Source organism: Streptomyces sp. NPDC002784 (genome assembly GCF_053592135.1).
Window position 1 is genome coordinate 27237 of record NZ_JBSFVD010000008.1, and the last position, 113346, is coordinate 140582.

The 113346-nt window shown below is 72.2% G+C and carries 98 protein-coding genes, 1 pseudogene and 1 riboswitch (1 of these 100 cut by a window edge); of the genes and pseudogenes, 31 read left to right on the forward strand and 68 right to left on the reverse strand.

All coding sequences use genetic code 11. The features are described 5' to 3' along the window. Positions 1–271 precede the first annotated feature (271 nt). The 7 genes from ACWD1Z_RS16920 (at position 272) to ACWD1Z_RS16950 (ending at position 11039) form a co-directional block, all read left to right on the forward strand. Positions 272–1357: an S-(hydroxymethyl)mycothiol dehydrogenase gene (locus ACWD1Z_RS16920; protein WP_451119377.1), complete on the forward strand. Its 1086-nt coding sequence runs from the start codon at positions 272–274 to the stop codon at positions 1355–1357. A gap of 132 nt (positions 1358–1489) precedes the next feature. Next, on the forward strand, positions 1490–3985 hold the full coding sequence (locus ACWD1Z_RS16925; RefSeq protein WP_451119379.1) for a GcvT family protein: 2496 nt from the start codon (positions 1490–1492) through the stop codon (positions 3983–3985). Positions 3986–3994: 9 nt separating this feature from the next. Beyond that, complete coding sequence (gene solA, locus ACWD1Z_RS16930; protein WP_451119381.1) at positions 3995–5149, forward strand: N-methyl-L-tryptophan oxidase; 1155 nt, start codon at positions 3995–3997, stop codon at positions 5147–5149. Between the two features lie 108 nt (positions 5150–5257). Further along, positions 5258–6385, forward strand: coding sequence for an aromatic ring-hydroxylating oxygenase subunit alpha (locus ACWD1Z_RS16935; RefSeq protein ID WP_451119700.1), 1128 nt, complete (start codon positions 5258–5260; stop codon positions 6383–6385). After that, the gene (locus ACWD1Z_RS16940) at positions 6366–7835 is read left to right on the forward strand and encodes an aldehyde dehydrogenase family protein (RefSeq protein ID WP_451119382.1); all 1470 of its coding nucleotides are present in this window, start codon (positions 6366–6368) and stop codon (positions 7833–7835) included. Before ACWD1Z_RS16935 ends, ACWD1Z_RS16940 begins: the two co-directional genes overlap by 20 nt. A gap of 80 nt (positions 7836–7915) precedes the next feature. Further along, entirely contained in the window at positions 7916–9469 is a 1554-nt protein-coding gene (locus ACWD1Z_RS16945) for an APC family permease (protein ID WP_451119384.1), read from the forward strand. After that, positions 9456–11039 (forward strand): GMC family oxidoreductase, encoded by a 1584-nt coding sequence (locus ACWD1Z_RS16950; protein ID WP_451119386.1) that lies wholly within the window; start codon positions 9456–9458, stop codon positions 11037–11039. The genes ACWD1Z_RS16945 and ACWD1Z_RS16950 overlap by 14 nt, the downstream gene beginning before the upstream one ends. Here the strand turns inward: ACWD1Z_RS16950 and ACWD1Z_RS16955 are convergent. The 4 genes from ACWD1Z_RS16955 to ACWD1Z_RS16970 all read right to left on the reverse strand — a co-directional run bounded on the left by ACWD1Z_RS16955 (position 10990) and on the right by ACWD1Z_RS16970 (position 18992). Continuing rightward, positions 10990–15708: a hypothetical protein gene (locus ACWD1Z_RS16955; RefSeq protein WP_451119388.1), complete on the reverse strand. Its 4719-nt coding sequence runs from the start codon at positions 15706–15708 to the stop codon at positions 10990–10992. The genes ACWD1Z_RS16950 and ACWD1Z_RS16955 overlap by 50 nt on opposite strands. A 39-nt stretch (positions 15709–15747) precedes the next feature. Next, positions 15748–16638, reverse strand: coding sequence for a hypothetical protein (locus ACWD1Z_RS16960; RefSeq protein WP_451119389.1), 891 nt, complete (start codon positions 16636–16638; stop codon positions 15748–15750). Between the two features lie 31 nt (positions 16639–16669). Next, positions 16670–18196, reverse strand: a complete 1527-nt coding sequence (locus ACWD1Z_RS16965) for a hypothetical protein (RefSeq protein ID WP_451119391.1) — start codon at positions 18194–18196, stop codon at positions 16670–16672. Positions 18197–18284: 88 nt separating this feature from the next. After that, a complete protein-coding gene (locus ACWD1Z_RS16970) occupies positions 18285–18992 on the reverse strand; it encodes a GntR family transcriptional regulator (protein ID WP_451119393.1) in 708 nt (235 codons plus the stop codon). Between the two features lie 173 nt (positions 18993–19165). On the opposite strand from ACWD1Z_RS16970, the gene ACWD1Z_RS16975 reads away from it, so the two are divergent. Genes ACWD1Z_RS16975 through ACWD1Z_RS16995 form a run of 5 tightly spaced genes read left to right on the forward strand, consistent with a single transcriptional unit; the run spans position 19166 to position 23612 of the window. Beyond that, positions 19166–20455 (forward strand): MFS transporter, encoded by a 1290-nt coding sequence (locus tag ACWD1Z_RS16975; RefSeq protein WP_451119394.1) that lies wholly within the window; start codon positions 19166–19168, stop codon positions 20453–20455. Further along, on the forward strand, positions 20452–21282 hold the full coding sequence (locus ACWD1Z_RS16980; RefSeq protein WP_451119396.1) for a putative hydro-lyase: 831 nt from the start codon (positions 20452–20454) through the stop codon (positions 21280–21282). The genes ACWD1Z_RS16975 and ACWD1Z_RS16980 overlap by 4 nt, the downstream gene beginning before the upstream one ends. A 10-nt stretch (positions 21283–21292) precedes the next feature. Continuing rightward, the gene (locus ACWD1Z_RS16985) at positions 21293–22051 is read left to right on the forward strand and encodes a LamB/YcsF family protein (protein WP_451119398.1); all 759 of its coding nucleotides are present in this window, start codon (positions 21293–21295) and stop codon (positions 22049–22051) included. After that, positions 22048–22746, forward strand: a complete 699-nt coding sequence (locus ACWD1Z_RS16990) for a 5-oxoprolinase subunit B family protein (RefSeq protein ID WP_451119400.1) — start codon at positions 22048–22050, stop codon at positions 22744–22746. Before ACWD1Z_RS16985 ends, ACWD1Z_RS16990 begins: the two co-directional genes overlap by 4 nt. Then, positions 22743–23612 carry a 5-oxoprolinase subunit C family protein gene (locus ACWD1Z_RS16995; RefSeq protein WP_451119402.1) on the forward strand — a complete coding sequence of 290 codons (870 nt, stop codon included), beginning with the start codon at positions 22743–22745 and terminating at the stop codon, positions 23610–23612. The genes ACWD1Z_RS16990 and ACWD1Z_RS16995 overlap by 4 nt, the downstream gene beginning before the upstream one ends. A gap of 58 nt (positions 23613–23670) precedes the next feature. Here the strand turns inward: ACWD1Z_RS16995 and ACWD1Z_RS17000 are convergent, their stop codons facing one another. The 5 genes from ACWD1Z_RS17000 to ACWD1Z_RS17020 all read right to left on the reverse strand — a co-directional run bounded on the left by ACWD1Z_RS17000 (position 23671) and on the right by ACWD1Z_RS17020 (position 29055). Next, positions 23671–24522 carry an SGNH/GDSL hydrolase family protein gene (locus ACWD1Z_RS17000; protein ID WP_451119403.1) on the reverse strand — a complete coding sequence of 284 codons (852 nt, stop codon included), beginning with the start codon at positions 24520–24522 and terminating at the stop codon, positions 23671–23673. Next, positions 24519–25679 (reverse strand): glycosyltransferase, encoded by a 1161-nt coding sequence (locus ACWD1Z_RS17005; RefSeq protein ID WP_451119405.1) that lies wholly within the window; start codon positions 25677–25679, stop codon positions 24519–24521. Before ACWD1Z_RS17005 ends, ACWD1Z_RS17000 begins: the two co-directional genes overlap by 4 nt. Then, positions 25676–26806: a glycosyltransferase family 4 protein gene (locus ACWD1Z_RS17010; protein ID WP_451119406.1), complete on the reverse strand. Its 1131-nt coding sequence runs from the start codon at positions 26804–26806 to the stop codon at positions 25676–25678. Before ACWD1Z_RS17010 ends, ACWD1Z_RS17005 begins: the two co-directional genes overlap by 4 nt. A 139-nt stretch (positions 26807–26945) precedes the next feature. Further along, on the reverse strand, positions 26946–28364 hold the full coding sequence (locus tag ACWD1Z_RS17015) for a HEAT repeat domain-containing protein (protein ID WP_451119408.1): 1419 nt from the start codon (positions 28362–28364) through the stop codon (positions 26946–26948). Between the two features lie 298 nt (positions 28365–28662). After that, positions 28663–29055, reverse strand: a complete 393-nt coding sequence (locus ACWD1Z_RS17020; protein WP_451119409.1) for an ankyrin repeat domain-containing protein — start codon at positions 29053–29055, stop codon at positions 28663–28665. A gap of 262 nt (positions 29056–29317) precedes the next feature. On the opposite strand from ACWD1Z_RS17020, the gene ACWD1Z_RS17025 reads away from it, so the two are divergent. Both ACWD1Z_RS17025 and ACWD1Z_RS17030 read left to right on the forward strand, forming a co-directional pair. Beyond that, a complete protein-coding gene (locus ACWD1Z_RS17025; RefSeq protein WP_015661880.1) occupies positions 29318–29512 on the forward strand; it encodes a hypothetical protein in 195 nt (64 codons plus the stop codon). A gap of 41 nt (positions 29513–29553) precedes the next feature. After that, positions 29554–31479: a hypothetical protein gene (locus tag ACWD1Z_RS17030; protein ID WP_451119411.1), complete on the forward strand. Its 1926-nt coding sequence runs from the start codon at positions 29554–29556 to the stop codon at positions 31477–31479. A 13-nt stretch (positions 31480–31492) separates the two neighbouring features. Here ACWD1Z_RS17030 and ACWD1Z_RS17035 read toward each other — a convergent pair whose 3' ends face one another. Continuing rightward, the gene (locus ACWD1Z_RS17035; protein WP_451119413.1) at positions 31493–32992 is read right to left on the reverse strand and encodes an SCO1417 family MocR-like transcription factor; all 1500 of its coding nucleotides are present in this window, start codon (positions 32990–32992) and stop codon (positions 31493–31495) included. Between the two features lie 99 nt (positions 32993–33091). On the opposite strand from ACWD1Z_RS17035, the gene yczE reads away from it, so the two are divergent. From yczE to ACWD1Z_RS17055, 4 genes and pseudogenes are all read left to right on the forward strand, one after another. After that, on the forward strand, positions 33092–33745 hold the full coding sequence (yczE, locus tag ACWD1Z_RS17040; protein ID WP_451119415.1) for a membrane protein YczE: 654 nt from the start codon (positions 33092–33094) through the stop codon (positions 33743–33745). Continuing rightward, complete coding sequence (locus ACWD1Z_RS17045; protein WP_451119416.1) at positions 33742–34509, forward strand: glycerophosphodiester phosphodiesterase; 768 nt, start codon at positions 33742–33744, stop codon at positions 34507–34509. Before yczE ends, ACWD1Z_RS17045 begins: the two co-directional genes overlap by 4 nt. A 42-nt stretch (positions 34510–34551) precedes the next feature. Continuing rightward, a pseudogene (locus ACWD1Z_RS17050) lies at positions 34552–35900 on the forward strand (MFS transporter). Between the two features lie 256 nt (positions 35901–36156). Further along, positions 36157–36531, forward strand: a complete 375-nt coding sequence (locus tag ACWD1Z_RS17055; RefSeq protein WP_003977404.1) for an RNA polymerase-binding protein RbpA — start codon at positions 36157–36159, stop codon at positions 36529–36531. A 113-nt stretch (positions 36532–36644) separates the two neighbouring features. Here ACWD1Z_RS17055 and fxsA read toward each other — a convergent pair whose 3' ends face one another. The 4 genes from fxsA to ACWD1Z_RS17075 all read right to left on the reverse strand — a co-directional run bounded on the left by fxsA (position 36645) and on the right by ACWD1Z_RS17075 (position 40717). Then, positions 36645–37202, reverse strand: a complete 558-nt coding sequence (fxsA, locus tag ACWD1Z_RS17060; RefSeq protein ID WP_451119419.1) for an FxsA family membrane protein — start codon at positions 37200–37202, stop codon at positions 36645–36647. Positions 37203–37274: 72 nt separating this feature from the next. After that, positions 37275–38081, reverse strand: a complete 807-nt coding sequence (locus ACWD1Z_RS17065) for a polyprenol monophosphomannose synthase (RefSeq protein ID WP_451119421.1) — start codon at positions 38079–38081, stop codon at positions 37275–37277. Positions 38082–38629: 548 nt separating this feature from the next. Continuing rightward, complete coding sequence (locus ACWD1Z_RS17070) at positions 38630–40228, reverse strand: amidohydrolase (RefSeq protein WP_451119423.1); 1599 nt, start codon at positions 40226–40228, stop codon at positions 38630–38632. A gap of 48 nt (positions 40229–40276) precedes the next feature. Next, the gene (locus ACWD1Z_RS17075; RefSeq protein WP_301978267.1) at positions 40277–40717 is read right to left on the reverse strand and encodes an Lrp/AsnC family transcriptional regulator; all 441 of its coding nucleotides are present in this window, start codon (positions 40715–40717) and stop codon (positions 40277–40279) included. A gap of 269 nt (positions 40718–40986) precedes the next feature. Here ACWD1Z_RS17075 and ACWD1Z_RS17080 point away from each other — a divergent pair, with 269 nt between their 5' ends. Beyond that, a complete protein-coding gene (locus ACWD1Z_RS17080; protein ID WP_451119425.1) occupies positions 40987–41427 on the forward strand; it encodes a hypothetical protein in 441 nt (146 codons plus the stop codon). Between the two features lie 160 nt (positions 41428–41587). Continuing rightward, positions 41588–41827, forward strand: coding sequence for a hypothetical protein (locus ACWD1Z_RS17085; RefSeq protein WP_451119427.1), 240 nt, complete (start codon positions 41588–41590; stop codon positions 41825–41827). On the opposite strand, the gene ACWD1Z_RS17090 is transcribed toward ACWD1Z_RS17085, so the two are convergent. Beyond that, the gene (locus ACWD1Z_RS17090; RefSeq protein ID WP_451119429.1) at positions 41790–42962 is read right to left on the reverse strand and encodes an acyl-CoA dehydrogenase; all 1173 of its coding nucleotides are present in this window, start codon (positions 42960–42962) and stop codon (positions 41790–41792) included. The two genes, ACWD1Z_RS17085 and ACWD1Z_RS17090, sit on opposite strands and share 38 nt — an antisense overlap. 320 nt (positions 42963–43282) lie before the next feature. Between ACWD1Z_RS17090 and ACWD1Z_RS17095 the strand changes: the two genes are divergently transcribed. Continuing rightward, complete coding sequence (locus ACWD1Z_RS17095; RefSeq protein WP_451119431.1) at positions 43283–44530, forward strand: glycoside hydrolase family 18 protein; 1248 nt, start codon at positions 43283–43285, stop codon at positions 44528–44530. Positions 44531–44581: 51 nt separating this feature from the next. On the opposite strand, the gene ACWD1Z_RS17100 is transcribed toward ACWD1Z_RS17095, so the two are convergent. The 3 genes from ACWD1Z_RS17100 to ACWD1Z_RS17110 all read right to left on the reverse strand — a co-directional run bounded on the left by ACWD1Z_RS17100 (position 44582) and on the right by ACWD1Z_RS17110 (position 46919). Further along, positions 44582–45241 (reverse strand): TetR/AcrR family transcriptional regulator, encoded by a 660-nt coding sequence (locus ACWD1Z_RS17100; RefSeq protein ID WP_451119433.1) that lies wholly within the window; start codon positions 45239–45241, stop codon positions 44582–44584. 77 nt (positions 45242–45318) lie between these two features. Continuing rightward, complete coding sequence (locus ACWD1Z_RS17105) at positions 45319–45459, reverse strand: SCO1431 family membrane protein (protein ID WP_389420653.1); 141 nt, start codon at positions 45457–45459, stop codon at positions 45319–45321. A 95-nt stretch (positions 45460–45554) separates the two neighbouring features. After that, complete coding sequence (locus tag ACWD1Z_RS17110) at positions 45555–46919, reverse strand: peptidase C39 family protein (RefSeq protein ID WP_451119435.1); 1365 nt, start codon at positions 46917–46919, stop codon at positions 45555–45557. Between the two features lie 167 nt (positions 46920–47086). On the opposite strand from ACWD1Z_RS17110, the gene ACWD1Z_RS17115 reads away from it, so the two are divergent. Both ACWD1Z_RS17115 and ACWD1Z_RS17120 read left to right on the forward strand, forming a co-directional pair. Next, entirely contained in the window at positions 47087–47737 is a 651-nt protein-coding gene (locus ACWD1Z_RS17115; protein ID WP_451119436.1) for a uridine kinase family protein, read from the forward strand. 432 nt (positions 47738–48169) lie between these two features. Continuing rightward, positions 48170–50032, forward strand: a complete 1863-nt coding sequence (locus ACWD1Z_RS17120; RefSeq protein WP_451119438.1) for an AAA family ATPase — start codon at positions 48170–48172, stop codon at positions 50030–50032. 31 nt (positions 50033–50063) lie between these two features. Here ACWD1Z_RS17120 and ACWD1Z_RS17125 read toward each other — a convergent pair whose 3' ends face one another. From ACWD1Z_RS17125 to ACWD1Z_RS17165, 9 genes are all read right to left on the reverse strand, one after another. Beyond that, entirely contained in the window at positions 50064–51125 is a 1062-nt protein-coding gene (locus ACWD1Z_RS17125) for a hemolysin family protein (protein ID WP_451119439.1), read from the reverse strand. Then, on the reverse strand, positions 51122–52447 hold the full coding sequence (locus ACWD1Z_RS17130; RefSeq protein ID WP_451119441.1) for a hemolysin family protein: 1326 nt from the start codon (positions 52445–52447) through the stop codon (positions 51122–51124). The genes ACWD1Z_RS17125 and ACWD1Z_RS17130 overlap by 4 nt, the downstream gene beginning before the upstream one ends. 153 nt (positions 52448–52600) lie before the next feature. Further along, entirely contained in the window at positions 52601–53044 is a 444-nt protein-coding gene (locus ACWD1Z_RS17135; RefSeq protein ID WP_451119443.1) for a PH domain-containing protein, read from the reverse strand. A gap of 9 nt (positions 53045–53053) precedes the next feature. Then, positions 53054–53902: an ATP phosphoribosyltransferase gene (gene hisG / locus ACWD1Z_RS17140; RefSeq protein ID WP_389420660.1), complete on the reverse strand. Its 849-nt coding sequence runs from the start codon at positions 53900–53902 to the stop codon at positions 53054–53056. A 47-nt stretch (positions 53903–53949) separates the two neighbouring features. Then, entirely contained in the window at positions 53950–54222 is a 273-nt protein-coding gene (locus tag ACWD1Z_RS17145) for a phosphoribosyl-ATP diphosphatase (RefSeq protein ID WP_186285040.1), read from the reverse strand. A 34-nt stretch (positions 54223–54256) separates the two neighbouring features. Next, on the reverse strand, positions 54257–54742 hold the full coding sequence (gene ribH, locus ACWD1Z_RS17150) for a 6,7-dimethyl-8-ribityllumazine synthase (RefSeq protein WP_451119445.1): 486 nt from the start codon (positions 54740–54742) through the stop codon (positions 54257–54259). Positions 54743–54764: 22 nt separating this feature from the next. Further along, entirely contained in the window at positions 54765–56054 is a 1290-nt protein-coding gene (locus ACWD1Z_RS17155) for a bifunctional 3,4-dihydroxy-2-butanone-4-phosphate synthase/GTP cyclohydrolase II (protein ID WP_451119447.1), read from the reverse strand. Beyond that, entirely contained in the window at positions 56051–56692 is a 642-nt protein-coding gene (locus tag ACWD1Z_RS17160; protein ID WP_389420663.1) for a nicotinamide mononucleotide transporter family protein, read from the reverse strand. The genes ACWD1Z_RS17155 and ACWD1Z_RS17160 overlap by 4 nt, the downstream gene beginning before the upstream one ends. Then, a complete protein-coding gene (locus ACWD1Z_RS17165; protein ID WP_451119449.1) occupies positions 56689–57282 on the reverse strand; it encodes a riboflavin synthase in 594 nt (197 codons plus the stop codon). The genes ACWD1Z_RS17160 and ACWD1Z_RS17165 overlap by 4 nt, the downstream gene beginning before the upstream one ends. Before the next feature lie 151 nt (positions 57283–57433). Further along, positions 57434–57564, reverse strand: a riboswitch (FMN riboswitch). Between the two features lie 174 nt (positions 57565–57738). Between ACWD1Z_RS17165 and ACWD1Z_RS17170 the strand changes: the two genes are divergently transcribed. After that, positions 57739–60084, forward strand: a complete 2346-nt coding sequence (locus ACWD1Z_RS17170; protein WP_451119451.1) for a chitinase C-terminal domain-containing protein — start codon at positions 57739–57741, stop codon at positions 60082–60084. 89 nt (positions 60085–60173) lie between these two features. After that, the gene (locus ACWD1Z_RS17175; RefSeq protein ID WP_451119453.1) at positions 60174–60917 is read left to right on the forward strand and encodes an SDR family oxidoreductase; all 744 of its coding nucleotides are present in this window, start codon (positions 60174–60176) and stop codon (positions 60915–60917) included. A gap of 97 nt (positions 60918–61014) precedes the next feature. On the opposite strand, the gene ACWD1Z_RS17180 is transcribed toward ACWD1Z_RS17175, so the two are convergent. Next, complete coding sequence (locus tag ACWD1Z_RS17180; protein ID WP_451119455.1) at positions 61015–62205, reverse strand: ROK family transcriptional regulator; 1191 nt, start codon at positions 62203–62205, stop codon at positions 61015–61017. A gap of 116 nt (positions 62206–62321) precedes the next feature. On the opposite strand from ACWD1Z_RS17180, the gene ACWD1Z_RS17185 reads away from it, so the two are divergent. Continuing rightward, a complete protein-coding gene (locus ACWD1Z_RS17185) occupies positions 62322–63533 on the forward strand; it encodes an MFS transporter (RefSeq protein ID WP_451119457.1) in 1212 nt (403 codons plus the stop codon). A gap of 193 nt (positions 63534–63726) precedes the next feature. Further along, positions 63727–64101, forward strand: a complete 375-nt coding sequence (locus tag ACWD1Z_RS17190) for a Pr6Pr family membrane protein (RefSeq protein ID WP_451119702.1) — start codon at positions 63727–63729, stop codon at positions 64099–64101. Positions 64102–64138: 37 nt separating this feature from the next. Here ACWD1Z_RS17190 and ACWD1Z_RS17195 read toward each other — a convergent pair whose 3' ends face one another. Next, a complete protein-coding gene (locus ACWD1Z_RS17195; RefSeq protein WP_451119704.1) occupies positions 64139–65275 on the reverse strand; it encodes a glycoside hydrolase family 6 protein in 1137 nt (378 codons plus the stop codon). A gap of 167 nt (positions 65276–65442) precedes the next feature. On the opposite strand from ACWD1Z_RS17195, the gene ACWD1Z_RS17200 reads away from it, so the two are divergent. After that, positions 65443–66129 (forward strand): DUF5995 family protein, encoded by a 687-nt coding sequence (locus ACWD1Z_RS17200; RefSeq protein WP_451119459.1) that lies wholly within the window; start codon positions 65443–65445, stop codon positions 66127–66129. A 10-nt stretch (positions 66130–66139) separates the two neighbouring features. Here ACWD1Z_RS17200 and ACWD1Z_RS17205 read toward each other — a convergent pair whose 3' ends face one another. The 9 genes from ACWD1Z_RS17205 to rpe form a co-directional block, all read right to left on the reverse strand. Beyond that, positions 66140–67855 (reverse strand): flavin monoamine oxidase family protein, encoded by a 1716-nt coding sequence (locus ACWD1Z_RS17205; protein WP_451119460.1) that lies wholly within the window; start codon positions 67853–67855, stop codon positions 66140–66142. A 47-nt stretch (positions 67856–67902) separates the two neighbouring features. Further along, positions 67903–68691 (reverse strand): carbon-nitrogen hydrolase family protein, encoded by a 789-nt coding sequence (locus ACWD1Z_RS17210; protein ID WP_451119461.1) that lies wholly within the window; start codon positions 68689–68691, stop codon positions 67903–67905. A gap of 152 nt (positions 68692–68843) precedes the next feature. After that, positions 68844–70034, reverse strand: a complete 1191-nt coding sequence (locus ACWD1Z_RS17215) for an MFS transporter (protein ID WP_451119463.1) — start codon at positions 70032–70034, stop codon at positions 68844–68846. 190 nt (positions 70035–70224) lie between these two features. Next, a complete protein-coding gene (locus ACWD1Z_RS17220) occupies positions 70225–70677 on the reverse strand; it encodes an Lrp/AsnC family transcriptional regulator (RefSeq protein WP_048581051.1) in 453 nt (150 codons plus the stop codon). 10 nt (positions 70678–70687) lie between these two features. After that, complete coding sequence (locus ACWD1Z_RS17225; protein ID WP_451119464.1) at positions 70688–72157, reverse strand: amino acid permease; 1470 nt, start codon at positions 72155–72157, stop codon at positions 70688–70690. 332 nt (positions 72158–72489) lie between these two features. Continuing rightward, the gene (locus ACWD1Z_RS17230; protein ID WP_451119466.1) at positions 72490–73932 is read right to left on the reverse strand and encodes a GuaB1 family IMP dehydrogenase-related protein; all 1443 of its coding nucleotides are present in this window, start codon (positions 73930–73932) and stop codon (positions 72490–72492) included. Between the two features lie 131 nt (positions 73933–74063). Further along, complete coding sequence (locus tag ACWD1Z_RS17235; RefSeq protein WP_451119468.1) at positions 74064–74354, reverse strand: barstar family protein; 291 nt, start codon at positions 74352–74354, stop codon at positions 74064–74066. Between the two features lie 105 nt (positions 74355–74459). Then, positions 74460–75503, reverse strand: a complete 1044-nt coding sequence (locus ACWD1Z_RS17240) for a sugar-binding transcriptional regulator (protein ID WP_451119469.1) — start codon at positions 75501–75503, stop codon at positions 74460–74462. Between the two features lie 78 nt (positions 75504–75581). After that, on the reverse strand, positions 75582–76268 hold the full coding sequence (gene rpe / locus ACWD1Z_RS17245; RefSeq protein WP_389420678.1) for a ribulose-phosphate 3-epimerase: 687 nt from the start codon (positions 76266–76268) through the stop codon (positions 75582–75584). Positions 76269–76360: 92 nt separating this feature from the next. Between rpe and ACWD1Z_RS17250 the strand changes: the two genes are divergently transcribed. Beyond that, the gene (locus ACWD1Z_RS17250; protein ID WP_451119471.1) at positions 76361–78508 is read left to right on the forward strand and encodes an MMPL family transporter; all 2148 of its coding nucleotides are present in this window, start codon (positions 76361–76363) and stop codon (positions 78506–78508) included. Here ACWD1Z_RS17250 and ACWD1Z_RS17255 read toward each other — a convergent pair. The 3 genes from ACWD1Z_RS17255 to fmt all read right to left on the reverse strand — a co-directional run bounded on the left by ACWD1Z_RS17255 (position 78459) and on the right by fmt (position 81387). Next, positions 78459–78878 carry a DUF6027 family protein gene (locus tag ACWD1Z_RS17255; protein WP_451119473.1) on the reverse strand — a complete coding sequence of 140 codons (420 nt, stop codon included), beginning with the start codon at positions 78876–78878 and terminating at the stop codon, positions 78459–78461. The genes ACWD1Z_RS17250 and ACWD1Z_RS17255 overlap by 50 nt on opposite strands. 71 nt (positions 78879–78949) lie before the next feature. Next, the gene (locus ACWD1Z_RS17260; RefSeq protein ID WP_451119474.1) at positions 78950–80368 is read right to left on the reverse strand and encodes an RsmB/NOP family class I SAM-dependent RNA methyltransferase; all 1419 of its coding nucleotides are present in this window, start codon (positions 80366–80368) and stop codon (positions 78950–78952) included. An 86-nt stretch (positions 80369–80454) separates the two neighbouring features. Continuing rightward, positions 80455–81387 carry a methionyl-tRNA formyltransferase gene (fmt, locus tag ACWD1Z_RS17265; RefSeq protein ID WP_451119475.1) on the reverse strand — a complete coding sequence of 311 codons (933 nt, stop codon included), beginning with the start codon at positions 81385–81387 and terminating at the stop codon, positions 80455–80457. A gap of 238 nt (positions 81388–81625) precedes the next feature. Between fmt and ACWD1Z_RS17270 the strand changes: the two genes are divergently transcribed. Further along, positions 81626–82168 (forward strand): hypothetical protein, encoded by a 543-nt coding sequence (locus ACWD1Z_RS17270; RefSeq protein WP_389420683.1) that lies wholly within the window; start codon positions 81626–81628, stop codon positions 82166–82168. Positions 82169–82694: 526 nt separating this feature from the next. Here ACWD1Z_RS17270 and ACWD1Z_RS17275 read toward each other — a convergent pair. The 14 genes from ACWD1Z_RS17275 to pyrR form a co-directional block, all read right to left on the reverse strand. Beyond that, positions 82695–84851, reverse strand: a complete 2157-nt coding sequence (locus ACWD1Z_RS17275) for a primosomal protein N' (protein ID WP_451119477.1) — start codon at positions 84849–84851, stop codon at positions 82695–82697. 109 nt (positions 84852–84960) lie between these two features. Then, positions 84961–86169, reverse strand: coding sequence for a methionine adenosyltransferase (metK, locus tag ACWD1Z_RS17280; RefSeq protein WP_389420685.1), 1209 nt, complete (start codon positions 86167–86169; stop codon positions 84961–84963). Between the two features lie 238 nt (positions 86170–86407). Then, positions 86408–87610, reverse strand: a complete 1203-nt coding sequence (coaBC, locus tag ACWD1Z_RS17285) for a bifunctional phosphopantothenoylcysteine decarboxylase/phosphopantothenate--cysteine ligase CoaBC (protein ID WP_451119479.1) — start codon at positions 87608–87610, stop codon at positions 86408–86410. A 112-nt stretch (positions 87611–87722) separates the two neighbouring features. Continuing rightward, positions 87723–87995: a DNA-directed RNA polymerase subunit omega gene (gene rpoZ / locus ACWD1Z_RS17290; protein ID WP_003988945.1), complete on the reverse strand. Its 273-nt coding sequence runs from the start codon at positions 87993–87995 to the stop codon at positions 87723–87725. 50 nt (positions 87996–88045) lie between these two features. After that, positions 88046–88603 carry a guanylate kinase gene (gene gmk, locus ACWD1Z_RS17295; protein WP_389420687.1) on the reverse strand — a complete coding sequence of 186 codons (558 nt, stop codon included), beginning with the start codon at positions 88601–88603 and terminating at the stop codon, positions 88046–88048. A 59-nt stretch (positions 88604–88662) separates the two neighbouring features. Then, complete coding sequence (locus ACWD1Z_RS17300; protein WP_003977346.1) at positions 88663–88986, reverse strand: integration host factor; 324 nt, start codon at positions 88984–88986, stop codon at positions 88663–88665. A gap of 317 nt (positions 88987–89303) precedes the next feature. Beyond that, positions 89304–90146 carry an orotidine-5'-phosphate decarboxylase gene (gene pyrF, locus ACWD1Z_RS17305; protein WP_451119480.1) on the reverse strand — a complete coding sequence of 281 codons (843 nt, stop codon included), beginning with the start codon at positions 90144–90146 and terminating at the stop codon, positions 89304–89306. Then, positions 90143–91249, reverse strand: a complete 1107-nt coding sequence (locus ACWD1Z_RS17310; protein ID WP_451119482.1) for a quinone-dependent dihydroorotate dehydrogenase — start codon at positions 91247–91249, stop codon at positions 90143–90145. Before ACWD1Z_RS17310 ends, pyrF begins: the two co-directional genes overlap by 4 nt. 95 nt (positions 91250–91344) lie before the next feature. Next, positions 91345–94653, reverse strand: a complete 3309-nt coding sequence (carB, locus tag ACWD1Z_RS17315; protein WP_451119483.1) for a carbamoyl-phosphate synthase large subunit — start codon at positions 94651–94653, stop codon at positions 91345–91347. After that, on the reverse strand, positions 94646–95788 hold the full coding sequence (carA, locus tag ACWD1Z_RS17320; RefSeq protein WP_451119484.1) for a glutamine-hydrolyzing carbamoyl-phosphate synthase small subunit: 1143 nt from the start codon (positions 95786–95788) through the stop codon (positions 94646–94648). The genes carB and carA overlap by 8 nt, the downstream gene beginning before the upstream one ends. After that, positions 95785–96342: a PH-like domain-containing protein gene (locus ACWD1Z_RS17325; protein WP_451119485.1), complete on the reverse strand. Its 558-nt coding sequence runs from the start codon at positions 96340–96342 to the stop codon at positions 95785–95787. The genes carA and ACWD1Z_RS17325 overlap by 4 nt, the downstream gene beginning before the upstream one ends. After that, positions 96339–97625, reverse strand: coding sequence for a dihydroorotase (locus ACWD1Z_RS17330; protein WP_451119487.1), 1287 nt, complete (start codon positions 97623–97625; stop codon positions 96339–96341). Before ACWD1Z_RS17330 ends, ACWD1Z_RS17325 begins: the two co-directional genes overlap by 4 nt. 5 nt (positions 97626–97630) lie before the next feature. Beyond that, positions 97631–98608 carry an aspartate carbamoyltransferase catalytic subunit gene (locus ACWD1Z_RS17335; protein ID WP_400120869.1) on the reverse strand — a complete coding sequence of 326 codons (978 nt, stop codon included), beginning with the start codon at positions 98606–98608 and terminating at the stop codon, positions 97631–97633. 84 nt (positions 98609–98692) lie between these two features. Next, positions 98693–99250: a bifunctional pyr operon transcriptional regulator/uracil phosphoribosyltransferase PyrR gene (pyrR, locus tag ACWD1Z_RS17340; protein ID WP_351980902.1), complete on the reverse strand. Its 558-nt coding sequence runs from the start codon at positions 99248–99250 to the stop codon at positions 98693–98695. A gap of 252 nt (positions 99251–99502) precedes the next feature. Here pyrR and bldD point away from each other — a divergent pair, with 252 nt between their 5' ends. Then, a complete protein-coding gene (gene bldD / locus ACWD1Z_RS17345) occupies positions 99503–100003 on the forward strand; it encodes a transcriptional regulator BldD (protein ID WP_003956405.1) in 501 nt (166 codons plus the stop codon). A gap of 269 nt (positions 100004–100272) precedes the next feature. Here the strand turns inward: bldD and nusB are convergent, their stop codons facing one another. The 13 genes from nusB to ACWD1Z_RS17410 form a co-directional block, all read right to left on the reverse strand. Beyond that, positions 100273–100704 (reverse strand): transcription antitermination factor NusB, encoded by a 432-nt coding sequence (gene nusB, locus ACWD1Z_RS17350; RefSeq protein ID WP_389420695.1) that lies wholly within the window; start codon positions 100702–100704, stop codon positions 100273–100275. A gap of 2 nt (positions 100705–100706) precedes the next feature. After that, complete coding sequence (gene efp, locus ACWD1Z_RS17355; protein WP_328870023.1) at positions 100707–101273, reverse strand: elongation factor P; 567 nt, start codon at positions 101271–101273, stop codon at positions 100707–100709. Between the two features lie 49 nt (positions 101274–101322). Continuing rightward, on the reverse strand, positions 101323–102429 hold the full coding sequence (locus ACWD1Z_RS17360; RefSeq protein WP_451119490.1) for an aminopeptidase P family protein: 1107 nt from the start codon (positions 102427–102429) through the stop codon (positions 101323–101325). 155 nt (positions 102430–102584) lie between these two features. Beyond that, the gene (locus ACWD1Z_RS17365; protein WP_451119492.1) at positions 102585–103442 is read right to left on the reverse strand and encodes a Pro-rich N-terminal domain-containing protein; all 858 of its coding nucleotides are present in this window, start codon (positions 103440–103442) and stop codon (positions 102585–102587) included. Between the two features lie 165 nt (positions 103443–103607). Continuing rightward, complete coding sequence (gene aroB / locus ACWD1Z_RS17370) at positions 103608–105227, reverse strand: 3-dehydroquinate synthase (protein ID WP_451119706.1); 1620 nt, start codon at positions 105225–105227, stop codon at positions 103608–103610. A 26-nt stretch (positions 105228–105253) separates the two neighbouring features. Beyond that, positions 105254–106438 carry a chorismate synthase gene (gene aroC, locus ACWD1Z_RS17375; RefSeq protein WP_451119494.1) on the reverse strand — a complete coding sequence of 395 codons (1185 nt, stop codon included), beginning with the start codon at positions 106436–106438 and terminating at the stop codon, positions 105254–105256. A 185-nt stretch (positions 106439–106623) separates the two neighbouring features. Further along, the gene (locus tag ACWD1Z_RS17380; protein WP_451119496.1) at positions 106624–106899 is read right to left on the reverse strand and encodes a hypothetical protein; all 276 of its coding nucleotides are present in this window, start codon (positions 106897–106899) and stop codon (positions 106624–106626) included. A gap of 48 nt (positions 106900–106947) precedes the next feature. Then, positions 106948–107787 carry a shikimate dehydrogenase gene (locus ACWD1Z_RS17385; protein WP_451119498.1) on the reverse strand — a complete coding sequence of 280 codons (840 nt, stop codon included), beginning with the start codon at positions 107785–107787 and terminating at the stop codon, positions 106948–106950. A gap of 19 nt (positions 107788–107806) precedes the next feature. Continuing rightward, positions 107807–109492 carry an endolytic transglycosylase MltG gene (gene mltG / locus ACWD1Z_RS17390; protein WP_451119500.1) on the reverse strand — a complete coding sequence of 562 codons (1686 nt, stop codon included), beginning with the start codon at positions 109490–109492 and terminating at the stop codon, positions 107807–107809. Between the two features lie 121 nt (positions 109493–109613). Beyond that, the gene (gene ruvX, locus ACWD1Z_RS17395; RefSeq protein ID WP_451119502.1) at positions 109614–110078 is read right to left on the reverse strand and encodes a Holliday junction resolvase RuvX; all 465 of its coding nucleotides are present in this window, start codon (positions 110076–110078) and stop codon (positions 109614–109616) included. Next, positions 110078–112750, reverse strand: a complete 2673-nt coding sequence (gene alaS, locus ACWD1Z_RS17400) for an alanine--tRNA ligase (protein ID WP_451119504.1) — start codon at positions 112748–112750, stop codon at positions 110078–110080. Before alaS ends, ruvX begins: the two co-directional genes overlap by 1 nt. Beyond that, positions 112750–113100, reverse strand: a complete 351-nt coding sequence (locus ACWD1Z_RS17405; RefSeq protein WP_389419233.1) for a hypothetical protein — start codon at positions 113098–113100, stop codon at positions 112750–112752. The genes alaS and ACWD1Z_RS17405 overlap by 1 nt, the downstream gene beginning before the upstream one ends. A gap of 7 nt (positions 113101–113107) precedes the next feature. Next, positions 113108–113346, reverse strand: partial view of a DUF948 domain-containing protein gene (locus ACWD1Z_RS17410; protein WP_389419234.1) — the 3' portion only. The gene runs 196 nt beyond the window's last position; only the last 239 of its 435 coding nucleotides appear in the window; the start codon falls outside the window, past its right edge; the stop codon is at positions 113108–113110.

The window sequence follows — 113346 nt, forward strand, 5'->3', positions numbered from 1 at the left end:
CCCCGCCGTCGCGTGTCCGACAGCCCCCGCCGTCGCGTGTCCGACAGCCCCCGCCGTCGCGTGTCCGACAGCCCCCGCCGTCGCGTGTCCGACAGCCCCCGCCGTCGCGTGTCCGACAGCCTCTGCCGCCATATGTCCGACACGTTTCGCCCCGCGGATTCCTTTTGCCAAGGGTTAACTCGCGCCTCTTGACGGCCGCTTGATGGCGTTCTCACTATGTTCCTCATCGCGCAACCCATCGTGCAGTGCGCAACAGCAGAGGAGCCCGGTCGTGCCACACGAGGTCCGTGCCGTAGTCGCTGTGAAGAAGGGCGCACCCGTCGAGGTGCGGACGATCGTCGTCCCCGATCCGGGCCCCGGTGAGGTGCTGGTCGCCGTACAGGCGTGCGGGGTCTGCCACACCGACCTGCACTACCGCGAGGGCGCGGTCAATGACGGCTTCCCGTTCCTGCTGGGTCATGAGGCGGCCGGCACGATCGAGGCGGTCGGCGAAGGCGTCACCGACCTCGCGCCCGGCGACTACGTCGTCCTCGCCTGGCGCGCCCCCTGCGGCAGGTGCCCTTCCTGTCGCCGCGGCCGCGCCTGGTACTGCTTCGACTCCCGCAACGCCGAGCAGCCGATGACGCTGCTCGACGGCACCCCGCTCAGCAACGCCCTCGGCATCGGCGCCTTCGCGGAGAAGACGCTGGTCGCGGCGGGGCAGGCGGTGCGGATCGACCCGGCCGCCCGGCCCGAGGCAGCCGGTCTCATCGGCTGTGGTGTGATGGCCGGTTACGGCGCCGCGGTGAACACCGGCCGGGTCGGGCGCGGCGACTCGGTCGCCGTCATCGGCTGCGGCGGCGTCGGCAACGCGGCCATCGCCGGAGCCTGTCTGAACGGCGCCATGAAGGTCATCGCCGTCGACATCGACGACAAGAAGCTCGACCAGGCGGAGAAGTTCGGCGCCACCCACACGGTCAACTCCCGTGGCACGGACCCGGTGGAGGCGGTGCGGGCGCTCACCGACGGCCATGGGGTCGACATCGCGATCGACGCCGTGGGCCGCCCCGAGACCTTCACCCAGGCCTTCTACATGCGCGACCACGCGGGTGTGCTGGTGCAGGTCGGCGTCCCCTCCCCCGAGATGAAGGTCGAACTCCCGCTGATCGACGTGTTCTCACGCGGCGGCGCGATCAAGTCGTCCTGGTACGGGGACTCGCTGCCGAGCAGGGACTTCCCGTTCCTCATCGACCAGTACCTCTACGGGCTGCTGGACCTGAACGCCTTCGTGACCGAGACGATCGCCCTCGACCAGGTCGAGGAGGCCTTCGCCAAGATGCACCGGGGTGAGGTGCTGCGCTCGGTCGTGGTCCTGTGAGCCCCGTCGACCGGCGCCACGGACCCAGCGTCCCGGAGACCCCCTGACGCCCCTACGCCTTTGCCCCTCTCCGAGACCCCTAGCTCCCCGACACCCGCGACCCCCTGAGACCCCCACCCCGCAAGGAGGGGCATGTCCAGCACGCCCGAAAGCCAGTCCCCCCGTGTGGTCGTCATCGGTGCCGGCATCGTCGGCTGCTCGCTCGCCGACGAACTGACCGCGCGCGGCTGGACCGACGTCACCGTCCTCGAACAGGGCCCCCTGCCCGCCCCCGGCGGCTCCACCTCGCACGCGCCCGGGCTCGTCTTCCGAACCAGCCCGTCCCGGACGCTCTCGGAGTTCGCCAAGTACACGGTCGAGAAGTTCAACGCCCTGACCGTGGACGGAGTTCCCTGCTTCGACCGGGTCGGCGGCCTGGAGCTCGCCACCACCCCGGAACGCCTCGCCGAACTGCACCGCAGGGCCGGTTACGCCGCCGCCTGGGGCATCCGCGGCGAGATCGTCGGCGCCGCCCGCTGCAAGGAACTGTGGCCCCTGCTCGACGAGTCGGTGGTCCTCGGCGGCTTCCACACCCCCGACGACGGCCTGGCCCACGCCCTCCTCGCGGCCCGCGCCCAGCGGGAACGGGCCACCGAAAGAGGCGCCCGCTTCCTGGAACGCCACACCGTGACCGGCATCGAGAGGGAAGGGAACCGCGTCACCGCCGTACGCACCGACCAGGGCTCCTTCCGCGCCGACCACGTCGTCTCCGCGGCCGGTTTCTGGGGCCCGGTGATCGGCCGTATGGCCGGCGTCCAGGTACCGCTGCAGCCGCTCGCCCACCAGTACGCGAAGACCAAGCCGCTGCCGGAGCTCCGAGCAGCGACCACAACGATCACGACGACCACAGCGACCACGGCGACCACAGCGACCACGGAAGCCTCGAAGCCCATCCTCCGCTTCCAGGACCGCGACCTGTACTTCCGTGAGCACACCGGCCGCATCGGCATCGGCTCCTACGCCCACCGGCCGCTGCCCGTCGACCCGTTCGCGGTGCCGCCGTACGACGAGGCCCGCGCCCAGGGCCGGGACATGCCCTCCTCGTACCCCTTCACCCCGCAGGACTGGGCACCGGCCTGGGACGACTGCCGCTGGCTGCTCCCGGCACTGCGTGACTCCGAGATCGAGGAGGGCTTCAACGGCGTCTTCTCCTTCACCCCCGACGGCATGCCCGTCCTCGGCGAATCGCGGCACGTCCGAGGCTTCTGGCTGGCGGAGGCCGTCTGGGTCACCCACTCCGCCGGTGCCGCGAAGGCGGTGGCCGAGTGGATGGTGAACGGCCGCCCCAGCCTCGACCTGCACGAGTGCGACCTCACGCGTTTCGAGGAAGCGCAGCGTTCACCGGCGTACATCCGTGAGCGCGGTTCACAGCAGTTCGTCGAGGTGTACGACGTCCTCCACCCCCTCCAGCCGATGGAGCGGCCCCGCCCGCTGCGCGTCAGCCCCTTCTACGCCCGCCAGCAGCAGCTCGGCGCGTTCTTCCTGGAGGGCGGCGGCTGGGAGCGCCCGCACTGGTACGAGGCCAACGCGCCCCTCGCCGACGCGATCCGGCTCCCCCCGCGCGACGCCTGGTCCTCCCGCTACTGGTCGCCCATCGCGGCGGCGGAGGCACGGGCGACCCGCGAGAAGGTCGCCCTGTACGACATGACCCCGCTGCGCCGCCTGGAGGTCACCGGCCCCGGAGCCCTCGACTTCCTCAACCGCATGACCAGCAACAACCTCCGCAAGAAGCCCGGCGCGGTCACCTACACCCTCCTGCTCGACCCGACCGGCGGCATCCGCTCCGACCTCACCGTCGCCCGGCTCGCCCCCGACCGCTTCCAGGTCGGCGCCAACTCCCCCGCCGACCTGGACTGGCTCGTCCGCCACGCGCCCGAGGACGTCCACCTCCGGGACATCACCTCCGGCACCTGCTGCATCGGCGTCTGGGGGCCGCTCGCCCGCGACCTCGTCCAGCCCCTCACCCACGACGACTTCTCGCACGGGGCCTTCGGCTACTTCCGGGCGAAGGAGACGTACATCGGCCACGTCCCGGTGACCGCCATGCGCCTGTCGTACGTCGGTGAACTCGGCTGGGAGCTGTACACGACCGCCGATCTGGGCCTGCGTCTGTGGGACACCCTCTGGGAGGCGGGCCAGGGCCTCGGGGTGATCGCCGCCGGCCGCTCGGCCTTCAACTCGCTGCGGCTGGAGAAGGGGTACCGCGCGTGGGGCGTCGACATGACCGACGAGCACGACCCGTTCGAGGCGGGCCTCGGATTCGCGGTGCGGATGGACAAGGACGGGTTCGTGGGCCAGGAGGCGCTCCGCGACCGCCCCGCGCAGACCCGCCGACTCACCCCCCTCCTCCTCGACGACCCCGCCGCCGTCGTCCTCGGCAAGGAGCCCGTCCACGTCGACGGCGCCCCGGCCGGTTACGTGACCAGCGCCTCGTACGGCTACACCCTGGGCCGCTGCGTCGCCTACGCGTGGCTGCCCCCGCTCGCCACCGGCACCGCCGTGCACATCGGGTACTTCGGCGAGAGGATCCCGGCCACGGTCGCCGAAGAGCCGCTCTTCGACCCGAAGATGACCCGCATCCGGCGCTAGGAGACGCAGATGTCCCCCACCTTCGACGTGATCGTCATCGGCCTCGGCGGCATGGGCAGCGCCGCCGCCCACCACCTCTCCGCGCGCGGCGCACGCGTCCTCGGCCTGGAGCGGTTCGGTCCGGTCCACCAGCGCGGCTCCAGCCACGGCGGTTCCCGTATCACCCGCCAGTCGTACTTCGAGGACCCCGCCTACGTACCGCTGCTGCTGCGCGCCTACGAGCTGTACGACGACCTGGAGCGGGCCAGCGGCCGGGACATCGCCACGCTCTGCGGCGGTGTGATGGTCGGCCGCCCGGAGACCCGGACGGTCGCCGGTTCGCTGCGCTCGGCACGCCAGTGGGACCTGCCGCACGAGATGCTCGACGCGAAGGAGATCCGCCGCCGCTTCCCGACGCTCACCCCGAAGGACGACGAGGTGGCGCTGTACGAGCGGCGGGCCGGGCTGCTGCGCCCCGAGCACACCGTGGCCGCCCATCTCCAGCTGGCCACCCGGCAGGGCGCCGACCTGCACTTCGAGGAGCCGGTGACCCGCTGGGAGCCGTACCGGGACGGCGTCCGCGTGCACACCGCCGAGAACACCTACACCGCGGGTCAGCTGGTGATCTGCCCCGGCGCCTGGGCGCCCCGGCTGCTCGCCGATCTCGGCGTGCCGTTCACCATCGAGCGGCAGGTCATGTACTGGTTCCAGCCGAAGCAGGGCATCGAGCCGTTCCGCCCGGAGCAGCACCCCATCTACATCTGGGAGGACACCCGAGGCATCCAGGCCTACGGCTTCCCCGCGATCGACGGACCCGGACTCGGCGCCAAGGCGGCCTTCTTCCGCAAGGGCGAGATCACCACCCCGGAGACCATCGACCGCACGGTTCACGAGCACGAGGTCCGGGCGATGGCGGACCACCTGTCGCGTTGCGTCCCCGACCTGCCCGGCACTTTCCTCAGGGCCGCGACCTGCATGTACTCCAACAGCCCCGACGAGCACTTCGTCATCGCCCGCCATCCGGCGCACCCGGACTCGGTCACCGTGGCCTGCGGATTCTCCGGGCACGGCTTCAAGTTCGTGCCCGTGGTCGGGGAGATCCTCGCCGACCTGGCCATGACGGGCGCCACCGAGCACCCCATCGGCCTGTTCGACCCCGCCCGCCTCGCCGCCGCGCCCGCCTGAGCCACACACCTGGGCCGCCAGCCTGAGCCACACGCCTGAGCCACACACCTGGGCCGCACACCTGAGCCGCACGCCGACGACAGGAGCACGCACGTGACGACGACCCCGATGCCGCCCAGCCTGCTCGCGACGCTGCCGGGCCACTACTACACCGACCCCGGCATCTTCCGGCGCGAACAGGAGCACATCTTCGAGTCGATGTGGTTCTGCGCCGTCCGCGGCGCCGACCTCGCCAGGCCGGGCGCCTTCCGTACGGTCCAAGTCGGCCGCGAGAGCGTGATCATCACGCGGACCCGCAGAGGCGACCTGCGCGCCTTCCTCAACGTATGCCGTCATCGTGGAGCGCGGCTGTGCATGGAGGACTCGGGTGAGGTCAGGCGCAACCTCCAGTGTCCGTATCACGCTTGGACGTACGACCTTGACGGCACATTGATCGCCGCCCCCAACTTGATCAAGATGCCCGACGTCGACAGGGTCCAGTACGGATTGATCAAGGTGGCCCTGCGCGAGTGGCTGGGCTACGCCTGGGTGTGCCTCGCCGACCAACCGCCCTCCTTCGAGGAGACCGTCCTGGGCGCCGCCGTCGAACGGCTCGGCGACACCGCGGCCATCGAGCACTACGGCACGGAGAACCTCACCCTCGGCCGGCGCATCTCCTACGACGTGAAGGCCAACTGGAAACTGATCGTCGAGAACTTCATGGAGTGCTACCACTGCGCCACGATCCACCCCGAACTCACCGAGGTGCTGCCGGAGTTCGCCGACGGCTACGCCGCGCAGTACTACGTCGGCCACGGCGCCGAGTTCGGCGAGGAGGTCAAGGGCTTCACCGTGGACGGCAGCGAGGGCTTCGCGAAGCTGCCGGGGGTGAGTGAGGACCAGGACCGCCGCTACTACGCCGTCACCGTCAAGCCGGCGGTCTTCGTCAACCTCGTGCCGGACCATGTGATCCTGCACCGCATGTTCCCGCTGGCCGAGGACCGCACGGTCGTCGAGTGCGACTGGCTGTACGCCCCCGAGGTCGTCGCGTCCGGAGCCGACGTGTCGAAGTCGGTGGAGCTGTTCCACCGGGTCAACGAGCAGGACTTCGAGGCCTGTGAGCGGACACAGCCGGCCATGGCGTCCCGGGCGTACCGCGCGGGTGGTGTGCTGGTCCCCAACGAGCACCACATCGGGATCTTCCACCAGTGGATCCTGGAAAAGCTGGGAGGCGGCCATGCCGGACCTGTTCATTGACGGCGAGTGGCGGGCCGCGCTCGACGAGCGCACCCGGGAGATCCGCTGTCCGGCCGACGGCTCGCTGGTCGGGGTGGTGGACGAGGCGGGCGGCAAGGACACCGTGGCGGCGATCGGCGCCGCCCGCCGCGCCTTCGACACCGGCCCCTGGCCCGGGACCGCACCGCAGGAGCGCGGTGACCTGCTGCTGCGCGTCGCCGGCCTCCTCGTACGCGACAAGGAGTCGATCGCCCGGGCCGAGTCGCTCGACACCGGAAAGCGGCTCGTGGAGAGCGAGTACGACATCGACGACGTGGCCAACTGCTTCCGCTACTTCGGGCGGCTCGTCGCCAGCGAGGGGACCGGCCGGGTCGTCGACACCGGCGCGCGGGCCATCGACAGCCGGGTGGTGCACGAGCCGGTCGGGGTCTGCGGGCTCATCACCCCGTGGAACTACCCGCTGTTGCAGACGGCCTGGAAGGTGGCCCCCGCGCTCGCGGCGGGCAACACCTTCGTGCTGAAGCCGAGCGAGCTGACCCCGCACACCGCGATCCATCTGATGCGGCTGCTGGACGAGGCCGGACTCCCGCCGGGCGCCGGCAATCTGGTGCTCGGCGCGGGACCCGAGGCGGGCGCCCCGCTCGCCGACCACCCGGACGTCGACCTCGTCTCCTTCACCGGGGGTCTGCACACCGGGCGGCGGCTGATGGCGGCCGCGGCCGGGACCGTGAAGAAGGTCGCGCTGGAACTCGGCGGCAAGAACCCCGACATCGTCTTCGCCGACGCCGACTTCGACACGGCCGTCGACATGGCGCTGACGGCCGTGTTCCTGCACTCCGGGCAGGTCTGCTCGGCGGGCGCCCGGCTGCTCGTGGAGGAGCCGCTGCACGACCGGTTCGTCGACCAGGTCGTACGGCGGGCCGCCGGGATCAGGCTCGGCGGGCCCTTCGACGAGCACGCCCAGACCGGGCCGCTGATCTCGGCGGCCCACCGCGCCAAGGTCGAGGCCTACGTGGCCAAGGGGCTCGCCGAGGGCGCGGTCCTGCGCTGCGGCGGCGCCCGCCCCACCGGTGCCGGTCTCGACGAGGGCTTCTACTACCCGCCCACGGTGCTCGCCGAGTGCGCCGCCGGGATGTCGGTGGTCCAGGAGGAGTCCTTCGGGCCGGTGCTCACGGTGGAGCGCTTCACCGGCGAGGAGGAGGCCGTACGCCTGGCCAACGACACCGTCTACGGCCTGGCCGGCGCGGTATGGACGGACGACGAGGGCAAGGCCGCGCGGGTCGCGGCCGCGCTGCGCACCGGCACGGTCTGGATCAACGACTACCACCCGTACGTCCCGGGGGCCGAGTGGGGCGGCTACAAGCAGTCCGGTTTCGGGCGGGAGCTCGGCCCCTCCGGGCTCGCCGAGTACCGCGAGACCAAACACATCTGGCGCAACACCAGCCCCACGCCTCAGGGATGGTTCAGCTGATCCCCGGGTAGCAGCACGCAACCCTCGGCCCCCGCACGAGCCGCTCCCCGTCCTCCCTCAGGCCCACCAGGAGTCCGCTCATGACCACGACCCACCCACCGAGAGACGCCGACGACGCCGAACTCGCCGAGTTCGGCTACCGACCCGAACTCAAGCGCACCCTCGGCACCTTCCACACCTTCGCCGCCGGCATCAGCTACATCTCGATCCTGACCGGCACCTTCCAGCTCTTCTACTTCGGCTACGGCAGCGGCGGCCCCGCCTACTGGTGGTCGTGGCCGATGGTCTTCGGCGGCCAGTTCATGGTCGCCCTCTGCTTCGCGGAACTGGCGGCCCGCTACCCGGTGGCGGGGTCCGTCTACAACTGGTCGAAGAGGATAGGCAATCCGCACCTGGGCTGGCTCGCCGGGTGGATGATGCTGATCGCGTCCATCGTGTCCATCGCGGCCGTGGCGCTGGCCTACCAGCTGACGCTGCCGCAGATCTCCGACGCGTTCCAGCTCGTGGGCGACGGCACCGGAAAGTATGACGTGGCGACCAACGCGGTCATCCTGGCCGCGGTGCTGATCCTGTTCACCACCCTGGTGAACGCCTTCGGCGTCAAGCTGATGGCCCGGATCAACACGGCGGGCGTGTTCATCGAGTTGATCGCCACCGTTGTATTGATCGTCCTGTTCGCCGTCCACATCACCCGCGGCCCGCAGGTGGTCATGGAGACCAACGACACCGGCGCGGGCTACGGCGCCGGGTACCTGGGCGCGTTCCTCGTCGCGTCGCTGGCGTCCGCGTACGTGATGTACGGCTTCGACACGGCCGCCTCGCTCGGCGAGGAGTCACTCGATCCCACCCGGAACGCGCCGCGCGCCATCATCCGGGCGATCGTGGCCTCCTTCGTCCTCGGCGGCCTGATCCTGCTCCTGGCCCTGATGAGCGTCTCCAGCCTCAAGGGGGAGCGGCTCTCCACGGACGGACTGCAGTACATCGTGCTGGACGTGCTCGGCTCGACGGCCGGCAAGGCGATGCTGTGGTGCGTGCTGATCGCGGTCACCGTCTGCGCCCTGGCGGTCCACACGGCCGCGGTCCGGCTGGCGTTCGCGATGGCCCGGGACAACAACCTGCCCGCGTCCTCGAAGCTGGCCAAGTGCCACCCGCGGTTCCACACCCCGGTCCTGCCGACCGTGATCATCGGGATCCTGGCGCTGGCGATCCTGGTGGTCAACATCCGGCAGCCGCAGATCTTCACGGTCGTCACCAGCATCGGCATCATCATGATCTACCTCGCCTACCTGGGCGTCACGGCCCCGATGCTGGTGGCGCGGCTGCGCGGCAGATGGCAGCCGGCCGGCGACGGCCGCTTCTCGCTGGGCCATTGGGGTCTGCTCGTCAACACGCTGGCCGTGCTGTGGGGCCTCGGCATGACGATCAACCTGATCTGGCCGCGGGCCTCCGTCTACAACGCCAGCGCCCCCTTCCACTGGTACCTGCAGTGGGGCGCGGTCCTGTTCGTCGGGGTCATCGCGGGCGGCGGCTTCGCCTACTACTGGTTCGTCCAGCGGCACCGCACGGGTGTGCTGGCCGAGCACCGGTCGCAGACCGCCGCGGAGGCCGAAGGAGACCGTCTTGAGCAGCGATGAGTTCGACTACGTCGTGGTCGGCGGCGGCACCGCGGGCAATGTGGTCGCGGCCCGGCTGTCGGAGGATCCGGCGGTCACGGTGTGCGTCCTGGAGGCCGGGCCGAGCGACGTCGGCGACGACGCCGTCCTGCGGCTGGAGCGCTGGATGGGCCTGCTGGAGTCCGGCTACGACTGGGACTACCCGGTCGAGCCGCAGTCCAGCGGCAACAGCTTCCTGCGGCACGCCCGCGCCAAGGTGCTCGGCGGCTGCTCCTCGCACAACTCCTGCATCGCCTTCTGGGCCCCCGCCGAGGACCTGGACGACTGGGCGGCGGGCGGCTGCACCGGCTGGAGCGCGGCCGACCTGTTCCCGCTCTTCCGGCGCCTGGAGAACAACGACGCCCCCGGCGACCACCACGGCCGCACCGGCCCGGTGAAACTGCGCACGCTCAAGGGCGCGGACCCGTGCGGCACGGCCCTGCTGGAGGCGTGCGCGCAGGCGGGCATACCGACGACGGCCTTCAACACCGGCCGGACGGTGATCCGGGGCGCCAACTGGTTCCAGATCAACTCCGACGAGAACAACGTCCGCCAGTCGTCATCGGTGGCCTACCTGCACCCGGTGATGGGCAAGCGGCCCAACCTGGAGGTCCGTACCGGCGTACGGGCCAAGAAGCTCCTCCTCGACGGCCGGCGCTGCGTCGGCGCCGAGTACCTGGACCCCGACCTGATCCACAGCCGGACGGTACGGGCCCGGCGCGAGGTCGTCGTCTCGTGCGGGGCGATCGACTCCCCCAAGCTCCTGATGCAGTCGGGCATCGGACCGGCCGCGCACCTGCGCGAGGTCGGCGTCGAGGTGGTGGTGGACGCCCCGGGCGTCGGCGAGAACCTCCAGGACCACCCCGAGGGCGTCATCATGTGGGAGGCCCGGCGGCCCATGACCACCGCGTCCAGCCAGTGGTGGGAGGCGGGCATCTTCTACGACACCGAACCGGGCCTGGACCGGCCGGACCTGATGTTCCACTACGGCTCCGTGCCGTTCGACATGAACACGGCGCGCCACGGCTACCCCACGTCCGAGAACGCGTTCTGCCTCACCCCCAACGTCACGCGGGCGAAGTCACGGGGCACGGTCCGCCTGCGCACCCGCGACTACCGGGACAAGCCCCGGGTGGATCCCCGGTACTTCACGCACGAGCACGACGTGCGCGTGATGACGTACGGCCTGAGGCTCGCCCGCCGGATAGCCGCGCAGCCCGCGCTCAGCGGCTGGGCGGGAGCCGAACTGGCCCCCGGGCCGGACGTCCGCTCCGACGACGAACTGCTGGACTACATCCACCGGACCCACAACACGGTCTACCACCCGTCCTGCACGGTGAAGATGGGCGCGGACGACGACCCCACGGCCCCGCTCGACGCGCGGCTGCGGGTCAAGGGGGTCGAGGGGCTGCGGGTGGCGGACGGGTCGGTGATGCCGGATCTGGTGACCGTCAATCCGTGCATCACGACCATGGTGATTGGCGAGAAGTGCGCGGATCTGATCAAGGCCGATCGTCGGCCGGGGGCCGTCGGTACATCCGGGTCGCCGTGATCTCGCTGTGCACCGCCTCCTCCCCCTGGGACTGCTGGGGCAGTCCCGGGCGGAGGTGTTCCTCGACGCTGATGTACTTCAGTCCCGCCCGCAGGTCGGCGTCGTTGCGCAGCCGGATGACCAGCGGGAACTCAGCCAGCGCGGTGGTGTCGAAGAGGCCGGTGGTGTACAGCAGCTGCACACCGAGGGCGTCGGAGACCGCGCGCTGCAGTTCCAGCAGGTAGGTCGCGTTGGCGCGGCCGATGGGGTTGTCCAGGAACAGCGTGCCGGCGTGGCGGTGCTTGTCCCGGCCCCGGTCGTTCGAGCGCAGGGCCGCCATCGTGCAGTACAGCGCGATGGCCGCGGTGAGCAGCTGTCCGCCGGAGAACACATCGCCCATCTGCCCGACGGGCACGCGCTCCGCACGCAGCACCGCGTCCGGCTTGAGGATCTCCACGGCGACGCCCTTGGGCTGGAGCGCGGCGCCGACTCCGCGCAGCAGCAGGGACATCCCGTCCCGCCGCAGATCGGAGTTCTTCTTCACCGCCGCGCGCGTGGCCTCGTCGATGACCTCGCCGAGCCGCTCGGTGAGCGTGGCCTGGTCGGGCTCCTCGAACCGGATCCGCAGGAACTCCTGCCCGGACCACTCGCCGAGGCCCTCGGGCAGCCGGGACAGCCGCTGCGCGGACCGGAGGGTGGCGAGCGCCGACTCCACCAGCCCGCGCAGCCGGTCCACGATCGAGTCGCGGTTGCGCTCCAGCTGGGCCAACTCGTCGGTGAGGACGCGCAGTCGGGGTGCGAAGGCGTCCGCCCACTTCTGTGCGTGCTCGGGCAGCGAGGCCGCGGGCAGCTCCCGGATCTGCTGCCGCGCGGGGGTGCGTACCTGCTCGTACCGCGTGGAGTTGGCGTGCCGCACGAGCACATCGCTCGCCTCGCGGACGGCCGCCTCGGCGGCGGACAGGTCGGCGGCGCAGCCGCGCAGCGACCGGCGGGCCTCGGCGGCGGACTGCCGGGCCTCGTCCGGGCTGCCGGGATACGGCTCGGTCTCCTCCTGGTCCTCCTCCGGGGTGTGCTCGCGCAGCAGGTCGCGGAGCATCGCGGCGATCTCGTCGAAGCCGCCGGCCGCGTCCTCGGCGGCGCGGTGGGCCCCCAGCAGCTCGGCGTGCGCCTCCCGGGCCCGGCCCAGCGCCTCGGTGCGCGAGGCGAGTTCGGCGGTCGCCGTGCGCAGCAGCGCCTGGGCGTGCTCGGCGTCGCGCGGCTGGAGCTCCTCGGCCAGCTCGGTGTGCGCCTGCTCGCCGTCCTCGGGCGCGTGCCGTTCGGCCTCGCCGCGCAGCCGCCCGAGCTGCTCGCTCGCCGTCGACATCCGGGTCTCCAGGAGCTGCACCAGCTCCTCCGCGCGGGCGACGGCCGCCTGCCGGGACGGCCCGTCGGAACCGTCGGGGGACTGGAGCAACTGCTCCGCGCGGGTGCGGACCTTGTTGCTCAGCCGGTCCAGCTCCGCGCGCGCCGCGCTCTCGTCGCTCTCCGCACGGGCCTGCTCGGCCCGCAGGTCGGCGCCGACGCCGACCTTCTCGTACACCTGCGAGGCGGCCCGGTAGGCCTCGCGCAGGGCCGGCAGCGACGCCTTGGACGCCTCGGCGTCGGTCTCCGGTACGTCGTCGGGGGCGCCCGCGATCTCGGCGCGCTCGGCACGCAGGGCCCGCGCGGTGCGGCGGGCGTCGTCCGCGGCGCGCTGGGCGGCCCGCCGGTCCTCGTCGGCGGCGCGGGCACGCTCCAGGCAGGTCTGGGCGCGGGCCTCCGACTCGGCGGCCTCGTCGGCGAGTTCCCGCAGCTTGGCCTGCCAGCCGGCCCGCTCGCGCAGCCGGAAGGCGAGTCCGGCGAGGGCGTCGGCGGCGCGCCGGGCCTTCTGCGCGGCCTCCTGCCGCTCGTCGCGGACCTGGGCGGCCTCCGCGGCGGCCTCGTCGGCCTCCGCGCGCACGGTCCGCGCCTCGGCTAGCTCGGCCTCGGACTCCTCCGCGAACGCGCGGGCCTCCCGCGCCGTCCCGGCCAGTTCGACCAGCCGTCCGGCCGGGCAGCCGGTGCGCCAGGAGGCGAGCCGCGCGGCGAGCTCCCGGTCCTTGCCGAGCCGGGCGGCGAGGGCGCGGATCTCCTGGTCCCGCTCGGCCGCCCGCGCGCGCAGCGCCTGCCGCTCCTCGTCGGCGGCGTGCTCGTCGTGCATGGCCGGGTTCGGCGGTACGAGGAAGACGTCGCCGGTGTGCGCGTCGGTGCCCGGTGTGGGGGCGAGGAGGGCTGCGGCGGTGCCGACGGCCACGGCGGACCGGGGCAGCAGGGCCGCTTCGCCCAGCACCTCGCGGGCCCGCGCGTGCGTGGCGGGGTCGGTGATGATGACGCCGTCGACCAGCTCGGGCCGGGCGGCCAGCACGCGCGCGTGGTCGGCGGGGTCGACGGCCTGGGCGAGGTAGCGCCAGCCGGGCAGGGCGGGGATGCCGTGCTCGCCGAGGAACTCCACGGTGGCCAGCACGTCGGGTCCCGGCGGCAGCAGTCCGCCGTCGCCGAGGGCGCCGAGGATGCGGGAGTCGTCGGCGGCGGCCGTCCGCAGCTCGAAGAGCTGCCGTTCGGCGGAGGAGACGGCGTCGTCGAGGAGTTCGCGCAGTTCGTCGGCGAAGCGGTCGAGCTCCTCGGGTGTCAGCATGCCGTCCGGGGCGAGGCGCGGGCCGACGGACCCTCCGGTGCCGGTCGTCCGGCCGCGCGGGGTGGTACCGGCGTCGGCGTGCGGGGCAGTGCCGCCGGATCCGGCGTCCAGCCCGGTCCGGGGCCCCGGCAGGCCCGCCCGCGCGCCGGGGGCGCCCGGCAGGCTCAGCAGCTCGGCCAGCCGCTCCTCGGCCGCCAGCGCCTCGGCGAGCCGCTGCTCCGCCTCGTAGGACCGCTGGGCGGCCGTCGCCGCGTCGGCCGCGCGGGCCGCGGTGAGTTCGGCGCGGGACTCCGTGGCGGCCGCCTCGCGGGCGTGCTCCGACGCCCGCCGGGAGGCCTCCCGCGCGGAGTCCCAGGCGGCGACGGCACTCTTCTCGGCGTCGCTCGCGGCGAGGGCCGCGCGGGCCGGGTCGGCGTCGGGGGCGCTGTCGTCGAGCCAGCCGGCGCGCACGGCCTCGGCGGTCTCCTGCTCGACCTCGGACAGGCGCTGCTTGAGGTGGCCGATCTCGCTGCGGGCGCGCTGGGCCTCGGTGGCGGCGGAGGTGGCGTCCCGGTGGGCGGCCTCGCCGACCTCCTGCAGCGCGGCCGACCGCTCCTCCCCCTCGTTGGCGAGGGCCTCGGCGCTCTCCGCGGCCGCGTGCAGCGCCCGTACGAGATCGACGGCGGCCTTCGCGCGGGCGGCGAGGGCGGGGGCGGCGTCCCGCTCGGCCTCCTGGATCGCGGCGGCCACGCGCGCGACCCGGTCGGCGGCGGCGCGGTGCCGCAGCACGGCCTCGGCGGCCTGCCAGGCGGAGTGCAGGGTGCGGGCCTCGGCCAGCTCGCGCTTCTGCGCGGCCGCGGACTTCTCGGCGGCGGCGAGGGCCAGCGAGGCGTGCCGGTAGGCGAGTTCGGCGGCGATCGAAGCGCTGCGCTCCCGCCCCGCCTCGGCATGCGTGACGGCGTACGCGGCGGCGGTGACCCGCTGGGCGAGGTCGGCCGCCCGTACCCGCTCCCGGGCCCCGCGCGCGGAAAGCCGCCGTGCCAGGGTCCGGGTCCGCCGCTCGGCCGCGGTGTGGATGTCCCGCGCGCGGGAGCGCGCCTCGGCCGCCTCCACGATCCGCCCGAGCAGATCGACGGACCCGGCGGTGAAGTCCCGCTCGGCGATCAGCTCGGCGCGCCGCCCGAGCTTGTTGCCGAACCCGCTGACCAGGTCGGCGAGCCCGTCGGTGTCCCGGGTGTCGGTCACCGCGCGCAGCAGCAGGTCGGTGAAGTCGGAGTCCTTCTTCACCGCGAACAGGCCGGCGGCCTCGCCCTCGTCGGCGTTCATCTCCCGCTGGTAGCGGAAGAGTTCGGGGTCCAGGCCGAGGTCGCCGAGGTGCTCGATCCACCGGTCGTGGATCTCCTCCCAGTGCACCTCCAGATGCGGATACGCCTTGCCCGCCTCGGTGAGGGCGTCCCGGAAGCCCTTCATGGTGCGGCGGCGGCCCTGCGCGCCGGAGGCGCCCTCGACGGACGGGCGGACGGCGGTGGACTCGGCGACCGGCAGGTTGTCCAGCGCGAGCCCGGGCCCGGGCCGGAAGGAGTACCAGGCCTCGGCGAACTTCCGCGGGTCGTTGGAGACCTGCCGCCCGCGCCACTCGCTCACCTTGCCGACCACCACGCACTCGCCGGTCAGCGTGTGCTGCCACTCCAGGGCGACGTGTCCGCAGTCGTCGGCGAGCAGGAACTTGCGCAGCACACCGGAGCTGGCGCCGCCCAGGGTGTTGCGGTGGCCCGGCAGCATCACCGAGAAGATCAGCTTGAGCAGCACCGACTTGCCGCCGCCGTTCTCCAGGAACAGCACGCCGGCGGGCGCGGGCCGGCGCGGCGGGCCGACGGGCTCCTCCGCGAAGAACTCCGCCTGCGCGGGCGCGGGGTCGGGCACGGGCTCGCCCACGCCCCGCAGGTCGAGCACGGTGTCGGCGTAGCGCGCACCGGCGGGACCGATGGAGTAGAGGCGGATGCGGGACAGCTCGTACATGGCGGACTCTCGTAAGTCTTCGGCAGGTGGGGGGGAAGGTCAGGACCGGGCGGGCGCGTGGAACGGCAGTCCGGCGTCGGCCACCAGCTCCAGGTCGTCGCCCTCCTCGGGCGGCAGCAGGGTCGCCGTGCCGTCGGTGACCGGAACCACGCCCAGCTCCAGCAGCTCGGCCATCGCGGCGCTGCCCGCCATGTCGCGCACCTGGAGCTGGTAGCGGGCGGTCGTGCGGTACGTACCGCCGTTGTCGTCGCCGGTGCGCTGGAGGAACCCGGAGTCGGTGAGGAAGGCGACGGCCTTGCCGATGATGCCGGTGGTGGACCCGGCGAGTCTGCGGGCGTCCTTGGTGGCGCCGGTGGCGGTGCGTCGGGCCCAGATCCGCCAGGCGGCCTCCAGACCCGGCGCGTCGCTGGCCGGGTCGGTGTTCTCGCCCTGCTCCTCGGCCCGTTCCTCCAGGCGCCGGCAGGCCTGCCGTACGAAGGCGTCGACGCCGTTGACGGAGACGCGCCCGATGTAGCCGTCGTCGGCGAGGTCCTCGGGGCGGGGGAACGCCAGGGCGGCGACGGCGAGATGGGCGAGCCCGTGCAGGAAGCGGTCGGCGGAGTCGGCGGAGGTCCGCCGGGCGTAGTCGCCCATGCGCACGGCGAACACCGAGTCCTCGGCGGCGGTCACCGCCATCCCCGCGCGTGGGGACACCTCCAGCACCACCAGGCCGAGCCCGGCGGCCACGGCGTCCGCGAGCCGCGCGAACGGCGGGTCCTCGCGGTAGCGCCGCAGCAGCTCGGTGTACTCCTGGTCCCGCGCGGGCTGCAGCTTCGGCTGGAGCCCGAAGGCGACGAGCCGGGCGGCGTCGGCGGCGTCCGCGGGCGTGACGGCGGCACTCGCGGAGGAGGCGGTGGCCTCCGGCTCGCTCCACTCGACGTGCTCGCTCACGGTTGGGCTCCTTGCTGTGCTGTCACTCGGTTCATGCTGCTTCCGTCCGGTCCGCGGCCATTCCCGCGGCGTCCAGCAGGGCGGTCCCGACGATCAGATCGGCCCCGCCGAACTCCGGGTCGTCCAGCTCGGTCCCGTCGTCCACGGCGAACAGCAGCTTCTGCTCGCCCTGCCGGTAGGCGGTGCCGACCGGCGGGCTCGCCGCGTGCACCGCCAGCAGGGCCACCAGGTAGGGCAGTTCGGGGTCCGCTCGACGCGCCTCGGCGAGCAGCCCCGACAGACGCCGTGGCGCGTCGGCCGGCAGGTCCAGCAGTTCCGTCGCCGCGGCGAGCTGCTCCTCGCTGAACCGGCTGTCGTCCGGGGTGGCGATGAGGTCCGGTTCGGGCATCTCGGCTCCGAGGTGCTCGCGCTCCACCGGGGGCGTGAGCAGTATGTCCACCAGGTCCCCGACCCGCACCGACACCGGTGTCCGCAGCCCTGTGCCGCGTCCGAAGAACGCGTCGGTGACGCGGACCGCCTCTGCCACGGGCAGCGGCAGCACGGGCGCGACGAGATGGCCGTACAGGTCGATCCCCGCGGTCGTCATCGGCGTCGCGAAGGCCTGCCGGTCCTGCTCCGCGCGGAACAGCGGCCCGGCCTCCAGCAGGCGCGACTGCAACTGGGTGTGCCGTCGGATGCAGTCCTTGACGATGTCGACGAGCTCGGCGGCCCGGCGCTTGTGCTCGGGGTCCTCGGACTCGTCCCGCGCCTTGCGGATGTTGGTCAGGATCGCGTTCTCGTGGCGGTAGCGGTCGGCGACGTGGTCCAGCGCCTCGGCGATCATGTCGGGCACGGTCCGGAGCCAGTCCACCGCGCGGACGTTGCGCCGGGTCGCGTCCAGGGCCCTGCGCAGGGTTTCGGAGTACTGCACGGTCCGGTACCGGGCCTGCTCGGCGGCGAGCTGGGCGTCGGCGAGGCGGCCGCGGCTGATCAGCACCTCCAGCTTGACCTCGGCGGCGATCTGGGCGCTGGTGACATCGGTGTCCAGCGCGCCGACGAGGACGTTGACCGCTTCGTCCGTCGTGCGCAGGTACACCGTGCCGCCGGGGCCCGGCACCTCTTCGATCAGCTTGAAGTCGTAGTCACGACGGACATAGGTGCCGTCCGGGGCGAAAGTCCCGTAAACGGCGCGGAATCCGCGGTCGACGCTGCCGACGTTGATCAGGTTCTCCAGCACCCAGCGGGCCACCCGCTCGTGCTCGGCGGCGGGCCGGTGCGGGGCCTGGGCGGCGATGCGCGGGACGAGCCGGGCCACTATCTGGTCGTGATCGGCGCCCGTGTCGAAGTCCATGTTCAGGGTGACCAGGTCGATGGCGGCGAGCGCCACCTCCGCCATGCCGTACACCGAGTACTCGCCGGCCAGGTTGGCCTTGCGCGCGTCCAGGTCGTGCAGCGGGGCGGTGCAGGCGAGCGCGCGCAGGCGCCGCGCCAGGCCCTCGTCGGCGGCCGGGCCCGACGCGGGGCGCGGCCCCGCGCTGAGCTGGGGCGGAACGCTGTCCGTCGATGCAGGCGAAGTCACGGTGCACAGACTAGGTCCTAGGTCTGACAACGACCCAAACGACCCAGAACGACGGCCCTCACACCGAATCCGCGGACCGCGGCAGACCTCAGGCGGGCCCGCCCCCGTCCTCGCCCACCCGGCGCCGGTACACCTCCACGACCCGCTGGAGCGAGTCGCCGAGATAGACCGCGAGCAGCCGCTCCGCCTCGTCGCGGTCACCGTCGCGAAGGGCCTGGAGGATCTCCAGGTTGCGGGCGAGGTAGGGCTCGTGCAGCCGCCGCGGGTCGTCCGCGACGTGGAAGGCGAGGCGCAGTTCGGCGAAGACGCTGCGCATCAGTTCGTCGGTGCGGTCGCTGCCCGCCAGGGCCACCAGTTCCCGGTGGAAGTGGATGTTGGCCGTACCCACCGCGTTCCAGTCACCTTCGCGAGCCGCCCGCTGCCCCTCCCCGACGGCCCGCTCGAGGCCGTCCAGGCCGTACGGCGGCTCGCCGAGCCCGCGGACGACGGCGCACTCGACGAGGGCGCGGGTGCGGTAGATGTCCTCGACGTCCTCGACGGTCAGGACCCGGACGAAGACGCCCCGGTTCAGCTCGTGGACCAGCAGCCGTTCATGGGTGAGCAGGCGGAACGCCTCGCGCAGCGTGTTGCGGGAGACGCCGAGGGCGCCGCCGATGCTGTCCTCCGACAGGCGGGTGCCGGGCGGGAAGTACCCCTCGGCGATCCGGGTCCTGAGGATGTCGGAGACCCGCTCGGCGGTGCTGGTGCGCCCGAGGAGGGCCCGGTCGCCGGCCAGTCCCGTCAACTGCTCTGCCATGCCCGGAATTCAATCGCAGATACAAGGACGAAACAACGGGAGTATTGAAGGATCGTTCAACGATCCTCTACCTTGCTACGCACGGCGCCGCCTCCCTCACCGCGGCGCCCGGTCACGTCCGCACGGCACGGCTCAGTTCCCGGCACCCTTCGTCCTCCCTCTGCGAGGTGCACATGAGCACGACCCGTCCCACCACCGACGTCCCTCCCCCGGCCGCCCAAGGCGCCCCCGACGACGGCGCGTTGGGCTGGCTGCGCGCCCTGGGGCCGCGGGGCCGCCGCGCCTTCGCCGGCGCGTTCGGCGGCTATGCGCTGGACTCCTACGACTACTTCACGCTGCCGCTGAGCATGGTGGCGCTGGCCGCGTACTTCGGCCTGGACAGCGGCCAGACCGGCCTGTTCACCACCGTCACGCTCGTGGTCTCCGCGGTCGGCGGCGCCCTCGCCGGGGTGCTCGCGGACCGGATCGGCCGGGTCAAGGCGCTGATGATCACCGTCGTCACGTACGCGGTCTTCACCGTCGCCTGCGGATTCGCCCCCAACTACGAGACTCTGCTGGTCTTCCGCGCGCTCCAGGGCCTCGGCTTCGGCGGCGAGTGGGCGGTCGGCGCGATCCTGGTCGCCGAGTACGCGAGCGCCAAGCACCGGGGCCGCACCCTGGGCGCGATCCAGAGCTCCTGGGCCGTGGGCTGGGCGCTGGCCGCGATCATGTACACCCTCGTGTTCTCGCTGCTCGACGACGATCTGGCCTGGCGCGTGATGTTCTGGACCGGCGCGCTGCCCGCGCTGCTCGTGGTCTGGATGCGCCGCCGGGTGCAGGACGCGCCCCAGGCGGTGGCCGTACGCGAGAACAGCCCCCGCAAGGGCTCGTTCACCGCCATCTTCCAGCCGGGCATGCTGCGCACGACGGTGTTCGCCGTGCTCCTCTCCACCGGCGTCCAAGGCGGCTACTACACCCTGGCCACATGGGTGCCGACCTACCTGAAGACGGAGCGCGACCTGTCGGTCGTCGGCACCGGCGGCTATCTGACCTTCCTGATCTCGGGCGCCTTCCTCGGCTATCTGACCGGCGGCCACCTCACCGACCGGCTCGGCCGGCGCCGCAACATCTGGCTGTTCGCGCTGCTCTCGGCGGTCTGCATCCTGGTGTACGCGAACATCCCGAGCGGCGCCAACACCCTGCTGCTCGTCCTCGGCTTCCCGCTCGGGTTCTGCATGTCGGCGATCTTCAGCGGCTTCGGGTCCTTCCTGAGCGAGCTGTACCCGACGGAGGTGCGCGGCACCGGACAGGGCTTCACGTACAACACGGGCCGCGCGGTGGGTGCCGTCTTCCCGACCACGGTCGGCTTCCTGGCCGACAGCTGGGGTGTGGGCGGCGCGCTGGTGTTCGGCGCGATCGGCTACGCGCTGGCCGCGCTGGCGCTGCTCGGGCTGCCGGAGACGCGCGGGAAGGAGCTCGCGTGAACCGCACGGACGACCACCCCGTGGTCCTCGTCGACGAGCACGCGCACGCGTGGCGGCCCGCGGACGCCCGCGCCCGCTTCCGCGCGGGGCTCACGGGCCCCACGGCCGGGGTCGCGGCGGGCCACACCCAGGTCAACCTGATCTCGGTGCCCGCGGACTGGGCGTACGACATGCTGCTGTTCTGCCAGCGCAATCCCCAGCCGTGTCCCGTGCTCGACGTCACGGACGCCGGGTCCTGGACGACCGTCCTCGCCGACGGCGCCGATCTGCGCACCGATCTGCCGCGCTACCGGGTCTGGCGGGACGGCGAGCTGGTGGCCGAGCCGACCGACGTGCGCGCGTACTGGCGGGACGACCTGGTGTCGTTCCTCATCGGCTGCAGCTTCACCTTCGAGTGGGCGCTGACCGAGGCGGGGGTCCCGATCCGCCACATCGAGCAGGGCCGGAACGTCCCGATGTATGTGACGGACCGTCAGTGCCGTTCCGCGGGGCGGCTGCACGGGCCGATGGTGGTGTCGATGCGTCCGGTGCCGCCGGAGCATCTGGCGGCCGCGATCCGGGAGAGCAGTCTGCTGCCGGCGGTCCACGGCGGCCCCGTACACTGCGGCGATCCCTCGGTTCTGGGCATCGACGACCTCGGCCGCCCCGACTTCGGGGATCCGGTGGAGACCGCGCCGGACGACATCCCGGTGTTCTGGGCCTGCGGAGTGACCCCGCAGGCGGCCGTGGCGGCGTCCCGCCCGCCGTTCGCCCTCACCCACGCGCCGGGCCAGATGTTCCTCACCGACGCCCGCGACGAGCAGTACCGCGTGCTGCACGCCGCCTGACAGGAGACCCATGACCTCGATCGATCTGAACGCCGACCTCGGCGAGGGGTTCGGCCGCTGGCGGCTCACCGACGACGAGCGGCTGCTGTCCGTGGTCACCAGCGCCAACGTGGCCTGCGGCTTCCACGCCGGGGACGCGGTCACCATGCGGCGGGTGTGCGAGCTGGCGGCCGAGCGCGGGGTACGGATCGGCGCCCAGGTCTCCTACCGGGACCTGGCGGGTTTCGGGCGCCGCGCGATGGACGTGCCGTCCGCGGAGCTCACCGCCGAGGTGGCGTACCAGATCGGCGCACTGGAGGTCTTCGCCCGCGCGGCCGGCACGCGCGTGTCGTACGTCAAGCCGCACGGCGCCCTCTACAACCGGGTGGTGCGCGACGAGGAACAGGCGGGCGCCGTCGTCGACGGGGTGCTCCTCGCCGACGCCACGCTGCCGGTGCTCGGGCTGCCCGGCTCCCGGCTGCTGGAGCTGGCCGCCGGGGCGGGGCTGCCGACGGTCACCGAGGCGTTCGCGGACCGCGCCTACACCGACGAGGGCACCCTCGTCCCGCGCGAGCGGGAGGGCGCCGTCGTCACCGACCCGGACACCGTCGTGGCCCGCTCGGTCGGCATGGCCCGCTCCGGCGAGGTCGAGGCCCACACCGGGGCACGCATCCGGATCAGGGCCCGCTCCCTGTGCCTGCACGGGGACACCCCCGGCGCGGTGGACCTCGCCCGCCGGGTCCGCGACCAGCTCCAGCGGTCCGGGGTCCGGGTGGAGGCCTTCGCATGAGGGCGCTGCGCGTCGGGGGCGACGCCCTGCTCGTCGAGGTCTCCTCGGGCGAGCAGGCCCAGGCACTGCACGCGGAGCTGCTGCGGCGCCGCGCGGAGGGCTCCCTGTCGGTCCGCGAGATCGTCCCGGCCGCCCGTACGGTCCTCCTCGACGGCCTCACGGACCCGGCCCGGCTGGCGTCCGAACTCACCGCCGCCCAGGTGCCCCCGGCGCCCCCACGCGCGCGTGAGGTCGTCGAACTCCCGGTGCGCTACGACGGCCCGGACCTGGCGGACGTCGCCGCGCACTGGGGCGTGCGCCCCGAGGAGGTGGCCCGCATCCACGCGGACACGGAGTTCACCGTGGCCTTCTGCGGCTTCGCCCCCGGCTTCGGCTACCTCACCGGTCTGCCCGCGCACTACGACGTACCGCGCCGGGACACCCCGCGGACGGCCGTCCCCGCGGGGTCGGTCGCCCTGGCCGGCCCGTACACCGGCGTCTACCCCCGCTCTTCACCGGGCGGCTGGCAGCTGATCGGCACCACGGACGCGGTGCTGTGGGACCACGCGCGCGTGCCGGCCGCGCTCCTGGCACCGGGCACGCGCGTGCGCTTCGTCCCGGCAGAAGTACCGGGCACGCGCGTGCGGTTCGTCCCGGCAGAAGGACCCGGCACGCCCGTGCGCTCCGTTCCCACCGACGTGACGGGGCGCTCATGACGGACCGCGCCCTGGCCGTCGTCCGCGCGGGGGCCCTGACCACCGTGCAGGACACCGGCCGCCCCGGCCACGCCCACCTCGGCGTGCCCCGCTCCGGTGCCCTGGACGGGCCCACGGCGGCCCTGGTCAACCGTCTGGTGGGCAATCCGCCCGGGGCGGCGGTCCTGGAGACCACCCTGGGCGGCGTCGCCGTACGGCCGCGTTCGGCCCTCACCGCGGCGGTCGCCGGAGCCCCCTGCGCGGTCACGGTGGACGGCCGCCCCGTCGCCTGGGGCGCCCCGGTGCGCGTCCCGGCCGGGGCCGTCCTGGACCTCGGCCCGGCGGTCAGGGGCGTCCGCAGTTATGTGGCCGTCTCCGGCGGCATCACGGTGGAACCGGTCCTCGGCAGCCGTTCCACCGACCTGCTGTCCGGCCTGGGCCCCCCGCCCCTGGCCGACGGCATGGTCCTCCCCCTGGGCCGGCCGACCGGCCACCCCGCGCGCGTGGACGTGGCCCCCCAGCCCTCCCCGCCCGAGGAACTGGTCCTCCACGTGACCCTGGGCCCCCGTGACGACTGGTTCACCGCGGACGCCGTACGGACCTTCACCTCCCGCACCTACCGCGTCTCCCCCGCGAGCAACCGCATCGGCCTGCGCACCGAGGGCCCCGCCCTGGCCCGCTCCCTCCCCGGCGAACTCCCCAGCGAGGGCATGGTGCTGGGCGCGATCCAAGTGCCCCCGGACGGCACACCGGTGGTGTTCCTGGCGGACCACCCGACCACCGGCGGCTACCCGGTGATCGCGGTGGTCCGCCCCCAGGACCTACCGGCGGCGGCCCAGGCGGTACCGGGAACCCCGGTCCGCTTCATAGCTGTACGGGCACGGTGACCCGGCAAGGGGTGTGGGGAACCGCGCGACCGGCCCCCACCCACCCGCAGCCGACCGACTACGCCGCATCCGGCTGTTGCTCCGCCACGGCCAACGCCGCCAGCGCCGCCGACACCGCATGCGCCGTCCGCAGATCCAGCCGCGCGCTCGTCCCGCGCGCGCGGTGCCGCATCTCGTCCATGGCCAGCGTCAGCAGCTGCGGCAGCAGATCGGTGCACCGCCGGGCCACCCACCCCGTCCCCGCCGTCGCCAGCCACCACAGGCCGGCCGACGTGGTGGGAGCCGGGAACTCGGGCTCCGGCGAGGGCGCCACGCCGGTGGCCAGCCCGCCCTCCGCGAGCAGGGCGTGGAACCGCACCGCCAGTTGCCGGTGCCCCCGCTCCCCCGGATGCAGCCGGTCCGCGCTCCACATCGCGCGGTCGGTGATCCAGGCGCCCTCGGCCGCGTGCAGATGCACGGCGTCGTAGCGCTCGGACAGCGCGTGCACCACCGTGTTGACCGCCCGCTGCCGCCGGGCCAGCGGACGCGCCAGCGCCCCCGGCAGACCGAGCATCGCCCCCGGATCCGGCAGACACGCCGTCAGCACGACGGCCCCGCGCGCGGTGAGGGCGCCGTACACCTTGTCCAGCCGGTCGGCGACGGCGTGGATGTCGAAGGTGCAGCGCAGCGTGTCGTTCACGCCGACGACGACGGACACCACGTCCGGCCGCAGCGCCAGCGCCTGGGGCAGCTGTCGTTCCAGCACGTCCCGGGTCTGCGCCCCGCTGACGGCGAGGTTGGTGAAGTCCACGGGCTGTTCGGCGAGCCCGCCGGCGAGCAGCGCGGCCCAGCCGCGCCACCCGTCCCCGACGGGATCGCCCACGCCCTCGGACAGGGAGTCCCCGAGGGCGACGAAGCGCAGCGGTCTCATGCCACGCCCTCCGGCACCCGGTCCCGCCCGGGGAGCGGCGCGTCGTGCGCGGTGAGGAACGCGGTGACCGCCGTGTCCCAGCCGAAGCACTCGGCACGCGCGCGTGCCGCCTCGCGCCGCTCGGCCTCGGGACGGGCGAGAAGCTCCTCCACGGCGTCGGCGAACGCCTCCCCGTGGTCCGCGGCGACCGCCCCGGCGGAACCGATCACCTCCGGCAGCGCGGACGACGCGCTCACCGCCACGGGCGTCCCGCACGCCATCGCCTCCAGCGCCGCGAGCCCGAAGGTCTCCGCGGGCCCCGGCGCCAGGCAGACGTCCGCCGACGCCTGGAGCGCCCCGAGCACGGCCCGGTCGGAGACATGCCCGAGGAAGGTCACCGGCAGCCCGCGCTCCCGCGCCCGCTGCTCCAGACGTGGCCGCAGCGGCCCGTCCCCGGCCACCACCAGCACCGCCCGCCTGCCCCGGCCGAGCAGCGCCTCCAGCGCGTCCAGCGCGGTGCCGGGCCGCTTCTCCACCGACAGCCGGGTGCAGGTGACGAGCAGCGCCTCGTCCCCGCGCGCGTGCCGGGCGCGCAGCCCCGCGTCCCGCAGCGCCGGGTGCCGCAGCACCAGGTCGACACCGAGCGGCGCGCGCACCACGTTGCGGGCGCCGATCCGCACGAACTCGCGCTCGGCGAACTCCGTGGTGCACACCACGCGCGAGTAGGTGTGGGCGGTACGGACGTTCAAGGCGTCCGCGGTGCGCCGGGCGGCACCCTCCGGCACGCCCCAGGTGCGCAGGACGCCGTCGGCGGTCTCGTGGGAGACCATCACGGCCGGCACGCGCGCGCGTCGCGCCCATTTGCCGGTCCACCTCAGCGTCGTACGGTCGGACACCTCCAGCCGGTCGGGGCCGAGCTCCTCCAGGAGGGCGGCCACCCGCCGCTTGTCGGCCAGGACCCGGTAGCCGCCGGTGCCGGGCAGCACCGGGCCGGGCAGGGTGATGACGCGGCCCTGCTCGGTCTCCCGGTCGGTGTGGCGTTCGCCGGGCACGATGAGGACCGGTTCGTGCCCGGCCGCCTTGAAGCCCTTGCCCAGCTCGCGCAGCGCGGTGCGCAGTCCGCCGGAGGCGGGCGCGACGAAGTTGGCGAGCCGGACGATGCGCAGTGACTCGTTCATGCCGCAGCCACCTTCGCCCTGCGTCCCGCCAGCACGTCGGCGTAGTGGCCGATGAGCTGGTCGCCGACGGCCGCCCAGGTGCGCCCCTCGACCATGGCGCGGGCGGCGCTGCCGTAGGCGGTGCGCAGGGCCGGGTCGGCCTGGAGGGCGCGCACCGCCTCGCGTACGGCGCCGGCGTCACCGGCCGGGAAGAGCAGGCCGGTGTGTCCGTGGGCGACCAGGTCCAGCGGGCCGCCGACGGCGGGCGCGACGACGGGCACGCCGCTGGCCATGGCCTCCTGCACGGTCTGGCAGAAGGTCTCGAAGGGGCCGGTGTGCGCGAAGACGTCCAGCGAGGCGAAGATCCGGGCGAGGTCGTCGCCGGTGCGGCGGCCCAGGAAGACCGCGCCGGGCAGCGTCTGCTCCAGGCCGGGGCGGCTCGGTCCGTCGCCCACGATCACCACCCGGACGCCCTCCAGACGGCAGGCGTCGGCGAGCAGTTCGATGTGCTTCTCGGGGGCGAGCCGGCCGACGTAGCCGACGATCAGCTCGCCGTTCGGGGCGAGTTCCCGGCGCAGCTCCTCGTTGCGGAGGTCGGGGCGGAAGCGGACGGTGTCGACACCGCGCGGCCACAGCTTGACCCGGGGCACGCCATGGGTCTCCAGGTCGTGCAGGGAGGCGCTGGAAGGGGCGAGGGTGAGGTCGGCGGCGGAGTGGACGGAGCGGATCCGGCGCCAGGCCGCGGCCTCGCCGGCGCCCATGTAGGTGCGGGCGTACCCGGCCAGGTCGGTCTGGTAGACGGCGACGGCGGGGATGCCGAGCCGGGCGGCGGCGGCCATCCCGCGCACGCCGATGACGAAGGGGCTGGCCAGGTGGACCATCTCGGCGTTGTGCTCGATGAGCGTGGCGGCGAGACGCCGGCTGGGGAGGGCGACGCGCACCTGGGGGTAGCCGGGGAGCGGTAGGGAGGGGACATGGACGACGGGGCAGGGCGCGAGGGCGCCGAGCTTGCTCCCGGGGGCGGGGGCCGGGGCGACGACGACGGGAGCGTGACCGCGATCGACGAGGTGTCGGGCGGTCTGGAGCGCGCAGTGGGCCACGCCGTTCACGTCGGGGGGAAAGGATTCGGTCACGATGACGACACGCATACCCGTGTTGTCGCCGTACTGGACGTGGCCGCGTCAACGTGGATCTTTCCGGACAGGGAACGTCCCATGAGCGTTGCGCTGCACGACCGGGCAGGTCAGGCCGTGTCCATGCCCGCCTGACCCGCGGGTCATCCCTCGTTCATCCGGTCGGCGCGTCCGGCCCGATCCGGCTGCGCACGGCCGTCTGGACCTCGGCCTCCTCGGCCGGGTCGGCGGCGAGCCGGCGCAGTCGCTCCACGACGCGGTTGTCCCCGGTCTCGGCATGCCGGGCGGCGATCTCGCGGGTGGTCTCCTCGCAGTCCCAGAGGCATTCGACGGCGAAGCCGGACCGGAAGGAGGGATCGGTGGCGGCGAGGGCGCGGGCGGTCCTGCCGCGCAGGTGGGAGGAGGCGGTCTCGCGGTAGATGTGGCGCAGGACGGGGGCGGCGCAGGCGATGCCGAGCCGGCCGGTGCCGTCCACGAGGGTCCACAGCGTCTTGGCGTCGGGTCCCTCGCCCCGGACGGCCTCCCGCAGCGCCGCGAGGACCAGGTCGCTGTCCTGGGCCCCGCCGCGGCAGGCGAGCACGCGTCCGGCGGAGGCGCCCAGCGCATCGGGCCGGCGGGCCCAGCCGCGGGCCCGGTCGACGGCAGCGACACTGCGCATCCGTTCGAAGGCGTCGACGGCGGCCTCCACCACGGGCGGCGGCCCTGCCGTCACGGCCGCCTCGATGAGGTCGAGGGCGTCGGGGTCGTTGCTGTCGGCGAGGTAGCGCAGGGCGGTACAGCGGGCGCCCTCGGAGCCGTCCTGGGCGGCCCGCACGATCTCCGGCCGGTCCTCGGGGCCGGCGACGGCGGTGAGACAGCGGGCGGCGGGCACATGGAGCGCCGCGCCGCGGTCGACGCCCTGCTGCGCCCACTCGAAGACGGCCTGCACGCTCCACCCGGGGCGGGGCCCGGCGGGGCGCATCTGCCGCTGCCAGCGGTCGAAACAGCCGGCCTCCTGAGCGGCACGCACCCGCGTGGCGACCGATTCACGCGGATCCTCGGCCCACAGCCGCCAGGGCCGTGGCTCAAAAGCGTCGCGTACGGCGGCGGCCAGCTCGGCCTCGCCCTCGGCGTCGGTGGAGAAGCGGGCCAGGACGGGCGCGGCGAGGGCGCGCAGTCCGGCGTCGTCGTCGCGCAGGGCCAGCTCGTCCAGGGCCCAGGCCCAGTTGGCGCCGGTGGCGGCATACCGGCGCAGCAGGGCGAGGGCGTCCCGCCTGCCGTAGGAGGCGAGGTGGCCGAGGACGGCCAGGGCGAGGCCGGTGCGTGACTCCTCGGTGTCGAAGACGTCCTCGACGTCGAAGAGATGGGCCTCGATCTCGTCCAGTTCGCCGTTCAGGTCGAGGAAGAGCCGGGCGTAGTAGAGGGAGCGGTTCTCCACCTGCCAGTCGTGGCGGGGGTCGCTGAGCACGCAGTGGTTCAGTGCCGCGAGCGCTTCGGGGCGCGGGGCGGTGAGCGCGTGCAGGGTGCCGTCGCCGCGGCCCCGCTGGAGCAGGCCGAGCAGCGTACCGCTGGGCGCTATGACCGGATCGAACATGGGAAACAGCCTCACATCAAGCGTCGACGCAACCGGGGACGTGCTCTACCTGGCCGCGTGACAACACGTCGGGGCGCCCGCCGTTTCCTGCTTGCTGTAAGCCATCTTCCTCTGCCTCTCGTAGGTGGCCCGTGCGGACCGTCACGGCCCGCGCGGTGCGGCAACACCTGCCCGGCCATCGCGTCCGTGAATCACGACGTCATGATGACTCGGCAGTTCCATCTGCCGCGACCGAAATTTCGGCGGCCCTTTACCGCCTCCCCCGTTTTCTGTGTCGTAGCTGGTCAGAGCGTACGGATCAGGCTGCGCCGAACAATTCGAGCAGTTCCGTCTTGCCGAACATACGAGCGGTGTCGACGGCCGACGGGGTGCCCGCCGAGGGGTCGGCGCCGCCGTCCAGAAGGGCCCGGATCACGTCCGTCTCGCCCTTGAACACGGCTCCCGCGAGCGGGGTCTGGCCCCGGTCGTTGATCCGGTCGGCCTCGGCACCGCGTGCCAGCAGTGCGCGCACCGCCTCGGCGTGGCCGTGGTAGGCGGCGAGCATCACCAGGGAGTCGCCGCGGTCATTGGTGAGGTTGGCCGGAACCCCGGCGTCGACGTACGCCACCAGCGCCTCGGTCCGCCCCTGCCGGGCCAGATCGAAGATCTTGGTCGCCAGCTCCACGACCTCGGGGTCGGGGGCTTCGCTCATCGCCGGTCCGCCTCTCCATTACAACCGTTCAGGTGAATCGCCAGGGTACTGGCTCGCGCGGCACATGACCCGATGTGCCCGAGGTAAAGATCACCAGGAACCCGGTCGGACGCAAGAGCCCAGCTCACCCGGCCCAGGACGGGCTCCGCCAGCCGAGGGAAATCTGCCGGAATTCACCCAGTTGCACCTTTTATCGTATGGATACATCCTGTGATCCTGGAAGTACTCATGGTGACTGTCCCCACGAACCAGGAGACCTCAAATGATCCTGTCCATCTCAGGCGTGGTGCTGCTCGGCATCATCGTCTTCCTCTTCTTCAAGAAGGACGGCCTCAAGGCGTCCCATGCCCTGGTGGCCGCGCTCTTCGGGTTCTATCTCGCGAGCACGGCCATCGCCCCGAGCATCAAGGCGGGCGGCGAGAGCCTGGCGAGCCTCCTAGGCGGCATCAAGTTCTGAGCCCGCCCGTCCCGTCCGTACGCAACCTCCAGGAGACAGCAGTGGCCCGGCGCCCCCTCCCCCGCATCCTGAGCACAGGCAGCGCGCAGATCGCCCGGAGCCGGGAGCTGGCCCGGACGGCGGCCGACAGCGCCACCGACGTCCTCCACCCGCTGATCACGATCACTCGCGGGCTGCGCCGGCTGGCATCGGCCGGGCGGCGCAAGTGGGCCGACACCCCCAAGGACAGGCGCGGGCCACTGCTGTTCCTGGTGGCCTCGGTGATCCTGGTCGTCGCGCTCGTCCCGTACGGCCCGCTGCTCGCCGTCATCACCCTGATGGCGGCGGCAGCCTGGCAGGGCCGGGACCGCACCCCGCCGGCCCCCGAAGGTCCGGACGAGTCACAGACGGAACGCCTGAAGTCGCTGTACGAGGCTTTGGTTCCGTACTTCTCGACCGCCGAGGACCCCGCCCCCTTGTACGCCCACGGCGGCGAGTGGGAGAGCGCCTTCCCCGAGTACGAGTTCGACGCCTCGGGGCGCTTCACGAGCCTCACGATCCGCTACCCGGCCTACTTCACCGACGGCGAGCCCGAGGCCCGCGCGCGGATCGAGCATCTGCTCGCCGCCAAGTCGGGCCGCGGCCGGGAGTACCGCTTCGCCTGGGACGAGGAGGGCAACCAGCTCTCCCTCGCGGTCCTGCCGCCGCTGCCCACCGACATCGCCGCGCAGCGCTTCGTCACGTCCCCCGGCGAGACGGTGCTCGGCTTCACGGACCCCGGCGAGGTCCAGCGCACGCTCCCGCTCACCCACGGCGAGGAGCAGCGCGACATGCCCCCGGTCGTCTGGCGCACCGGGATCCGCTCCACCGAGCCCCATCTGCTGGTCATGGGCCAGCCCGGCAGCGGCACCTCCACCCTGCTCCGCTCGATCGCCCTCCAGGCGCTGCAGTACGGCGATGTCGTCGTCGTCGAGGGCGGCGCCACCGGCGAGTACGCCTGCCTGACCGGCCGGGACGGCGTCCTCGCCGTGGAGTGCGCACTGGCCGGAGCGCTGGCCAGCCTGGAGTGGGCGGCGCACGAGACGGAACGCCGGCTCATCGCGGCCAACCGTGCCCGCCAGGCCGGTCACCCGCCGCCGGAGGACACCAAACGCCCCCTGTGGATCCTGCTGGACCGCCCGACTGCCTTCACCCACCTGGCCGCGACGGACGGTCACCAGGACCCCCAGGACCTGCTCCAGGTGCCCCTGCGGCACGGCCGCGCGGCGAACGTGACGGTGGTCGTGGCCGACCAGTTCGACAACGCGGAGCTGCTGAGCGACGCCGTACGGCAGCACACCCGCGCGCGTGCCGTCCTCGGCCCCGCGACGGCGGCCCAGCTGACGGCGTTCCTGGGCGCGCCCCCGCACACCACCCCGACCGCCCAGGTCCCCCCGGGCCGCGGCTACGCCCGCCTGGGCGCGGGCCCGGTGCTCCGCCTCCAGGTCCCGGCCACCCCGGACCCCTACGACGACGCCACCACGGACGCCCACCGCCAGGCGGTACTGGACCTGCTCCCGCCCCGCACCACCCCCGCGGACGCGGAGCACCAGCCGGAACCCGCCCCGGCGCTGGAACCGGAACCGGAACCCGTCCCGGTACTGAAGCCGGAGCCGGAGCCGGTCCCGGTGTTGAAGCCGGAGCCGGAGCCGGTCCCGGTGTTGAAGCCAGAGCCGAAGCCGGTCCCGGTACTGAAACCAGAGCCGGAGCCAGTCCCGGTACTCAAGCCAGAGCCGGAGCCAGTCCCGGTACTCAAGCCAGAGCCCGAACCCGTCCCGGTACTCAAGCCAGAGCCGGAACCGGTCCCGGTGCTGAAGCCGGAACCGAAGCCAGTCCCGGTACTGAAGCCGGAACCGGTCCCGGTACTGAAACCAGAGCCGGTCCCGGTGCTGAAGCCGGAGCCCGTGGCCGCGGAGACGGTGACGGCCAAGCCCTCACAGCTCGCCTAGCCGTCCTCCGCCGTCACGCCACGAAGGTCCGCGGCGCCTCCCCACCGCCGGTCCCTCCGCTCTCCACCAGCCGCGCGGCCGCGGCCAGCCGTACCGCGGCCTCCTCGGCGACCGCGCCCCCCACAGTGAACGGCAGCCGCACATACCCCTCGAAGGCGCCGTCGACCCCGAAGCGGGGGCCCGACGGCACCCGGACACCGACCCGCTCCCCCGCCTCCGCGAGCCGCGAGCCGGACAGACCGCCCGTGCGGACCCAGAGCGTGAGCCCGCCCTTGGGGACCTCGAACTCCCACTCGGGCAGTTCCCGCCGCACCGCGCCGACCAGCGCGTCCCGGTTCTCCAGCGCCTGGCGCCGGCGCAGTTCGACGGCCTGCTCCCAGCCGCCGGTGCTGAACAGCCAGTTCACCGCCAGCTGCTCCAGCACGGGGGTCCCCAGGTCGGCGTAGGCGCGCGCGGCGACCAGGCTGCGGATCACATCGGGCGCCGCCCGCACCCAGCCGATGCGCATCCCGGCCCAGAACGCCTTGCTCGCGGAGCCGACGGTGATCACCGTGGCCCCGGCCGGATCGAACGCGCACACCGGCCGCGGCATGGAGACGTCCGCGTCGAGCCAGAGCTCGGTCATCGTCTCGTCGGCGATCAGCACGGTCCCCGCGGAGCGCGCCGCCTCCACCAGTTGCCGCCGCTGGTCGTCGCCGGCCAGGGCGCCGGTCGGATTGTGGAAGTCGGCGACGACATAGGCGAGCCGGGGCGCCGCGTCGCGCAGTACCTGCCGCCAGCGGTCCATGTCCCAGCCGCTGAGACCCTCGGCCATGGCGACGGGCACCAGCCGCGCCCCCGCCTCCCGCATCAGCTGGAGGATGTTGGCGTAGGACGGCGACTCCACGGCGACCCGCTCGCCCCGGCCGGCGAAGAGATGACAGATGGCGTCGATGGCCCCCATCGCCCCGGTCGTCACCATGATCTGCTCGGGCATGGTGGGGATCCCGCGCGCGGTGTACCGCTCGGCGATCATCGCGCGCAGCGCGGGCAGCCCGGCCGGATAGTCGCCGTGGGTATGGGCGTACGGCGGCAGTTCCTCCAGGGCGCCCTGCACGGCCCGGGTCAGCCACGGCTCGGGGGCGGGCAGCGCCGCGCAGCCGAGGTCGATCACCGACCCCAGGGCCTCGGGCGGCAGCGGTTCGAGCCCGCGCGCGGGCAGCGGGTTCCCGGCCGGGACCGCGGTCCAGCTGCCGGCGCCGCGCCGCGACTCCAGGAAGCCCTCGGCGCGCAGCGCCTCGTAGGCCGCGGCGACGGTCGTACGGCTGACGGACAGGGCGAGCGCCAGTTCGCGCTCCGCGGGCAGCCGCGCCGCGACCGGTACCCGCCCCTCCAGGACCAGCAGCCGGATGCCGTCGGCGAGCGCCCGGTAGGCGGGCGGGCGGCGCGTGCCGGGGCCCGCCGGGCGGTCCTGCTGGGAGCCGAGCAGCCGGGCGAGCTGAGCCGGTCCCACCGCTGAGGTCCACTGCGCCATGGAAATCAGTCCACCTTCCCGGGATTGGCCCTGGATGGCCGTTCTCCTCAAGCCACAGGGTGTCATGAGGCAGGCCACTACCACCACAGGGGGACCCTCTTGTCCAGTACGGACCGTCTCGGGAGACGGCTGATCCAGCTGTACGCGGGTCTCGCGCTCTACGGGGCCAGCTCGGCGCTGCTCGTGGAAGCCGGCCTCGGCCTCGAACCCTGGAACGTGCTGCACCAGGGCCTGGCCGAGCTGACCGGTCTGACGATCGGCGTCGTGTCGATCGTCGTCGGTGCCGCGGTCCTGCTCCTGTGGATCCCGCTGCGCCAGCGGCCGGGCCTCGGCACCGTCTCCAACGTCTTCGTCGTCGGCATCGCGATGGACGGCACCCTGGCCGCCCTTCCCGAGGCGCACACCCTCACCGTCCGGATACCCCTTCTCCTCGCCGGCATCGTCCTCAACGGCGTGGCCACCGGTCTCTACATCGCCGCCCGTTTCGGACCCGGTCCGCGCGACGGCCTGATGACGGGCCTGCACCGGCGAACCGGCCGCTCGATCCGGCTGATGCGCACCGGCGTCGAGGTCGTGGTGGTCGTCACCGGCTTCCTCCTGGGCGGCACGATCGGGGTCGGCACCCTGCTGTACGCGCTGACCATCGGCCCGCTCGCCCAGCTCTTCCTGCGCGTCTTCGCCGTCCCCGCGGCACCCGGCGGCAGCAGCGTCGTTGCCACGGGTCAACCCCCGCGCGCGATACTGCGACGGTGAGCACGCCGATACGCCACCCCTATCTCGACCACCCCGGTCCGCTCGCCTTCGCCCACCGGGGCGGGGCGGCGGCCGGTCTGGAGAACACTCTGCGCCAGTTCCGGCGCGCGGTGGACCTGGGCTACCGGTATCTGGAGACCGACGTCCACTGCACCCGCGACGGCCAGCTGGTCGCCTTCCACGACGCCACGCTGGACCGGGTGACCGACGGCGCCGGCCGGATCGCCGATCTGCCCTGGGCGGACGTACGGCACGCGCGCGTGGCCGGTCAGGAGCCGGTGCCGTTGTTCGAGGAGCTGCTGGAGGCCTTTCCCGAGGCCCGCTGGAACGTGGACGTCAAGGCGGAGTCCGCGCTGCTGCCCTTCCTCGACCTGGTGGAGCGCACCGGTGTCTGGGACCGCGTCTGCCTCGGTTCCTTCTCCGAGGCACGGGTCGTACGGGCCCAGCGGCTGGCCGGTCCCCGGCTGGCGACGTCGTACGGCACGCGCGGGGTGCTCGGTCTGCGGCTGCGCTCCTGGGGGATGCCCGCGGCGGTGCGCCGGTCGGCGGTCGCCGCGCAGGTGCCCGAGACGCAGTCCGGCATCCAGGTCGTCGACCACCGCTTCGTGCGCACCGCCCACGCGTACGGGCTCCAGGTGCATGTGTGGACGGTCAACGAGGAGGACCGGATGCACCGGCTCCTGGACCTGGGGGTCGATGGCATCATGACCGATCACATCGAGACATTGCGCAAGGTCATGGAGGACCGGGGCGTCTGGGTCTGAGACCTCTGCGGCCCGCGCCCGGACGGGGAAGCGAGGGCGCGGGTGGACACCGGCACCGCGAGGACGACGGCGACCGAGGAGGCCGCGGGGCGGCGGCGCGAGCAGCGCGGCTGGTACGTCTACGACTGGGCGTGTTCCGTCTATTCGACGAGCGTACTCACCGTGTTCCTCGGCCCATATCTGACCTCGGTGGCCGAGGCGGCCGCCGACGCGGACGGCTTCGTCCACCCGCTCGGCATCCCGGTGCGCGCGGGGTCCTTCTTCGCCTACTCGGTGTCCCTGTCGGTCATCGTGGCCGTCCTGGTGATGCCCCTGGTCGGCGCCGCCGCCGACCGCTCCGGCCGGAAGAAGCCGCTGCTGGCCGCGGCCGCCTACACCGGGCCGCCGCGACGACCTGCATGTTCCTCCTCGACGGCGACCGCTACCTGCTCGGCGGCGCCCTGCTGATCGTCGCGAACGCGGCCCAGTCCGTGGCGATGATGCTCTACAACTCCTATCTGCCGCAGATCGCCCCGCCCGAGGAGCGCGACGCGGTGTCCTCCCGGGGCTGGGCCTTCGGGTACGCGGCGGGCGCCCTGGTGCTGGTCGCGAACCTGGTGCTGTATCTGGCGCACGACTCCTTCGGCGTTTCCGAGACCACGGCCGTGCGGATCTGCCTGGCCGCGGCCGGCCTGTGGTGGGGGGCCTTCACCCTGGTGCCGCTGCGCCGGCTGCGCGACCGCCGGCCCTCCCCCGCCGAGCGCGCCACCACCCCAGGCTTCCGGCAGCTCGCGGCGACCCTCCGCGACATGCGCCGCCACCCGCTGACCCTCGCCTTCCTGCTGGCCTACCTCGTCTACAACGACGGCATCCAGACGGTGATCTCCCAGGCCTCGATCTACGGCGCCAAGGAGCTGGGGCTCGGCCAGTCCACGCTGATCGGCGCGGTGCTGCTGGTCCAGGTGCTGGCGGTGGCGGGGGCGCTGCTCATGGGCCGCCTCGCCCGGACGTACGGCGCCAAGCGCACCATCCTCGGGTCACTGGTCGCCTGGACGGTGACCCTGGCGGCCGGGTACTTCCTGCCCGCCGGGGCACCCGTGTGGTTCTTCGTGCTGGCCGCCGGGATCGGCCTGGTCCTCGGCGGCAGCCAGGCCCTGTCCCGCTCCCTGTTCTCCCATCTCGTACCGCCGGGCAAGGAGGCCGAGTACTACTCGGCGTACGAGGTGAGCGACCGGGGGACGAGCTGGCTCGGGCCGCTGCTGTTCGGGCTCACCTATCAGCTGACCGGGAGTTATCGCGACGCGATCATCTCGCTGGTGGCCTTCTTCGCGCTCGGGTTCGTGCTGCTCGCGCGGGTTCCGGTGCGGCAGGCGATCAGCGACGCGGGCAACCCGGTTCCGGCGAGGATTTAGCGTTCGGCGCGAAAGGGCTGTAGTGTACGCGTTTGGCCTGCCAGGCGTACCGTTACTGCGCGTCAAAGATGCGGAAACGCTGGGTGACATCTGCTAGCAGATGTGACAAACCGGGCGCAGGTGGGTACAACAAGGGGCGGCTACGACGGCGACGCACGACCCCGGAACGGGAATCTTTACCGCCGACCGGACGTTGACCGGATGACGACGACAGCGACACCTGTCCTGTGGGCGACAAGCCCGGGAGGCACGATTCATGAGTGAGCGAGCTCTTCGCGGCACGCGCCTCGTGGTGACCAGCTACGAGACGGACCGCGGCATCGACCTGGCCCCGCGCCAGGCCGTGGAGTACGCATGCGAGAAGGGACATCGCTTCGAGATGCCCTTCTCGGTCGAGGCGGAGATTCCGCCGGAGTGGGAGTGCAAGGTCTGCGGGGCCCAGGCACTCCTCGTGGACGGCGACGGCCCTGAGGAGAAGAAGGCCAAGCCCGCGCGTACCCATTGGGACATGCTGATGGAGCGGCGCACCCGTGAGGAGCTCGAAGAGGTCCTCGAGGAGCGCCTGGCCGTACTGCGTTCCGGCGCGATGAACATCGCGGTCCACCCGAGGGACAGCCGCAAGTCGGCCTAGTCCCCCCGGGGCCGGAACCCCGATCCAGCACAAGAGCAAAAAACCGCGGGCGCCGTACGTTCTTCGTACGGCGCCCGCGGTTTTTCGGCGTGTGTCCGGGTCGGTCCCCCGGCTCAGTGCGTCAGCGGCGGGCGCGGCCCCTCACGGGTGTCCCCGGCCTCGTCCCTGATGACCTCGCCCTGCACGACCTTCCCGTCGGGCCGCTGCATGCGAGCCTGCTGGAAGGCGCCGCTCAGCGAGCCCGCCCCGGCCTGCCGGAGCTTGCGGTCGAAGGTGCGCTCCGCATACCGCCCGAGGGCCTTCTGCACCGGCGGGATCAGCAGGAGCAGACCGAGCGCGTCCGAGATCAGGCCGGGCAGCATCAGCAGCAGACCGCCGAGCATCATCAGGCCGTTGCCCCCACCGGAGGGGGCCGGGGTGCCGCCCCGCTGGAGCGCTTCGTTGAGGTTCTGGAAGGCGCGCCTGCCCGCCCGCTTGATCACCAGGGTGCCGAGCACCAGACCCGTGAGCAGCAGCAGGAAGACGGTCAGGCCGCCCGCCGCCCCCGCGACCAGGGTCAGCAGCCAGATCTCCAGCACCAGCCAGGCGACGATGCCCAGCGGCAGGAAGGTGCGCAACCGGGAGCGCCGGGGCCGGGCGGGGTGCGTGGGAGTCGGTGCGCCAGTCGTCATGCGTCCAGTGTGCCTGGACCCGGCTCAGCGCGGCATAAGGGGACGATCAACGGGGCCTGTGCGGCCGCAGGGCTAGGAGCGGGGCGGTTGCGGCTTCGCTCGGCTGAGGAGCTTGCCCGCGCGCTCCTGGGCGCCCCAGGTGGTCACCCGCCACAGGGCTTCCACGAGGATGTCGCGGCTCATCTTGGAGTCGCCGTGCTCGCGTTCGACGAAGGTGATGGGCACCTCGACGACGTGGTAGCCGGCCTTGACCGCACGGCGGGCGAGGTCGACCTGGAAGCAGTAGCCCTGCGAGGCGACGTCGTCGAGACCGAGGCCCTCCAGGGTCTCGCGGCGGAAGGCGCGGTAGCCGCCGGTGATGTCACGCAGCGGCAGATCCAGGGCCATCCGGGAGTACAGGCTGCCGCCGCGGGAGATGAACTCCCGGCTCCTGGGCCAGTTCACCACCCGGCCGCCGGGCACCCAGCGGGAGCCCAGGACCAGGTCGGCGCCCTTCAGCGCGGTCAGCAGCCGGGGCAGTTCCTCGGGGCGGTGGGAACCGTCGGCGTCCATCTCGACCAGGACGCCGTAACCGTGCTCCAGACCCCAGCGGAAGCCGGCCAGATAGGCGGCGCCGAGGCCCTCCTTGCCCTTGCGGTGCAGCACCTGGACGTGGTCGTCATCGACGGCCAGTTCGTCGGCGAGCTTGCCGGTGCCGTCGGGGCTGTTGTCGTCGGCCACGAGGATGTGCGCCTCGGGCACGGCCGAGCGCACCCGGCCGACGATCGCCTTGATGTTCTCCGCCTCGTTGTAGGTCGGAATGATCACCAACGCGGTGCCGAGCGGACCGAACCGCCTCCCCGAGACTTCCGTCTCACGGATCCCGTCGCCGTCGTTCACTACTGCCCCTTCGTGTGCGTCCGCAGACGTCCACCATAGTGGGCGCGGCCTGCGATTACGTGACATCACGTTCGTATGGTGGTGTCGATTCCACAAGAGCGGGGTACGGATGTGCTTTTCGGATCATGTGCGCACGCTGCGGATGGGGGCCCGGCGCCCTTCGGGCCGACCTGGGGCCCGCTGGCTGCGGGTCGACCGAAAGCCGTTGTCTACTGAGCGCCCGGGCCCCACCCGGGTCACACCTCCCCGACCGGCCGGAACGTTCCCTCGCCGTGGTGCGGGCGCTGAGCCTGGCTGCCAGTGGCGGTGCCCCGGTGCGGCACACCGTCCCTGACCCAGCGGCGTAGCGACGAGTTACCGGAACGTTCACGTATTCCTGGTCGGGCGTCCGGTGGTGGACTCGGCCGAACCTACCGGCCCCCTGCCGTCGGCTGTCAACAGCCGTTCGACCTGCGGGTCGTCCCTCAATGCCCTGGTCAGCGCGGCGGACGCCGGGGTCGACCGGCGAGGCTGCGGCACCGGATCGGCGGCACGCACCGCCCGGGAGATCACTCGCCCGGCCGTACGAACACCGTCCGTCCGCCCACCACCGTGCGCAGACAGACGGGCAGGTCACGGCCCGGGGTGAGGTCGGGCAGGCCGGGGGTGCCGGAGCGGGGGTCGGTCGACCAGCGGGCCACCCGGTCGTCCGGGGCCTGCACCACCAGTTCACCGGTGCGCCAGACGGCGTAGTCGGCGGGTGCGCCGGGGACCAGCACCCCCGCGTCGTCCCGTCCGGTCGCGCGCCAGCCGCCCCGTGTGTGCGCGGTGAACGCGGCGCGGACCGAGACGCGGTGTCCGGGCGTGCGGTGGAAGGCGGCGGCGCGGACCGTGCCCCACGGGTCCAGCGGCGTGACGGGGCTGTCGGAGCCGAAGGCGAGCGGCACGCCGGCCCTCAGCAGGGCCGCGAAGGGATTCAGGGTGCGGGCCCGCTCGGCGCCCAGACGAGCGCTGTACATGCCGTCCTCGCCGCCCCACAGGGCGTCGAAGGCGGGCTGCACGGAAGCGGTGAGGCCGAACTCGGCGAAGGCGGCGATCGTCTCGGGGGTGAGCATCTCGGCGTGCTCCACCCGGTGCCGGGCGGCCCGGACGCGGGCGAGGCCGACCTGCTCGGCGGCGGCCCGTACCCCCTCGACGACGGTCGTCACGGCGGCGTCGCCGATCGCGTGGAAGCCCGCCTGGAGCCCCGCCTCGGTGCAGGCGGCGACATGGGCGGCGACGTCGGCGGCGTCCAGGTACGCGAGGCCGGTGTGCCCGGCGTCGGCGTAGGGCTGGTGCAGGCATGCGGTGTGCGAGCCGAGGGCGCCGTCGACGAAGAGGTCGCCCGCGGCACCGGCCGCGCCGAGTTCCCGCGCCTTGGCGACGTTCTGTTCGGCCCAGTAGCCGACGACCCGGGGGCCGGGCTCCTCGGCGGCGAGCCGGAGCAGCCCGGTGAAGTCGTCCTCGGAGGAGATCTCGGGGCCCGCGCACTCATGGAGGGTGCCGATGCCGAGGGAGGCGGCGTGCGCGAGGGCCGCGCGCTGGGCCTCGGCGCGCTGGGCCGGGGTGACGGCGCCGAGCGCGGCGGCCCGTACGGCGTGGTGGGCGTCGGCGGTGAGGGGGCCGTCGACCCGGCTCAGGGACGCCATGTCGAGCAGGGCGGTGGTCACGACCGCGGAGTGGACGTCGATCCGGGAGAGATAGAGGGGCCGCCCGCCGGTGGCCGCGTCGAGTTCGGCCCGGGTCGGCGGACGGCCGCCGGGCCAGCGGGCGGAGTCCCAGCCGTGGCCCAGCAGGACGCGGTCGTCCGGGCGGGCGGCGGCGAAGGCCCGTACGAGGTCCAGGGCCGCCTCCAGGGTGGGGGCGGCGGACAGGTCGAGGCCGGTCAGGGCGAGGCCCGTGGCGGTGGTGTGCACATGGGCGTCGGTGAAGGCCGGGGTGACCAGCGCGCCGTCCAGGTCGATCACCTCGTCGACCCCGTCCGCGAAGGCGTCGGCGGCCCCCTCGGACCCGACCCAGGCGACCTGCCCGCGCTCGACGACCATCGCGGTGGCGAAGGGGTCGGCGGGGCTGTGGACCTCTCCTTGGCGGAGCAGGACGGTCTGGGGCTCGGGGCTGCGCTCACTCATGGGGAACAGTCTCCCGCCTCGCCCCGGCCGCCCGGCACGCAGGTGGGGTCAGATGCGCGGCGGGCGGGCCTCGTACGGAGTCGACAGCACGACCGTCGTCCGGGTCGACACCCCCGCCAGCGAACGCAACCGCGCCAGCAGCTCCTCCAGTTCGTGGGGCGTGGACACCCGCACCTTGAGGATGTAGTTCTCGTCGCCGGCGACGCTGTGGCAGGCCTCGATCTCGGGAACCCCGGCCAGCCGTTCCGCGATGTCGTCGGGCGCGCTGGGGTCGAACGGCTTCACCGAGATGAACGCCGTCATGGGCAGCCCGACGGCCTCGGGGTCCACGACCGCGGCGTAGCCACGGATGACGCCACGCTGTTCGAGCCGTCGCACCCGCTGGTGCACGGCCGACGTGGACAGGCCCGTGGCCTTGCCCAGGTCTGTGTAGCTCATCCGCCCGTCCTTGACGAGCAGCTGCACGATCTGTCGGTCCAGCTCCTCCATGGCGCTAGAACCTACAGTGCCCCTGACCTCCTGGGATACCTGAGCGACCCCAGTCATGCCCGGTTCGTGATGTGACCGGGAGCGGCCGGTGAGCAGCCCGGGGGGACAAACCGGCCGCCTCGGGCACCCGCGAGCGGCTTGTGACGAACACCACACCCCCCGGACCGGCTCCGTGATGTTCTCGTGATTACCGCCCAGGCGGGACGGGAAGTGCTTGCTGTGGTCGAGGCCGCAGTGCCTGAACGGCCCAGCCCGAGGGGGAGAATCCCATGCAGAGTCTTAAGCGCCCTGGTCGTACCGCACCCAAGCGCCCGCAGCTTGTCGTCGAGCCCGAGCCGGAGGGCGTCGAACCCGACGCCGACTTCGCCGACGAGGAGTTCGACGCGTACGACACCTTCGAGATGTACCGGGTGATCTGCCCGGACTGCGCGCAGCCCATCGCGCTGCTGGCGGACGAGGAGGTACTGCCCGAGCACGCGCTGTGCGCCTCGCCGTGGAACCCCTTCGGTCTGACGGTGTGCGCCGGCACCGGCCGTCGCGCCGCCGACGCCCGTCCCGCGGACGAGTCGGCCGAACCCCAGGAGCAGGACACCGCCCTGCTGTTGACGCTCCCTCAGGGACTCGACTGGCGGACGCAGCCCTTCTCGCACGTCGGCGGCCCGGGCTCCCGCCCGATGCGCGTGCCGGTGATGCGGCGCCACGCCGCCTGAGCGGTCTCCGTACCGGAACGCCCCGAAGTCCCGCACCACGCGCGCAGGTTGCCGTGGTGCGGGTCCGGTGTGCCCGCGGGGGGGGGGCCGGGGCATGGGCGAACGCAGAGCCGATTCGCCGGATCGGTGACCTGTCCGGTCGCCGCCGCGTTGCCCCGGTATGACCCCCACCTATTCGACGACCGGGCGTCCGCGACGCGTCTTCGTGCCGCCCCCCGCAGAATCGGTTCCGCCGCCGCCTCAGGACCCGCCCATCTACCGGGACCTGATGCGCACATGGGCGGACCGGGGCCGCACCCTGCCGGGCCGCCACGACCCGGAATGGATCCGGCTCGCGGCGCCGACGGTGCGGCCGGGTGAGTTCAGCGCCCCTCGGGACCCGCTAGGTGACGGGCGATGACCATGCGCTGGATCTGGTTGGTGCCCTCGACGATCTGGAGCACCTTGGCCTCGCGCATGTAGCGTTCGGCCGGGAAGTCGGCGGTGTAGCCGTACCCGCCGAGGACCTGCACCGCGTCCGTGGTCACCCGCATCGCGGTGTCGGTGCAGTGCAGTTTGGCCATGGCCGCCTGCTTGGCGAACGGCCGTCCCGCGTCCCTCAGCCGGGCCGCCGTCAAGTACAGCGCCCGGCCCGCCTCGATCTGGGTCGCCATGTCGGCCAGCATGAAGCGCAGGCCCTGGAAGTCGGAGATCGGCCGCCCGAACTGGCGCCGCCCCGAGGCGTAGGCCACCGCCTCGTCCAGCGCCGCCTGGGCCACGCCGATGGCGCAGGCCGCGATGCCGAGCCGCCCGGAGTCCAGCGCGGACAGGGCGATGGCGAAGCCCTGCCCCTCCTCGCCGAGCCGCCGCTCGTCCGGCACCCGCACTCCGTCGAAGTGGACCTGCGCGGTCGGTGAGCCCTTCATGCCCATCTTCTTCTCGGGCGCGGCCCCGCTCAGCCCCGCGGCGTCGCCGGGCACCAGGAAGGCGGTGATCCCGCGCGGGCCCTCCTCGCCGGTGCGGGCCATGACCGTGTAGAAGTCGGCGATGCCGCCGTGGGTGATCCAGGCCTTGGTCCCGGTGATCACCCAGGCGTCGCCGTCGCGCACCGCCTTGGTGCGCAGGGAGGCGGCGTCGGAGCCGGCGGACGGCTCGGACAGGCAGTAGGCGCCGAGCAGACCGCCGCCGAGCATCGCGGGCAGGTGCTCGACCTGCTGCTCCTTGGTGCCGTAGGCGGCGAGGGCGTAGGAGGCCAGGGTGTGCACGCTGACGCCGAGGCCGACGGTGAGCCGGGCCATCGCGAGCTCTTCGAGGACCTGGAGGTAGACCTCGTAGGGCTGGTCGCCGCCGCCGTACTCGGCGTCGTAGGGCAGTCCGAGCAGGCCCGCTTCCGACAGCAGCGAGAAGACCTCGCGCGGAAAGCGTCCGGCGTCCTCCTCCTCGGCCGCCTTCGGAGCGATCTCGCGCTGGGCGATGTCGCGGACGAGCGAGATCAGATCCCGGGCCTCGTCCGTGGGCAGTTGCCGGTCCACCGGCTGCGGGGCGCGGTCGGGCATGGCGACGCTCTCCTCCCTTGTCGGGCGCATCGGCGGACGTGCGCCTTGGGTGGGGCGGCTCCGCCAGGTCTCACGTGGTGCGGCCGACGGCTCGCACTCCCGGGTCGCGGAAGCTGCTGACCAGCGGCTGTGCGCTGTGAGTATGCCCGATCGGAGGCACCGAGTCACCAGTTAACGACCGCTTACTCCAAGAAAACTCGAGCCGCGCGAATTGGTCCGAACCATTGACCCGACTGGTCTAGTCCTCCTACTGTGCGGGCAACGCTTACCGCGTTCATGCCAATCGGCGCACGTCCCCCTCCCCCACGAGGAGACACCCGATGCACATTCCCCACCGCACCCGGTTCCGGGCGCTGGTCTCCGCCGCCTGTGCGGCCGTCCTCGGCGCCGGACTGCTCGCCGGGGCGGGTTCGGCCACCGCGTCGGCCCCCGCTGAAGCGAGCGCTCCCGCGGCCGGGGCCGCGGCCGGCTCCAAGGTGATCGGCTACTTCACCGAATGGGGCACCTACGACCGCAAGTACTACGTCAAGAACATCGAGACGTCCGGTTCCGCGGCCAAGCTGACGCACATCAACTACGCCTTCGGCAATGTCACCGGCGGCAAGTGCGTGATCGGCGACTCCTACGCGGCCACCGAGCGGACCTACACCGCGGCCGAGTCGGTCGACGGCGTCGCCGACACCTGGGACCAGCCGCTGCGCGGCACCTTCAACCAGCTGCGCGAGCTGAAGAAGAAGCACCCCAACCTCAAGGTGCTGTGGTCCTTCGGCGGCTGGACCTGGTCCGGCGGCTTCGGCCAGGCGGCCCAGAACCCGGCCGCGTTCGCCCAGTCCTGCTACGACCTGGTCGAGAACTCCAAGTGGGCGGACGTCTTCGACGGCATCGACATCGACTGGGAGTACCCGAACGCCTGCGGCCTGACCTGCGACACCAGCGGCCGGGCGGCCTTCAGGAACCTGATGCAGGCGCTGCGCGCGAAGTTCGGCACCGGCAACCTGGTGACCGCGGCGATCACCGCCGACGCCACGGCCGGCGGCAAGATCGACGCCGCCGACTACGCGGGCGCGGCCCCGTACGTCAACTGGTACAACCCCATGACCTACGACTACTTCGGCGCCTGGGACGCCAAGGGCCCGACGGCTCCGCACTCCCCGCTGACCTCCTACCCGGGCATCCCGAAGGCCGGCATGCACAGCTCGGCGACCATCGCCAAGCTCAGGAGCCTCGGCATCCCCGCCTCCAAGCTCCTGCTCGGCATCGGCTTCTACGGCCGCGGCTGGACCGGAGTGACCCAGTCGGCCCCCGGCGGCACCGCGACCGGCCCGGCGGCGGGCACGTACGAGCAGGGCATCGAGGACTACAAGATCCTGAAGTCCAAGTGCCCGGCGACCGGCACCGTGGGCGGCACGGCGTACGCCAAGTGCGGCTCCGACTGGTGGAGTTACGACACCCCGGCGACCATCGCGGCCAAGATGGCGTACAAGAACCAGCAGGGCCTGGCCGGCACCTTCTTCTGGGAGCTGAGCGGAGACACCGCGAACGGTGAGCTCATCAAGGCGATCAACTGACCCCTGACACGGGGGGCCTGGGGGCGGAGACCACGAGACTCCGCCCCTTCGTCATGCCTCGCGGCGAGCGGGCCCGGGGGCCGGATGGGCGGGGTCCAGCTCCTCGATGGCGCGCAGGGCGCCGCCCAGGGTCTTCACCAGCAGCTCGCACATGGTGTCACGGGAGAGGCCGGGCCGGCCCGTCCAGTCCAGGGCGGCGCCCTCGACGCCGCACACCCAGGCCAGCAGGCCCGTCCGGGCGAGCGGGGAGATGTCGGTACGGCCGTACGCGCCCTCGGCGATGGTCGCGACGATCGCCTCGCGCACCCCGTCCCGGATGGCGTGCACCTCGGTGTCGAAGCCGACCCCGCCGCTGACGATCGTGCGGTAGGCGGCCTGGTTGTGCTCGGCGTAGCGCAGATAGCTGTCGATCGTGCGGTGCACCCGGTCCACCGGGGGCAGTTCGACGCCGCTGGCCGCGTAGGTGACCAGGTCGTCGACGGAGTCCTTGATGATCGCCAGGTAGTAGCCGCGCTTGGACTGGAAGTAGTAGTAGATCAGCCCTTTGGCCACCTGCGCCTGCCGCGCGATGTCGTCCATCGACAGGGCGTCGTAGGAGGTGTCGGCGAACAACCTCCGCCCGATGGCGATGAGTTCGGCGCGGCGGGCCGCCGATCGCTCGGTGCCGCGCGCCCGGGGGCGGACGACGGCAGCGTGCTGCTCACTCTTCAATGTCGACCCTGGTCTCGAGCGGGGCGGCGGGACCCCCGCAGTATGGCAGGTTCGAATATGTGTCAGATCACATCAAGTCAGAGCAGGCCGAGCTGGGTCACCAGCATCGCGACGACCACGACGAGGGTCCACCCCATGACGTGTTCGAGGATCTTCGGTCCGTCTTCCGTGGGGCCGCCGGTGCGGACGCGGGCGACCGTGGCTGCATTCGTGGTCATCCGTCCACCTTGCCACCGAGCAGGGCTTTTGCGGCCGAGAGCTTGGTCACAGCGAACGGCCCCCGGGCGGCGTCCGGGGGCCGTCGTACGACGTCTCAGCGCACGCCCACCGCCGCGAGCGCCGCGCGCTGCCGCGTGGACAGACGCGCCGGGAAGTACAGGTAGCAGACGCCGCCGGTGCCCGAGGCGACCTTGCCGCTGGCGTTGTACCGCTTGGTCCTCAGCCAGATGTTCTCGAACTCCCGCCTGCGGTACACCCGCCGCACCTCCGGGTTGCTCGGCGAGGCCGGGTCGTTGGCGATCACATCGCCCTCGGCGGTGAAGCCGATCACCGTCATCAGGTGCCCCGAGGTGCCGTAGCCCGCCCCCGTCAGCTCCTCCTTCAGGAACGACTGGGACGTTATGGCCGGGATCCCGGCCGCGATCAGCGTCTCCAGGTCGGTCAGCGAGCCGAGCCGGGTGACCACGCCCTGGAGGTCCTTGAAGGTGGCCGCGTAGGCCGCGTTGAAGGGCCAGTTGCCGCAGCCCGCGTACTGGTAGTCGTAGGTGAAGCGGGCCGCGTGGCACACCTGCGGGTCGGCGAAGCCCGGGTCGACCCAGGCCAGCTGCTCCTCGGTGAGCCGGCCGCCCCAGTACTCGATGATCATCTGCGAGGAGGTGGGGCTGCACCAGGCCTCGCCGCCGTTGTCGTACTCGGGGTACTGGCCGACGTGGATCTCCTGCGAGTAGCGCGGAACGGCCAGTTCCTGGGCGAGACCGGGCGTGCTCGCCGGGACGGTGAAGCGGTCCGGGACGTCGGAGCCCATCACGCCGAGCCGCCACACGGTCGGGGTCCGCTTCGTGCCCGGCTTGCGGTAGAGGGTCAGCCGCAGCCGGTACGAGGTCAGCCGCAGGCCCGTCGCCGGGTCGTCGATGGCGAAGGTGTCGGTCCAGATCGTGGACTTGTCGTCGGTCTGGTCGTCGACGGAGGTCCGCCTGATGTCCTGGTCACCGGCGGCCCAGCGGCCCATGACGTACCAGGGGGTGCCGGTGCCGTCGGAGTAGGTGCCCTTCAGCTCGACCTGGAGCCAGGTGCCGTCCGGGGTGTGCGCGTTCCAGGAGGCGATGGCCTCGGTCGAGGGCACCGCGAGCCGGTGGACGGGCGAGGTCCAGGTCGCGTACTCCCAGGTGGCGGTGGTGCCGGTGTGCGGGTCGGTGTAGTCGGCGAGGCCGACGGGGGCGCCGATCGCCACGCCGGGACGGGCGCCCGCGACGGCACGGGTGCCCTTGCCGGTGCCCGAGCGCCAGTCGGTGTACGTCGTCCAGGCGCGGTTGTCGATCTGGCCGGCCGCGGACTGCGCGGGACCGGCCGCTCCGGTGGGGGCGGCCACGGCCGGGACCGCGCCCGCTCCGCCGGTCACGGTCGCGGCGACCGCGGCGGTCAGGACGGTTCTGCGGGACGGCTGTTCGGATCTGCTCATGGGCGAAAGACCCCCAGGTGTCCGAGTCGGGGCAGGTCCAGTGCACGGTGTGTGCGCCAACTATGGCCGCAGCCGACGCCTCCTGCCAGCACTTTCGGGCATGCCGCGCCAGGAATATTGGCCTCGACCACTGACGTCACCCGAGGTGCCGCATCACTAGACTTCCGGTGCCCGCCCCACTCACCCCGGGAACCGCCATCCACCACCTCACCGCACTCCTCCACCGCCTCCCCGCGTCCTGCGGTCCCGTCCGGCTGATCGGGATCGACGGGCACGCCGGCTCCGGGAAGTCGACCTTCGCCGGGCGGCTGGCGCGGGCACTGGGCGGGGCGCCGGTGCTGCGGCTCGACGACATCGCCTGCCACGAAGAGCTCTTCGACTGGACGGGCCGGCTGCTGTCCCAGGTGATCGAACCCCTCTCCCGCGGCGGAACCGCCCGCTACGCCCCCTACGACTGGCAGGCCCGCCGCTTCCGGGACCCCGTGGCCCTGCCGCCCGCCCCGGTGGTCCTCGTCGAGGGCGTCGGCGCCGGGCGGCGCGCGCTACGGCCATATCTGGCCTTTCTGCTGTGGATGGAGCTGCCGCCGGCCGAGGCCTGGTCGCGCGGCCGGTCGCGGGACGGGGAGGAGCAGTGGGAGTTCTGGGACGGCTGGGTCGCGGCGGAAGAGAAACACTTCGCCGAGGACCCCTCGCGGCCCTTCGCGGACGGGTTGGTACGGCAGTGCGCCCAGGGGTACGAACTGCGTCCCGGGCCCGCCGGGACCCTGGAAGCGGACCATGTCATCACGCTGAGTGAGGGACCCTCCGCGCTGTGGTGAAGTGGTGAAGAGGGGTCGGCGAGAACTCGCCGCACGGCCCCAACTCCGCTTGACCCAAGGGCCGTACAGGTCTTACGTTCTCAATGTGCGGTCGATGCGGACCGCCCGCCAGACGCGAAGCCCCCGGTTGTTCCCCCGTGATCGGGGGCTTCGTTCTGCCCACACCCCCTTTCCCGGCCGCACCGAGCCGTGATTCGCTCACCCTCGGTTACCGGCCGCCGCGCCCCCGACTGCTCCCACCTCGCCAAACGGCCGGTGCGGCACCCTGGGGCGGGCCGCACCCCCGCAGGTACGATGCCCTCGGTGCGACCTGGGACTGCAGCCCCGCGCACCGTTGCAACTCCGGTCCGCAGTACGGCGGTTCTGTTCTCGAGGCCGACGGGCGACGGGCCCGGTGGCCAACCGACGGGGGCACGGTTTGTGGGGGACGTGATGGACTTCGGCACGCAGGGCCCGGAGGCCCCGGCCGACCTCGCCTGGTTGCGAGGCGTGGACGCCTACACCATGGGCGCTTATCCGCAGGCGGAGGAGGAGTTCCGCACCGCGGTGCGGATGGATCCGGGCATGGCCGACGGCTGGCTCGGCCTGCACGCGTTGCGCGTCGACACGACGACCGCGCTGCTGCGGATGTTCCGGCACCGCGACCGCTTCGGGGAACAGCGCGCCCGGCACCGCCGCACCCTCAACTCCTGGTACTGGCTCGGCTGGTGGGTGCAGCCGGTGCTGGAGAGCCCGCGCGATCTGCTGCTCGCGCACGCCTCGCACTGGCTGGACGGCCGGCATGTGCCGGAGCTGGACCGGGCGCTCGCCGGACTGCCTCCGGTGGACGCCGACGCCCAGGTCCGCTTCCTGCACGCCTGCCGGGCCTACTTGGTCAAGGACTGGGAGCAACTCGTCCGGCACACCGACCCGTTGCTCGACGACCCCATGCTCGGCATCGAGGCCGGACTGTTCGGCGGCATGGCCCGGGTCCGGCTGGAGATGTACGGCCAGGCCGAACCGCTGCTCTCGGCGGCCCTGATGCGCTGCCGCAGCGAGCAGCCGCAGCGCAAGGAGCTGCGGTACTGGCTGGCGCGGGCGCACGAGGGCACCGGCCGGTCGGCCGCCGCACTCCCCCTGTACCGGGCCGTGCACCGGGTCGACCCCGCCTTCATGGACACCTCGGCCCGGCTCGCCGCCATCGCCGAGGGCGACGGGTACGACGAGGCCGGCGATCTCGCGCCGATCACGCTCACCGGGTTCGGCCAGGACTCCGTCGACGGCCCCGACACCCTCGACCCGTTCTTCGGCGAGGGGCGGGAGCTGAAGCTCTCCGGGCCGGATCTGCCGTCGCCGGGCCCGCTGCCGCCCGTGCCCGACCCGGCGGTGCGCGAGCGGGCGGGCCTGCCCGGGCAGCCGCCGCTCGCGGGCCCCACGGACCCGGGGTTACTCGAAGAGGCGCTCGCCGAACTCGAGCGCATGGTGGGCCTGGAGCCGGTCAAGCGCCAGGTCAAGGCGTTGTCCGCCCAGTTGAACATGGCACGGCTGCGGGCCGGGCAGGGGCTGCCGGTCCAGCCGCCGAAACGGCACTTCGTCTTCTCCGGCCCCTCCGGCACCGGCAAGACCACGGTCGCGCGCATCCTGGGCCGGGTCTTCTACGCCCTCGGACTGCTCGGCGGTGACCACCTGGTCGAGGCGCAGCGGGCCGATCTCGTGGGCGAGTACCTCGGACAGACGGCCGTGAAGGCCAACGAGCTGATCGACTCCGCACTGGGCGGGGTGCTCTTCGTCGACGAGGCGTATTCGCTGTCCAACACCGGCTACGGCAAGGGCGACGCGTACGGCGACGAGGCCCTCCAGGTGCTGCTGAAGCGGGCGGAGGACAACCGGGACCACCTGGTGGTGATCCTGGCCGGCTACCCCGAGGGCATGGACCGCCTGCTGGCCGCCAACCCCGGACTGTCCTCCCGCTTCACCACCCGCGTGGACTTCCCCTCCTACCGGCCCCTGGAGCTCACCTCCATCGGCGAGGTGCTCGCCGGTGAGAACGGCGACGTCTGGGACGAGGAGGCCCTGGACGAGCTGCGCTCCATCGCCGGGCACGTCGTGGACCAGGGGTGGATCGACGAGCTCGGCAACGGCCGCTTCCTGCGGACGCTGTACGAGAAGAGCTGCGCGTACCGGGATCTGCGGTTGTCGACGTACCCGGGGACCCTGACCCGGGACGACTTGTCGACGCTGCGGTTGCCGGATCTGATGCAGGCGTACGGAGAGGTGCTGTCGGGACGCGGGCCGCAGGATCCGCCGGCCCTGTGAGGGGGACGGACCCCGCGCCCACCCGCACCCGCTACGACGCCAGCACCTGTTCCGGTTCCGGCTGCTTGGGCACCTCCCGGTGCGCCGGGTCCGTCACCTCGCCGACCAGCAGCTCCAGGACGTCCTCCAGGGCGACCAGGCCCAGCACCCGGCCGGACGCGTCCGCGACCTGCGCCAAGTGGGTGGCCGCCCGCCGCATGACGGTCAGGGCGTCGTCCAGGGGGAGTTCGGGGCGCAGCGTGGTCATCGGGCGCCAGATCTGCTGGGGCACCGCACGCTCGGAGTCCTCCAGGTCCAGGACGTCCTTCACGTGCAGGTAGCCCATGAAGGCGCCCGTGTCCGCCACCACCGGGAAGCGGGAGTAGCCGGTGCGGGCGGTCAGGCCGACGATCCGGCCCGGGGTGACCGAGGGCGGCACCGTGATCAGGGACTCGCGGCTCAGGAGGACGTCCGTCACCGTGCGGGAGCCCAGTTCCAGGGCGTCCTCCAGGCGTTCCTGCTCCTCGGGGTCGAGCAGGCCCGCCTGTCCCGCGTCCTCCACCAGCCGGTTGAGCTGCTCGCTGGTGAAGACGGCCTCGACCTCGTCCCTGGGCTCGACCCGGAAGAGCCGCAGGATGCCCCGGGCGCACGCGCCGAGGGCGGCGGTGAGGGGCCGGCAGAGGCGGGCGAAGGCGACCAGACCCGGGCTGAGCCAGAGCGCGGCCTTCTCGGGCGCGGCCATCGCGAGGTTCTTCGGGAGCATCTCGCCGACGACGAGGTGGAAGAAGACGACGGTCGCGAGGGCGATGACGTACCCCAGCGGGTGGATCATCGCGTGCGGGAGGTGGACCCACGCGAAGAGGGGTTCCAGGAGGTGCGCGACCGTCGGTTCGGCGACCGCGCCGAGGGTCAGCGAGCAGACGGTGATGCCGAACTGGGCCGCCGCCATCATCTGCGGCAGATGTTCCAGGCCGTACAGCACCTGCCGGGCGCGGGCCGTGCCGAGCGGTTCGATCTGGCTGCGGCGGACGGAGACCAGGGCGAACTCGGCGCCGACGAAGAAGCCGTTGGCGAGCACGAGCAGGGCGGCGAAGAGGAGTTGGAGCACGCTCACCGGGCGGCCTCCGCCACGGGGGCGGTGCGCACGAGGCGGACCCGCTCGGCGCGGTAGTGACCGACCTGGCGCACCGAGAGCCGCCAGCCGGGCAGTTCGGCCCGGTCACCGGGGACCGGGATCCGGCCGAGCAGGTCGGCGACCAGACCGGCGACGGTCTCGTACGGGCCCTCGGGCACGTCGAGTCCTATCCGCCGGAGGATGTCGACGCGGCAGCTGCCCTCGGCGTCCCAGGCGGGCCGGCCCTCCTCGGCCGGGGCGGCGGCGAGTTCGGGGATGTCCTGGCCGTCGTGCTCGTCGCGGACCTCGCCGACGAGCTCCTCGACGATGTCCTCCAGGGTGACGACCCCGGCGGTGCCGCCGTACTCGTCGACGACGACGGCGATGGGCTGTTCGCTGCGCAGCCGGGCGAGCAGCGGCCGGACCGGCAGCGTCTCGGGGACCAGCAGGGCGGGCCGGGCGATCCGGCCGGCCGGGGTGCGCAGCCGGTCGGCCGCGGGGACGGCGAGGGCGTCCTTGAGGTGGACCATGCCGACGACCTCGTCGATCCGGTCCCGGTAGACGGGGAAGCGGGACAGGCCGGTGGCGCGGGTCAGGTTGACCACGTCCTCGGCGGTCGCCGACGACTGCAGGGCACTGACCCTCACCCGGGGGGTCATCACGTGCTGCGCGGTGAGCCCGCCGAGCGAGAGGGTCCGTACGAAGAGGTCGGCCGTGTCCTGTTCGAGGGTGCCGGCCCGGGCGGAGTGGCGGGCCAGGGAGACGAGTTCACCGGGGGTGCGGGCGGAGGCCAGCTCCTCGGTGGGCTCGATGCCGAGCGCGCGGACGAGCCGGTTGGCGACGGAGTTCAGGGCGGCGATCACCGGCCGGAAGACCCGCGCGAACAGGTGCTGGGGGCCCGCGACGAACCGGGCGACCTGCAGGGGGCGGGAGACCGCCCAGTTCTTCGGGACGAGTTCGCCGATCACCATCTGCACGGCGGACGCCAGCAGCATGCCGACGATCACGGCGACCCCGGAGACGGCGCCGTCGGGGATGCCGACGGCGGTGACGGGGCCGTTGAGCAGCTCCGCGAGCGCCGGTTGGGCGAGCATGCCGACCACGAGGGAGGTGATGGTGATGCCGAGTTGGGTGCCGGAGAGCTGGAAGGAGAGTTCCTTCAGCGACTCGACGACGGTACGGGCGCGGCGGTCGCCCTCGGCGGCGGCCTTCTCGGCGTCCGGGCGTTCGACCGTCACCAGGCCGAACTCGGCGGCCACGAAGAAGCCGTTGGCGAGGATCAGCAGGAAGGCCGCGGCGAGCAGGAGCAGGGGGGTGGTCATGCCGCCGCCTCGGTATCTCGGGAGGGGGCGGCGCAGGTACTACAGGACGATCCGTCCATCGCTGGAGGGAGTCACTCCTCGGGTAGCAGGAACATCAGCGGCGGAGGCGTCACGAGAACGCCTCCGCCAACAGATTAATCACGACAGGGCCGTCTAGGGCAGATCCCTTGTGCCGCGGGCCTCCACGAGCGCCCGCAGCGCGCGGGCGTCGGCGATGGCCTGCCGCTTGGCAATGCCGGGCTGGATGCCGAGGGCGGGCAGGCTGGTGCCGTCGCTGAGGTCGAGGAACACCCAGGGGTCGCCGGGCCGGAGGTTCACCTGGATGATCTCGGCCCACGCCAGCCGGCGCCTGCCGGCGATGTTCACCACGGTGACGCCGGCGTCGTCGGCGATGACCCTGACCCGGGCGAGCAGGGCCAGGACGCCGAACATGAGCGCCCCGGTGAGGATGAAGCTGAGGCGCTCACCCGGGCCGAGGTTCTCCAGCAGCAGGGCCACCGCGGTGATCACCACGAAGATCGCGGCACCGGCGGTGAGCAGGACCGCACGGGTGCGGCCGGGCCGGAAGGTGACGGGGAGTGCGGGGAGGTCGGACATCTGGTGCTCTCAGAGGCGGCAGGCGTGGATGGCCGTGGTGAGGATGGCCCGCGCGCCGATGTCGTACAGGTCGTCCATGATGCGCTGGGCCTCCTTGGCGGGGACCATCGCCCGGACGGCGACCCAGCCCTCGTTGTGCAGCGGGGAGACGGTCGGGGACTCCAGGCCGGGCGTGAGGGCGACGGCCTTCTCCAGCTGCTCGACGCGGCAGTCGTAGTCCATCATCACGTACGTCCGGGCCACCAGGACGCCCTGGAGGCGGCGCAGGAACTGCTGCACCTTGGGGTCCTCGGCGTCGGCGCCGGTACGGCGGATCACGACGGCCTCGGACTTCATGATCGGTTCGCCGAAGACCTCCAGGCCCGCGTTGCGCAGCGAGGTGCCGGTCTCGACGACGTCGGCGATGACCTCGGCGACCCCGAGTTCGATGGCCGTCTCGACGGCGCCGTCGAGGTGGACGACGGAGGCGTCGACGCCCTGGTCGGCGAGGTATCCCTCGACGATGCCCTCGTAGGAGGTGGCGACCGTCCTGCCCTTCAGGTCCTGGACGTCCTGCGCGGTGCCGGGCTTGGCGGCGAAGCGGAAGGTGGAGCGGGCGAAGCCGAGCGGGAGGATCACCTCGGCGTCGGCGGCGGAGTCGATCAGCAGGTCACGGCCGGTGATGCCGATGTCGAGGCGGCCCGAGGAGACGTAGATCGCGATGTCGCGGGGGCGGAGGTAGAAGAACTCGACCTCGTTCTCCGGGTCGACGATGCGCAGTTCCTTGGACTCGCGGCGCTGCTGGTAGCCGGCCTCATGCAGCATCTCCGCCGCAGGGCCTGACAGGGAACCCTTGTTGGGGACGGCGATGCGCAGCATGAGGTCGGCTTCCTTTGCGTGAGATGTACGGGGGGTGCGGCAGCGGCTCAGAGGTGGGCGTAGACGTCGTCGAGGGAGATCCCGCGCGCGACCATCATCACCTGGACGTGGTACAGCAGCTGCGAGATCTCCTCGGCGGCCGCGTCCTTGCCCTCGTACTCGGCGGCCATCCACACCTCGGCGGCCTCTTCGACGACCTTCTTGCCGATGGCGTGGACACCCTTTTCGACCAGTTCCGCGGTGCGGGACGTGGCGGGATCGCCGTTGGCGGCCTTGTGCTGGAGCTCGGTGAAGAGCTCCTCGAACGTCTTCTTGGACATGGTGACGCTCAGCCTATGCCACGCACCCGGTTCGTCAGCGCCAGGGTTCGGATACTGAACGCAGCGTGGCCGCGGTCGCGACCGCCGCGGTCACCGCCTCGTGCCCCTTGTCCTCGCTGGAGCCGGTCAGCCCGGCCCGGTCCAGGGCCTGCTCCTCGGTGTCGCAGGTGAGGACGCCGAAGCCGATGGGGACGCCGGTGTCCACGGAGACCTGGGTGAGGCCCTGGGTGACGCCCTGGCAGACGTACTCGAAGTGCGGGGTGCCGCCCCGGATGACGACGCCGAGCGCGACGACGGCGTCGTAGCCGCGGCCCGCGAGGACCTTGGCGACGACCGGGAGCTCCCAGCTGCCGGGGACCCTGAGCAGGGTCGGCTCGTCGATGCCGAGGTCGTGCAGGGCGCGCAGGGCGCCGTCCACCAGGCCGTCCATCACCTTCTCGTGCCACTGCGCCGCGATGACGGCGACCCGCAGATCGCCGACGCCCTGTACGGACAGTTCCGGTGCACCCTTGCCGCTCACGTCTCTCCTCGGTGTCCCTTGCTTACTGGTTGCCGCACGCGGAGACGGGGGCCGCCTCCAGCCAGGGCAGGTCGTGTCCCATCCGGTCCCGCTTGGTGCGCAGGTACCGGAGGTTGTGCTCGCCCGCGGTGACGGGCATCGGCTCCCGGTCGGTGACCTTGATGCCGTGCCGGACGAGCGCGTCGGTCTTGTCGGGATTGTTGGTCATCAGCCGGACGCTGCGCACGCCTAGGTCGGCCAGGATCTGGGCCCCGGCCGCGTAGTCCCGCGCGTCGGCGGGCAGCCCGAGTTCCAGGTTGGCGTCCAGGGTGTCGCGGCCGCGCTCCTGGAGCTCGTAGGCGCGCAGCTTGGACAGCAGGCCGATGCCGCGTCCCTCGTGGCCGCGCAGATAGACCACGACGCCCCGGCCCTCGCTCTGGATGCGGTCCAGGGCCGCGTCCAGCTGGGGGCCGCAGTCGCAGCGCAGGGAGCCGAAGACATCGCCGGTGAGGCACTCGGAGTGGACGCGGACCACCACGTCCTCGCCGTCGCCGATCGCGCCGTGCACCAGGGCGACGTGCTCGACGCCGTCGACGGTGGAGCGGTAACCGTACGCCGTGAAGGTGCCGTGCGAGGTCGGCAGGTGGACCTCGGCCTCGCGGCAGACGGTGGGCTCGGCGGAGCGGCGGTAGGCGATCAGGTCCTCGATGGAGATGATCGTCAGGCCGTGCTTGCGGGCGAAGGGGATCAGCTCGGGCAGGCGGAGCATCCGGCCGTCCTCGCCGGCGATCTCGACGATGGCGCCGGCCGGGCGCAGGCCCGCGAGGCGGGCCAGGTCGACGGCGGCCTCGGTGTGGCCGTCGCGGGCCAGGACGCCGCCGGGCTTGGCGCGCAGCGGGAAGACGTGGCCGGGCCGGACGAAGTCGTCGGCTGCGGCCTCGCCGCTCGCGAGCAGCTGGAGCGTGGTGGCGCGGTCCGCGGCCGAGATGCCGGTGGTCACCCCGTGGGCGCCCGATGCGTCCACGGAGACGGTGAACGCGGTCTTCATGGACTCGGTGTTGTTCTCGACCATCTGGGGGATGCGCAGCCGGTCCAGCTCCTCGCCCTCCATGGGGGCGCAGATCAGACCGCGGCACTCGCTCATCATGAACGCGACGATCTCGGGGGTCGCCTTCTCGGCGGCGATGACGAGGTCGCCCTCGTTCTCCCGGTCCTCGTCGTCGACGACCACGACCGGGCGGCCGGCCGCGATGTCGGCGATGGCCTGCTCGACCGGGTCGAGCGACCAGTTCTCGATGTTGTCGCTGCTGTACAGGACAGGGACCCTGCTCATGCGGGCGCTCCTTCCAGGACGGGCCGCGTGTCCCTGCGGGAGCGCAGCCACCAGTCGCGCATGCCCCACAGGACGAGCGCGCCGTAGATGACGTAGACGAAGCCGGAGAAGGCGTAGCCGTTCGCGAAGTTCAGCGGGACGCCGACGAGGTCGACGAGGAGCCAGGCGAACCAGAACTCGACCATGCCGCGGGCCTGGGCGTACATCGCGACGATGGTGCCGACGAAGATGTAGGCGTCCGGCCAAGGGTCCCAGGACAGGCTCGGGTACGCCTTGAAGAGCAGGGCCACCCCGACGGTGCCGGCGGCGGCCGCGGCGGCCATCACGGCGCGCTCGGTCCAGGTGGCGAAGCGGACGGCGACCTTGCCGTCCGCGGCCCGGGCGGTGCCGCGGTTCCACTGCCACCAGCCGTACAGCGCGACGGCCATGACGACGACCTGCTTGCCGGCGCTGCCGGTCAGATGGCCGTAGAAGGCGCCGAAGAGGACGAGGCCGGAGAGGAACTGCACCGGCCAGGTCCACAGGGAGCGCCGGAAGCCGAGGGCGAGGGTGATCAGGCCCAGGATGTTGCCGACCATGTCCGACCAGATGATGTGCTGGCCGAACAGGACGAAGGCCTCGGAGTTGAGCCAGTTCACTTGGCCGCTCCGAGGAGGCGCTCGACGTACTTGGCGATGACGTCGACCTCGAGGTTGACCGGGTCGCCGGGCTGCTTGAGGCCGAGCGTGGTCAGGGCGAGGGTGGTGGGGATGAGGCTGACGGTGAAGTAGTCGGGGCCCGCGTCGACGACGGTGAGGCTGATGCCGTCGACGGTGATCGAGCCCTTCTCCACGACGTACCGGGTGAGGTCACCGGGGAGCGAGATCCTGATGATCTCCCAGTGCTCGGAGGGCTTGCGCTCCAGCACTTCGCCGGTGCCGTCGACGTGGCCCTGCACGATGTGCCCGCCGAGCCGGGCGCCGACCGCGGTGGGGCGCTCCAGGTTGACGCGGGAGCCGACGTCGAGGGCGCCCAGGCTGGAGCGGTTCAGGGTCTCTGCCATCACGTCGGCGGTGAACTCGTCGCCCTCGTGGTCCACGACCGTGAGGCAGACGCCGTTGACCGCGATGGAGTCACCGTGCTGGGCGCCGTCGGTGACGACGGGGCCGCGCAGACGGAAGCGGCAGGCGTCGCCGAGGTTCTCGACGGCGGTGATCTCGCCCAGCTCTTCGACGATTCCGGTGAACACGTCCCGGGTCCTCCTGCCACATCGGGGCACGGACTCCGGGGGCTGTCGCAGAACGACAGAGACCGCGGACGACGACACCGGGAGCGACGCCGGAAAAAACCCGTCCACAAAGGACGAGCTCATATCGGCGGCGCGCACGAATGCCCGCCCGCCGCGCACTGCCTCCCATCCGGACTTTAACCGTCGGTCCAGGAATTTCACCTGGTCAACCGGTCGCTGGAGGCGACCGGGTCGCGGACTGTAACCGCCGGTTCGGACTTTCACCGACCCCGGAGTGCGCTGCTTCTGGTACAGGGCCAGTCTGCCACGCCGCGACGACGTCCATGCGGGTGACGGTTGTGGGGTGGCTCACAGGCGGCCCGGCCGGACTTCTCCGATCCGAATTGGTCCATACCTATTGACTCATTGGTCTAGTCCTCCCTAGGGTCTGCGCAACTTCCGTGGAGAGGAACCGACTTGCTGTCACGCAACCGAGCGAGACCCGCCCTGTTCGCCGCGGCGGCCACGGTCGCCGGCCTGGTGCTCGCCGGGCTCCCGGCCACCGCCTCGCACGCCGCCGACCAGGAGTCCTGCCGCCCCGACGGCCTCTACAAGACGCCCGGCGCCGACGTCCCCTACTGCTCGGTCTACGACGCCGAGGGCCGGGAGAAGATGGGCGCCGACCACCAGCGCCGGGTGATCGGCTACTTCACCGGCTGGCGCACCGGCAAGGACGGCACCCCCGCCTACCTCGCCCCGGACATCCCGTGGGACAAGGTCACCCACCTCAACTACGCGTTCGCGCACGTCGACGGCGCGAACAAGCTCTCGGTCGGCGCGGACGGCGCGGCCAACCCGGCGACCGGGATGACCTGGCCGGGGGTGAGCAGGGCGGAGATGGACCCCGGTTTCTCCTACAAGGGCCACTTCAACCTGCTGAACAAGTTCAAGAAGCAGCACCCGAACGTCAAGACGCTGATCTCGGTGGGCGGCTGGGCCGAGACCGGCGGCTACTTCGCGGCCGACGGCACGCGGGTGAACTCGGGCGGCTTCTACTCGATGGCCACCAACGCCGACGGCTCGGTCAATCAGGCGGGCATCGACACCTTCGCGACGTCCGCCGTGGACTTCATCAGGAAGTACGGCTTCAACGGCGTCGACATCGACTACGAGTACCCCACGACCATGAAGGACGCGGGCAACCCGCTCGACTGGTCCCTCGCCAACGCCCGCAGGGCCGGTCTGGTCAAGGGCTACGCGGTCCTGATGAAGACCCTGCGCGAGAAGCTCGACCGGGCGGGCGCGGCGGACGGCAAGCACTATCTGCTCACGGTCGCGGCGCCCTCCTCCGGCTACCTGCTGCGCGGCATGGAGACCTTCCAGGTCCAGAAGTACCTGGACTACGTCAACATCATGTCGTACGACCTGCATGGCGCCTGGAACGAGTACGTCGGCCCGAACGCCTCGCTCTTCGACGACGGCAAGGACACCGAACTGGCCGCCGCGGGCGTGTACTCGGCCTCCCAGTACGGCGGCATCGGCTATCTGAACACCGACTGGGCGTACCACTACTTCCGCGGTTCGATGCCGGCCGGACGCATCAACATCGGACTCCCCTACTACACCCGGGGGTTCAAGAACGTCACCGGCGGGACCGACGGGCTGTGGGGCAAGGCTCCGTCCACGAACTGCCCCGCCGGGTCCGGGCTGACCAAGTGCGGTGACGGGGCCACCGGGATCGACAACCTCTGGCACGACCTCGACACCAACGGCAAGGAGTCACCCGCGGGTTCGAACCCGATGTGGCACGCCAAGAACCTGGAGAAGGGCGTCGTCGGCGACTACGTCACCAAGTACGGCTTCCCCGCGGACACGAAGCTGACCGGCGCCTACGCCCGCAAGTACGACTCCACGCTGGTGGCGCCGTGGCTGTGGAACGCCGAGAAGAAGGTGTTCCTGTCCACCGAGGACGAGCAGTCGGTGAACGCCAAGGCCGACTACGTCGTCCGCAACGGCATCGGCGGCACGATGGTGTGGGAGCTGGCCGGGGACTACCGCTGGAACGCGGCGAAGGGCCAGTACGAGCCGGGGTCGACGCTGACGACCGCGATGTACGAGAAGTTCAAGTCCGCCTCCCCGTACGGCGCGCGGGTCTCGAACAAGGCGCTGCCCACGAAGGCCGTCGACATCGGCGTGGAGTTCGGGGAGTTCAAGCTCGGTGACTCCAACTACCCGATCACGCCCAAGGTGAAGATCACCAACCGCACCAAGTCGACGCTGCCGGGCGGTACGGAGTTCCAGTTCGACTACGCGACCGCCGCTCCGGGCAACGCCTCCGACCAGTCGGGCTTCGGCACGAAGGTGATCAGCAGCGACCACACCGGCTCCAACGTGGGCGGGCTGAAGGGCGACTTCCACCGGGTCTCGCTGAAGCTGCCGGGCTGGCAGTCGCTGGCGCCGGGCGCGTCGGTGGAGCTGTCGTTCAACTACTACCTGCCGGTGTCCACGCCGTGGAACTGGACGGTGAACATCAGCGGGACGACGTACGCCCTCGCCGGCGACCTGGCCCGCGGCACCACGCTGGTGGAACCGGGATCGGGCACCGGGCCCGGCCCGGACCCGACGAACCCGACTCCCACGCCGACGCCGACGCCGACGCCCGGTGCCTGCACCGCGCCCGGCTGGAACTCCACCACGGAGTACGGCGGCGGTAGTCAGGTCGCGCACAAGGGGCACTCGTGGAAGGCGAAGTGGTGGACGAAGGGCGAGGAGCCCGGGACCACCGGTGAATGGGGTGTGTGGCAGGACCTCGGCGCCTGCTGAGCCCCGCGCTCGGACCGGCCCGGCGGCGGTGACGACGGCCCTTGCCCGCCGCCGGGCCTTCAACCTCCTGCTCTGGCAGGATGCCGGACATGACAACGATCCTGGTGACCGGCGGTACCGGAACCCTCGGCCGGCTCGTCGCGGAGCGGCTGGTGGCGGACGGGCACGAGGTGCGGGTGCTCAGCAGGCACGCGCAGCCGTACGGCGTGGACCTGCGCGAGGGCGGGCCCGTCCTCGACGCGGCCGTGTCGGGCGTGGACGCGATCGTGCACTGCGCGAGCACGCCGCGCGGTGGGGACGAGAAGGCGGCGGCGCAGCTGATCGCGGCGGCGCGCGGGGCCGGGGTGGGACACCTCGCCTACATCTCGATCGTCGGGGTCGACCGGGTGCCGTTCGGCTACTACCGGAGCAAGCTCGCGGTGGAGAAGCTGATCGAGGAGTCGGGCCTCGGCTGGACGATCCTGCGGGCCACGCAGTTCCACGACTTGCTGGCGCAGGTGTTCGGGATGCTGGCCAAGCCTCCGGTGATGCTGGTGCCGGCCGGGGTGCGGGACCAGCCGGTCGACGTGGCCGAGGTGGCGGACCGTCTGGTCGAACTGGCACTGGCCGCTCCCGCGGGACGGGTCCCGGACATGGCGGGCCCGGAGGTACGGCCGTTCGACTCCCTGGCCCGCGCGTATCTGCAGGCGACGGGCCGAAAGCGCCGGGTGGTGAGCGTCCCCCTGGCGGGCAAGGCGTACCGGGCCTTCCGGGCGGGCGGGCATCTGGCACCGGAACGGGCGGTGGGGACGGGGACCTTCGAGGAGTATCTGGCGGTGCGGTTCGGGCGCTGAGGGGATCAGAGCCGTTGAGCGGATCTGAGCCGTTGAGCCGCTGCGCGCCGAGCCGTTGTGCCGCTGAGCCGCTGAGCCGCTGAGCCGCTGAGCCGTTCTAACGGGCCGGTGGAGCGAACAGCTCCTCCTGGGCCCGGTCGCGTGCCGTCAGCAGCGCGCCCCTCAGCACCGCCGCCCCGCCCAGGGTGCTCGCCCGCACCTCCGTGAGCAGCGGCGACATGCGGACCAGGCGGTCCTGGACCCGGGCGGCCAGCTCCGCCCCGCCCGCCCGGCCGATCTCACCCCCCAGGACCACGCAGCCGGGGTCCAGGACCGAGATGACCGCCGCGGCGCCGAGGGCCAGGCGGTCGGCGAGGGTGTCCAGGAAGCCGGCGTGGGGCGTCAGGTCCGCGGCCTGGACCGCCGTGCGGACCAGCGTGGCCGCATGCGGTTCGCCCGGCGTCTCCGGCGCCGTCACTCCGTGCCGTGCCGCCAGTTCCACGATCGCGGCGGCCCCCGCCAGCGAGTGGAAGCCGCCGTCGCAGTCCGTCGCGGACGGCAGGCCCGTGGTGCCCGGCACCGGCAGGAAGCCGATCTCGCCCGTACCGCCCGAGGCGCCCCGGCGCAGCACGCCGTCCAGCACCACCGCGGCGCCCACGCCCATGCCCAGCCAGAGCAGGACGAAGGTGTCGCGGTCCGCCGCGGCGCCGTCCCGTTGCTCGGCCAGCGCCGCCATGTTCGTCTCGTTCTCGACGCTGACCCGCGCCTCGGGAAGCCGCTCCTGAAGCGCCGCCACCAGACGCCGGTGCCACTCCGGCAGCCCTGTGGAGCTGCGCAGTTCGCCCGTCGCCGGGTCGATCAGGCCCGGCGTGCCGATGCCCACCGTGTGCGGCCGGTCCACGCCGGCCTCCTTCACCGCCCGCTCCACCAGGGCCACCGCCTGCTCGACCGCGGGGCCCGTGCCGACGCCGCCGTCGATCGGCGCCGACGCCTCCGCCAGCACCACGCCGACCAGGTCGGACACGGCCACCGCGACGCCCTCGGTGCGCACGTCGAGGGCCGCGAGATGGGCCCGGGCGGCGACGATGCCGTACACCTTGGCGTTGGGGCCGCGGCGCTGCTCCCCCGACTCCCCCACGACCTCGATCAGGCCGGCGGCGGTGAGGCGGTCGACGAGGTCGGCGACGCTCGGCCGGGACAGTCCGGTCAGCTCTTTCAGCCGCCCCGCCGTGAGGGGGCCCTCCTGCTGGAGCAGGCGCAGGGCGAGCCGGTCGTTGATGGCCCGGGCGGTGCTGGGGGATGCGGACATGCCGGGATCCTTCCAGATCGGCGGGGCCGTGCGGGGCGCGGCCATGTAATCCCCTATCTATCAGGCAGGCTTCCTGATAGTTTACGGCATCGGCAGCCACAGGGAGGGGCCTGAGCATGAGTGACGGGGTCTACGACGGACGCGAGGTGAAGCGGGCGCGCTATGCCGTGGCCGCGGTCTTCACCGTGCACGGAGCCGTGGCCGGGTCGTTCGCGACCCGGGTGCCGTGGATCCAGGACCACGCGTCGGTGAGCGCGGGCCAGTTGGGGCTGGCCCTGGCCTTCCCCGCGCTCGGTGCCTCGGTGGCGATGCCGCTCGCCGGCAGCATCACCCACCGCTTCGGCGCCCGCACCGCCCTGCGCGCGCTGATGGCGCTGTGGACGCTCGCCCTGGTGCTGCCGTCCCTCGCCCCGAGTCTGCTCACCCTCTGCCTCGCCCTGTTCGTCTTCGGCGCCACGGCGGGCATGGCCGACGTGGCGATGAACGCGCTCGGCGTCGAGGTGGAGAACCGCCTGGGCCGGTCGATCATGTCCGGGCTGCACGGCATGTGGAGCGCGGGCGCGGTCCTCGGCTCGCTCGGCGGCACGCTCGCCGCGCACCTCGGCACGGACGCCCGGGTGCACCACGCGCTGGCGGCGGCCGTCCTGACCGTCTCCGGAGTGGTCGCGTGCACCTGGGTGCTCGACCTCCAGCCCGCCCAGGACGAGGAACCGCCGCCCCGGTTCGCGCTGCCGCCGCGCTCGGCGCTGCTCATCGGCGCGGTCGGGTTCTGCGCGGTGTTCGCGGAAGGCGCGAGCCTGGACTGGTCGGCCGTCTACCTCCGCGACGAGCTGGGCAGTTCGGCCGGGCTCGCCGCCGCGTGCACCACGGGATTCACGCTCACCATGGCCATCGCCCGGATCGCGGGCGACAAGGTGGTGGACCGGTACGGCGCCGTGCGCACCGTCCGCTCCGGCGGTGTCCTCGCCACCTTCGGCGGTCTGCTGATCGTCCTGGCGGACCATCCCGCCGTGGCGATGACCGGGTTCGCGCTGATGGGGCTCGGTATCGCGGTGGTCGTGCCGCTGTGCTTCGCGGCGGCGGGCCGCAGTGGCCCCAACCCCAGCCAGGCCATCGCGGGCGTCGCGACCATCACGTACACCTCGGGCCTGGTCGCGCCCAGCGCGATCGGTGGACTGGCCCAGCTGACCAGCCTGGTGGTGTCGTTCGCCCTGGTGACGCTGTTGTCGACCGGCCTCGCCGGCTTCGCGGGCGTCCTGCGCACCGCGGAACGCAAGCCCACCCGGATCAGCCACCCGGACACGGCCGTACCCGACCCCCGGCCCTGACAGCAACTGTGCTGTTCCCGCCCGCCGACGGGCCATCGCGCTGCCATCGGGGCGCAGGCGGGGAGGGTGGTGTACTTGCCTGGCGGAACCAAAGGGGCAAACCGGATCAGACGGTCGCTGTGGGGCTTCGTCCGGCGCGGGCTGCGCGACCAGTGCCGGGTATCTGACGGCGTCGAGGGTCTGGCACGGCGCTCTGGCCGCGGTGATCATCGCGGCGCTGACGACCCAGATCGTTCTCCTGTCGGGCGCCGCGCTCTGGTGCACGATCGCGTTCCATTACGTGGCACCGCCGGCGACGTTCCTGGGCTGGCTGGTGTTCGGCCCGCGGGGGCAGACGGACTGGCCCACGCTCGCGTGGTCGTTCGCCTGGCCGCTGGGCTGGATCGGATACACCCTGGTGCGCGGGGCGACGACAGGCTGGTACCCGTACCCGTTCCTCGACGTCGGTGCCGTCGGTTACCCGGTGGCGTTGCGGAACGTCGCCGTGGTGCTGGCGATCGGCGCGGTGCTCGCGCTGGCCCTGCGGTGGATCGACCGCCTCCTCGCTCGTTCGCCCCGGCCCACCTGAAGACCCGGCAGCCGCTCCCGGACGAGGGCATGTCCTCCTACGGCGAGGCCAAGTCGTAGGCGTACGAGGCGCTGAACGTGCCCGGCGTCCCCTTGCAGCCGTCGGACTCCCCCGGCAGCTTGACCCACAGGTAGGCGTCGATCCGTGCCTCTCCCGTGCTCAGGGTGGGCGCCCGGCCGATCTTCCGTCCCGCCGGGTCGCACCACTCGCCGTCGGCGGGGGCGCCGTTGCCGTTGCGGCTGGTGTCGATCACGGCGCCGAGCGAGGCGGGGCCGCCGAGGGCGTCGAGGACCTGTCGGTCGTAGGCGCTCTCGTCGGCCGTGGTGTGGAAGTTGGAGACGTTGCTGAAGATGCCGTCGGAGGAGGCGGGTGAGGCGGCTCCGGCCTGCTTCAGCCAGCCCGCCTGTTTGGCGGGGGCGTGCCAGCCGGAGTGGCCGGCGTCGTAGTAGACGCGGGCTCTGGGGTTGGCCTCCTTCAGGACGCGCCCCGCACGGGCCAACGAGGCGAAGCGGTCGGCGCGTTGGCCGCCGGAGAGGCATTCGGCCTGGGCGACGGAGTCGGGTTCCAGGACGACGATGACTTCGCCGGAGCCGAGCCCCGCGGCGAAGCGGTCGATCCAGTCGTCGTAGGCGTCGAGGTCCGGCGCCCCGCCCTGGCTGGCCCCTCCGCAGTCGCGGTCGGGTATCGCGTACGCCACCACGATGGGCACCCGGCCGAGGGCGGCGCCGCCGGAGGTGACCGCGCGGACCCGGGCGGTGATGGTGTCCGGGGTGAAGTCGGCGAACCACACCGCGGCCGGCTGGGCGGCGATCCGGGACTGTATGACGCCGTGCCGCGGATCGCCGGTGTTCTCCCGCACCCAGTCCAGCACTTGGGACTCGGGGTGCCGGTACAGCCGGGTGGACGCGACGGCCGTGCGCCGCTCGGGCTCGGTCCTCGTGGGCGAGGGGGTGGGGCTCGCCGCCTTCTTCTTCGTCTTCTTCGTCGGCGAGGGTGTGGCGGAGGGCGACGCGCTGGGCGACGCGGACACCGGCGGCCGCACGGGCAGCGACTGCAGACGCGGCGAGTGCGTCACCTCGGGGCGGGCCTCGTCGGAGCCGCCCTCCTCCTCCAGCGCCGAGATCATCCCGGCCGCGGTACCGATGGCGACCACGACGGAGGCCGCCACGACCATGGCGCCCCGCCGTGCGGACCGTCGCCGCACCGACCTGCGCGCGGCCAGACGCCGGGCACGTTGCCCTGCCACTGCTCACTCCCCCCGTGGCGGGCGCGTTCCCCCGTTCTGGGGAAGGATCGCGCCCGCCGACCCTCCCGCCACCCTAAAGCTGCGACTCTGCCCCCATGGCGCAATGCGAACAACTCACCACCCCCGTAGACGCGGTCGTCTCGCGGATGCGCGCCCTGGACGCGGCCCTGCCCGCCCGGGACGGCGTGGCCGTCTTCAACCGTGTCTACCTGGCGGTGACCGAGGCGGTGGACCGGCGGATCGACGCGGGCCACTTCGCGGATCCAAGGGCCGCGATCACGCTGGACGTGCGGTTCGCGGAGCGCTATCTCGCGGCGGTCGGCACGGCCGCCGACGAGCGCCGCCCGCCCGCCTGCTGGCGGCCGCTGTTCCAGTTCCGCCGCCATCCCGGCGTACGACCGCTGCAGTTCGCGCTGGCGGGCATCAATGCGCACATCGGCCACGATCTTGCGCTCGCCGTCGTGGACGCCTGTCGTACCCTCGGCTGCGAACCCACCGATCTGGAGGACGAGTTCGATCGGGTGGGCGATCTCCTCGTCTCGCTGGAGGAGCGCATCCGCGAGGATCTGATGCCGGGCCCGGACCTGCTCCAGATCGCCGATCCGCTCACGCATCTGCTCGGCTCGTGGAGCCTGGAGCGGGCCCGGGACGCCACCTGGTCGGCGGCCCGGGCGCTGTGGGCGCTGCGCCGACTCCCCGAGCTGGCCGGGGAGTTCACCGAGCGGCTGGACGCGGCGGTGGGGTTCGCGGGCCGCATGCTGCTCACCCCCCTGCCGGACTGACCCCGGGCGGTCAGTCCTCCGGCAGCTCCACCGGGGCGATCTCGTCGTACACGTCGCCCGGCCCGGGGTTGGTGGCGTCGGTCTCGCCGCCGAAGTGGTGCATGACGCCCCACACCGCGTTCAGCGCGGTCTGGATCGCGCCCTCGGCCCAGCCGGCCGTCCAGGAGATGTCGTCGCCGGCGAGGAAGATGCCCCGCTTGTCCTCGGGCAGCCGGTCCTGCATGAAGTGCGTGAACAGGCGCCGCTGGTAGCGGTAGTGGCCGGGCAGGTTGGCCTTGAACGCGCCCATGAAGTAGGGCTCGTTCTCCCAGGACACGGTCACCGGGTTGCCGATGATGTGCTTGCGGATGTCGACCTTCGGGTAGATCTCGCCGAGCGACTTCAGCATGACCTCCATCCGCTCGTTCGCGGACAGCGGCAGCCACTTCAGGCTGTCGTCGCACCAGGTGTAGGAGAGGCAGATGACGGCCGGCTTGTCCGGACCGTCGTCGAGCAGGTACGTCCCGCGCGTCATCCGGTCGGTGAGCGTCATCGACATGACGTCCCGGCCGGTCGGGTTTCCCCTGTCGTCGACGGCCTTGTCCAGCCAGAACGGCCGGTCCACGGGCACGAACAGCTTGGAGCTCTCCATGTAGTGGGTGCGCTCGATGGCGGTCCAGTGGTCGATCGGGAAGAGCGAGTCGTCGCAGGCGATCTTGGAGAGCAGCATCCAGGACTGGGCGGTGAAGATCGCGGCCTGGTAGGTGCGGATGTCGCCGTCGGCGTCGGTCACCGTGATCCGGTTGCCCGCGGTGCGGTGCAGGCGGGTCACCGCCGGTCGGGGCGCGCCGTCGTCGTGCAGGCTCGCCAGCGAGGTGCCGTGGGGCCAGTGCACGATCTTCTCCGGCTCGCGCTCCCACAGGCGCAGCGGCAGCTGCTGGGAGCCGCCGACGATGCCGCGGTGGTGGTCGTCGGCCTCGGTGTAGACGACGCGCAGGATCTCCAGGATGGAGTTGGGGAAGTCGGTGTCCCAGCCGCCGGTGCCGAAGCCGACCTGGCCGAAGATCTCGCGGTGCCGGAAGGACTTGAAGGCCTCCGAGTCGCAGAGGAAGCCGTAGAAGGTCTGGTTGTCGAGCTTCTCGACGAGCTGCGCCCAGATCTCGCGGATGCGCGGGACGTCCCGCTCGCGCATCGCGCGGTTCATGTCGGAGAAGTCGGCGCCCTCTTCGAGGCACTTGTTCCAGGCCGCGGCGACGTCCCGGTACACCTGGGGCAGGTCGTCGACGGTCTCGGCGTAGTGCGACTCGCCCTTGAGGTCGACCACCGTCGAAGGGGTGGACTCGGCCAGGGGGTTGGGGAAGGGCCGGGTCTCCAGGCCCACCAGGTCGATGTAGTGCTGGAGGGCGGTGGAGGAGGGCGGGAAGCGCATCGCGCCCATCTCGGCCGTGAGGCCTTCGGTGCCCGGGCCGTCGAAGCCGACGGTGCGCAGCCGGCCACCGATCTGGTCGGCCTCGTAGACGACGGGCTTCAGGCCCATCTTCATCAGCTCGTAGGCGGCCACGATGCCGGACAGACCGCCGCCGATCACCGCGACCTCGGTGCCGTGCTCGGTCGCGGGTATCTGGCCGAGGCCGGCGGGGTGGGCGAGGAAGTCGTCGTACGCGTACGGGAAGTCCGGCCCGAACATGGTGATCGGCGGCTGCTGCTCGTCGGCGTGCTGGACGGCGGTGGGCACCGTGGACGTCATGGGGTACGGACTCCTTGCGAAAGCTGAGAAAGCTGGGAGGGGGAGATTCAGACGAGGGACCCGTAGAGGCCGGGGCGGCGGTCCTTCAGGTACGGGTTGGCCTCGCGGGCGGCGGCGAGGAACGCGGGGTCGGTGTCGGCGAACACCAGCTCCTCACCGCGTCCGGCGCGGGCGCGGGCGACGCCGTCGGGACCGGCCAGGGCGGAGAGGCCGATGAACTCGAACTCCCCTTCCCGACCGGCCCGGTTGACGTAGGCGACGTACATCTGGTTCTCGAAGGCACGCACCGGGATCATCGACTCGGCGACGAACTGGAAGGGGTGCATCTGCGCCGTGGGCACCACCAGCAGGTCGGTGCCGGCCAGGGCGTGGGCGCGCACGTTCTCCGGGAACTCGACGTCGTAGCAGATCAGGATGCCGACGCGCAGGCCGTTGAGCTCCGCCTGCACCACCTGCCGCTCCCCCGGCGTGAAGTGGTCGCGCTCGAAGCAGCCGAAGAGGTGGGTCTTGCGGTAGTTGGCCTGCCGGGTGCCGTCGGCGGAGATCAGCTGCGCGGAGTTGTACACGGTCCCGCCGTCGCGCTCCGGGTAGCCGTAGGCGAGGGCGAGAGCGTGCCGCGAGGCGATCTCCGCGACGGCGTCCGCGCTGTCCCCGTCGGCGGGCTCGGCGAGCCGCGCGATCTCGTCGCCGATCGCGTACCCGGTCAGGAACATCTCCGGTGCGATGAGCAGCCCGGCGCCCGCCGCGGCGGCACGGCCCGCGGCCTCGTCGAGCACCTTGAGGTTCTCGGCGACCGAACCGGGGCGGCCGGAGCTCTGGAGCAGGGCGGTGCGCATGCGTGATCCTCACCGGGCGGAAGGGGGTTCAAGGGGCCTTCTAGACGGTACGGTCGCCGCGCTCGGCGGGACAAGCGGGAGCCGTTGCGCGCTCGTGAGCGGAACGTTGCGTGCTCCGGGCCGAGCGCGGCGATTCGTTGCGCGGCCTCCGGTCAGCGCCGCGCCCTGGCCGCCGTGCCGCGGATCACCGCCCCCACCAGGTACGGCAGCGCGAACAGGGCGAACACCGTGCCGTGGGAGGCATGGTCACCGGCCGCCGCGTAGGCGCCGTAGACCAGGACCGTCAGCAGTTCCGTGCCCAGGCCCGCGACGGACGTGAGGGTGGCTCGGCCGCCCTCCTCGATGCGGTGCTGGAGGCGGACGTCGGCGAGGACGGTCGCCAGCTGGAAGCCCGCGAACGCGACGGCGATCAGGGCGAGGCCGGCCGGGGTGCGGGTGATCGCGCCGAGCGCCAGGGCCAGGGCGGAGGCCGCGATCAGCCAGGTGAAGCCGGTCGTGCCGAGCCGTTCGGCGGGGCCCGCCAGCAGGCTGACGGCGGTGACCGCGGCCCAGATCAGCAGCAGGGCGTAGGGCACGAACCCGTCGGGCACGCCGGTCTCCCGGACCAGCAGCGGTGAGTACTCGTCCAGGGCGCTCCACACGCAGGCCACGGCCGGGACGAGCAGCAGCGCGCCGCGCAGCGAGCGGTCCCGGCGGGCGGTGGTGAGGCCGGTGCGCAGGGTCGCCGCCCAGCCCTCGCCGTCGCTGGACCGGGTCGGGTCCTCCGGGAACCGGCTCGCCGTCAGCGCGGCCAGCAGACAGACGGCGACGCTGGCCGCGCCCACGGCCTGGTAGCCACCGAGCGCGAACACCGGACCGGCCGCCGCCATGGCGGCCATGACGCCCAGCAGCCCCGCCGCCCGGGCCCGGCCCATGACGCGCGCGTAGCGGTCGGCGGCGCCGAGCCGGTCCAGTTCGTCGTAGACCAGGGCCTCCAGCGCACCGGAGCCCAGCGCTCCGCTGATGCCCCACAGGACGAAGCCGGCCGCGAAGGCCCCGTACGAGGGGACGAGCACCCACAGGGCGAAGCCGGCCGCGCTGAGCAGCGGGCCCAGCCACAGCAGCGCCCGGCGGGAGACGGCGTCGGCCCAGGCGCCGGAGGGCACCTCCAGGACGACGCCGGTGATCGACCACAGGGCGAACAGCGAGGAGATCTGCCACAGCGACAGCCCGCTGTCGGCGAAGAGCAGGGCGTACAGCGGGTAGAGCAGGACGAGATCGTCGAGGAACGCGTAACCGTACAGCGTGCGGGTGAGCCGGCGAAGGCTGCCGGTGGCGGGCACGCGCGCGGGTGAGAGTGTCATGGGGCCTTCCCTGAGGGGCGGATCGGACGCGGGGTACGGCGTCCGAGGCGGCCCTCGGGAGGCACGACGGGTTATGGATCAATGTCGCCAGGTCATGGCTCGATGGTAGGCCGGGTCGGCCCTCCCGCGCAGGGAGATTTCGGGGAGGGGCGCCACCGCCGCACCACAGGCCGCGGAGGGGGCTGCCCGGCTAGGTGGGCGAGCCCGAGGAGAAGCGCCTGAGCAGCGGTGACAGCACCAGCACCGACTTGGTCCGCTCCACGAACGGCTCCCCGGCGATCCGCTCCAGCACCCGCTCGAAGTGGCGCATGTCGGAGGCGAAGACCTGCACGACCGCGTCCGCGTCACCCGTGACGGTGGAGGCGGCCACGACCTCCTGATAGCGCTCGAGCCCTCGCCGGATGGTGTCCGGGGAGGTGTTGTGCCGGCAGTAGATCTCGACGAACCCCTCGGTCTCCCAGCCGAGCGCCGACGGGTCCACCCGTACCGTGAATCCGGTGATGGCTCCGGTGGCGCGCAGCCGGTCCACGCGCCGCTTCACGGCGGGCGCGGACAGGCCGACGAGTTGCCCGATGTCCGCGTAGGAGCGGCGGGCGTCCTCGGCGAGGGCGTGCACGATGCGTTCGTCGAGATCGTTCAGCACTGCGGGTGGTTCACTTCACTTCTGACACGGCAAGACGGGAACGGCGGTAGCCGTACAGGAAGTAGAACACGAGACCGGCCGCCATCCAGCACCCGAAGACCACCCAGGTCACGGTGTCGAGGCTGAACATGTTGTACGCGCAGAACGCGAAGCCGAGGACGGGCAGCACCGGACCGAACGGCACCTTGAAGGTCCGCTCCAGCTCCGGGCGCCGGTAGCGCAGCACGATCACCGCGATGTTGACCAGCGCGAAGGCGAACAGCGTGCCGATGCTGGTGGCGTCGACGAGCTTGCCGAGCGGGATCAGCGCGGCGAGGACACCGCAGAACAGCGAGACGAGGATCGTGTTCAGACGGGGGGTGCCGGTCTTGCGGTCCACCTTGCCGAGCGCCTTGGGCACCAGGCCGTCGCGGGACATCGCGAAGAGGATGCGGGTCTGGCCGTACAGCACCGTGAGGACCACCGACGCGATGGAGATGACCGCGCCGAGCGCGAGCAGGGTGCCCCAGAAGGACTGGCCGCTGACGTCGGTCATGATCGCCGCGAGGGAAGCCTCGGAGCCCTCGAACTTGGTCCAGTTCCAGGCGCCGACCGCGACGGCGGCGACCAGGACGTACAGCGCGGTGACGATGATCAGCGAGAGCATGATCGCGCGCGGCAGGTCCTTCTTGGGGTTCTTGGCCTCCTCACCGGCGGTGGAGGCGGCGTCGAAGCCGATGTAGGAGAAGAACAGGGTGGCACCGGCGGCGCTGACGCCCGCCATGCCGAGCGGCATGAAGTCCGCGTAGTTGCCGGACTTGAAGCCCATGAAGCCGACCGCGCAGAACAGCACCAGTGCGGCGATCTTCACCGCGACCATGATCGTGTTGGCGCGGGCCGACTCCCGGACGCCACCGAGCAGGAACACCATCGCCAGCACGACCACGAGCAGCCCGGGCAGGTTGATGATGCCGCCCTCACCCGGCGCCGAGGAGAGCGCGGAGGGGATGGTGACGCCGATCGTGCCGTCGAGGAGTTCGTTGAGGTACTCGCCCCAGCCGACCGCGACGGCGGCCACGGAGACGCCGTACTCCAGCACCAGACACCAGCCGCAGACCCAGGCGACGAGTTCGCCCATCGTTGCGTACGCATACGAGTACGAGGATCCGGCGACCGGGATGCTGCCCGCGAGCTCCGCGTAGGACAGGGCCGAGAACAGTGCCGTGAGACCCGCTATGACGAAGGCCAGGGTGACCGCGGGACCGGCCTCGGGGACGGCGTCGCCGAGGACGACGAAGATGCCGGTGCCGAGGGTGGCACCGATGCTGATCATGGTGAGCTGCCACAGGCCCAGGGAGCGCCGCAGCGAACCTCCCTCGCCCTGGCCACCCTCCTCGACCAGGGCTTCCACGGGCTTGCGTCGCATCAGGCGCGCGCCGAGCCCCGGGGACGCGGGGGCGGTCTGGCTTGGGTCGTGCGGGGGTGCGCCTTGGTCGAGCACGCGCTGGCTCCTTCATCGCTGCCGGTCAGGGCGGCAGGGACAGGCGGTACCCCTTCGAAGCAGGGACCCACCGAGCGGGGTCCCCGCCACGCCACGTACGAGGCGACAGCCTATGAGGTGGGGCGTTGCTGATGAAATGCAGCAACCTTGCGCATACCCGCATGATCATTGCGTACATCCGGCCTGGGTGGGTGTTCGTTGCACGGCGGCTTTCGACCGTTGCGCGATGACCTTCGCCGGGGCCGTTTGAGGGGAGTTTCCGGGAGGCACGCAGAACGGCCCCCGCTGTTCCCGGGCGGGGAACGACGGGGGCCGTGCGTGCGGCAGGGGCGTCAGCTCCAGCTGGCGTGCAGCGGCTTGCCCTCGGCGTAGCCGGCGGCGCTCTGGACGCCGACGACGGCCTTCTCGGCGAACTCCTCCAGGGAGCCGGCACCGGCGTAGGTGCAGGAGGAGCGGACGCCCGCGATGATCGAGTCGATCAGGTCCTCCACGCCCGGCCGGGCCGGGTCGAGGAACATCCGCGAGGTGGAGATGCCCTCCTCGAACAGCGCCTTGCGGGCCCGGTCGTAGGCCGACTCCTCGGACGTACGGTTGCGCACCGCGCGCGCGGAGGCCATGCCGAAGGACTCCTTGTAGGCGCGTCCCTGGGCGTCGTGCTGGAGGTCGCCCGGGGACTCGTAGGTGCCCGCGAACCAGGAGCCGACCATGACGTTGGACGCACCGGCCGCGAGGGCCATCGCCACGTCGCGCGGGTGCCGGACGCCGCCGTCCGCCCACACGTGCTTGCCGTACTTCTTCGCCTCGGCGGCGCACTCCAGCACCGCGGAGAACTGCGGCCGGCCGACGCCGGTCATCATGCGGGTGGTGCACATGGCACCGGGTCCGACGCCGACCTTGATGATGTCGGCACCGGCCTCGATGAGATCGCGGACGCCCTCGGCGGCGACGATGTTGCCGGCCACGATCGGCACCTGCGGGTCGAGTGCGCGGACCAGCCCGACCGCGCTGATCATCGACTCCTGGTGGCCGTGCGCGGTGTCGATGACGAGCGTGTCCACGCCCGCGTCGAGCAGCTGCTTGGCCTTGCCCGCCACATCGCCGTTGATGCCCACGGCGGCGGCGATGCGCAGCTTGCCGTCGGCGTCCACGGCCGGGGTGTAGAGGGTGGCCCGCAGGGCGCCCTTGCGCGTCAGGATGCCCGCCAGCTTGCCCTCCGCGTCCACGGCGGGGGCGTAGCGGCGGTTGTGGTGGTCCAGGGTGTTGAAGGCCTCGCGCGGGTCGATGTCGGCGTCGAGCAGCAGCAGGTCACGGGACATGACGACCTCGAGCTGGGTGAAGCGGTCCACGCCGCTCAGGTCGGCGTCGGTGACCACGCCGACCGGCTTGAAGTCGTCGTCGACGACGACCCCGGCGTTGTGCGCGCGCTTGGGCAGCAGGGAGAGGGCGTCGGCGACGGTCTGGTGCGGGGCCAGCACGATGGGGGTGTCGAGGACCAGGTGACGGCTCTTGACCCAGGAGACGACCTCGGTGACGACGTCGATCGGGATGTCCTGCGGGATGACCACCAGACCACCGCGCCGGGCCATCGTCTCCGCCATGCGGCGGCCGGCGATGGCGGTCATGTTGGCGACGACGAGCGGAATCGTGGTGCCGGTGCCGTCGGGGGCGCTGAGGTCCACCCCTTGCCGGGAACCGACCGCGGAGCGGCTCGGCACCATGAAGACGTCGTCGTACGTCAGGTCGTACGGGGGCTGGATGTCATTGAGGAAACGCACGTGCTGCACATCCCAGTCGATCAGAGGTGGCCCCCGGACAGGTCAGCCAGGGGGAAAGAGCACGTACTTCATTGTCCCATGACGACCGGTACGCCATACACGGTCAGTTCATCCAGGCCGGTCAGAGACGCTTAGGAGGATCCTCCAAGGGCGAGCGCCACGGTGACGGCCGAGCCGGACGAGAAGACCTCGCGGGCGGTCGCCCACTCCTCGGGGCGCGCCTCGGCGTACGGTCCCCAGTTCCGTACGAGGATCACGGCCGGGCCCGCGGGCCACAGGCCGGGATCGGAGAGCACGTCGGCCAGCGCGTCCCAGTTGCGGCCGAAGTGGCCGGGCAGCCCCAGGTCCCGCAGGCACCGGTCCATCAGGCCCGCCTTGTCGGTGACCCCGGCGAGGTCCAGCGTGGCCAGTACTTCCGCCATCTCAGTACCGCCCGGAACGAGTCGTGGTGATCATGGGCAGCGGCGGGGGACGGATCGCGGTGGCATCCGCCGATGCGGCCACGCCCATCCCCTCCTGATGTTCCGTCAGATTCCGTCCGGATCAGCCCTGTTGAGCGCGGGCTTGGGCGTCGGCCCGGCCGTCATCAGCGCGTCCGCCGCCGAGGTGTCGGTCACCAGGCTGGTGACGAGCCCCGACCGCAGCACGGCGTCGATCGCGGACGCCTTGCGCGCCCCGCCCGCTATGGCGACCACCTCGGGGATACGGCGGAGCTGGTCGGCCTTGACGGTGATGCACCGCTCGCCGAGGTCCCGCCCGACCCGGCGGCCGTCGGCGTCGAAGAGGTGCGCCGACATCTCGGCGGCGACCCCGAGCGAGGCGTAGTGCGCCCGCTCCTGGTCGCTGAGCATGTCGTGCACCGTGGAGATGCCCGGCTCCCAGGAACCGATGGAGACACAGGCGACCGTGACCTTGTCGAAGTACTCGAAGGCCCGGGCGATCCCGGTCTGGTTGCGCAGCGCCGCCGCGGTGGCCGCGTCCGGCAGCAGCATCGGCGCGTAGATCGGGTGCGCGTCACCGCCCGAGACCTGGGCCGCCCGGCGCACCGCCTCCACCGAGCCGCGTTCGGCGGTCCCGGCGTCGTACACGCCGGTCAGCTGCACCACCGTGCACGGCGGCAGCCGGTCGAGCGCGGCCGCCATGTGGATGGTGGAGCGGCCCCAGGCCAGGCCCAGGACATCACCTTCGTTCACCAGTTCGCCGAGCAGATCGGCCGCCACTTCTCCCAGGTTCTCCGGGTCGGGAGAGTCCTGGGCCTCCGCCGGCGACTCGACCACGACGGCGTGCCTGAGGCCGTAGCGGGCCCGCAGCGCGTCCGAGCGCTCGGCGTCCAGCTCGGCGGGGACGCGGATCTCGATACGCACGAGATCCCTTTCGAGGGCGGTCTCCAGGACCCGGGCCACCTTGAAGCGGCTGACGCCGAACTCCTCGGCGATCTGGATCTTGGACTTCCCCTCGAGGTAGAAGCGGCGGGCCATGGCCGCCGCCTGCACCAGCTCAGCGGGTCCCATCCGCATGGCTGACCGGCCCGCCGACATACCCGACACGGCGATCTCCTCACTACTGTTCACACTCTGGATTCGCCGTTCATCCTTGCAGATCCGGCGCACCGGATCCGCCCTGATGGGCGCCGTTCACGTTCCCTTGGCTCAGTGGTCGCATGCCCAGGCCGCGGACTTGGTCACTCCTTCCGCCTGTGCCCGCAGCGCGCGGACCGCCTCGGCGGGATCCGCCGCCCCGTACACCGCGGAGCCGGCCACGAAGACGTCCGCGCCCGCCTCCGCGCACCGCTCGATCGTCGTGGCCGAGACCCCGCCGTCCACCTGAAGCCACAGCTCAAGTCCGTGCTTGCTGATCAACTCGCGGGTGCGGCGAATCTTGGGGAGCATGATGTCGAGGAACGCCTGTCCCCCGAAACCGGGTTCGACCGTCATGATCAGCAGCATGTCGAGCTCGGGGAGCAGGTCCTCGTACGGCTCGATGGGCGTCGCGGGCTTGAGCGCCATGGAGGCTCGCGCACCCTTGGCCCGGATCTCGCGGGCCAGACGCACCGGAGCGGCGGCCGCCTCGACGTGGAAGGTGACCGAACCGGCCCCCGCTTCTACGTACTGGGGCGCCCATCGATCGGGGGCCTCGATCATCAGATGGCAGTCCAGCGGAGTGTCCGTCGCGCGGGCCAGCGACTCTACGACCGGCACACCGAGCGTGAGGTTCGGGACGAAATGGTTGTCCATGACGTCGACGTGGAGCCAGTCGGCTCCTTCGACCGCCTTCGCCTCGTCCGCGAGGCGGGCGAAATCGGCGGACAGGATGCTGGGGTTGATCTGCACGGCCATGACCCAACTCTGCCACGCCCCGCGGGGGATCGTCGTGGCGCCCCTTACCGGGGGCTCCGGTGCGCGGCGTCCGCTCGGCCTCCGGGGTGGCGATGACCGGAAAGCGCGGGATTGCGCATCTCGTCTGCGGGCGGCGGGCCAAGTGGGTCGTCCTGGTGCTGTGGCTCATCGTGCTCTTCCTTACGGCGCCGTTCGCCCAGAAACTCACCGACGCCCAGGACAATGACGCCGCCTCCTGGCTGCCCGGCTCCGCCGAGTCCACCCAAGTCCTGCAGCTGTCCGAGGACTTCAGGCCGGAGCAGATCCCGGCCGTCGTCATCTACGCCCGGGACGGCGGGCTCACGGCCGAGGACCGGGCCGCGATCGCGGAGGACGTACGGGAGCTGAAGCGGCTCACCGCGCACGGCATCCGCGGCGACGAGACCCGAGGGCCCGCCTACGACCGGGAGGCCGGTCCGCGGGCGGCCCAGGTGTACGTGCCGATCACCATGGACGAGAGGGGCTGGGAGCAGATCTCGCCCGCCGTCGACGACATCCGGGCCGTCACCGGGGAGGGCGGCGGCGGCCTCGCCGTGCACATCACGGGTCCGGGCGGTACGTCCGCGGACTTCGCCGAGGCCTTCGAGGGCATCGACTCCACCCTGCTGCTGTCGGCGATGGCGGTCGTCGTCGTGATGCTGCTGATCACCTACCGCAGCCCGACCCTGCTGGTGGTCCCGCTGCTCTCCGTGATCGCCGCCCTGCTCACCGCGCAGGCGCTCATCTACTTCCTCGCGGAGCACGCGGGCCTGACCGTGAACGGCCAGAGCGCGGGCATCCTGACCGTGCTGGTCTTCGGCGCGGGGACGGACTACGCCCTGCTGCTCGTGGCCCGCTATCGGGAGGAGCTGCGCTCCCACGGGGACCGGCACGAGGCGATGGCGCTGGCCCTGCACCGCGCGGGCCCCGCGGTGATCGCCTCCGGCGCCACCGTCGTGCTGAGCATGCTGGTGCTGCTGGCCGCCGAGATGAACTCCACGAGCGGCCTCGGACCGGTCGCGGCGATCGGGGTCGCGGTCGGCCTGCTGGCCATGATGACGCTGTTCCCGGCACTGCTGGTGATCTGCGGCCGGTGGATCTTCTGGCCGGTGATCCCGCACGTCGGCGCCCCCAACCCGCACGAGCGGGGCATCTGGGCCCGCATGGGCCGCCGTATCTCCGTGCGGCCGCGCATGGTGTGGGCGGTCACGGCGGCGGTCCTCGCGCTGTGCTCCCTCGGCCTGATCCAGTTGCGCGCCGAGGGCATCAGCAACGCGGACGCCTTCACCGGCACCCCGGACTCCATCACCGGCCAGCAGGTCTCCGAGCGCTACTTCCCGGCGGGCAGCGGCGATCCGCTCGTCGTCGTCAGCAACCAGGACCAGGCCGAGGAGGTCGGCCAGGCGGTCGCCCGGACCCCGGGTGTGGTCCCGGAGTCCCTGGGCCTGCCACCGGGCACCAAACCGTCCTTCGAGGGCAAGGTGCTGTTCGAGGCCACCCTGTCCGACCCGGCCGACAGCGAGGCCGCCCAGCAGACGGTGGACCGGGTCCGGGACGCCGTGCACGCGGTGCCGGACGCCGACGCCCAGGTCGGCGGCGGTACGGCGGCCCTGCTGGACATGGACCGGGCGACCACGCACGACAACCTGCTGATCATCCCGCTGGTGCTGATCGTGGTCCTGCTGATCCTGTGCGTCCTGCTGCGCGCCCTGATCGCCCCGCTGCTGCTGATCGGCACGGTGATCCTGTCCTTCGCGGCGGCCCTGGGCATCAGCGCGCTCGCCTTCCGCTACCTCTTCGACTACGCGGGCGAGTCCACGGACTTCCCGCTGTTCGTCTTCGTCTTCCTGGTCGCCCTGGGCATCGACTACAACATCTTCCTGACCACCCGGATCCGCGAGGAGGCGGCCCGTCAGGGCACCCGGGCGGGCGTGGTGACCGGCCTCGCCGCGACGGGCGCGGTCATCACCTCGGCCGGCCTGGTCCTGGCCGGGACCTTCGCCGCCCTCGGCACGCTCCCGATGGTCGCCTTCGCGGAGATCGGCTTCGCGGTCGCGCTCGGCGTCATCCTGGACACCTTCATCGTGCGCTCGATCCTGGTACCGGCGCTGTTCATGGACGTCGGCCCGAAGGTGTGGTGGCCGCACCGGCCGGCGAAGGGGGACGGCTCGGTCAGTCCCGCTGCGGCGGATACACCGACGGCTCGTCCAGCGGGACCTTGAGCCAGGCGATCATCTGGCGGAGCTGGTGGTAGGCGCGCAGCCGCTCCTCGTCGCTGTCCGCCTCCTCCGCGGCGGCGACGGGCTCCCACAGCCGGGGCACCATGACGGGCCCCACCTCCAGCAGCCCCCCGCTGCCGCCCGAGGCCCAGCGGGCCAGGACGTAGCGGACGAGGGCGCCGACCGGGATGTCCAGGGTCCGGGACATCCCGCGCACCGTGGCCAGGGGATCGAGCAGGCCGTACCCCACCACGTCCGACTTGAAGGCGGCGTGCGGATCGGCCTCGGTCCACTCCCCCTTCCAGGGGCGCAGCCGTACGACGTCATGGCCGTCCTCGTCGGCCCACACATCCGGATCCTCGGTCAAGGACATCAGCCTCCCAGCACGGCTCGGTCCTCACGAGTCTCGGCAGGAGGACCGGGCCGGGGCAACCGCCCGGCCGGTCAAGCCGTGCGGCGGATCAGCGCCAGGTACATCGCGTCGGTCCCGTGCAGATGCGGCCACAGCTGGACGTCGGGCCCGTCGCCCAGGTCCGGCACGCCGGGCAGCAGCGGGCGGGCGTCGATCAGCTCCGCGCCCGGGTGCTGCTTGAGCACGTCGTCGACGACGGCACGGGTCTCGGCGCGATGCGGGGAGCAGGTGGCGTAGCCGACGACCCCGCCGACCCGCACGGAGTCCAGGGCGGTGCCCAGCAGGCCCCGCTGCAGCGGCGCGAACCCGTCGAGGTCCTCGGGCCTGCGCCGCCACCGCGCCTCCGGCCGCCGCCGCAGGGCGCCGAGACCGGTGCACGGTACGTCCATCAGCACCCGGTCGAAGGAGCCGGGCCGCCACGGCGGCCGGGTTCCGTCGGCGGCGATGACCTGGTACGGCCCGGGGTTGCCGGCGAGCGCCTTGGCCACCAGCCCGGCCCGGTGCGGCTGCTTCTCGGAGGCGAGCAGCACGGCCCCGCGCTCGGCGGCGAGCGCACCGAGCAGCGCCGCCTTGCCGCCGGGCCCGGCGCATCCGTCGAGCCACATGGCGTCGGGCCCGTCGAGGGGCGCGTGGGCGAGGGCGAGGGCGACGAGCTGGCTCCCCTCGTCCTGCACCCCGGCCCGCCCTTCGCGTACGGCCTCGATGGCGCCGGGCTCACCGCCCTCGGCCAGCCGCACCGCGTACGGCGACCAGCGCCCCGCCACCGCCGCGTCCTCGCCGAGCAGTTCCTCGGTGGTGGCCCGTCCGGGCCGGGCGACCAGGGTCACCTCGGGCCGCTCGTTGTCGGCCTCCAGCAGCCGCTCGATCCCGGCGCGTCCCCCGCCGAGCGCGTCCCACAGCGCGGAGACGACCCAGCGCGGATGCGAGTGCACGACGGCGAGATGGTCCTCGGGGTCGTCGTCGTAGGGCGGCGCGACCCGCTCGATCCACTCGTCGAGATCGTGCTGGGAGACCTTCCGCAGCACGGCGTTCACGAACTTGGCCCGCCCGTCGCCGAGGACGACCCGGGCCAGCTCGACGGAGGCGGACACGGCGGCATGCGTCGGGATCCGGGTGCCGAGGAGCTGGTGCGCCCCGAGACTCAGCACATCGAGCACCGGCGGGTCGACCTCCCTGAGCGGCCGGTCGACGCACGCGGAGATGACGGCGTCGTACGTCCCCTGCCGGCGCAGCGTCCCGTAGACCAGCTCGGTCGCGAGCGCCGCGTCCCGCCCGTCGAAGTCCCCCTGCTCGCGCGCCTTGCGCAGCAGCGGCGGCAGCACGAGGTTGGCGTACGCGTCCCGTTCGTCCACGGCCCGCAGGGCCTCGAAGGCGAGAAAGCGGACGGGGTCCTTCTGGGGCCGCCGGTAGGGCTTGCCGGGTCTACGGGGCCGACGGGAGGTCTCGCTCACGAAAAAGGTGCTCCGCGTTGCTGGATGACATGTGCTGGACGTGCGTGTCCAGCGTACGTCGCACCGCGCGCCCGGTGCGCGGCCGGTCAGGCCCCGAGCCGCTCGCCGTCGGCGATCCGCACCCCGCGCGCCCAGTCGGCCGCCCGCATCGGCTTCTTGCCCTGGGCCTGCACCCACAGCAGCTCGACGGCGTACGAACCGGTGCCGACGTGCACGCTGTTCTTGCCCACGGCGAGCGCACCCGGGGCGAGGTCGGTCCGGTCCGGCACCGGGTGGACCTGGATGAGCTTGAGCCGCTCCCCGCGGAAGACGGTCCAGGCGCCGGGAGCCGGTGTGCAGCCGCGGACGACCCGGTCGACGCGCAGCGCGGGGGCGCTCCAGTCGATGCGGGCGTCCTCCACATTGACCTTGGGCGCCAGGCTGATGCCCTCGCCCGGCTGCGGTACGGCCTTCAGGGAGCCGTCCTCGATCCCGTCCATGGTCGCGGCGAGCAGCCCGGCGCCGGCGAAGGCGAGCCGGGTGAGCAGGTCGCCGCTGGTGTCGGTGGGCCGGACCGTCTCGGTGACGGTGCCGTAGACGGGCCCGGAGTCGAGGCCCTCCTCGATGAGGAAGGTGGAGGCACCGGTGATCTCGTCGCCCGCCATGATGGAGTGCTGCACGGGCGCGGCGCCACGCCAGGCGGGCAGCAGGGAGAAGTGCAGGTTGACCCAGCCGTGGGCCGGGATGTCGAGGGCGACGCGCGGCAGCAGCGCGCCGTACGCGACCACGGGACAGCAGTCCGGCGCGATCTCCCGCAGCCGCTCCAGAAACTCCGGGTCGCGCGGCTTGACGGGCTTCAGCACCTCGATCCCGGCCTCCTCGGCCCGCTCGGCCACCGGCGAGGCGACGAGCCTGCGCCCCCGCCCGGCGGGAGCGTCGGGCCGCGTGACGACAGCGGCCACCTCATGCCGCCCGGAGGCGAGAAGAGCGTCCAGAGCGGGAACGGCGACCTCGGGGGTACCGGCGAAGACGAGCTTCATGGGTGAGTGCGGGCCTCTCGGTCGGGATGGGTCGGGCAGCGCACCAGTCTATTGGGGGAAAGAGGCCGCCGAAGGGAGGGCCGTCGGCGGCCCCGCACCCCCGGCGCACGCATATGCCGGTACGCCCCCTCTGCGTGACCAGCGGAGCGCCTACGCGTTGGTCAAGAAAGAGTTGACCCCAACGGGCCGCACATCGCGCGGCCCACTCCTTTTCAACGCCGGTTCGAGAGGCTTGTTCATGGCCGACCACGCAACCCACGACGCCCAGGCTCGGGCCAGCCTGCACTTGCTGGTGCGGGACATCGAGCGGGTCCGCCGGCAGGTGGACGCACTGCGCACGCTCACCGCCCAGTTGGGCAACGTCTACCGCCCGCGCCGCTCCGGCCCGTCCACGGGCTTCGTCGTCTACGGACGCGCTCCCGCCCCGACGGTTCGTCTCGCCCAGGAGCTGCGGGACAGTGTCGAGACCCTGGTGACGGCGGCCGTGGACTTCGACCGCTCTCTCGGCTTCTCGTGGGACGCGGTGGGCTCCGCCCTCGGCGTGACCAAGCAGGCGGTGCACCGCCGCTACGGCGCCCGCCGCGCCGTGACCCAGGCGGCGGCCGAGGCCGAGCGCACGACGGAGACGACGGCCACCCGCACGGTGAGCGTCAACACCGGCATCCCGTCGGTCCCCACGGTCCCCGCGGCACGGTCGATGCCCACCCAGCCCACGGCCACGACCCCCGCCCTCCGAGAAGACCCCCGCCCCCCAGCCTTCCCGTCCCCCCGCAACGGCTGACACCCCCTCCCCCCCCACGCCCCCGCCCTCCCCCACCGACACCGGGAGGCCGGGGGCACAAACATCTCCGCACCGGTTCACCCCGCCGGCGCGGGGCCTCCGGCGCCCCCAAACCCCTGCCACTGCGGCACCCATCCCCGCGGCTGCGGGGCTACGCGCCACGGCGGACGCTCACCTCCGCGGATGCGGGTCCGCGTGACGCGGCGGACACTCACGCCTCATCGCCGCGCACTCAACCAATTGCTCACCGCACCCGACACACCCGCTGCCGCTGCCGCTGCCAGAAGTCGTGCTGCTGAGGCGCTCAGCCGCCCAGGAGCCCGCCAGCGCGAGCGCCCCGACGCCCCGAAACCCCTGCCACTGCGGCTGCAGCACACCCGCCCCCATGCCCCACCCGCCGCCGCTGCGGGCAGTCGTGCCGCTGGGGCGGCACGGGTGGGCGCTGGGGGTGCCCCCTCTGGGGGAGGCACCCCGCCAGCGCGGGCGAGCGCACCCACGGCACCCGCACCCCGCACCCAACCCCCCGTCACCCAATGTCCGGCGGATCGATCCGCACCCGAACCGCCGCCTCCCCACCGGCCCCACCCCGAGCCATCCGGGCAGCCTGCGCAGCCTTGAGCGCGGCGGCCAGCGCCGTCCCCCTCCCCGGCGGCACCCGGATCAACGCCCGCTCCCACCGCTCCCCCGGCGGCGGCCCGCCCGCCCGCCGAGGCCGCCCAGGGGCGGTGACCGGCACCGGGACCGGCCCCAGCACCTCCGCCTCCCCCGGCAGTTCCACGGCCCCCAGAAACTCCCCCACGGCCTCCGCCGTCCCCGACACCGCGGCCATCCGGGACACCGGCGGAAACCCCAGCTCGGCCCGCTCCGCCAGCTCCCGCACCGCATGTCCCACGGGGTCCCACCGCACCAGCGCCTGCACGGGCCGCAGGGTCGGCTCGGCCACCACCACCACGGTCCCCCCGTCCCCCTGCGGCCGCACCAGCGCCGCGGCCCCGATCCACCGCCGCAACGCGTCCTCACCGGCCCGCAGATCGGGCCGCCCCACCATGGCCCACCCGTCCAGCAGCAGGGCCGCCGCGTAACCGCCCTCCGCCACCGGCTCGGCCCCCGGGGTACTCACCACCAGCGCCGGCACCCCCGGCACCGTGTCCAGCACCTGCTCCCGCCCGGACGTCCGCACCGGCACAGCCGGAAACGCCCGCCCCAGTTCCTCCGCGGTCCGCCGGGCCCCCACGACCTGCGCCCGCAGCCGGAACCCCCCGCACTCCGCGCAGTGCCAGGCGCCTTCCTCCCGCCCGCACCACCCGCACCGCAACGCCCCCGCGTCCTGCGCCTCCAGCGGCCCCGAACAGTGCCGGCACCGAGCGGGCGCCCGGCAGTTGGCGCACGCCAGCCGCGGCACGTACCCGCGCCGGGGCACCTGCACCAGTACCGGCCCCTGCCGCACCGCGTCCCGGACCACCTGCCAGGCCAGCGTCGGCAGCCGCGCGGCCCGAGCGGCCTCGTCCCGGGCCAGGTCCCCGTCGCTCACCGTCCGCACCAGCGGCGCGGCCCCCCGCACCTGCTCCCGCCCGGCGACCAGCGGCCGGGCCCACCCGCTCTCCACCAGCTGGGCGGCCTCGACGGTGCAGCTCCAAGCCCCCAGGAGGAACGCGCACTTGTCCTGCGCGGCCCGCAGCAGCAACACATCCCGCGCATGCGGCTGAGGAGCGTGCGGCTCGCTGTGACTGTCGTCCCCGTCGTCCCAGATGACCACGAGCCCGAGATCCCGCACCGGCGCGAACATGGCCGCCCGCGCCCCCACGACGGCGCGCACGGCCCCCCGGCGCACGGCGAGCCACTCCCGGTACCGCTTCTCGGGCCCGGCATCGGCGGTGAGCACGGCGTGCCGCCCCTCCCCCAGCAGCGCCGTCAACGCGGCGTCCACCCGCGCGACGGCCCGCCCGTCCGGCACCACGACCAGCGCCCCCCGGCCGGAGGCCAGCGTCGCCGCGACCGCCCGGGCGATCTCCTCGCTCCACTCGGGCCCGGGCAGGGCGTTCCACACGGCCCGAGGCACCCCGCCCGAGGCCAGCGCCCGCACGAACGCCCCGCCGTGCTCGTACCGCTCCCAGGACCCCGCCTCCGGCGCCGCCGGTACCGGCAACGGCTCCGGCGAGGGCCGCTGCTCGGCCCGGGCACTGCGCGGCGGAACGGCGAGCTGCAGCACATCGGCCAGGCTCCCCGCGTACCGGTCCGCGACGGCCCGGGCCAGCCCCAGCAATTCCTCGTCGAGAACCCGCTCCGGGGACACCACCTGGGCCAGCGCGGCGAGCGGCCCCGAGTAGTCCGACTCGGCCAGCCGCTCGATCAGGAACCCGTCGATCAGCCCCCCGCCCTCACGGCGCCCGTCGCGCACCCGGTGCCGCCCGGCCCCGAACCGCACCCGCACCCGCACCCCGGGCTGCGCGTCGGCGTCCAGCTCCTCGGGCACCGCGTAGTCGAAGTACCGGTCGAGGTGCAGCACCCCCTTGTCCACCAGCACCCGCGCGACCGGCAGCTGCGGAGCAAGCGCCGCCCCCCGCCAGGTCCGCGGCTTGGCCCGCGGCCCCTTGGCCTTGCGCACACTCTCCCGAATGAACGCGAGCTGCTCGGGCGGCGCCCCCTCGGCCCCACCCCCGACCTGCCCGTCCTCGCTGCTCACGCTTGCATTCTTACCAAATGCCACTGACAGCGGCGCCACCCGGACATACGCGAGGCCCGGCACCCCCGAAGGGGCGCCGGGCCTCGTCAGCCGTACGGGATGCGGAGCCCTACAGCCCCGCCGCCGCGCGCAGCGCGTCCACGCGGTCCGTGCGCTCCCAGGTGAAATCGGGCAGCTCACGGCCGAAGTGGCCGTACGCGGCCGTCTGGGCGTAGATCGGGCGGAGCAGGTCGAGGTCGCGGATGATCGCGGCCGGGCGGAGGTCGAAGACCTCGTCGATGGCCTTCTCGATCTTCTCGGCGTCGATCTTGGCGGTGCCGAAGGTCTCGACGAACAGACCGACCGGCTCGGCCTTGCCGATGGCGTACGCCACCTGGACCTCGCAGCGGGAGGCGAGGCCCGCGGCGACGACGTTCTTGGCGACCCAGCGCATCGCGTACGCGGCCGAGCGGTCCACCTTGGACGGGTCCTTGCCGGAGAAGGCACCGCCGCCGTGGCGGGCCATGCCGCCGTACGTGTCGATGATGATCTTGCGGCCGGTGAGGCCCGCGTCGCCCATCGGGCCGCCGATCTCGAAGCGGCCGGTGGGGTTGACCAGCAGGCGGTAGTTCTCCGTGTCCAGCTTGATGCCCTCGTCCAGGAGCGCCTTCAGCTCCGGCTCCACGACGAACTCGCGGATGTCGGGGGCGAGCAGGGACTCCAGATCGATGTCGCTCGCGTGCTGCGAGGAGACGACGACCGTGTCGAGCCGGACGGCCTTGTCGCCGTCGTACTCGATGGTGACCTGCGTCTTGCCGTCGGGGCGCAGGTAGGGGATGGTGCCGTTCTTGCGGACCTCGGACAGCCGCTTCGACAGGCGGTGCGCCAGGAAGATCGGCAGCGGCATCAGCGTCGGCGTCTCGTCGGTCGCGTAGCCGAACATCAGGCCCTGGTCACCGGCGCCCTGGCGGTCCAGCTCGTCCTCGTCGCCCTCGACCCGGGTCTCGTACGCCGTGTCGACGCCCTGCGCGATGTCGGGGGACTGCGCGCCGATGGACACGGAGACACCGCAGGAGGCGCCGTCGAAGCCCTTCTTGGAGGAGTCGTAGCCGATCTCGAGGACCTTGTTGCGGACCAGCGTCGCGATGTCCGCGTACGTCTTGGTCGTGACCTCGCCGGCCACGTGCACCAGGCCGGTGGTGATCAGCGTCTCGACGGCGACCCGGGAGGTCGGGTCCTCGCGCAGAAGCGCGTCGAGAATGGTGTCGCTGATCTGGTCAGCGATCTTGTCGGGGTGACCCTCGGTCACGGACTCCGAGGTGAACAGGCGACGGGACACAACGCTCCCTGGGGTTGCAGCGGCTGCTGGCTGATCATTGGTGGACGGGACGGGGGCTGCGCCCGGCGTCGTCCGTGAACAGTTTATCGGTCGCGCTCACCCGCGGGCCCACCCGTCTCGCCTCTCGGGAGCGCTGTGACCTGCGGCACGGGCATTCTGCCCAATCCTGCGCGGCCTTGGCCAGGGGCGCCACGCCCCAAAGTGCGCGGTTTCGCAGGCCCTGCGACGAATGCGACGGTCAGCCGAGCCGGACGGCCACCAGATCCCACACGGTTTCGGCCAGCGCTTCCTTGGGGCCGTAGGGGACCGGCGTCTCGGTGCCGTCGGCGCCCAGCACCACGGCCTCGTTCTCCTCGGCGCCGAAGGTCTTGCGCTCCCCCACCTCGTTCACCACCAGCAGGTCGCAGCCCTTGCGTGCCAGCTTGGTGCGGCCGTTGGCCAGCACGTCGTCGGTCTCGGCGGCGAAGCCGACGACCACCTGGCCGGGGCGGGCGCGGTCGGCGGAGATCTCCGCGAGGATGTCCGGATTCCGCACCAGGACGATCGGGTCCGGGTCCTGGCCGTCCTTCTTCTTGATCTTCCCGGTGGCGTAATCGGCAGGCCGGAAGTCCGCGACCGCCGCGGCCATGACCACCGCGTCGGCGTCGGCGGCCGCCTTCAGCACCGCCTCCCGCAGCTGTACGGCCGTACCGACCTGGACGACGTCCACGCCCGCCGGGTCCGGCAGCCCGGTGTTCGCGGCGATCAGCGTGACCCGGGCGCCGCGCGCGGCGGCGGTGCGGGCGAGGGCGTAGCCCTGCTTGCCGGAGGAGCGGTTGCCGAGGAAGCGGACCGGGTCGAGGGGCTCGCGGGTGCCGCCGGCGCTGACCACGACGTGCCGCCCGGTGAGGTCGGGCTCGGTGACGCCCCGGGCCAGCACCCGGCGGCAGACCTCGTAGATCTCCGCGGGGTCCGGCAGCCGGCCCTTGCCGGTGTCGGCGCCGGTGAGGCGGCCGACGGCGGGCTCAATGACGACGGCGCCCCGGCGGCGCAGGGTCGCCACGTTCTCCTGGGTGGCCGGGTGCTCCCACATCTCGGTGTGCATGGCGGGGGCGAACACGACCGGGCAGCGGGCGGTGAGCAGGGTGTTGGTCAGCAGGTCGTCGGCGAGGCCGTGCGCCGCCTTGGCGAGCAGGTCCGCGGTGGCCGGGGCGACCACCACCAGGTCGGCGTGCTGGCCGATGCGGACGTGCGGCACCTCGTGGACGTCGTCCCACACCTCGGTCGAGACGGGGTTGCCGGACAGGGCCGACCAGGTCGCGGCGCCGACGAAGTGCAGCGCGGAGGAGGTGGGCACCACCCGGACGTCGTGTCCCGACTCGGTCAGCCTGCGCAGCAGCTCACAGGCCTTGTACGCGGCGATGCCACCGCTGACCCCCAGAACGACCCTCGGCTTGTCCACGGTCTCTCCCCGGCTCGGAACACGCTCGGAACACGTACAACCCCATGACACACCACAGGCCCGGCAGCATGACTGCCGGGCCTGTGGAAAAGACTGCTGCAAGCGGTGAATACTACTGCGCCGGGCCCTCGACGGCCTCGGACGTCAGCAGCCCCGCGTTGATCTCCCGGAGGGCGATCGAGAGCGGCTTCTCGTGGACGTGGGTGTCGACGAGCGGACCGACGTACTCGAGGAGGCCCTCGCCGAGCTGCGAGTAGTACGCGTTGATCTGGCGGGCCCGCTTGGCCGCGTAGATCACGAGGCTGTACTTCGAGTCGGTGGCCTCGAGGAGCTCGTCGATCGGCGGGTTGATGATGCCCTCGGGCGCGGAGATGGAAGAGGACACGCTCTACCTTCCGATGGATGGGAAAGATTAAGTCAGGCGATCAGAGACGATCACACAACGTCCATCAAGGCTAGCAGCTCGCGCGCCACGTCCTCGACGGAGGTGTTGACCAGGGTCTCGTCGAACTCCCGCTCGGCGGCCAGTTCGACCTTCGCCGCCTGGAGCCGACGCTCGATCACCTCGGGCGGCTCGGTGCCCCGGCCGGTGAGCCTGCGCACCAGCTCCTCCCAGGAGGGAGGAGCCAGGAACACCAGATGAGCCTCTTCCATGGAGTCGCGGACCTGCCGGGCGCCCTGGAGGTCGATCTCCAGCAGGACGGGCTCGCCCGCCTCCAGACGCTCCAGCACGGCCGCGCGCGGCGTGCCGTAGCGGTTGCCCGCGAACTCGGCCCACTCCAGCAGCTCGCCGTTGGCGATCAGCTTGTCCATCTCCTCGTCGGTGACGAAGAAGTAGTGGACTCCGTGCTTCTCGCCGGGTCGGGGCTTGCGGGTCGTCGCCGACACCGAGAGCCAGACCTCGGGGTGTTCCTTGCGCATATGGGCGACGACCGTGCTCTTGCCGACCCCAGAGGGGCCGGAGAGCACGGTCAGCCGCGGACGTTCACTCATGCAGCGATTATTCCAGCAATCCCGGGGTGCCCGGGACTCCCTTCCCGGCGGTGCCGGGATCAGGAGCCGGTGCTGCCGAACTCACGCTCCAGGGAAGCGATCTGGTTGGAGCCGAGGCCACGCACACGGCGGCTCTCGGAGATGCCGAGTCGCTCCATGATCTGCTTGGCGCGGACCTTGCCCACGCCCGGCAGCGACTCAAGAAGGGCGGAGACCTTCATCTTGCCGATGACGTCGTTCTCCTGGCCCTGCTTGATGACCTCGTGAAGGGAGGCGCCGGAGTGCTTGAGTCGATTCTTGACCTCGGCCCGCTCCCGGCGAGCCGCGGCGGCCTTTTCGAGCGCGGCTGCGCGCTGTTCAGGGGTAAGGGGCGGAAGAGCCACGCCTACGTCACCTCGGATGTTGACTGTCGGATACGGACCGGTGAGGAACCTAGTCGCCCCACACCTGCGGAGGTACGAGCAACACGCTTGCCCGTTCTCTGCTCGGAGACTAGCGGGCAAGTCCGCCAGAGTCAGCGAGAACAGCGGAAAAGTCCTGGTCAGCCTCCGCCAGGACGGACATTTAAGACATACTGCCCTGGATTTGAGGATGTATTCAGACTCAAGTCGGCCCGCGGTCACTCATCGGCGGACTCGAACAAGCGTCTAAATACTGCCGATCGAGCGTCTCATACTCGCGATCGGCGTCCCCGCGGGACTCACCCGGCGGTCACGGCCGCCCGGATCTCCTCCGCGAACCGCTCGGCGGACGCGCGCAGCGCCCCGACGTCGGGACCGTGCCGCAGCACCCCCCGGCTGACGTTCGGTACCACATTGCGCACCGCCGCCCCGAAGACCCGGGGAAGGTCGGCCGCAGTGGCCCCCTGGGCGCCGATGCCGGGCGCCAGGAGCGGGCCGTTGATCCTCAGGTCGTAGGAGGACAGATCGCCGAGCGTGGCGCCGACGACCGCCCCGAAGGAGCCGAAAGGCTCCTCCCCCTCGTTCTCGGCGGCCAGGTGGGCCAGCATCGTCGCGCCGACGTCCCGGCCGTCCGCGCGGATCGCGTGCTGGACCTCGCCGCCCTCCGGGTTGGAGGTCAGCGCCAGCACGAACAGTCCCGCGCCGCTCTCCCGCGCCAGCGCCACGGCGGGTGAGAGCGAGCCGTAGCCGAGGTACGGCGAGACGGTCAGCGCGTCCGAGAACAGCGGGGAGTCCTTGTGCAGGAAGGACTCGGCGTACGCGGCCATGGTCGAGCCGATGTCGCCGCGCTTGGCGTCCATGACGACCAGCGCCCCGGCCGCCCGCGCCTCCTCCACCGACTTCTCCAGCACGGCGATCCCGCGCGACCCGAAGCGCTCGAAGAACGCGCTCTGCGGCTTCAGCACGGCGACCCGGTCGGCCATGGCCTCGACGACGGTACGGCTGAACCGCTCCAGTCCCGCGAGATCGTCGTCCAGGCCCCACTCCGAGAGCAGTGCGGCGTGCGGATCGATGCCGACGCACAGCGGGCCCCGCTCGTCCATGGCACGGCGCAGCCGCGCGCCGAAGGGTTCCAGGGTCATGCGGCCTTCCTCACGTCGGCGCCGACCGCGTCGGCGAGGGTGGCGTACGGGCTGGTGCGCAGGCGGGCGGCGAGCCCCTTGTGGATCGCGCGGCCCCAGAAGGGCCCTTCGTAGACGAAGGCGCTGTATCCCTGGACCAGCGTGGCGCCGGCCAGGATGCGCTGCCAGGCGTCCTCGGCGTTCTCGATGCCGCCGACGCCCACCAGGGTGATGCGGTCGCCCACGCGCGCGTAGAGGCGCCGCAGCACCTCCAGGGAGCGGGCCTTGAGCGGGGCGCCGGACAGCCCGCCGGCCTCCTTGACCAGGGCGGGTTCGGAGGTCAGACCGAGGCCCTCGCGCGCGATGGTGGTGTTGGTGGCGATGATCCCGTCCAGGCCGAGCTCGACCGCGAGGTCGGCGACGGCGTCGATGTCCTCGTCGGCGAGGTCCGGCGCGATCTTGACCAGGAGCGGGACGCGGCGCGTGGTGACGGTCCGGTCGGCGGCCTCGCGCACGGCGGTCAGCAGCGGGCGCAGCGCCTCGGTGGCTTGGAGGTTGCGCAGCCCCGGCGTGTTCGGCGAGGAGACGTTCACGACGAGGTAGTCGGCGTACGGCGCCAGCCGCTCGGTCGACTTCACGTAGTCACCGGCCGCCTCGGCCTCGGGCACCACCTTGGTCTTGCCGATGTTCACGCCCACGACCGTCCTGAAGACCGGGTCGCGGGAGGCCAGGCGGGCGGCGACGGCCAGTGAGCCCTCGTTGTTGAAGCCCATGCGGTTGATCAGCGCCCGGTCCGGTACGAGCCGGAAGAGCCGCTTCTTGGGGTTGCCGGGCTGCGCCTCCCCGGTCACGGTGCCGATCTCGACGTGGTCGAAGCCGAGCATCGACATGCCGTCGATGGCGACCGCGTTCTTGTCGAAGCCGGCGGCGAGCCCGAAGGGCCCGTGCATCCGCAGCCCGAAGGCCTCGGTGCGCAGCTCCTTGTGGCGGGGCGCGAGCGCGGCGGCGATGAACGTGCGCAGCACCGGGATGCGCACGGCGAGCCGGATCCAGCGGAAGGCCAGGTAGTGCGCCCGCTCGGGATCCATCCGCTTGAAGACGAGGTTGAAGAAGATCTTGTACATGGTCCTCACCAGGAATGTGGTGTCCGCACCAGGAAGGGCGGTCCGGTGTCCTCACCAAGAGGGGGACACCGTTTCCGGTGTCCCCCTCAGGGCTGCTAGTCGCGGGCCGCGGTCAGGTGTTCGGCGTGTTCCTGGAGCGACCGGACGCCCACGTCGCCGTGGTTGAGGGCGTCGATGCCCTGTACCGCGGCGGCCAGCGCCTGCACGGTCGTCAGGCAGGGCACGGACCGCGCCACGGCGGCCGTACGGATCTCGTAGCCGTCCAGGCGGCCGCCCGTGCCGTAGGGGGTGTTGACGATGAGGTTGACCTCGCCGTCGTGGATGAGCTGGACGATGGTCTTCTCGCCGTTCGGGCCGGTGCCCTCGGACTGCTTGCGCACCACGGTGGCGTTGATGCCGTTGCGCTTGAGGACCTCGGCGGTGCCGGAGGTGGCGAGCAGCTCGAAGCCGTGCGCGACCAGCTCACGGGCCGGGAAGATCACCGAGCGCTTGTCGCGGTTGGCCACCGAGATGAAGGCGCGGCCCTTGGTGGGCAGCGGGCCGTACGCGCCCGCCTGCGACTTGGCGTACGCCGTGCCGAAGACGGAGTCGATGCCCATGACCTCGCCGGTGGAGCGCATCTCCGGGCCGAGGACGGTGTCCACACCGCGGCCGTGGATGTCGCGGAAGCGCGACCACGGCATGACGGCCTCCTTGACGGAGATCGGCGCGTCCAGCGGCAGCTCGCCGCCGTCCCCGGTGCGCGGCAGCAGCCCCTCGGCCCGCAGCTCGGCGACGGTCGCGCCGAGCGAGATCCGGGCGGCGGCCTTCGCCAGCGGCACCGCGGTCGCCTTCGAGGTGAAGGGGACCGTACGGGACGCGCGCGGGTTGGCCTCCAGGACGTAGAGGATGTCACCCGCCATCGCGAACTGGATGTTGATCAGGCCGCGGACGCCGACGCCGCGGGCGATGGCCTCCGTGGACGCCCGGAGCCGCTTGATGTCGAAGCCGCCGAGGGTGATCGGGGGCAGCGCGCACGCGGAGTCGCCGGAGTGGATGCCGGCCTCCTCGATGTGCTCCATCACGCCGCCGAGGTAGAGCTCCTCGCCGTCGTAGAGCGCGTCCACGTCGATCTCGATCGCGTCGTCCAGGAAGCGGTCGACGAGGACCGGCCGGGTCGGGCTGATCTCGGTCGACTCGGCGATGTAGGACGACAGCCGGGTCTCGTCGTAGACGATCTCCATGCCGCGCCCGCCGAGGACGTACGACGGCCGCACGAGGACCGGGTAGCCGATCTCGTCGGCGATGGCCTTGGCCTCGGCGAAGGTGGTGGCGGTGCCGTGCTTGGGGGCCGGGAGGCCGGCCTCCTTGAGGACGCGGCCGAAGGCGCCGCGGTCCTCGGCGGCGTGGATCGCCTCCGGGGACGTACCGACGACCGGGACGCCGTTGTCCTTCAGCGCCTGCGCCAGGCCCAGCGGCGTCTGGCCGCCGAGCTGCACGACGACGCCCGCGATCGGACCGGCCTTCGCCTCCGCGTGGACGATCTCCAGCACGTCCTCCAGCGTCAGCGGCTCGAAGTACAGGCGGTCGGAGGTGTCGTAGTCGGTGGAGACGGTCTCCGGGTTGCAGTTGACCATCACGGTCTCGTACCCGGCCTCGCTCAGCGCGAAGGAGGCGTGGACGCAGGAGTAGTCGAACTCGATGCCCTGGCCGATCCGGTTCGGGCCGGAGCCGAGGATGATCACCGCGGGCTTCTCGCGCGGGGCGACCTCGGTCTCCTCGTCGTAGGAGGAGTAGAAGTACGGCGTCTTCGCCGCGAACTCGGCGGCGCAGGTGTCGACCGTCTTGTAGACCGGGCGGATGCCGAGCGCGTGCCGCACCTCGCGGACGACGTCCTCGCGCAGGCCGCGGATCTCGCCGATCTGCTGGTCGGAGAAGCCGTGCCGCTTGGCCTCGGCGAGCAGCTCGGGGGTCAGCTCGGGCGCCTCGGCGAGCTCGTCGGCGATCTCCTTGAGCAGGAAGAGCTGGTCGACGAACCAGGGGTCGATCTTCGTGTACGCGAAGACCTCCTCGGGCGTGGCGCCCGCGCGGATGGCCTGCATGACGGTGTTGATCCGGCCGTCGGTGGGGCGGACGGACTCCTCCAGCAGCGCGGCCTTGTCGCCGGGCTCGCCGACGAAGGTGAACTGGCTGCCCTTCTTCTCCAGCGAGCGCAGCGCCTTCTGGAACGCCTCGGTGAAGTTGCGGCCGATGGCCATGGCCTCGCCGACCGACTTCATGGTGGTGGTCAGCGTGGAGTCGGCGGACGGGAACTTCTCGAAGGCGAACCGGGGGGCCTTGACGACCACGTAGTCGAGCGTGGGCTCGAAGGAGGCCGGGGTCTCCTGGGTGATGTCGTTCGGGATCTCGTCGAGGGTGTAGCCGACGGCGAGCTTGGCGGCGATCTTGGCGATCGGGAAGCCGGTCGCCTTGGAGGCGAGCGCGCTCGACCGGGACACGCGCGGGTTCATCTCGATGACGATGACCCGGCCGTCCTCGGGGTTGACCGCGAACTGGATGTTGCAGCCGCCGGTGTCGACGCCGACCTCGCGGATGATCGCGATGCCGACGTCGCGCAGCACCTGGTACTCGCGGTCGGTCAGCGTCATCGCGGGGGCGACGGTGATCGAGTCACCGGTGTGCACTCCCATGGGGTCGAAGTTCTCGATGGAGCAGACGACCACGACGTTGTCGTGCTTGTCGCGCATCAGCTCCAGCTCGTACTCCTTCCAGCCGAGGATGGACTCCTCCAGGAGCACCTCGGTGGTCGGCGAGAGCGTGAGGCCCTGCCCGGCGATGCGGCGCAGCTCCTCCTCGTCGTGGGCGAAGCCGGAGCCGGCGCCGCCCATGGTGAAGGACGGACGGACGACGACCGGGTAGCCGCCGAGGGTCTCGACGCCCTTGAGGACGTCGTCCATGGTGTGGCAGATGACCGAGCGGGCGGACTCGCCGTGGCCGATCTTCTTGCGGACCTCCTCGACGACCACCTTGAACTGGTCGCGGTCCTCGCCCTTGTGGATCGCCTCCACGTTGGCGCCGATCAGCTCGACGCCGTACTTCTCCAGGACGCCGTTCTCGTGCAGCGAGATGGCGGTGTTGAGCGCCGTCTGGCCGCCCAGGGTGGGCAGCAGGGTGTCCGGGCGCTCCTTGGCGATGATCTTCTCGACGAACTCGGGGGTGATCGGCTCGACGTAGGTGGCGTCGGCGATCTCCGGGTCGGTCATGATCGTCGCCGGGTTGGAGTTGACCAGGATGACGCGCAGGCCCTCGGCCTTGAGCACGCGGCACGCCTGCGTGCCGGAGTAGTCGAACTCGGCGGCCTGGCCGATGACGATCGGGCCGGAGCCGATGACCAGGACGGACTGGATATCGGTGCGCTTAGGCACGCTGGCCCTCCATCAAAGACGTGAAGCGGTCGAACAGGTAGGCGGCGTCGTGCGGGCCGGCCGCCGCCTCGGGGTGGTACTGGACGCTGAAGGCCGGCTTGTCGAGCAGCTGCAGGCCCTCCACCACGTTGTCGTTCAGGCAGACGTGGGAGACCTCGGCGCGGCCGAAGGGGGTGTCGGAGACCTTGTCGAGCGGGGCGTCGACGGCGAAGCCGTGGTTGTGCGCGGTGACCTCGACCTTGCCGGTCGTACGGTCCTGCACGGGCTGGTTGATGCCGCGGTGGCCGTACTTCAGCTTGTACGTGCCGAAGCCGAGCGCGCGGCCCAGGATCTGATTGCCGAAGCAGATGCCGAACAGCGGCGTGCCGCGCTCCAGGACCGCCTGCATGAGGGCGACCGGGTGGTCGGCGGTGGACGGGTCGCCCGGACCGTTGGAGAAGAACACGCCGTCGGGCTGGACCGCGTACACGTCCTCGGCGGTCGCGGTCGCCGGCAGGACGTGCACCTCGATGCCGCGCTCGGCCATCCGGTGCGGGGTCATGCCCTTGATGCCGAGGTCGATGGCGGCGACGGTGAACTTCTTCTCGCCGATCGCCGGGACGACGTACGGCTCGCTGGTGGCGACCTCGGCGGAGAGGTCGGCGCCCGTCATCTCGGGGGCCTGGCGCACCTCGGAGATCATGGTGCCCTCGTCGGGCAGGGCGTTGCCGGAGAAGATGCCGACGCGCATGGCGCCGCGCTCGCGCAGATGACGGGTCAGCGCGCGCGTGTCGATGCCGGAGATCCCGACGACGCCCTGCCGGCGCAGCTCCTCGTCCAGCGAGCGCCGGGAGCGCCAGTTGGACGGCACGCGCGCGGGGTCGCGCACGACGTATCCGGCGACCCAGATCCGCTTCGACTCGGAGTCCTCGTCGTTGACGCCGGTGTTGCCCACGTGCGGGGCGGTCATCACGACGACCTGGCGGTGGTACGACGGGTCGGTGAGGGTCTCCTGGTAGCCGGTCATCCCGGTGGAGAACACGGCCTCGCCGAAGGTCACCCCCACGGCCCCGTAGGCACGGCCGCGGAAGATCCGGCCGTCCTCCAGGACGAGGACGGCGGGAACCCTGGTGGCTCCCCTGGTGGAGGTCGTCATCGTGCGCCTTCCGTGTCGTTGATCATCTGGTTCAGGGTGTCGACCCATTCGGTATGCTCGGCCGCCGTGTCCGAGCGGAAGCCGGAGTCGATCAGGCGGTCGCCGTGCGCCCAGGTCACCACGAGCAGTCCGCCCTCGGTCAGGACCTTGCCGGCGATGCCCTTGTCGAGCCGGGCCTCGCGCAGCTGCCCGGCCGGGACGAAGAAGTCGCTCGCCCCGGGGCGTACGACGTCCAGGCCCGCCTCCGTCAGCGTGAGCTCGACCCGGCTGCGGGTGCCCAGGCCGTGCGCCACGATGCGGTCGAGCCACTGCCCGGCGGTCGTGGAGCCGTGGTACCGGCCGCTCATCGTCAGTGTGGCCTCGCCCGGCTCGGACGGCGCGCTGGGCAGCTCGGGCAGGTCGCCCTGGAGCGTGCCGCGCCATTTCCAGCCCTCGCGCATCAGCCAGTAGACGAGCGCGACGAAGAGGGCCAGTCCGACGAGCCAGCCGATCCGGGCGGCCCAGTCGGTCACCTCGGCCGACTTCTGTTCGGCGAGCAGAGTTACAGGTGTCACGTGAGCTTCCCGTCGACGAGCGTGGCCTTGCCCCGGAGCCACGTGTGCGTCACACGGCCCGGCAGCTCACGCCCCTGGTACGGAGTGTTGCGGCTGCGCGAGGCGAAGCCCGCGGGGTCCACGGACCCACGGTATTCCGTGTCGACGAGCGTGAGGTTGGCGGGCTCACCAGCCGAGACGGGGCGGCCGTGGCCCGTCGCCCGCCCGATCTCGGCGGGCTTGACGGACATGCGCTCGGCGACCCCGGCCCAGGTGAGGAGCCCGGTGTCCACCATGGTCTCCTGGACCACTGACAACGCGGTCTCCAGGCCGACCATGCCCATGGCGGCCGCGGCCCACTCGCAGTCCTTGTCCTCGTGCGGGTGCGGGGCGTGGTCGGTGGCGACGATGTCGATCGTGCCGTCGGCGAGCGCCTCGCGCAGCGCCAGCACGTCACGCTCGGTGCGCAGCGGCGGGTTGACCTTGTAGACCGGGTTGTACGTCCGCACCAGCTCGTCGGTGAGCAGGAGGTGGTGCGGGGTGACCTCGGCGGTGACGTCGATGCCGCGGGACTTGGCCCAGCGCACGATCTCGACGGACCCGGCGGTCGACAGGTGGCAGATGTGGACGCGGGAGCCGACGTGCTCGGCGAGCAGGACGTCCCGGGCGATGATCGACTCCTCGGCCACCGCGGGCCAGCCCCCGAGTCCCAGCTCGGCGGAGACGACGCCCTCGTTCATCTGGGCGCCCTCGGTCAGCCGCGGCTCCTGCGCGTGCTGCGCGACGACGCCGCCGAAGGCCTTCACGTACTCCAGCGCCCGGCGCATCATCACGGCGTCGTCGACGCACTTGCCGTCGTCGGAGAAGACGGTGACACCGGCCGCCGACTCGTGCATGGCGCCCAGCTCGGCGAGCTTCTTGCCCTCCAGGCCGACGGTGACGGCACCGATGGGCTGGACGTCGCAGTAGCCGTGCTCCTGGCCGAGCCGGTAGACCTGCTCGACCACGCCGGCGGTGTCGGCGACGGGGAAGGTGTTGGCCATGGCGAACACGGCGGTGTAGCCGCCGCCGGCCGCCGCGCGCGTGCCGGTCAGGACGGTCTCGGAGTCCTCGCGGCCGGGCTCGCGCAGATGGGTGTGCAGATCGACCAGGCCGGGCAGCAGCACCTTGCCGGCCGCCTCGACGACCTCGGCGCCCTCCGCGCTCAGCCCGGTGCCCACCTCGGCGATGGTCGCGCCGTCGATCAGGACGTCCTGCGGCTCGCCGCCGAGCACCTTCGCACCACGGATCAGGATCTTGCTCATCTGTCTTACTTCTCCTCGATGCGGGTGTGGGTGACGGCGGGCTGGTTGCCGCCCAGCAGCAGGTACAGGACGGCCATCCGGATGGAGACTCCGTTTGCGACCTGCTCGACGACGGTGCAGCGCTCGGAGTCGGCGACCTCGGCGGTGATCTCCATGCCGCGCACCATCGGCCCGGGGTGCATCACGATGGCGTGCTCGGGCATCTTGGCCATGCGGTCGCCGTCGAGGCCGTAGCGGCGCGAGTACTCGCGCTCGGTGGGGAAGAACGCGGCGTTCATGCGCTCCCGCTGGACGCGGAGCATCATCACGGCGTCGGACTTGGGCAGCACGGCGTCCAGGTCGTACGACACCTCGCACGGCCAGGTACCGACGCCGACCGGCACCAGGGTGGGCGGGGCGACCAGGGTGACCTCGGCGCCGAGGGTGTGCAGCAGGTCGACGTTGGAGCGGGCGACCCGGCTGTGCAGGACGTCGCCGACCAGCGTGATCCGCTTGCCGGCCAGGTCCTGGCCGAGCCCGGCGTCCCGGCCGACGAGCCGGCGGCGCATGGTGAACGCGTCCAGCAGGGCCTGGGTCGGGTGCTGGTGGGTGCCGTCACCGGCGTTGATGACGACCGCGTCGATCCACCCGGAGTTGGCGAGGCGGTACGGCGCTCCGGAGGCGCCGTGCCGGATGACCACGGCGTCCACGCCCATGGCCTCCAGTGTCTGGGCGGTGTCCTTGAGGGACTCGCCCTTGGAGACGCTGGATCCCTTGGCCGAGAAGTTGATGACGTCCGCGGACAGGCGCTTCTCGGCGGCCTCGAAGGAGATACGCGTGCGCGTGGAGTCCTCGAAGAAGAGGTTCACGATGGTGCGGCCGCGCAGGGTCGGCAGCTTCTTGATGGGCCGGTCGGCCACCCGGGCCATCTCCTCGGCGGTGTCGAGGATCTGGACGGCGTCGTCGCGGGTGAGATCGGCGGCCGAGATGAGATGACGCTGCATCTGTCAGGCTCCGTAAGGCAGTTCAGGTATGGGGAGATTCCGGGCAGGCGAGGGCGCGCCGACAGGGCGTACGCGGTCCGGCTGCTACGAGGTCGGCTTCACACCGAGCAGCACGGTGTCGCGACCGTCCTCCTCGGTGAGCTGGACCTTGACCGTCTCCCGCAACGACGTGGGGAGGTTCTTGCCGACGTAGTCGGCGCGGATGGGCAGTTCGCGGTGGCCGCGGTCGACGAGCACGGCGAGCTGCACGGCCCGGGGGCGGCCGAGGTCGTTCAGCGCGTCGAGGGCGGCACGGATGGTGCGGCCGGAGAAGAGCACGTCGTCGACGAGGACGACCAGCCGGCCGTCGAGCCCGTCACCGGGGATCTCCGTACGGGCGAGCGCGCGCGGCGGGTGCATGCGCAGGTCGTCGCGGTACATGGTGATGTCGAGCGAGCCGACCGGGATCTTGCCGCCGGTGATCTCTTCGAGCTTCTCGGCCAGCCGCCGGGCGAGGAAGACGCCCCGGGTGGGAATGCCGAGGAGCACCACGTCGTCGGCGCCCTTGGCGCGTTCGACGATCTCGTGGGCGATGCGGGTCAGTACCCGCGCGATGTCGGGGCCCTCGAGAACGGGCCGCGCATCGGACGCTTGCGTGTCCATGGGAAAAGGACCTCCTTCTCCGCCTCACGGGACGGACCTTAAAGGACGTCGGGTTTGCGTCATCCACCGTAGCAGGCCGGGAACCGGACCCGGATCACCCCCTTGGCCCAACCGACCGCCGCGACCACGGAAGAGCCGGTGTGGACCATTCGGCTTGACGCACGAGAGTCACGCTGCGTAACCTCACAGTGAGTTACCAGCCGCGCGGCAGGAAGACAGCCGGCCGCGTCGACACAGTGTCCGGGGAGCTATATGTCCAGCGAATACGCCAAACAGCTCGGGGCCAAGCTCCGGGCCATCCGCACCCAGCAGGGCCTTTCCCTCCACGGTGTCGAGGAGAAGTCCCAGGGACGCTGGAAGGCCGTGGTGGTCGGTTCGTACGAGCGCGGCGACCGTGCCGTGACCGTGCAGCGCCTTGCCGAGCTGGCGGATTTCTACGGCGTTCCGGTGCAGGAGCTGCTGCCCGGCACCACGCCGGGCGGGGCCGCCGAGCCGCCGCCGAAGCTGGTCCTGGACCTGGAGCGCCTGGCCCACGTACCGGCCGAGAAGGCGGGCCCCCTCCAGCGCTACGCCGCGACGATCCAGTCGCAGCGCGGTGACTACAACGGCAAGGTGCTCTCGATCCGCCAGGACGACCTGCGCACACTCGCCGTCATCTACGACCAGTCCCCCTCGGTCCTCACCGAGCAGCTGATCAGCTGGGGCGTGCTGGACGCCGACGCCCGCCGCGCGGTGTCCCACGAGGAGAGCTGAACGCTCCGCGGGTTGAGCAGAAACGTAACGCCGGGGTGGCAGGAGCTATACGGCTCCCGCCACCCCGGCGGTATTTCTGCCCCGCACGGGACGGCGGTCCCTCGCAACGCCGCCAGCAGCAGTTCCCCAGGGGCGCGGGGCACCGCGCGACCAGCCACGGACCACCGCCGGACCGCCCGCAAGCCGGCACCACCCCGCCCCTGGGCGCACGAACGCCGGGGGCCCGCAGCAAGCGCGCTGCGGGCCCCCGGCGTTCGTCGTACCGCCGCCTACGCCTCCCGGCGCAGCGTCGGCTTGAGCTCCTTCAGACGGCCGAGGAGGCCGTTCACGAACGAGGGCGACTCGTCCGTGGAGAACTCCTTGGCCAGCTGCACCATCTCGTCGAGCACGACGGCGTCCGGGGTCTCGTCGACCCAGATCAGCTCGTAGGCGCCGAGCCGCAGGATGTTGCGGTCCACGACCGGCATCCGGTCCAGCGTCCAGCCGACGGAGTACTGCGCGAGCAGCTCGTCGATCCGGCGCGCGTGCTCCGCGTAGCCCTCGACGAGCTGCATCGTGTACTCGCTCACCGGCGGCTGGCGGGTGTCGGCGTGGGAGAGCCGGACCCAGTCCGCGAGGACCGTCAGGACGTCGGCGTCGCGCTGGTCGCCCTCGAAGAGGATCTGGAAGGCGCGCTTGCGGGCCGTGTTGCGGGCAGCCACGGTTAGCTGTTCACCCGGCCGAGGTAGTCGCTCGTGCGGGTGTCGACCTTGATCTTCTCGCCGGTGGTGATGAAGAGCGGGACGTTGATCTGGTGGCCGGTCTCCAGGATGGCGGGCTTGGTGCCACCGGTGGAGCGGTCGCCCTGGACGCCTGGCTCGGTCTCCTGGATGACGAGCTCGACGGCGGCCGGCAGCTCGACGAAGAGCACCTCGCCCTCGTGCTGCGCGACGGTGGCGGTGAAGCCCTCGATCAGGAAGTTGGCGGCGTCGCCGACGGCCTTGCGGTCGACCATCAGCTGGTCGTAGGTCTCCATGTCCATGAAGACGAAGTACTCGCCGTCCATGTACGAGAACTGCATGTCGCGCTTGTCGACAGTGGCCGTCTCGACCTTGACACCGGCGTTGAACGTCTTGTCGACGACCTTGCCGGAGAGCACGTTCTTGAGCTTGGTGCGCACGAAGGCCGGGCCCTTGCCGGGCTTGACGTGCTGGAACTCGACGACGGACCAGAGCTGGCCGCCTTCGAGCTTGAGCACCATGCCGTTCTTGAGGTCGTTCGTGGAAGCCACGGTTGCGGAATCTCCTGGACTGACGTGGACGACCCCGGCGCACGCACTCCTACAGCGCGAGCAGCTCCTTGGTCGTGATGGTGAGTAGCTCGGGTCCGCCGTCCGCCTCGGGGCGGACGACGAGCGTGTCATCGATCCGGACGCCGCCCCGGCCCGGGAGGTGAACCCCCGGTTCGACGGTGACCGGCACGCAAGCGTCCAGTTTACCCATGGCCGCGGGAGCCAACTGCGGGTCCTCGTCGATTTCGAGTCCGACGCCATGGCCGGTGAGCGGTGGCAGCCCCTCCGTATGCCCCGCGGAGTCCAGCACCTGGCGGGCCGCCCGGTCCACGTCGCGGTAGGCGGCGCCGGGCGCCAGGCTCTCCCGGCCGGCACGCTGAGCGGCGAAGACGAGGTCGTACAGCTCGATCTGCCAGTCGGCCGGCGAGGTGCCGATGACGAAGGTCCGGCCGATCTCGCAGCGGTAGCCGCGGTAAGTGGCGCCCAGGCAGACGGAGAGAAAGTCGCCCTCCTCGACCCGCCGGTCGGTGGGCCGGTGGCCGCGGCGGCCGGAGTTCGGGCCGGTGGCGACGGAGGTCGGGAAGGCGGGGCCGTCGGCGCCGTGGTCGACGAGCCGGCGCTCCAGCTCCAGGGCGAGATGCCGCTCGGTGCGGCCGACGAGGATGGACTCCAGCAGCTCGCCGAGGGCCTGGTCGGCGATCTCGGCGCCGATCCGCAGACAGGAGATCTCCTCCTCGTCCTTCACCACCCTCAGCTGTTCGACGGCTCCGCCCAGCTCCGCGAGACGCAGCCGGGGCGCGACGGAGCCGATGGCCCGGTACCGGGCGACGGTGAGGTGATGCTCTTCCACGGCCAGGGACTCGGCGCGCTGCCCTCCGGCGAGATCGGCGGCGGCCACCGCGGGATCGCCTCCGGCGCCGGGGAGCCGGTGCACGCGCAGCGCCTCGTCCGGGCGGCCCCCGGCGGGACGGTCGTCCGGCGGGCCGGTGCACACCAGGACGTCCTCGGTCCGGCCGATCAGCAGGACGGCGTTCTTGGGGGCCGCGCCCGCCAGGTAGCGGACGTTGGCGGGGCGGGTGACCAGAGCGGAGTGGCTGCCGCCGGCTTGGCAGTGGTCCCGCAGGCGGGATCTTCGGGTGGCGTACACCTCTGACATGACACGAGCGTAGGAGTCTTGTAGGTGCGGCGCCGGTCGGGAGGGCCGAGTGGGGGGTGGTCGCGGTTGCTGGGCCGGGTGCGGGGCCGTGGGGGCTTGTCGCGCAGTTCCCCGCGCCCCTAGGGAGGTCGTCCTCCCCTGCGTCGAACAGATCCCTACCAGCTCGGCGGGCTCGCTATGGACCGGGCCAGTACGTCGTCCAGGACCTGGGCCGTCTGCTGCACGTCCAGCTGGGAGTTGTCGATGATCGGCAGGCCCGAGCCGTACCAGCCCGCCATGCGGCCGTGGATGCGGGCCACTTCCTCGTCGGTGAGGCGGCGGTTGCCGGAGCGTTCCGCGTTGCGCTCCAGGACGATCTCCAGGCCCGGCAGGAGGACCACCGGCAGCAGGCCGGGGCCCACATGGCGCTTCCAGCCGCCGAGGCCGACGACCGGGCGGTCGGGGAAGACCGCGTCGTCGAGGATGCAGGAGATGCCGTTGGCCAGGAAGTTGCGGGCGGCGAAGCCGCAGGTGCGGCGGGCCAGGCGGTACTGGGCCTCCGAGTGGTCGTTCCAGCCGGTCTGGGGGTCGGCGAAGCCGGAGCGGACCCATTCGCGGACGTCGTCGAGGCTGATGTGGGCCGTGGGCACCCGGCGGTGGTCGGCCCAGTACTTGGCGACGCTGGTCTTCCCGGCGCCGGCCGGGCCGATGAGCAGCACCGCGAGGGTCGTGCCGGACGGATCGGGCGCGCCCGGGGCGGGGACGGGCGGCATGGCGACCGGGCCGCCGGGGGGCAGCGGCACATGGCCGGTGGTCTCCGGGGCCGGGGGCTGCGGGACGTGCGGGGGCGCGGGCGGAACCGGGCCCGGGGGCTGCCCGGTGAAGCCGGGCGCCGGCGGGGGCACGGGGGCGGCCCCCTGGTGCGGGCCCGGGTGCGGCGGACCCGGGTGGTGTGCGGCCGGGGACCAGCCGACGGCCGGTCCGTGCCCCGGCTGGTGGGGCGGCGGCAGCGGAGAACCCACTGCGTGCTGCATCCGGTGCCACTCCATCTCGTACGGGACATTGGCGCTGGCAGCGAGGGGCGAGCCCCGCTCCCTACCGAACGGTACCGCCCCCGGCCACTGTTTGGTGAACGGCCGGGGGCGGTCCGAAGTGCCCCTGCGCACAGGGAAAATCGGGCGTACGGCGCCCCGGCGGACTTACTGGCCCACTTCTCCGTACGCGGCGAGCAGCACGGCCGGGTCCGGGCCCTCCAGGACGGTGGGCTTGGCCAGGCCGTCCAGGACGATGAAGCGGAGCAGGTCGCCGCGGGACTTCTTGTCGACCTTCATGTTCTCCAGCAGCTTGGGCCACTGGTCGTAGCGGTAGTGCAGCGGAAGACCGACCGCCTCCAGGATCGTGCGGTGCCGGTCGGCGGTCGCGTCGTCGAGCCGCCCGGCCAGGCGGCCCAGTTCGGCGGCGAAGTGCATGCCGACGGCCACCGCCGCGCCGTGCCGCCACTGGTAGCGCTCGTTCTTCTCGATGGCGTGGCCGAGGGTGTGGCCGTAGTTGAGGATCTCGCGCAGGCCCGACTCCTTCAGGTCCGAGGAGACGACCTCGGCCTTGACCCGGATCGAGCGCTCGATCAGCTCGGCGGTGTGCGGTCCGGCCGGGGTGCGGGCGGCCTCGGGGTCGGACTCGATGAGGTCGAGGATCACCGGGTCGGCGATGAAGCCGGCCTTGATGACCTCGGCGAGCCCGGAGACGTAGTCGTTGACCGCGAGGGAGTCCAGTGCGGCCAGGTCGCACAGGACACCGGCCGGGGGGTGGAAGGCGCCGACGAGGTTCTTGCCCTCGGCGGTGTTGATGCCGGTCTTGCCGCCGACGGCCGCGTCGACCATGGCGAGCACGGTCGTCGGGATGGCGATCCAGCGCACCCCGCGCAGCCAGGTCGCGGCCACGAACCCGGCGAGGTCGGTGGTGGCGCCGCCGCCGACGCCCACCACGACGTCGGTGCGGGTGAAGCCGGACTGGCCGAGCGCCTTCCAGCAGTAGGCGGCGACCTCGGCGGTCTTGGCCTCCTCGGCGTTCGGCACCTGGATGGCGACGGCGTCGAAGCCCTGCCCGGCGAGGTCGGCACGCAGCGCCTCGCCGGTCTCGGCGAGGGCCTCGGGGTGGATGACGGCGACCCGCTTGACCCGGTCGCCGATCAACCCGCCGAGTTCGCCCAGGAGTTGACGGCCCACCAGGACCTCGTACGGCTCACTGCCCGCCGTGCCGCCGACCTGGATCCTGGTGACTTGGCTTGCCATGACGTCCTCCGGCCGGGGGTCCGGGGGTTGCCCCCCGGGGGATGCAGTCAACTCCAGTGCGTCCAGTGCGTCCAGGGCGGCTCGGGTGACTTCTTCGGGCGTACGGCCGTCGGTGGTCACGACCGCCGTGGCGATCTGCTCGTACAGCGGGCGGCGGGCCTCCATCAGCTCGCGCCACTGCTTGCGGGGGTTGACCGCGAGCAGCGGGCGGGCGGCGTTCAGGCCGGTGCGCTTGACCGCCTCCTCGACGTCCATCGAGAGGTAGACGACCCGCAGTCCGGCCAGCGCCGTGCGCGTGTCCTCGTCCAGGATGGCGCCGCCGCCGAGCGCGAGGACGCCCTCGTGCTCGGCCAGGGCCCGCAGCACGGCCTGCTTCTCGATCGCGCGGAAGACGGGCTCGCCCTCGTCGACGAAGATCTCGGCGATGGCCCGGCCCTGCTCGGCGACGATGTCGTCGTCGGTGTCGCGGTAGCCGACGCCGAGCCGCTCGGCGAGCAGCCGCCCGACGGTGGACTTGCCCACGCCCATCGGGCCGACGAGCACCACCACCGGGTTCACCGGATCACCAGGTTGTCGAGGTAGGAGCGCACATTGCGCCGGGTCTCGGCGACCGAGTCGCCGCCGAACTTCTCCGCCACCGCGTCCGCGAGGACCAGGGCCACCATGGCCTCGGCGACGATGCCGGCGGCCGGGACCGCGGAGACGTCGGAGCGCTGGTGGTGGGCGGCGGCGGCCTCGCCGGTGGTGACGTCCACGGTCTGCAGGGCGCGCGGCACGGTCGCGATCGGCTTCATCGCGGCCCGGACCCGCAGCAGCTCACCGGTGGTCAGACCGCCCTCGGTGCCGCCGGAGCGGCCGGAGACGCGCTTGATGCCCTCGGGGGTGTTGACGATCTCGTCGTGCGCCTTGGAGCCCGGCACCCGCGCCAGCTCGAACCCGTCGCCCAGCTCCACGCCCTTGATCGCCTGGATGCCCATGAGCGCACCGGCGAGCCGCGCGTCCAGCTTGCGGTCCCAGTGCACGTGCGAGCCGAGGCCGACGGGGACGCCGTAGGCCAGGATCTCGACCACGCCGCCGAGGGTGTCGCCGTCCTTGTGGGCCTGGTCGACCTCCGCGACCATCGCCTTCGAGGTGTCCGCGTCCAGGCAGCGCAGCGGGTCGGCGTCCAGCCTCTCGACGTCGGCCGGGGTCGGGTACACACCCTGCGGGGCCTTCACGGAGCACAGCTCGACCACGTGGCTGACGATCTCGATGCCCGCGGTCTCCTTCACGTACGACCGCGCCACCGCGCCGAGCGCCACCCGGGCCGCCGTCTCACGCGCCGAGGCGCGCTCCAGGATCGGCCGGGCCTCGTCGAAGCCGTACTTCTGCATGCCCGCGAGGTCCGCGTGGCCGGGGCGGGGCCGGGTCAGCGGGGCGTTGCGGGCGAGCCCGGCGAGGATCTCCGGGTCGACCGGGTCGGCCGCCATGACCTGGTCCCACTTGGGCCACTCGGTGTTGCCGACCATGATCGCCACCGGGGAGCCCAGGGTGAGGCCGTGCCGGACGCCGCCGAGGAAGGTGACCTCGTCGCGCTCGAACTTCATCCGCGCACCGCGGCCATAGCCGAGCCGGCGCCGGGCCAGGTGGTCCGCCACCATCTCCGTGGTGATCGGCACGCCGGCCGGGAGGCCCTCCAGCGTCGCCACGAGTGCGGGGCCGTGGGACTCCCCCGCGGTCAGCCAGCGCAACCTGCTCAACGATGCTCCTCAGTGCTCGCGCCCTGGTACTGCCCTTCGTACGCGTGTCCTCGCGTACGGCGACGGCAAGACCAGGTGCGCGGCCCCGGCCCGCCACTTCCGATCCTCCCACGTCCCGGCGCCGTCCCCGGCCGCCGGTCCATCAGTCGGACGCGAATGTGCCAGGCCGCGACGCGGCTGCGCCATCAGGCGGAGCTGTCCTCCGGGCGCCGCTGCGGGGCGTACGGGCCCAGGTAGTCGGCCCCGCTGCCCTGGCCGTGGGGCGCAGCCGCCGGGACAGGCTGCGGCTGACGCGGCGCACGGCGGCGGGCGATCTTGTTGCGCAGCCTGATGGTCCAGGTGACCAGCAGGGCGAGCACGATCAGGACCAGCACGGTGTTCTGCACCCAGTCGGGCAGGAACCACAGCAGGCTCTCGAAGATCTGGCTCTTGCCGGACGCCAGCGGCTGACCTGTGGACATCGAACGCGTTCCCCTCCCGGTCCCGCCCCCTGCGGAACCGGAAGGATCTTAGCGGGCGTCGAGCGCGTGTTCGCCCGCTTTTCGCATGGCGTCCAGCGGTGCCGGGGTGCGCCGCGTCATCTGCTCGACCTGGAGCACCGCCTGGTGCACCAGCAGGTCGAGCCCGCTCACGACGGCCCCGCCGAACATGGACCAGCGGGCCGCGAGCGCGGTGGGCCAGGGGTCGTAGAGCACGTCGAACAGCGTGGCGGGGCGCTCCGGTACGGCGGAGGCGAGCTCGTCGGTCGCACCGGCCGGCGTGGTCGCGACGACCAGGGGCGCGCGCAGCGCCTCGGCGGCGTCCGCCCAGTCCGCCGTACGCACCTCGACGTCGAGCCGTTCGCCCCACTGCCGCATCTCCGCGGCGCGGGCGGCGCTGCGGACATAGGCCACGACCTCACCGGTGCAGATGCGGGCGAGCGCGGCCAGCGCGGAGGAGGCGGTGGCACCCGCGCCCAGGATCGCGGCCGAGTCGACCTGCTCGATGCCGCGTTCGCGCAGGGCGGCGACCATGCCGGGGATGTCGGTGTTGTCGCCGGTGCGGCGGCCGTCCTCGGTGAACACGACGGTGTTGACCGCCTCGACCGAGCGGGCCGTCTCGCTGACCTCGTCGAGCAGCGGGATGACCGCCCGCTTCAGCGGCATGGTCAGCGACAGTCCGGCCCACTCGGGGCCGAGTTCGGCGAAGAACCCGGGCAGCGCGGCCTCGTCCACCTCGTACCGGTCGTACGTCCAGCCGGTGAGCCCCAGCTGCTCGTAGGCGGCGCGGTGCAGCACCGGCGAGAGGGAGTGGGCGATGGGCGAACCGAGCACGGCGGCCCGGCGGGCGTCTGTGCCCTGACCTGTCATTGCACCTGTCCTTGAGCCGTCAGTCGTTGTTCCGCGACGCGTTGAACTGCTCGACCAGCTTCTCGTGCTCGGCGAGCGTCTTGGTGAACTTGCTGGTCTTGCCGTCCAGCGAGATGAAGTAGTACCAGCCGTCGTCCGTCGGGTTCAGCGCGCCCTTCAGCGCCTCTTCGCCCGGGTTGTCGATCGGGCCGGGCGGCAGTCCCTTGACGAAGTAGGTGTTGTACGGGTTGTCGAACTCCCGCAGCTCGGCGATCGTCAGGTCGATCTTGCTCTGGTTCTTGATGTAGTTGTACGTGGAGTCGAACTCCAGCGAGCCGTAGGTCTCGGGGTTGCCGGGCTTGAGGCGGTTGTAGACCACTTCGGCCATCTTGCGGAAGTCGTCGTGGCTGGTGCCCTCGGCCTGCGCCAGGCTCGCCACGGTGAGCAGCTGCCAGGGGTTGTCCAGGCCCAGGTCCTCGGCCTTCTTCTCCAGGCCGAGCTCCTCGTACTTCTCCGTGGCCCGGGCGACCATCCGCTTGAGGACGGCCTCGGGCTTCTGGCCCTTGGCCACCGGGTAGCTGGACGGGTAGAGGAAGCCCTCCAGCGGGTCCTTGACGTCCTTGTGGCCCGTCGCCCACTCGGGAAGGCCGAGGCTGTCCGCCTTCTCCTCGGCGATCTCCGCCGTGGTGCCCTTGTCGAGTTCCAGGCGCGCGTCGATCAGCTTGTAGACCGCGACATTGCGGGTGCCCTCGGGAATGATCAGGTTGTTCTGGCTCTTCGGGCTGAGCATGAGGTCGACCGCGCTGCTGGCCGACATCTCCTTCTCCAGCGTGTAGACGCCGGCCTGGATCGTGTTGCCCTTGGGGTTCTGCTGCTGGGCGGCGACGAACGCGTCGACGCTCTTGACCACGCCCTTCGACTTCAGCTCCTGGCCGATGGAATAGCCGCCGGCGCCCTCGGGGATCTCGACGGTCACCTGCTCGCCGTTGCCGCTGCCCGCGTAGTCCGGGGCGTCGCCGAAACGATCCTGGTAGAACTGATAGCCGAAGTATCCGACTCCGGCGATGCCTCCGCCGAACACCAGCAGGACGACCAGACAGGCACATCCGCTACGGCGCTTCTTGCCGCCTTTGCCGCCCCGGCCCCGCCGGTCGCCTCGGCCGCGGCGGCTCCCCGGGTCGTCGTCGACATCGTCGTCATCGCCGCCGCCCGCGAAGAAGGCGTGCTCGCCCTGGTCGGGACCCGGGTCCCAGTCGGTGCGCGGCTCCGGCTCGGCCTGTCGTCTGCTCGGCGGCTCCGGCGGCGGGTACGCCTCGGGGGTGCCGTAGAAGTCCGGCTGCTGTTCGCCGTAGGCGGCGCTCTGCTGGCCGTAGGGGTCGGCGGGATCGGTGTACTGGACGTGCCCGTGCGTGCCGGTGCCCCAGCCGCTGTTGTCGTACCCCTGCTGACCCTGCCCCTGGCCCTGGTACTGCTGCTGGTCGTACTGCTGCGGGTACTGCTGCTGCGCCTGACCGTATCCGTCCTGCTGGCCGGTGCCCCAGTCGCCGTACTGCTGCGGCTGCTGCGGTTCCTGCGGCTGCTGCTGCTCCGGATAGTGCTGCGGCTGGCCGCCGTAAGGGGACTGCTGGCCCGCTTGAGCCTGCTGTCCCTCCCATCCACCGTCCCCGTAGTACGGGTCCTCGGGATGCCACGGTTCGGAGCCCTGGCCCCGGCCATACTCAGTCATCGATCCCCTAGAGCCGCGAGGCGGCGGTCGCGCGGGGTGGGGCCCGGCTTCCGTTCCGCCTCTCTTTGTGCGGCGGCTGTTCGAACACCGTCGCATCGCGCGGAACGTTACCGTATCGCGATCAGATGACCACTTCGACGCCCTCGCCGGGAGCTTTACCTGACACCCGTTCGGATTCCAGTGCCTGCTGGAGGATGATCACAGCGGCTGCCTGGTCAATGACCGATCTGCCCTTTTTCGACTTCACGCCCGAGGCGCGCAGTCCTTGACTCGCCGTCACCGTGGTCATCCGCTCGTCCACGAGCCGCAGCGGAACCGGCGCGATCAGGCGCGCCAGTTCCTGGGTGAAGCCGCGGACCTTGACCGCGGCCGGGCCCTCGCCCCCCTTGAGGGAGCGCGGGAGGCCGACGACGACCTCGATCGGCTCGTACTCCTCGACCAGTTGCTTCAGCCGCCGCTGGGCCGCGGGGACGTCCCGGCCGGGGACCGTTTCCACCGGGGTCGCGAGGATCCCGTCGGGGTCGCACGAGGCGACCCCGATCCGGGCGTCCCCGACGTCGATGGCGAGCCGACGTCCTCTGCGCATTACTTGGCCGTCTCCCCGACCAGGCGCTCCACGGCGTCCACGGCCTCGCCGACCGCGGTCGGGTTCTGGCCGCCGCCCTGGGCGACGTCCGGCTTGCCGCCACCGCCGCCGCCGAGCGTCTTGGCGGCCGTACGGACCAGGTCGCCGGCCTTCAGGCCGCGCTCGCGGGCGGCCTCGTTGGTGGCGATGACCGTCAGCGGCTTGCCGTTGACCACGCTGAACAGGGCGACCACGACGGCCCGGCCGCCCTGGATGCGGCCGCGCACGTCGAGGACCAGCCTGCGCAGGTCGTCGGCGGTGGTGCCGTCCGGGACCTGGCCGGTGACCAGCGCGATGCCGCGGACGTCCTTGGCGGACTCGGCGAGACCGGCGGCGGCCTGGAGCACCTTCTCGGCGCGGAACTTCTCGATCTCCTTCTCGGCGTCCTTCAGCTTGCCGAGCATGGCGGAGACCTTCTCCGGAAGCTCCTCCGGGCGGCCCTTGATCAGCTCCTGGAGCTGGGCGACGACCGTGTGCTCACGGGCGAGGAAGTTGTAGGCGTCGACACCTACGAGGGCCTCGATACGGCGCACACCGGAGCCGATCGAGGACTCGCCGAGCAGCTTGACCAGGCCGAGCTGGGCGGTGTTGTGCACGTGGGTGCCGCCGCACAGCTCCTTGGAGAAGTCGCCGATGGTCACGACCCGCACGCGCTCGCCGTACTTCTCGCCGAACTCGGCGATGGCGCCCTGCTTCTTGGCGTCGTCGATGCCCATGACCTCGGCCCGCACGTCCAGATCGCGGGCCAGCACCTCGTTGATCTTCTGCTCGACGTCGGTCATCACGGCCGTCGGAACGGCGGACGGCGAGCCGAAGTCGAAGCGGAAGCGGCCGGGCTGGTTCTCGGAACCGGCCTGGGCGGCCGTCGGGCCGAGGGCGTCACGCAGGGCCTGGTGGGTCAGGTGGGTGGCCGAGTGGGCGCGGGCGATGGCCGTGCGTCGGCGGGCGTCGATGGCGGCCTCGGCCTTGGCGCCGACGGTGACCTCGCCGACCTGGACGACGCCCTTGTGGACGTACACGCCCGGCACCGGCTTCTGGCAGTCGCGGATCTCGATGACGGCGCCGGAGTCCACCTTGATGCGGCCGGTGTCGCCGATCTGGCCGCCGCCCTCGGCGTAGAACGGGGTGCGGTCGAGGACGATCTCGACCTCGTCGCCCTCGGTGGCGGCCGGGGAGGAGACGCCGTCGACGAGGATGCCGACGATCGTCGACTCGCCCTGGGTGTCGGAGTAGCCGATGAACTCGGTCTCACCGGCCCGGTCGGCGATCTCGCGGTAGGCGCCCATGTCGGCGTGGCCGGTCTTCTTGGACTGGGCGTCGGCCTTGGCCCGCTCCCGCTGCTCCTTCATCAGGCGCCGGAAGCCGTCCTCGTCCACGGACAGCCCCTGCTCGGCGGCCATCTCCAGGGTGAGGTCGATCGGGAAGCCCCAGGTGTCGTGGAGCAGGAAGGCCTTGTCGCCGGCGAGGACCGTGCCACCGGCCTGCTTGGTCTCCGTGACGGCGGTGTCGAGGATGTTGGTGCCGGCCTTCAGCGTCTTGAGGAAGGCGTTCTCCTCGGCGACGGCGACCTTCTCGATCCGCTCGCGGTCGGTGACCAGCTCCGGGTACTGCTGCCCCATCATCGCGATGACGGTGTCGGCCAGCTCCTTGACCACCGGACCGGTGGCGCCGAGCAGCCGCATGTTGCGGATGGCGCGGCGCATGATGCGGCGCAGGACGTAGCCGCGGCCCTCGTTGCCCGGGGTGACCCCGTCGCCGATGAGCATCACGGCGGTGCGCATGTGGTCGGTGACCACGCGCAGCGAGACGTCCGAGCCGTGGGCGTCGCCGTAGGCCACGCCGGTCAGTTCGGTGGCCTTGTTGATGACGGCCATGGAGGTGTCGATCTCGTACATGTTCTGCACGCCCTGCAGAATCATGGCGAGCCGCTCCAGGCCGAGCCCGGTGTCGATGTTCTTGCTCGGCAGGTCGCCGAGGATCTCGAAGCTCTCCTTGCCGGTGCCCTCGCCCCGCTCGTACTGCATGAAGACGAGGTTCCAGATCTCCACGTACCGCTCGTCGTTGACGGCGGGGCCGCCCTCGGCGCCGAACTCGGGGCCGCGGTCGTAGTTGATCTCGGAGCAGGGGCCGCAGGGGCCGGGGACGCCCATCGACCAGTAGTTGTCCTTCATGCCGAGGCGCTGGATGCGCTCCTTCGGCACCCCGACGACCTCGTGCCAGATGCGCTCGGCCTCGTCGTCGTCCTTGTAGACGGTGATCCAGAGCTTCTCCGGCTCCAGGCCGTAACCGCCCTTGTCCTGGGGGCTGGTGAGCAGCTCCCAGGCGAGCTTGATGGCGCCTTCCTTGAAGTAGTCGCCGAAGGAGAAGTTGCCGCACATCTGGAAGAAGGTGCCGTGCCGGGTGGTCTTGCCGACCTCTTCGATGTCCGGCGTGCGCACGCACTTCTGCACGCTGGTGGCGCGGTCGAAGGGCGGCTTGACCTCACCCAGGAAGTAGGGCTTGAAGGGCACCATGCCGGCCGGGACGAGGAGCAAAGTCGGGTCGTCCGCGATGAGCGACGCCGAAGGGACGACGGTGTGCCCGCGCTCCTCGAAGAAGCTCAGCCAGCGGCGGCGGATCTCAGCCGACTCCATCAGTGGTCCTCATTCCGGTTGTACGTGTACGTCGTGTCGTCGATGACGTACGTCTTCGGCTCGGTGCGGTTCTCGATCGCGGCTTGCCGCCGCAGTGCGGGGAGTTCGGGGTCCGCGTCGATGCCCAACGCGTTCTCCAGCTCGGCCTCCCGCTGGGCCATGTTGTCGCGGACGTCGAGTGCGAAGCCCACCGCGCGGTCCTTGAGGCGGGTGCCCGCCTCAAGTGCCTTGTTGGCGGCCTGGGTGGCCAGGTGCTCCGGGGTCAGCTGCTTGATCTTGCGGTTGACCTTGGTGGTGGCCCACACGCCGGCCGCGACACCGGTGGTGAACCAGAACGAACGGCGGAACATCGCTGGATCAGCCCTTCTTCCGCTTGTTCCGCCGTGCGGCCGGAACGGTGCGGCCCACGATCACGGTACGTCGGGGTTCCTTGGCGGGCACGTCGTCCTTGCGGCCCGCGATCGCGCGGCGCACGCCGTAGCCGAAGGCCGCGACCTTGACCAGGGGGCCGCCGAAGGTGGAGGCCACCGTGCTGGACAGCGCGGAGGCGTTGGAGGTGACCTCCTGGACGTCGGAGGCGATCGCGTCGACCCGGT

What these genes read in the sequence shown, in the direction of transcription:
- aroB (WP_451119706.1), bottom strand. Translation starts at nt 105,227, where the DNA reads ATGGGCGTGGGCAAGTCCACCGTCGGGCGGCTGCTCGCCGAGCGGCTC.
- ACWD1Z_RS17175 (WP_451119453.1), top strand. Translation starts at nt 60,174, where the DNA reads ATGACAACGATCCTGGTGACCGGCGGTACCGGAACCCTCGGCCGGCTC.
- ACWD1Z_RS17270 (WP_389420683.1), top strand. Translation starts at nt 81,626, where the DNA reads ATGGCCGACCACGCAACCCACGACGCCCAGGCTCGGGCCAGCCTGCAC.
- ACWD1Z_RS17095 (WP_451119431.1), top strand. Translation starts at nt 43,283, where the DNA reads ATGCACATTCCCCACCGCACCCGGTTCCGGGCGCTGGTCTCCGCCGCC.
- ACWD1Z_RS17070 (WP_451119423.1), bottom strand. Translation starts at nt 40,228, where the DNA reads ATGAGTGAGCGCAGCCCCGAGCCCCAGACCGTCCTGCTCCGCCAAGGA.
- ACWD1Z_RS17075 (WP_301978267.1), bottom strand. Translation starts at nt 40,717, where the DNA reads ATGGAGGAGCTGGACCGACAGATCGTGCAGCTGCTCGTCAAGGACGGG.
- ACWD1Z_RS17185 (WP_451119457.1), top strand. Translation starts at nt 62,322, where the DNA reads ATGAGTGACGGGGTCTACGACGGACGCGAGGTGAAGCGGGCGCGCTAT.
- ACWD1Z_RS16935 (WP_451119700.1), top strand. Translation starts at nt 5,258, where the DNA reads ATGCCGCCCAGCCTGCTCGCGACGCTGCCGGGCCACTACTACACCGAC.
- ACWD1Z_RS17090 (WP_451119429.1), bottom strand. Translation starts at nt 42,962, where the DNA reads ATGCCCGACCGCGCCCCGCAGCCGGTGGACCGGCAACTGCCCACGGAC.
- ACWD1Z_RS17110 (WP_451119435.1), bottom strand. Translation starts at nt 46,919, where the DNA reads ATGAGCAGATCCGAACAGCCGTCCCGCAGAACCGTCCTGACCGCCGCG.
- solA (WP_451119381.1), top strand. Translation starts at nt 3,995, where the DNA reads ATGTCCCCCACCTTCGACGTGATCGTCATCGGCCTCGGCGGCATGGGC.
- ACWD1Z_RS16975 (WP_451119394.1), top strand. Translation starts at nt 19,166, where the DNA reads ATGAGCACGACCCGTCCCACCACCGACGTCCCTCCCCCGGCCGCCCAA.
- ruvX (WP_451119502.1), bottom strand. Translation starts at nt 110,078, where the DNA reads ATGCGCAGAGGACGTCGGCTCGCCATCGACGTCGGGGACGCCCGGATC.
- ACWD1Z_RS17200 (WP_451119459.1), top strand. Translation starts at nt 65,443, where the DNA reads ATGGCGCAATGCGAACAACTCACCACCCCCGTAGACGCGGTCGTCTCG.
- ACWD1Z_RS17335 (WP_400120869.1), bottom strand. Translation starts at nt 98,608, where the DNA reads ATGCAGCGTCATCTCATCTCGGCCGCCGATCTCACCCGCGACGACGCC.
- ACWD1Z_RS17000 (WP_451119403.1), bottom strand. Translation starts at nt 24,522, where the DNA reads ATGAGACCGCTGCGCTTCGTCGCCCTCGGGGACTCCCTGTCCGAGGGC.
- pyrF (WP_451119480.1), bottom strand. Translation starts at nt 90,146, where the DNA reads ATGACCCTGGAACCCTTCGGCGCGCGGCTGCGCCGTGCCATGGACGAG.
- ACWD1Z_RS17180 (WP_451119455.1), bottom strand. Translation starts at nt 62,205, where the DNA reads ATGTCCGCATCCCCCAGCACCGCCCGGGCCATCAACGACCGGCTCGCC.
- ACWD1Z_RS17080 (WP_451119425.1), top strand. Translation starts at nt 40,987, where the DNA reads ATGCAGAGTCTTAAGCGCCCTGGTCGTACCGCACCCAAGCGCCCGCAG.
- bldD (WP_003956405.1), top strand. Translation starts at nt 99,503, where the DNA reads ATGTCCAGCGAATACGCCAAACAGCTCGGGGCCAAGCTCCGGGCCATC.
- ACWD1Z_RS17025 (WP_015661880.1), top strand. Translation starts at nt 29,318, where the DNA reads ATGATCCTGTCCATCTCAGGCGTGGTGCTGCTCGGCATCATCGTCTTC.
- alaS (WP_451119504.1), bottom strand. Translation starts at nt 112,750, where the DNA reads ATGGAGTCGGCTGAGATCCGCCGCCGCTGGCTGAGCTTCTTCGAGGAG.
- ACWD1Z_RS17055 (WP_003977404.1), top strand. Translation starts at nt 36,157, where the DNA reads ATGAGTGAGCGAGCTCTTCGCGGCACGCGCCTCGTGGTGACCAGCTAC.
- ACWD1Z_RS17005 (WP_451119405.1), bottom strand. Translation starts at nt 25,679, where the DNA reads ATGAACGAGTCACTGCGCATCGTCCGGCTCGCCAACTTCGTCGCGCCC.
- ACWD1Z_RS17235 (WP_451119468.1), bottom strand. Translation starts at nt 74,354, where the DNA reads ATGGCGGAAGTACTGGCCACGCTGGACCTCGCCGGGGTCACCGACAAG.
- ACWD1Z_RS17310 (WP_451119482.1), bottom strand. Translation starts at nt 91,249, where the DNA reads ATGTACAAGATCTTCTTCAACCTCGTCTTCAAGCGGATGGATCCCGAG.
- ACWD1Z_RS17380 (WP_451119496.1), bottom strand. Translation starts at nt 106,899, where the DNA reads ATGTCCACAGGTCAGCCGCTGGCGTCCGGCAAGAGCCAGATCTTCGAG.
- ACWD1Z_RS17385 (WP_451119498.1), bottom strand. Translation starts at nt 107,787, where the DNA reads ATGACAGGTCAGGGCACAGACGCCCGCCGGGCCGCCGTGCTCGGTTCG.
- ACWD1Z_RS17250 (WP_451119471.1), top strand. Translation starts at nt 76,361, where the DNA reads ATGACCGGAAAGCGCGGGATTGCGCATCTCGTCTGCGGGCGGCGGGCC.
- ACWD1Z_RS16925 (WP_451119379.1), top strand. Translation starts at nt 1,490, where the DNA reads ATGTCCAGCACGCCCGAAAGCCAGTCCCCCCGTGTGGTCGTCATCGGT.
- ACWD1Z_RS17360 (WP_451119490.1), bottom strand. Translation starts at nt 102,429, where the DNA reads ATGTCAGAGGTGTACGCCACCCGAAGATCCCGCCTGCGGGACCACTGC.
- ACWD1Z_RS16940 (WP_451119382.1), top strand. Translation starts at nt 6,366, where the DNA reads ATGCCGGACCTGTTCATTGACGGCGAGTGGCGGGCCGCGCTCGACGAG.
- ACWD1Z_RS16955 (WP_451119388.1), bottom strand. Translation starts at nt 15,708, where the DNA reads ATGTACGAGCTGTCCCGCATCCGCCTCTACTCCATCGGTCCCGCCGGT.
- pyrR (WP_351980902.1), bottom strand. Translation starts at nt 99,250, where the DNA reads ATGGACACGCAAGCGTCCGATGCGCGGCCCGTTCTCGAGGGCCCCGAC.
- ACWD1Z_RS16985 (WP_451119398.1), top strand. Translation starts at nt 21,293, where the DNA reads ATGACCTCGATCGATCTGAACGCCGACCTCGGCGAGGGGTTCGGCCGC.
- ACWD1Z_RS17145 (WP_186285040.1), bottom strand. Translation starts at nt 54,222, where the DNA reads ATGTCCAAGAAGACGTTCGAGGAGCTCTTCACCGAGCTCCAGCACAAG.
- gmk (WP_389420687.1), bottom strand. Translation starts at nt 88,603, where the DNA reads ATGAGTGAACGTCCGCGGCTGACCGTGCTCTCCGGCCCCTCTGGGGTC.
- ACWD1Z_RS16990 (WP_451119400.1), top strand. Translation starts at nt 22,048, where the DNA reads ATGAGGGCGCTGCGCGTCGGGGGCGACGCCCTGCTCGTCGAGGTCTCC.
- ACWD1Z_RS17135 (WP_451119443.1), bottom strand. Translation starts at nt 53,044, where the DNA reads ATGTCCGACCTCCCCGCACTCCCCGTCACCTTCCGGCCCGGCCGCACC.
- hisG (WP_389420660.1), bottom strand. Translation starts at nt 53,902, where the DNA reads ATGCTGCGCATCGCCGTCCCCAACAAGGGTTCCCTGTCAGGCCCTGCG.
- ACWD1Z_RS17365 (WP_451119492.1), bottom strand. Translation starts at nt 103,442, where the DNA reads ATGCAGCACGCAGTGGGTTCTCCGCTGCCGCCGCCCCACCAGCCGGGG.
- ACWD1Z_RS17020 (WP_451119409.1), bottom strand. Translation starts at nt 29,055, where the DNA reads ATGAGCGAAGCCCCCGACCCCGAGGTCGTGGAGCTGGCGACCAAGATC.
- ACWD1Z_RS17155 (WP_451119447.1), bottom strand. Translation starts at nt 56,054, where the DNA reads ATGAGCAGGGTCCCTGTCCTGTACAGCAGCGACAACATCGAGAACTGG.
- carA (WP_451119484.1), bottom strand. Translation starts at nt 95,788, where the DNA reads ATGACGACCTCCACCAGGGGAGCCACCAGGGTTCCCGCCGTCCTCGTC.
- ACWD1Z_RS17120 (WP_451119438.1), top strand. Translation starts at nt 48,170, where the DNA reads ATGGACTTCGGCACGCAGGGCCCGGAGGCCCCGGCCGACCTCGCCTGG.
- rpe (WP_389420678.1), bottom strand. Translation starts at nt 76,268, where the DNA reads ATGGCCGTGCAGATCAACCCCAGCATCCTGTCCGCCGATTTCGCCCGC.
- ACWD1Z_RS17205 (WP_451119460.1), bottom strand. Translation starts at nt 67,855, where the DNA reads ATGACGTCCACGGTGCCCACCGCCGTCCAGCACGCCGACGAGCAGCAG.
- ACWD1Z_RS16995 (WP_451119402.1), top strand. Translation starts at nt 22,743, where the DNA reads ATGACGGACCGCGCCCTGGCCGTCGTCCGCGCGGGGGCCCTGACCACC.
- ACWD1Z_RS16970 (WP_451119393.1), bottom strand. Translation starts at nt 18,992, where the DNA reads ATGGCAGAGCAGTTGACGGGACTGGCCGGCGACCGGGCCCTCCTCGGG.
- ACWD1Z_RS17195 (WP_451119704.1), bottom strand. Translation starts at nt 65,275, where the DNA reads ATGGTCGTGGCGGCCTCCGTCGTGGTCGCCATCGGTACCGCGGCCGGG.
- ACWD1Z_RS17015 (WP_451119408.1), bottom strand. Translation starts at nt 28,364, where the DNA reads ATGTTCGATCCGGTCATAGCGCCCAGCGGTACGCTGCTCGGCCTGCTC.
- ACWD1Z_RS17210 (WP_451119461.1), bottom strand. Translation starts at nt 68,691, where the DNA reads ATGCGCACCGCCCTGCTCCAGAGCTCCGGCCGCCCCGGTTCGGTCGCC.
- ACWD1Z_RS16945 (WP_451119384.1), top strand. Translation starts at nt 7,916, where the DNA reads ATGACCACGACCCACCCACCGAGAGACGCCGACGACGCCGAACTCGCC.
- fxsA (WP_451119419.1), bottom strand. Translation starts at nt 37,202, where the DNA reads ATGACGACTGGCGCACCGACTCCCACGCACCCCGCCCGGCCCCGGCGC.
- ACWD1Z_RS17105 (WP_389420653.1), bottom strand. Translation starts at nt 45,459, where the DNA reads ATGACCACGAATGCAGCCACGGTCGCCCGCGTCCGCACCGGCGGCCCC.
- ACWD1Z_RS17255 (WP_451119473.1), bottom strand. Translation starts at nt 78,878, where the DNA reads ATGTCCTTGACCGAGGATCCGGATGTGTGGGCCGACGAGGACGGCCAT.
- ACWD1Z_RS17085 (WP_451119427.1), top strand. Translation starts at nt 41,588, where the DNA reads ATGACCCCCACCTATTCGACGACCGGGCGTCCGCGACGCGTCTTCGTG.
- ACWD1Z_RS17130 (WP_451119441.1), bottom strand. Translation starts at nt 52,447, where the DNA reads ATGACCACCCCCCTGCTCCTGCTCGCCGCGGCCTTCCTGCTGATCCTC.
- ACWD1Z_RS17010 (WP_451119406.1), bottom strand. Translation starts at nt 26,806, where the DNA reads ATGCGTGTCGTCATCGTGACCGAATCCTTTCCCCCCGACGTGAACGGC.
- ACWD1Z_RS17405 (WP_389419233.1), bottom strand. Translation starts at nt 113,100, where the DNA reads ATGTTCCGCCGTTCGTTCTGGTTCACCACCGGTGTCGCGGCCGGCGTG.
- ACWD1Z_RS17035 (WP_451119413.1), bottom strand. Translation starts at nt 32,992, where the DNA reads ATGGCGCAGTGGACCTCAGCGGTGGGACCGGCTCAGCTCGCCCGGCTG.
- ACWD1Z_RS17330 (WP_451119487.1), bottom strand. Translation starts at nt 97,625, where the DNA reads ATGAGCAAGATCCTGATCCGTGGTGCGAAGGTGCTCGGCGGCGAGCCG.
- mltG (WP_451119500.1), bottom strand. Translation starts at nt 109,492, where the DNA reads ATGACTGAGTATGGCCGGGGCCAGGGCTCCGAACCGTGGCATCCCGAG.
- fmt (WP_451119475.1), bottom strand. Translation starts at nt 81,387, where the DNA reads ATGAAGCTCGTCTTCGCCGGTACCCCCGAGGTCGCCGTTCCCGCTCTG.
- ACWD1Z_RS17215 (WP_451119463.1), bottom strand. Translation starts at nt 70,034, where the DNA reads ATGACACTCTCACCCGCGCGCGTGCCCGCCACCGGCAGCCTTCGCCGG.